This is a genomic window from Hominilimicola fabiformis, assembly GCF_020687385.1.
GTDB lineage: Bacteria > Bacillota > Clostridia > UBA1381 > UBA1381 > Hominilimicola > Hominilimicola fabiformis.
Genome location: NZ_JAJEQM010000004.1, coordinates 1 through 115,343, shown reverse-complemented (window position 1 = coordinate 115,343; position 115,343 = coordinate 1). Strand labels below are relative to the sequence as shown.

The 115,343-nt window shown below is 38.9% G+C and carries 22 protein-coding genes and 1 riboswitch (1 of these 23 running past the window's edge); of the genes, 14 read left to right on the top strand and 8 right to left on the bottom strand.

The window, feature by feature from the left end; translation table 11 throughout:
• The 4 genes from LKE05_RS04130 to LKE05_RS04115 form a co-directional block, all read right to left on the bottom strand.
• Positions 1-1,217, bottom strand: partial view of an S-layer homology domain-containing protein gene (locus LKE05_RS04130; RefSeq protein WP_308456017.1) — the beginning only. It extends 13,666 nt beyond the left edge of the window; only the first 1,217 of its 14,883 coding nucleotides appear in the window; its start codon is at positions 1,215-1,217; the stop codon falls past the left edge of the window.
• Positions 1,218-1,264: 47 nt separating this feature from the next.
• Complete coding sequence (locus tag LKE05_RS04125; RefSeq protein ID WP_308456016.1) at positions 1,265-3,403, bottom strand: hypothetical protein; 2,139 nt, start codon at positions 3,401-3,403, stop codon at positions 1,265-1,267.
• Positions 3,400-8,841 carry a dockerin type I domain-containing protein gene (locus tag LKE05_RS04120; protein ID WP_308456015.1) on the bottom strand — a complete coding sequence of 1,814 codons (5,442 nt, stop codon included), beginning with the start codon at positions 8,839-8,841 and terminating at the stop codon, positions 3,400-3,402. The genes LKE05_RS04125 and LKE05_RS04120 overlap by 4 nt, the downstream gene beginning before the upstream one ends.
• A gap of 241 nt (positions 8,842-9,082) precedes the next feature.
• Entirely contained in the window at positions 9,083-97,195 is an 88,113-nt protein-coding gene (locus tag LKE05_RS04115) for an RCC1 domain-containing protein (RefSeq protein WP_308456014.1), read from the bottom strand.
• Positions 97,196-97,750: 555 nt separating this feature from the next.
• Between LKE05_RS04115 and LKE05_RS04110 the strand changes: the two genes are divergently transcribed.
• From LKE05_RS04110 to tuf, 5 genes are all read left to right on the top strand, one after another.
• Positions 97,751-98,035, top strand: a complete 285-nt coding sequence (locus LKE05_RS04110; protein ID WP_308456013.1) for a ribosomal L7Ae/L30e/S12e/Gadd45 family protein — start codon at positions 97,751-97,753, stop codon at positions 98,033-98,035.
• Between the two features lie 65 nt (positions 98,036-98,100).
• Positions 98,101-98,520 (top strand): 30S ribosomal protein S12, encoded by a 420-nt coding sequence (rpsL, locus tag LKE05_RS04105; protein WP_022229808.1) that lies wholly within the window; start codon positions 98,101-98,103, stop codon positions 98,518-98,520.
• A 340-nt stretch (positions 98,521-98,860) separates the two neighbouring features.
• The gene (rpsG, locus tag LKE05_RS04100) at positions 98,861-99,331 is read left to right on the top strand and encodes a 30S ribosomal protein S7 (protein WP_022229809.1); all 471 of its coding nucleotides are present in this window, start codon (positions 98,861-98,863) and stop codon (positions 99,329-99,331) included.
• A 140-nt stretch (positions 99,332-99,471) separates the two neighbouring features.
• Positions 99,472-101,580: an elongation factor G gene (fusA, locus tag LKE05_RS04095; protein ID WP_308456012.1), complete on the top strand. Its 2,109-nt coding sequence runs from the start codon at positions 99,472-99,474 to the stop codon at positions 101,578-101,580.
• A 155-nt stretch (positions 101,581-101,735) separates the two neighbouring features.
• Entirely contained in the window at positions 101,736-102,941 is a 1,206-nt protein-coding gene (gene tuf, locus LKE05_RS04090; RefSeq protein WP_022229811.1) for an elongation factor Tu, read from the top strand.
• Between the two features lie 354 nt (positions 102,942-103,295).
• Here the strand turns inward: tuf and LKE05_RS04085 are convergent, their stop codons facing one another.
• The 3 genes from LKE05_RS04085 to coaBC form a co-directional block, all read right to left on the bottom strand.
• On the bottom strand, positions 103,296-103,547 hold the full coding sequence (locus LKE05_RS04085) for an AbrB/MazE/SpoVT family DNA-binding domain-containing protein (RefSeq protein ID WP_022229814.1): 252 nt from the start codon (positions 103,545-103,547) through the stop codon (positions 103,296-103,298).
• Between the two features lie 125 nt (positions 103,548-103,672).
• The gene (locus LKE05_RS04080; protein WP_308456011.1) at positions 103,673-104,647 is read right to left on the bottom strand and encodes a DNA polymerase III subunit; all 975 of its coding nucleotides are present in this window, start codon (positions 104,645-104,647) and stop codon (positions 103,673-103,675) included.
• Between the two features lie 10 nt (positions 104,648-104,657).
• The gene (gene coaBC, locus LKE05_RS04075) at positions 104,658-105,842 is read right to left on the bottom strand and encodes a bifunctional phosphopantothenoylcysteine decarboxylase/phosphopantothenate--cysteine ligase CoaBC (RefSeq protein ID WP_308456010.1); all 1,185 of its coding nucleotides are present in this window, start codon (positions 105,840-105,842) and stop codon (positions 104,658-104,660) included.
• A gap of 100 nt (positions 105,843-105,942) precedes the next feature.
• Here coaBC and LKE05_RS04070 point away from each other — a divergent pair, with 100 nt between their 5' ends.
• From LKE05_RS04070 to gpmI, 5 genes are all read left to right on the top strand, one after another.
• A complete protein-coding gene (locus tag LKE05_RS04070) occupies positions 105,943-106,506 on the top strand; it encodes a nucleoside recognition domain-containing protein (protein ID WP_308456009.1) in 564 nt (187 codons plus the stop codon).
• A gap of 3 nt (positions 106,507-106,509) precedes the next feature.
• Positions 106,510-107,013 carry a spore maturation protein gene (locus LKE05_RS04065; protein ID WP_308456008.1) on the top strand — a complete coding sequence of 168 codons (504 nt, stop codon included), beginning with the start codon at positions 106,510-106,512 and terminating at the stop codon, positions 107,011-107,013.
• A 100-nt stretch (positions 107,014-107,113) separates the two neighbouring features.
• Positions 107,114-108,298, top strand: a complete 1,185-nt coding sequence (locus LKE05_RS04060; RefSeq protein WP_118446633.1) for a phosphoglycerate kinase — start codon at positions 107,114-107,116, stop codon at positions 108,296-108,298.
• A gap of 103 nt (positions 108,299-108,401) precedes the next feature.
• A complete protein-coding gene (gene tpiA, locus LKE05_RS04055) occupies positions 108,402-109,154 on the top strand; it encodes a triose-phosphate isomerase (RefSeq protein ID WP_147514754.1) in 753 nt (250 codons plus the stop codon).
• 64 nt (positions 109,155-109,218) lie between these two features.
• Complete coding sequence (gene gpmI, locus LKE05_RS04050; RefSeq protein WP_308456007.1) at positions 109,219-110,736, top strand: 2,3-bisphosphoglycerate-independent phosphoglycerate mutase; 1,518 nt, start codon at positions 109,219-109,221, stop codon at positions 110,734-110,736.
• 50 nt (positions 110,737-110,786) lie between these two features.
• On the opposite strand, the gene LKE05_RS04045 is transcribed toward gpmI, so the two are convergent.
• Positions 110,787-111,170: a hypothetical protein gene (locus tag LKE05_RS04045; RefSeq protein WP_308456006.1), complete on the bottom strand. Its 384-nt coding sequence runs from the start codon at positions 111,168-111,170 to the stop codon at positions 110,787-110,789.
• 127 nt (positions 111,171-111,297) lie between these two features.
• Between LKE05_RS04045 and LKE05_RS04040 the strand changes: the two genes are divergently transcribed.
• The 4 genes from LKE05_RS04040 to dapB all read left to right on the top strand — a co-directional run bounded on the left by LKE05_RS04040 (position 111,298) and on the right by dapB (position 115,224).
• Positions 111,298-112,110: a stalk domain-containing protein gene (locus tag LKE05_RS04040; RefSeq protein ID WP_308456005.1), complete on the top strand. Its 813-nt coding sequence runs from the start codon at positions 111,298-111,300 to the stop codon at positions 112,108-112,110.
• A 66-nt stretch (positions 112,111-112,176) separates the two neighbouring features.
• Positions 112,177-112,350: riboswitch (Lysine riboswitch) on the top strand.
• Positions 112,351-112,423: 73 nt separating this feature from the next.
• Positions 112,424-113,527 (top strand): aspartate-semialdehyde dehydrogenase, encoded by a 1,104-nt coding sequence (gene asd, locus LKE05_RS04035; RefSeq protein WP_022229823.1) that lies wholly within the window; start codon positions 112,424-112,426, stop codon positions 113,525-113,527.
• Positions 113,528-113,559: 32 nt separating this feature from the next.
• Positions 113,560-114,450, top strand: a complete 891-nt coding sequence (gene dapA / locus LKE05_RS04030; protein ID WP_022229824.1) for a 4-hydroxy-tetrahydrodipicolinate synthase — start codon at positions 113,560-113,562, stop codon at positions 114,448-114,450.
• Positions 114,451-114,465: 15 nt separating this feature from the next.
• Positions 114,466-115,224, top strand: coding sequence for a 4-hydroxy-tetrahydrodipicolinate reductase (gene dapB / locus LKE05_RS04025; protein WP_303672406.1), 759 nt, complete (start codon positions 114,466-114,468; stop codon positions 115,222-115,224).
• The last annotated feature ends 119 nt before the right edge of the window (positions 115,225-115,343 follow it).

Below are 115,343 nucleotides of genomic sequence, written 5' to 3'. Positions count from 1 at the left end.
GATAGATTGTTCTCTGGAAATTTGTTATATGGTACGACCTCCTCCGTACCGTCACTATACCTTAAAGTAACTTCTAAACCATCAGGTGTATAACTGTCATTCGGTGCGAATGAAGATGTAAGTCCTGTTTTGTTTGATGAAATACCTGTAAGCTTAATAGCGTCAAATGTATATTCAGCCTTTAATGTTCCATCACCGTTAAGTGTTACAGTAGCAGTTTTACCATTGATTGTTGCAGTTGTTGAATCTGTAAACTTGTAACCACTGTCAGCACTTAGTGTAACACTTGCTTTGTATGCTTGATTTTTAGCAAATGTGCTGTCAGCCGGATCCCATGTAACAGCCGGATTAGCTACCACGCCGGTTGTAGTTGTTGTAGCAGTCGTAGCCGGTGTTGCACCAATCGTCGGTGCTGTTACAGTTAATGCTACTGAAGGTATTGCTGTATCTTCAGACGGTGTGTCGCCACCTGATGGAATTTTAATTTCTCCTGTACCGTCAATTTTTACTTCCGCCTCTGCTTCAAACATATATTCCGTACCTGGATTATCCATTGAAACATATATTTTTACTTTATAAGTATCAAATGGGAAATTATCATTTGTATATTGTTCCGTTAAATCTTGATCTTTATAAATATCAAATAAATTTTCACCATCCACTTTGGTTGGATCCAATGTATTGCCAGCAGCTTCCAAAACGCTATTTACGCTGTCCTTTGTAAATATATCTGCACCACCATTGGCTGCATTTGTTACATCAACCGATCCTGTTGAAGCATCATAAATTACATGTTCTTCCGCAGAATTAGGAACTGCATTAGCTTTAACTCTCATAGCAGGCAAAAAGCTACCTTCAAATGATGGAACTACATTACCTACATAAGTTGATGAAGCAGTAAACGAATTTGAATCATTTTGCAACGTTGCGCCATCGCCTGCATCATACCAAATATCAACATCCGAAACTATTGTCACTCCAACAGTTGCAGGACCTCCCTGGTGTGCATTAGACTTTTGATCAGGATTTGGTTTTTCTGATATTTTATCAATAACACCATTAGTATAATGTACAGTTAGTTCACTTATACATGCATTTTTTGAAATCGATCCATCTGCTTCTACGCCATATGAACTATACGCATATGAAATTGTAGATGGTAATATAGAAAAAATCATCGAAAAAGCCAAAATAGCACTAATAATTTTTTTCTTCATTAAGTTAACTCCCTTCTTGTTAGCTCTGTATTTATATTAAAAAATTATCATGATGGAGCGCACCATGAATAATTTGCTTCGCAATATGGTTGAGCAACACTGTTTGCTACAAGACTACCCTGTATAATGTAATATTGAATTTGATAATATGTCAAATCCAACGGACAATCTCCGCCATTCGCCACAGTTGCTTCACTTACACAAGCCAAAATTTTGTTTTTTCCTGCTGTAAGAGTTCGAGCAGTATATTGTGCAGTTTTTGATGGTCTGAAATTCAATTCTTTTATCATAGCCAAAGTAGAATTATTCGTCCAATTTAATGAACCGCCATTATTTTGGTCGTATGCAGATTTTACAAATCCACGCATTCTACCTATAAATATGAATCCTTTATTATCACTTGTTTCATTGTAAATAATACCCAATCCATTATCAACGCTCGCTCTGACACCTGTCATAATATTTTCACTGTATACGTCAAACAAGCTATATCCTACTGTTTTAACTGCATCTGTTGGAATCATTTCAACCCTAAAATTATCAGAATTCTCAACATCAACGGACATATATGTGTCAGATGATGCACCTTCTTGCATCAAAGCCATTCTTATTTTCGCTTCTTTTATACGAGTTACTCCATAACCTTTATCATTTATTCTCCTATAATTAAATTTAATTGAATAAACACCGTTAGTCAACGCACCAATAGCATCATATGTTATTGGTCCTATAGCAGAATAATAACTTGAATCATTTCCATTCAACAAAGTTCCCGGTGTATATACGGCTTTTACTACCAGTGTACCGCCGTCTATATCATCTGTGGTAACATCGGAAAAATCGAATGATTCCATATCCGGTTTTGTTTGACTTGAATCAACCGGATTACCGTCTGCACCAAGTTCCGGCATTAAGTCGAATGTGGTTGCATTATCAAGTGCCGTCCATGTATCTGACATATTTGAGGCAGATACTTTTGTCCAACCACCTGCATACGGTGCGTCTGCATGAATTGTTTTACCTGCAAAGCAATATTCAAGTTTATTCGTCAGTGGATAATCCGAGCCATTCGTAACCGTTCCCGTTCCGCCCGGAGTTGTCGGGTCGGTTGAATTTGGGCCGGCATGAGGATACTCCCCTCTATAATTATCTGTTCTTTCCTTGCTTGAATAATTCGTATTCGTCTGCAAGTCAGGATGAATAAACTTTTCTTTTACATAATCATTTACCGATTCGGTCGCGTCCTCTCCGACACCACATGTCAATGTGCCGATAAGTGAATCGTCCCAATCGTAAAACATTGTTACGTAAATATCGTTTAGGCTAAGTCCGCCCGCTTTCGCACTCTTTCCTTGTCCGAGTACGATTTCAATATCCTTATTCGCCGCTTGCTCACTCGTTTCAAGAACGCTATCTGTATAATCATACTGATAACCCTTCATTGAAAAGTCCGCTTTATAAATCGTAAAGCCGAACTGTGCCGGTGATACGGAAGATACATCATCAGACGCGATTGTCAGCACTTTATTCTGTGTCCAATCACTATCCCATGCGGAAGTCCATTGATCTTCTATCTTCTTTTTCGCATTTTCATCGGCATATGTGAATCTCGCTACAACAACCGGATTTTGATGTTGGTCGGGATCAGGCGTTGCCTTTGGGTCAGGCGTCGGTGTTACTGTCGGCGTCTTTGTCGGTGTTGGTGTCGCATCCGGATCCGCCGTTGCACTTGGGTCTGTAGTATTATTCGGTACTACGCCCGGATATTCCGCCCCCAAATACAAATAACCAGTTTTCGTCGTCTGATTTGTTGCCGTATCTGTTTTACTTTCAATATATGTCAGTGCGGTGTGAGTTGTCCATGTGTCTTTACCCAGCGTCGGCAACGCTCGCCTTGTAGCCCATGTGGTTGACTCACTCATATCCACCGCTGTTGCCTCATCGTCCCATGTAGTCGGAACTATAAGGCTCGGATCATATTGCAAAACCGCTCCAACCGATGAATAATCTTCGTAATCGCCGTTTACTTCAAGGCTGATTTCCATATAATTATCTTCACCTGTTATACGTTTTGCAACAACAGTTATCTCCGGCTTTGTCGATGTCACTTCATCGGCTAACACCGTAGGAAGCAATCCCACTGCCAACGCAAGAGCTGACATAACTGCTACTATTCTCTTTATCAAGCGGAACCACCTCCATTATTTGCATTAGTTATATTAGACGGATATGTTTTCTCCATATTTTGTTTCAAAAGTGTCAGATCAAACATATTAACCGCTCCGTCACCATTTAAGTCTGCCGCCTCAAACCGTGCTTTATCCAATATCCACGGTTTCTGACGGTTAAAAAATCTCATCAACTCCGCCCTATCAGGCAATTTGATGATTTCATCGCCGTTTATATCACCAACAATCATTTCAATAGTATCGGCAAGCGTCAAATCTGCATTATCATCCACTTGCGTCTTATCTATTTCGATTTCGGGATATGTAAGGTGCGATTGTTTCTTTACAACCATTTTGTAGCTGAACTGATTCGATACAGGCAACTCAAAATTCCACTCACATTCGCCTTTTTTAGTCGTCTTTGTGAGTACGCCGTAAAGATTATTGCCGGCATCATCGGTATCTGCCGATGTAAATGTATACATCGGTGTCGTTTCACCGTCTTTGTATATCTCAACTGTAACCGGTTTTGTATCATTCCAGCACTTAACTGTACCGATTATGTTATATTTACCGTCAGTATTGAATATATCAACTATTTCAACACCGTCAAAATGGTTCTTTGCATTATTGACTTCTGTGGTTTTATCCACGTCACCTTCCCATGACGCTGAATTTGTTACACCGTTTTCGGTTGCGCCCATTACAAATGTTTGTTCCGTAAGGTTTAGTGTTATCGGCTTGCCGACATAACCATCCTCCGGCATTTTATTCAGTCTGAACGGCACTCTAAGCAGATAAACTCTGTCATATCCATCAGTCTGTATAAAATCACTCAGTCGCAAATTTGTACCGTCGACTGATTTTATTGTAACAAATTCCGTTTTATATTTGTCTGTTTGGTCAATATCCAAATCACTTTGCAAGGATTGTTTATACAATTCCGCATTCTTCCAATACGCCACATCACTCGTCGTTACATCTGACTTGATATTGTTACTTTCAATCGTTCCGGCAAGGTCAAAGCCCGTATCGGTACTGATTCTAATATTGCCATCGCAAGGAGTGAATATTTCACTGTCATAATCTATCGCAAAATCCATACTGTACAATCCGTCAAGGAAATACTTCAAATTCTGCGTATTTTTTATACTTATTCCAAACCACACAATACCTGAACCGGCATTATCCACATCATAGACATTATCCGCTGTCAAGTTCGGTGTTTGAGGTTTGTCCAAAGGTTTTGACGCAGTTCCGAGATAGTCAAGCGTTAACGTTGCCTTTTCCGGCGGAACTGTCGCAACCGGTTGTCTGACCGCCGTATCAGGGTCGAATGTCGCCATACTGTCACTAACCGTTGTCGGAAGTGATTCGTAATACGGTGTAGGCGTTATATTCAACAGTGCGTTAGCATCTATCGAGTTGACATTTCTGTCTTCGGTAACATCTGCCACTCTGTATGCGTAGATTTTTGCCCATTCATCAGCAGAATTTATTATATCGGTATAGAAACCGTTATTCATTCTTTGATAAAGCATATCCGCGTCATTTGAATCAACAGTTCTGTCAAGGTTAATATCACCTTTATTCGCAAGAACCACTACAGGTCTTGTAAACAATCGTGTTGTATTATCAGTATCGGTAAATGTATATTTTAACGTATACACTCCCGGTCTTATATTAAGACTTGCCAACTCACTTATAACACAACTTGCCCCTGTATTTGCCACAGTGACCGTTTGCGATGTTGTTGTCATTATATCTGTTACATTTGTCGGAACATTGACAGTTTGAACTTCTATTGTACGAGTTACATTTTCCGCCGAAACTGTATTTCCGTCCATATCTTTCAGATTTTTAAAACCCGGATCAACAAACGTTTGTCCGTTGTATACAAACAGCGTATAAGGATTTTCATCGTAATTCACGCCGTCCCATGCATCTGTATAATATTTTGTATCATATGTATTTACCGCTTTGTTCGGTGTATATGCCGCATCATATGTATGATTTTTCGAGAACAAATCTTTTGCCGTTGACTTATCCGTTATATTGTCGGACGATTCGATTAAACCGTAAGGTGAATTACCCGGTTTTATATCAACATCAACCGCTTTTTTTCTGAGTATTGTAATCGTGTATTCAGCCGAATAATTTTGTCCGTCATTCGGGTCTGTATATTCTGTCTTAATTTTGACTGTATTAAGTCCTTCTTGAAGATCAAACAAGTCGGATTTATATGTCGTAACACTCGTTGATGTAGAATCAACTTGAGGCGCTATCGCTAAAGCATTTCCATTTGCTGTTGCTGTCACCGTCATAGACGGAGTTAATCCCAACAGTTTATTCTTCAAGTCGAATTCAACGAAATTCTTTTCTACAGAGCCGTCTACAATTACTCTGTATGCGTATGTTGTTTCGTTAAATGTTGTCGCCGCATAAGGTGGAAGTGAATCTCTTAAATCGTTTGGCATTGTTTCATTTTCATTATAATCCCTCAAGTCCGCCAAACGAACCCACACGTCATTTGTTTCACGATAAGTCGGTCTTACCGTTACATTTTGCGCTATCATCGTAAATGTCGTTGACATTTGAGATGCGTTTGCGAACGTTATACCATCATCAGTTTCCCACTTATCGAATGTGTATCCGGAATCCAAAATCTGAACATATATCGGAACAATTTCGCCTACTTCATATGTTCTTGAACATATCCTGTTGCTTGTTTCGTCCATCAAATATCCCAATCCGATAGATTGTTGTACGCTGTCGCCGTTGTCAACAGTTACGGTATACACTTCATTTTCCGTTACCTTAAAGGTTATATTGAAATATGCCAATTCAGCATTTTTATTTGAGCCTACGCTGACTCTCGCCGAATATGTTCCGACCGCCAAGCCATGCTTTGTACGAATTTCAAACTGCGTTTTGTCGCCAACATTCAAGAAAGTAACATACAATGGTATGCTATTTACAAAACTTGTAGGACTACTGTCTGTAGCCGTTGTTCCATCAGTCTGAACGAAATCGGAAATTCTCATTGTCAGACCGGTTATATTATCTATACCGACATTCTCAAGCGTGTACATTTGTCTTTGTACATCGGCAGTTGAATAACCCACTTTCTTTGTATCGTACTCAAACGTTTTACTGTTAAGCACAACTTCTACCGGACTGTCCGCACTTCCTACATCAGTAGTAATCTTTATTGCCTCTTTTTCCGGTTCTGGAGTCGGAGATGTACTCGGTGCCGGCGACTCACTCGGATTTGGCGACTCGCTTGGGTTCGGTGATTCACTCGGGTTCGGCGATTCACTCGGATTTGGCGACTCGCTCGGGTTCGGCGATTCAGTAGGTTTTACCGTAGGCTGAATTGCCAGTGTTGTCACCTTTATTTTTAAGTAAATATCGTCCGGATTTTGTACATATCCGAAATTTGTATATGAGTAATCTTCAAGTTTACCGATAAGCGTTACTGTTGTTCCCTCTGTCGGCAACACAGTAGCCGTCGGATCACCTTCTATGCTCCAACTTACAACCTTTGCACTGTCATATTCAGACGGTTGATAACCGATCTGTCCATGATATGCAATAGGAATTGTACTTCTATCAGGGAATGATATATATGTTGCTATATCCGCAAGGCTTTGTCCCTCGTATACAGGGAACATCCCCGCTCTCCCCTCTGAATAGTCTTTTTCAACATAGTTATTTCCGTTTTCACCAAGATAATAATTAACTCTCGGATTAAATACAAACCCTACTTGCGCAGTTTCTGCATCATCCGGCGGAATTGCTGACAATTTAAAATTATCATTACCCAAGTTTATGATACTTTGTATCAATTCACGGTCTGTATTCGTCATACTCGTTGCACTGTCAGACATCGCATTAATTTTAATAACTGCCTGTCCGTTCACAATACTAACCGTTACAAAATCATTGTTATCCGTACTTTTTAATACCATTCCGTTTGGCAGGTATATATTAAAGTTTGTTCCGTCTTCAAAAGCTGCTCCGTCTTTAGGAATGACCGTTATATCTAAGATACCCGTTTCTCTTTCAACTTCCGCAGTTATTGTTGCATCCTTGAGATAATCATTTCCCTTTAATACATTTCTCAACGCATCAATATTCCAATTAAATCCGTCAGGGATTGTAAGCCAAGCCGGCTCAGGCGTTCCGAACAATGCTTTGTCAAATTCTTCTGTATATGTTTCACTAACAGGTGCAGTACCCGTTTTCAATGCTTCCGTAACATCATCAGGCGTCCAATCCGTTTGGATAGGATTTTGAGTCGGAGGAACATACATATCGTCAATGCCGTCCAAAACAGGAGTTACAGTATCAGGCATTTCTAAATCATCCCAAATTGACGGTCGGTTACTGTCACTGTATGACAAAATACGATTATCATATTTAAAGCCGGTAATCGTAACAGGTTTTACCGTAACTTTTACCGTTACAACTTTATCTGTACCTGCATAGTTTTGACTTACAGTATAAGTCACATTACCCAAAGGATTATATTCTGTTCCATTGCTATATTGAACTGTAAAAGTTTCATCTTCTGAGTTCCATATCATATTGCCCAGCACTTGCTGTCCGTCGGAATATCTCTGAACAACGGTATTCATTGTTTGGTTCAAATATGCAACCAAATCCGCCAATGTACCCGCTTTTGTCGTATCCGAGCATCTATTATAAATAGAGTACGCAGTAACTGTTCGTTCTTCAACTGCCGGAGTTACATCAAGAAGTGTTCTGACAACTTTCCATTCTGCCGGAAGTACGTCTACAAAGTATTCAATATGGTCATCTCCGACATACATAATATACGCACTATCATCTTCTATACTTAAAATACTATTAAGTTGACTTTGAGTCATATTACATACTTGAACAGGATCTACGATTTGGAAACTCATCTTTCCCAGTGAAACTTTCCTGTCAGATGCTAAAATACATTTTACATCTTCCGTTTTTGGTGAACCTATCTGTTTCTCTCCAATATATTCACCGTTAGGAGTTTGTGGGTCCGGAACAAGGTTTATTTTTATCGAACTGCTCGTCAGCTCCGAATATTCTTTTGTCAAATAAGCCTCACTTGTAAATACTTCTGTATTAGCTTTAAAAGTATTCGTTACATCAGTCGCTATATCATTAGTATCAAAGTTGGACGGAACTATATACTTGCTATCATAATCCAAGGTAAAATCCACACCGGTAGCATCAACATTTTCGATACTGACATCTACTAATGCTTGAATTTTTCCATTTGTACCATACTGCAAAGTAAAGCCGTCAAAAACAAGTTTACTCTCTTCTGTAACAACATTTGCAAGACTTATATTTTCTTTTTCCGCTGACACAGTAAAAACAAACGACGGCAACATCATACATATTAGTGTCCATACCGCCACAACTTTCTTTATTGCAGCACTTTGTCGCATATAACCCCTCCCCTCCGGGTATATTTAATACACTTATTTTACATTTTATGGAATCAACTGTGTACATTCTTTTAATTGTATCCATATATATCTAATATACTACAACCCCCCCTAATTGTCAAGTTAACCAAATATGACAACTATGCTACATTTCCGTGTCAAAGAAAATCCTATTTGGTCGAATTTTGTTTCTTATATTAATATAAAAAACAACGTACCCATTTGGGGTACGTTGTCTTTATTATTCAGTATATGCACTGATAAGAATTCTGCTGCTGTCTGTTCTGTTATTAAGATTTGGAGCTTTTATAGTTCTATGAGTTGTGATATATAGCCTGTCTTTAGCGTTGTACTTATCGTCACCGTTAAAGTCACATATCTTCTTATCAACCATAGCTTGTGCAGGAGTTACGTTTGGAGTAGTTGTGCTGTCAGTGTTTAATTCACTGTCTGCATCTTCAATATCATCAACAATAACTTCGTCTTCAACGATTGTTATCTCGGCGTCTGTAGTTATTGCCATATGGTCTTCCTTAACGTTCTCCTCTTCGGCAACCGGAGTTTCTGTTTCAGTTACTTCTTCTGTAACTTCATCATAAACACCCATTACCGCTGTTTTCAAGCCCTCACCTGAATAACTGTTGCTTGACGAGTCGCTATCTGATGAGCCGCTGTCCGATGTACCGCTTGACGAGCTACTGTCTGACGAACTGCTGTCTGATGTACCGCTTGATGCACTGCTGTCTGATGAGCCACTATCAGATGTACTGCTTGACGAGCCACTGTTTGGTGAACCGTTGTCTGATGTACCACTTGATGTATTACTGTCAGATACTTTATCATCTGACGAATCTGTCGGTACATTAACAGTTGTGTCATCCTTTGTTGTGCTGTCGTCTGTCTTATCACCTGTTGGCGTATCGACTGTTGTATCATCCTTTGTTGTGCTGTCGCCTGTTGTATCATCCTTTGTTGTACTGTCGTCCGTCTTATCACCCGTCGGTGTATCGACTGTTGTATCATCCTTTATTGTACTGTCGTCTGTCTTATCACCCGTCGGTGTATCGACTGTTGTATCGTCCTTTGTTGTACTGTCGTCTGTCTTATCACCTGTTGGCGTATCGACTGTTGTATCATCCTTTGTTGTGCTGTCGTCCGTCTTATCACCTGTTGGCGTATCGACTGTTGTATCGTCCTTTGTTGTACTATCGTCTGTCTTATCATCCGTCGGAACTTCAGCCTTTGTATCATTCTTATCATCAGTTGTTACAGCTCCCGCTGCCAAAGCATCCGGATACAAGTCTGCATAATCTCCGAAGATTTCGTCCATTGTATATTCTGTACCAGCCAACATTGACTTAAAGTATTCAAGGTCTTTTTCATCAATAATATCGTGGCTGTCACCCGTTGTAACTATATCACCAGGTATCAAATCAATTCGTCCGAAATCATACATTGCTCTAGCATACGATTCTTGAACATCAATTTCAGATAAGTAATATGTTAAGTAGCCTGCACGTCTTACCGTGATACTGTATACGCCTACGCCTGCCGCAGTAATTGTTTCTTGCGAGAATTCAAACTCACCGTCAGCTCCTGTTACAACTTTTTCTACAAGTGCACTATCAGGATCTGTAATCACATCATATTGTTGTGCATTAGGGACTTTATACAAGCTTACTGTGGCAACATTGTCACCGTCAGCAACTGTATTAACGTTACCTCTGATAGTTGTTTGTAATTCCGAAACAAGTTTATCATGATCTCTTATAACCTTAACCTTATAACGTCCTGCTCCTCCGACATCATTTGTAATAATGAATTCAAAGTTATATACAGTCTTTGAAAGGTCAAGTCTTGCTACTGTAACAAGTTGATCTGTAACTTGTCTGTCGATTTCGACATTATCCAACTTAACTGCGATAGTTGTTTCTGCACTGTCTGTTGTATCTGCCGTTGCGGTAAATTCAATTTCTTGTGCAAGAACCGGAACTTTTACAGTATACGAAATTGTATTCTGTTCAAATTCAGGATCAAGTTCATAATATTCATCATCAGGATTATCGTCAGTTACCTCAAGGTTTGTCAAGAATGCTGTATTCTGTTGAATCACCTTAAGTACATATGTTGTCTTTTCCGTTTCATCAAGTGATGAGTAAACTGTTATGAAGAATATATCTTCATTTGACGTTGTACTCAAATCATAATCATTCGGAACATTATCAACATTTTCTGTTGATACACCGTTATGTGTTATGATAACCGTATCTGCCGGTTCTCTTGAAGCTGCAAGAATATTTATGCTTTCCTGACCTGCCTGAACGATTGCCGAATACTTGAATGTTTCTGAATCGAACGGATCAATTACTGTTGAAGATGTATCGTAGTCGTACAAGTCAGTGTCGCCATCGTCAAGAACAAGATTGTCAAGACGAATCTTACTCTGTGCTCTTTCACTTCTTCTTACTACCACTCTGTAATATCCAACATCGTCTGCCTCTGGGCTGATAACAGTAAAGTCGATATTTGCAGTAGCGTCATCATCTTCCATAAACGATATAGGAAGAATAAATTCTTGAGCTATATCTGTGAACATTTCAACTTGATTTTCTGTTCCCAACTGTGCAAGAACAGTATCGTTTTCATATTCTTTCTTTATAACAAGTGAAACGCTGTTATCTGTATAATCAATTACTGTCTCATACAATCTGATAAGTTTGTTATAATTCTTATCAAGTTCATATTTACCGTTATTCGGTTCATCCTCTTCTATAACTGCCAAATCTGCAAGATATGCGTTACTCTTATCATAAGGAGCTCTTATAACTTTTAGAGTATATACCGCACTTCTCTCTTCGCTGTCGCCGCCCGGAAGAATCTTGTCATAAGTTATCTTAACCAATACTGTAAAGTTATCTTCATCAAGCGGTGTATCAATAGTCTTTCTGTAAGCACCGTCTACAGCCGGATCATTATAATCGACCGAACCGTCTGGCAATACCTTACCTATTTGAATTCCAACGTTCTGGTAAGATTCTGCAATTACATCGAATTCTTCAACCGATTTACCGATATAAACGTGGTAATCACCGTAATTTGTACCGTTAAATGTTTCTGACATTACTGCATCAGGTGATGGTTCAACTCGTAGATTCGTCAAAATCGGAACATCTGTCTTATAAATATTAACAATGTATTCCGAAACATTTTCAAATCCACTTTCGGCGTATTCTGTTACTCTGAACTTGAATACTCCCTTATCTGTATCATCAAGTTGTGCCTTAATGTAGTCACTAAACTGTGTAGTTACTGTATAGTTGTCAAGATATTCACTTCTGACAACATCATTACCACCATAAACATCAAATATTTCAATATAAGCATTATCATCATTCAACGGATATGCAAACAATTCTATATCTGATGTATCAACCATGACATTGTACTTATGTACATTGCCTGTCACTGACTTATCAAATGTACCCATTGTACCGTTTCCGTCTTTGACAATAATGTCTTTCAAGAACGGTTCAAAGTGATCTGATCGCTTATCAGCATTGACGAACAATGTGTAAACATAACTGTTTCTGTCATCAGCTGTTACTCTTATCGTGTACTTTTCTCTGTCTGTACTGATAAGTTCTGTTATGTTGCCATCCATAACTCTTCTGCCGTTTACTCTTATAACCGCATCTGGATCGTTTGCTGTCAAATCAAATGGTAGATTATTAACCGCATCAGTATTTACAACAGTAGATGAGTATCCGTCTGTTATATCAACTGTATCACCGTTTACGATTAAATCAGTAAGTGCTGTGGTTGACTTACGGATTATTGTCACTGAATATCTCTGTTTTGCCTTAGAATCATTTCCTGTTTCTACAATAACCGTTGTTACCGGTTTAGAGATTGCCACCGTGTTGCCACCGTGTACATTGACATTTGTTCCGTCATATTCCGGAGTTGCATTTATTACAACTTCATCTGCATTGCTATCAACGTAAGCATAGTAGTTCACGTCACGAGCTGTAAAGTCTGTTGTAAATTCTACATTCTTACCTCCGGCTGTTACTGTCAAGTCTTTCAAATCAACAGATTTAATCGTATCATGAGTACGTCTGTTAATTGTCAATGAGTATACGCTTGTAGGATAATTTGTTTCCTTAGACGGATATACCATAAAGATTACTGTCGAATCTTGTCCTGCCGGTGATGTAACATCAAATGTTCCATCGTGGTTATTTACAACGTGAGATGTTGATGACACAGTTGCAACAACCGGAACATAATCCTTTGTTTCTTCAACAAAGTGTGTAAGCAATTCTTCTGTATCAACGGTAATAGTATCAACATCGAACGGCACTGTTACATAATAGTTATGTATCGACGGATCAAACACAGGAGCCATGCTACCCTTATCAACTGCAAGATAATCAAGTTCGGCGATTGTATCGTTAGGTCTTACAACATTTACAACATAATGTACTGTTGTCTGAGATGCCTTAACACCTGTATCACCGTTACTCTTTACAAAATCAATTTCTGATGTAAGAACTATATCAAAGTAATTTGCACCATGTTTCAATTTTGTAATACCAAGGTGATTATCTCCCATATATGCTTTTTCAGCATCTGAAAGTTTTTCTCCGCTGCTTGTAATCGGCATATTGTTGATTGTCACATACATATTTGTTGTTTCATCGAAATACGGAATCATATTGATTTCTTCTGTATCTTTATCAACAACAACTGTGTAAGAGTATTGATCACTTCTGAATTCAGGAATTATAGGTAATTCTTCATTAGATTCTGTTAACTTTAAGCCGTCAAGTTTCATATCACCGTCATACTGAGCTTTAGCTTTATCTTCGCCCTTGTTAATTACTACTGTGTATCTTTCCTTAGTTCCAAGTGTATTATCCACAGCGAATACAAGAACGTTATCACCCTCATATAGTTTAACGCCTGTGACATTACCCGATACAAGAGTAGCATTATTAAGTTTAACGCTGTCATGCTGTCTTGCAGTATCTTCTTCAGAACCTACAGTTGCCTTTACCCATACCTCTGATGTATCGTTAGGTACATTCAGATAATATGCGTGTTCAGAATGATAGAAGTCACTTGATAATGTATATCTCGATTCTTCCGCTCCGGTTGATGAGCTGTAAATCTCTATCGGCAATTCAATATAAGGTCTATCCTTATTGTATGCTCTGTTTACAGTTACAACATAATGCTTTTCTGTTCCGTTAAAGGTTACAACCTTGAACAACAATTCAGTATCGCCGTAAGGAACATTGGTCATTGTATAAGTTTGTCCGCTCTCTACTTTCACAGAACCATTATTTGTTGCATTATTACTTACACAGATATATGACTTACCATGTATTCCTGTCGGATCTTCAACCTCTTCAGGTCTTAGACTCGGAGTGAACGATACAGTATCTACATCATAATCATATGAGATATAGTAGTTTGTCAACTTCGCATTGAATAGCGGAGTAACATTTGAACCTTCTGTATAATCCATATGAATTATGTCGCCGGTATGTTCAGGTGTTGCACGGTGTGCATCAATTATGTAAGTTTCCTTTGTAATATTATCTTCGGCAGTTACTGTTATAATAACCTTGTTTGAACCGTAATGAAGTGGCATATCATTTAGTTCTGCTGTTGAGCCAAGGTTATAATACAACACTTCGCCGCCTTCTTTTCTGATTCTTAGATCAGAATGTTCATCTGCTGCCTCAACTATCAATGAAAGCTTATCTTCATCGTAAGGGATTGCAAGGAAGTATTCATGAACGTCCTTATCAAACATCGCTGTCAATAGTGCATAGTTTTCAGAATTGATATTTGAAAGTTCTGCATTATGGCTAAGTTCCATCATAGTAGAAGTTGTATCTCTTACTACTACATTATCCGGACCCGCTGCTCTGTTGATAGTTACTGAATAGTATCTTGCATTCTGTACCTTACCGGCACCGTTAGATTCGCTTACTTCAAATACAACTGTGTTATCACCCTTTTGAAGAATCATCGGATATTCAAGCATATTGCTTACTAGCGTCTTCTTTTCAACCTTATTGTTATTTGAATCAACATAAGTTTCAAGAAGATATACGTCGCAGTTCTGTGCGCCAAGGTTCTTCGACAATGATAGCTTAACTTCCATTGTATCTTCGTCTACAGAGTCATAGTAGTTATAATCGTATTGATTATTTACAAATACTCTTGTAAGCGGCTTGCCTGTGTCGGCTCTCATTATATTAGTCAAGTAAGCCATTTCAGGATCAAGATTAATATATGAATCCTTAAACAATTCAATAGCATATTCTGATGTTGTCTTATTAGTGTTATAAACATTGAATATAACTCTTAGTCTGTCACCCTCTGTAAGCTTTGTTCCGTAAACAACCTGACGGCTGCTTACCTGATTTGAAGACTGATTGTCATTCAAACTTACACGGTTAACGATTTCATAATCGAATCCATCGTCAAACGGTACCGCCGTTATTTTAATCGGCGTATCAGATTCATCAATTTCCTGAGGAATTGTAAAGTGGTAAGTAAACTTATCAGATGTATTATCCTCAACCGGAACTGAAACTGTATCATAATATTTATCACCGATTTGAATTATAATATCGTTTAGCTTAGCATAATCATCATTTGCAATTCTTGTTATGCTGAATGTGTAAGTCTTTGTAACAGTACCATCTTCTGAAGTTACATTTAGCTTAATGTCATTTATACCTTCCTTAAGCATAAACTTAACTTCTTCATTTTCTTCAAATATTCCGCTACTTGAATAGTTCATTGAGTTCTGGATATATGTACCTGTTGCATTTTCGCTCATTCTCAAATGCTTAAATGTAATATAAGTATCTGCGTTACTTACTGTGTAAGTATAATCAAGCTGCTCAGGTAGATAATCCGTGAAATCTCTATGAATATCAGCGTCTGTAGGCAATGTAAAGTCTGCGTTGATAAGGTCTGCATCATTGCTCATAGTTTCTACAACAAGTGTGTAGTTTCTATATACAAGATTTTCAACATCGGCAACTTCTTTATATTCAGTTACTCCGATATTAATTTCTTGTGGAATTGATACCTTATCTTTTGATGTAAATTGCTTTCCTGTAGTGTCATAGTAGTCATAGTTCTGAGTTGCAAAGCTACCAATCTTTACAAGTTTTCCTACGCTTACTGTTATAACTCTGACAGTTGCCTCATTTACATACGACGGCATCTTAGCAACGTATGCACCCTTTGTACCGTCTGCCTTTACATAATCAGCATCCCACTTAGCTGTCACCGGCATTGCATAACCAAGTTCATTGCTTGTTTCAAACGAGCCTTCCGGTGTTCCAAGCATAACTCTTAGAATATCAGGTGTTCCTGCCGGAATTATTGTCAATTTGTAATCCTGAGTATGAGTTAAATCACTGTTATCAGTCAATCTGATTGTCAATATGCTTGTGTTATCACTACTGTTATGGTCATTTGTACCACTTTTGGCTGTTGCCATATCAGTAGATGTACTTACTGAACCAAGCTGTAAACCGGCTGAGTTTATTATGCTTGTTGTTACGTATGACGGATCGTCTGACTGTGCCTTGACTACCGGCTCTGTATCGTAATCAACATATGCGAGATATTCATTTCCGTAACGTTGTGCTCTTATTCCGTCAACAATTAGTGTTTCAAGGTTAAGTTCACGTTGGTTACGATTAATCTTAATTCTGTAATCTCTTGTTTGAGTAGCGTCTTCACTCTCTACTCTTACGATAAACTTATTAATACCTGTTGTAAGTTTAACGGCTGTTACAATAGAATTCAATGCCGCTCCGGCAATATTCTCATGTCCTCCGACTTCTTTAAGTACAGTAATCAATGTACTTGAATTCTTATGAACATGATTTGCATAAGCATAAATATCTACCTGTTCAACATTTGCTCCTACAGTTACTTCATAATCTTCAGTATCATAATTATACTTAGGATTCATTTCGTAACCTGTAACACCCAAACCTAATGTAGTATGGCTTAAGTCTGCATCGTTCGATCTGTGATGAACCATAATTGTATACTGCTTTGTGTAATCTCCAAGTACAAGAGTTACCGGAACTTCAGCATAGCCGTATTCATCAAGTTCAAGTTCTGACGGCGTGTATGCTCTTGTTACAGGGTTTTCTCCGCCATCAGTAACAGGAGTACTCTTAGCCTGTAAATCATATATGTCATTGTAATCACTACCGATATAAATCTTAAGTGTTTCACTAATGCCTTTTTCTTTTACAGATTTCAGTGCTTCTTGTGCATCTGCAACAAAGATGTACTGGTCTTTTGAGTTATCAATGTTAATCTCATAATCGAATACATTCGGTTTAAAGTCTTTACCCTTGAATTCAATAGGATCTTCTGCAATAGCGTCAGGTCTTACTTCAAGTCTGTCAAGTGACATATCAACTGCCGTATAATTAATATTCAAGTAATATGCACCGTAAATACTTGTATTTGCAGGACGAATTATGAACATAAATTCGTTCTTGCCTTCCTTCAACTGTGTTACACCGGCATTTAATGCACCGGATGACATACTTCTCCACTGTTGATCCTGTGCAGATGTATTATTTAATCTTACCATTTCTATTGATGCCATCGGGTCAATAGCCTTGATATATACATTCGCCGTTGCCGTGTCATTGTATACATGAGATTCAAATACTCTGTCACTGCCAATAGTGTTATCTTCATCAGGAGCACGTCTTTCAACCGTTAGATAATCAAGAATGTTATCTATAGCTGACTTATTAATAAGTACAGTATATGTCTTATCAGGTTTATCAGCTGTTGCTGTTGCATAGATTGAGATTGGCACATATGTTGTTGCACCTTGAAGTGCGATATGTGAATTTGTAACAGTATTCGACAAGCTACTTATCTTCACTCTCGGATTCTGTTCACTCTCTGCTCCTACAACCGCATAGTATTCTGTATTATTAACATTTGTGAATATAGCTGTTACGCTTGACTCTGTCTGGTATGTCGGAAGTTCGCTTTCTGCTATATACATTTCTCTATCGTCATCCCAATTTGCATCTATTGTACTTTGAACCTTAACTAACATACCATAATCTGCCTCGTCAAGTTTCAAAATTCTCAATGTGTATGGGTTTTCGATATTATTTACTGACTTAACAATAAAGTTGATAATTGTTGTGTTATCAGGTAACGGAACATTCTTTAGAACTACCGCACCCGGTGTTGAACCGTCCGAATATCCGTCTACTATGATAGATGACTCTGCACTCTTTGGTACAATCTTAATATCCGTCATTGTCAAGTTCATCGGAACTGTGGCAATAAAGCCTGTATGTCCGTCTGTACTTGCAAGTTGACCGTTATCAACTCCGTTTTCATATGTGTACTGAACATAAATCTTGTCTACGCCCGTACCGACCGGAGTATTGATTATATCAAGTCTGTAATATGTACAACCGTCTTTATCATTGTATTGACTGTTCTTATCATTTTCAGGGTTATAAGAAACGCTCGCCGGTACAATTCTGAAGTATAGATGCTTTTCTCTGTCATTTACAACTGTCAATCTGTTAGTTGTCTTTAGATATTTAACATCGTCACTGTTTGCAACAAATTCACCCTTTGTTTCGTCATACATTTCAATAGTTGCATAAATGCTTCTTGCTTTTAGTTCAAACTTAGAAGTTGCCGATCCCTCAGGCATATTGATTACATATGTATTAAACATACCTGCTATGCCGTTAAGAGTATCTTTTTCTTGTCCGTTTGAAACTGCAGATACATCAGATAATGTCTTCTTATCTGTGTAATCCTTAATATCGACTGTCTTTCCGTATTCAAGAGCCGCATCGTTAGATTCACGTCTGATATTCAAGTTGTATTCCTTGATATTACCCTTACCGTCTTTCGCACGAACTCTTACTGTAATATACGGCTGATTATTCATCGGAACAGAGAATCTCATTCTTAGTGCATTTGGACCGCCAACATGATGATCTTCGTCTGTAACTAATATATTATTTCCGTCTTCATCAGTAGTATATTCAATCGGATAATATGCGGTTAATTCCGTAGTCTTATGGTTATTGGTTACATTGATATATGCAGTTGTTGCATTTTGGTTAATCAATACTTCATATGACGCAGGATCTGCAAGGCTCGCACCTATACTTGAAGGTGTTGCCAATCTACCCGATTCATTTTCAATATGGCTGACACGCATTACAACTGACAAGTCAGAAGTTATGTCGCCGCCGTCTTTACGGATTAGTCGCAAGATTACAGGAGTAATCTGGTCAGGAAGTCCGCTTACAAAGTTTGAAGAACCCACATAAATCATATATTCGTAAGGTTTTGTAACAAGAACTTTACCTTCTGTTGCAAAGCTTGGATTTTCTGAAATATGTTGAGTAAATGTGTAACTTTCGTTTTCTTCCTTAACGTCTGTAACAGCATCAACATATGCACTCTTATCTTTTGTTACAGCTTGAATTGAAACATCTTGTACATCGTATAAGATTTCTGATTCGTAAACCGGAATGTTATTTTCCAATCCAACATATGTAGCTTGGTTACCTTGAACAAATATATCCTCTAACGCAAGGTCATTGTTCTTTCTTGTCAAAGTCAATGTATAAACCTTTGGATATGGGTCATTTGCTTGGTTTGCAACGCTTACTATATATGATTGACTGTCTGATATGAAGTTTAGCTTAGCAACAACTGAATGTTTACCTGATACAGTCTTTTCATCACTGTCTGCTACTTCTTCACCCGTCTGCATATCACCTGTTACTGTAACGATTGCGTCTGAAATTGTAGCCTCAAATCTCATTGGTACGATAGTTGCACCATAGTTAATCTCAGCTGTAATTTCTTCACGTTCATGTGATATTGTTGCAGTCTGATAAGAATGTTCTTCATTGATATTATCTTCATCTATGATGTCCTTAGGCGCTACTTCTGCCAAATGCAATGTTCTGTCGTTTGAAACACGTTCAAGCAATAGACGATACTGTTTACCTGTTCCGACTGCGGAGCTGTTTACAGTATTCTGCATATTCTGTGATCTTACATAGATGTTGATTGTTACATTTTGACCCTTTCTTAGACCTGTAACTGTTGTAACCTGTTGCTTAATGTCGTACTTAGCAGCATTATGAATCTTAATGCTTGCATAATCATGTTCTGTACGTCCCTTAACTTCAACAGCTGTTACATCATTGCCGATATAAGCGATATATGTCGGTATTGAAGTATCTGTATAACCATGACTCTTCATCTCTTCAGCAGAAAGTTCTCTTGTATTAGGTCTTTCCATTGTTTCGATTGTTCCGACTTCACCTGCCCACAACGATACGAGTGTTTCTTCATCGCCGTCAGATGTCGGATACTGCTTAGTTTCAAGGTTCATATTATCCTTATCCATTGGATAAAGTCTAACTTCATAATACTTCTTAGTTACTCCGTCTTCGGCAATCGTTTCAAAGTTCATAAATGTATACTCATCTTTATCCATTTCCTGAATCTTGTTTGTATACTTATAATGTGCATTACCATTACCGTAAACATATTGATATTGCTGATTATCATTATAAACTTCGTTTTCTTTGCCGTTGCCTACACGAACAATAGTGTGTTTCTTATCCATTACAATTCGAGTTGTAATTTCTGATGCAGCAATTGAAAGCGTTACGGCGCTGCTCTTCTTTCCTACATCATCTGATGACAAGTAACCCTTATATACAATTACCTCATGTCCGTTAGCATCAATATAGTTCTTATCGAACTCTTCTTCTGCCATACTCTGAGTATTCATTGTAGCAATCATAATCAAGTCAATATCTGAATCTGCCGAAACAGTTGTTATATCAACCACATGACTTGTAGTTGCTGAATTATCTTCAGCTGTTATTGTAAAGCTTACTTGTGCCTTTTTATTAATTACATTAATCGGTACCAAGATGTAAGATGTATCGTCAGTCACTGTTTCGTGAACATAACTGTCGTCTACCTTAGTTACGTTAATAACAGCTTTGTTATTTGTCGCTCTGATATAAACAGGAACAAGGACATTACCGTCTTCATCTTCTTCAAGATACTTAGTCGAAACGGTTACTGCATAGTGAGCTACACCGTTTACATCTGTTGCCTTTGTCAAGTCTACATCACCGACATTTTCATCACTGCCAGGTACGATTAACTTTTCAATAGAAGCGTCGCTTGACTTTCTGTAAATCTTAATTCTGTAATGTACTTCCGTACCTGCCTCAGATGTTGAAACAATATCAACTATTGTAGGTACTGTTTCCGTACCTTCGGTATATGGATTAATCTTTACGTCTACGCTGTCACTTCTGTATCCGCCACTGATCTTAATATTGTAACTGAATTTACCTGATTGGTCAGGAGTTGATGTTGTTCCTGTTGCTGAGTAACTTGTATTCGGTTTCGTCAAATTGTTGTTTGTAAGTGCTTCGACAAACATTGTAACATTTTCTCTTGTTTCAGTCTTATCAATTCCGTATTCATATACATAAACTGTCTGACCGTTTTCGTCTGTTTCTGCCTTACTGTTTTCCTTGTTAACCTTTGTATCATTATCAAGGAATATTGTCAAATTGTCTTCATCCTTATACATCTGTGATACAAATAAGTTGTAAATCTTGCTTGTGCCTACATAGTTACCGTCACCAATATCTGTTCCGGTTACATCGTCTGTTGCTCTCATTCCCACTTGTACTTTGATAAGTGTTACTGCATTATCGCCTGTTACAAGGTCTGCCATTGGAAGAGTATTATCCTTTAATGTTGTACCGTCATACCATTGTGACCATGTGATATGTTCATCATTATCAGCATACAACTTAGCTTTATTAGCATAAGTTTCACTTCCGTCATTTGGTATATAACCGTATCTTACATAATAGCCGTCCTTGTCAATCTTGATTTGACCAGGAGTACCAGGAGCAACTCTTGCTGTAAACTTACCTGTTGCAGAATCATATGTTGCTTTATAGCCATTGTTATAATTATCTACTGTTGCAGGATACATTGTAACTTCAGGAATTAGGTTTGTCTTTATAACATCAAGGTTATAGGCCTTTTCCGTCTTGTTATCTGTTGCCTTAACAAATATATTTGTTGAAGTTGTATCCGCTGTAAGTTTAAAGCCTGTCCATGTATACTTGTTTACTGTATACTTATCGTTATCCTTAATATCACTTATCTGAACATTTGCAAGTGTTTCAACAGTCTTAGCTGTTAAATCTACCTTTTCAAGATCTTCAGGAACATACGCTGTATATCCTGTGATATTACCGTCGTCATCCTTATTAGGAACTGCGATTACAGTTTGTGTTGTACCGTTAGTGTCAACGTATTCTGCAATGACGCTTTCAAGATCAACAACTGTATTCTTAATAAAGATTCTCAACGTTGATTCAGAAACCTGTTCATAATGCTGACCTGCATAATATACAACCTTTACAGGAATATCAAGCGACTTGCCTTCTTCAAGGTTAGGTACTTGTACAGTACCGTATCTCTGATTCAAAGTTGCGTCGTTATAAGTATAACTTACATTGACTCTGTTATCATCAGGGATAAGTCCGATATTAGTATTATCTGCACGGCTTACCAAAGCATTATGTGTTACGTTTCCGTTTTCATCAACAAGTTTAGTTGCCTTATCACCCGTTGAACCGTTCCACTCTGTATAAGCTGTCAAATCAAGATTGATTTGAGGAACAATTATAATTGTGTACTTTTCACGGTTTACTTCGTCTGTCGCAATGACATATGCGTATCTTGTAGATACTACTCCGTCTGTAAGAGCTACATTCTTTTCAGTATATGTCTTCTTTTCATACGGAACATTTGTCAATGCACTGTCAGTACTGATATATACTCCTGCAAGAGCATTATCCTTTGTTGTTGACGCAGTAAGTTCGGTTAACTTATTGATACCGTAAGGAACTCTTACTATGAATTCCTTATCTGATACAAGATATGTTGTATCAGCGTTTATTGTTTGTTCAATGCCGTCTGCATCTATGTACTTAGCGATTACGTCAATGTCTGTCTTATCGTTAATTCCGCTGATTCTCAAGTATGCCTTTCTATCGACACTTATCTTACTTGATGGTCTGATTGAAATTGTCAATAATACACTGTCATCATTAATCTCGTATCCGCTTATTGTCCATATATTGCTTGCGGTGTCTTCTGCTTTTGTTCCATTTGCTGAAACATTTACAAGAGCGCTGTCGCTGACTGCCTTAACATATAAGTCTGCCTTATCCGTTGTAACAGTTGCTTCATATACATCAGCCGTTGAACCGTTAATTACTTCTTTCTTAACATTACCGATTTCCTCAGTGCCGTCTACCTTAACTGATTCAAGACTTGTATTTGCTCTGTATATTGTCAAAGTATATGTCTTATCATTTGTACCTGATGAAGGTTTTACATTGATATTGACATTCTGTTCATCGCTTGTTAACTGATATTCCTTATATTCATCATACGATGTCTTGTATGTTGTATTCGGTTCAATCTGTACCTTAGCCGAATTAGATTCTGCCTTTGCCTTAATGTCTGTCAATGAAACATTTTCATCTACTATTGCAGCATATGTATCATCGTCAACCTTTTCGGCTCTGACAACAATTTCATCGCCCTTAGCGTCTTCATATGTTAAGTCGATATAGTCAAGATTATTATTATCGTCCTTCTTATAAATTCTTACATATGATATGTTATTGAACGAACTTGGAATATTAGCATTTCCTACATTAACCTGAATTTCTGCATATCCGTCTTTCAATGCCAATGATGAATTATAATAGCTATTTGAAGAAGTTGCATTCGGTTCAGGTGCTGTGTCAGGAAGTATACCTGTTGTAAGTTCAGCATTAACGTCGCTTGCCTCAATTCGTATATCTGTATAATTGCCATCTATGAATATCTCATAAACATCAGCCGCTCTGCCGTCTATTGATTCAGAAACGGTTGTTGGATAATATGAATTACCCGATGCGTCTACTGTCTTTAGTTCAAGATTTGCGATATATACATTAACCTTATATTCAGCCTTAGCTTGTCCGTTTGATGATACAACAGTAATCTTCTTAGCAGTAACCGGTGCAGATACATCTTCAAGAACATCTGTATGTCTTGATGCAACTGTATTACCGTCTATCTGTACCATAGCTCCGGCATTGGCTGCCTGAGCAATCAAGTCAACAAGTACATCACTTGTCTTGTCAGAAGAAATCCATGCGTTATATTCGCCGTTTTCTCCCTTAACTGCCTGAACTGTTCCCTCAACGTTGTTACGAGTATATCTAACTTCTACTTTTTCAAGATTTGTATCTTCATTTGCCTTGTATACATTTAGATAAATTGTCTTATATGTATTTTCATCGGCATCTTCTGCACGAATTTTGAACTCGAATGTTGTCACTTCTCCGTTAAGAGCCCATTCTTCTTTTTCAAATACACTGTTATTTACAGCCGAATTTGGTAGAGCCGCACCTACTGATGCGTAATCACCGCTTACCATAGCGTTATTGCCGCTTGCTGTAACCTTAACGTGAACATTTGTCTTATCTTCACTGACAATCAATTCATAAACGTCATTTCCGTTTTTATCTGTTGTTGCAACAGCAAGTTCATTATCCATATCCTCTGCATAAACTTTAACTTCACCTATATTTAGGTTCTGTCTTTCAAGTTTTAGAGTATATCTGTATGAATACTTACTGTTCGGAACTGCTACATATACAGGGATATAGAATTCCTTAATGTCTTTTCTTAGATATACATCTCGGCTCCAATCTGTTTCTGTATTAAATTCGCTCATTCCTGAAGTCGGTACAGTCATGTAGTCCACATTTCCGCCAATCAATGTAGGCAATGTCATTGTAACTTCGGCATTTGATGCAAGTGCCTTTGTCCAAATGTCTATTGTTTCATCATCTTGGTCGATTTGAAGTGTGTAGATACCCTTACTGTCAGCTGTAAGAGTTGTGTAATCGTCCTCATCTGCAAGCTTTGTCTTTAAGAATTCAAGACCGCCAACATAATCGGCTCTTTCCAAAACAAGCATATAGTCAACTGACTTTCTGCCACTCTGTGAAGTTACTCTTACAACATACTTAGTTGTTTCGCCGTTTTCAAGCGGCATATCTGAATCTGTCCATACACTGTCTGATGTTGTATCATCCGATGCAAGAACATTTTCAAGTCTGTCAATAACTTCAATTCTGCCGTTATTCTTAGCTTTCAAAACAACATTTGCTATTTCGCTTGTTAAGTTGTGAGCATTATAAGAAGTTCCGCTTGCTACTACATTTGTATCGTTTACAACTACGCTCTCAAGTTCTGCAACATCACTCTGGCGTACCAAAGTAACTTTATGTGCTTGAGATACGGCTATGCCGTTTTCATCAGTTGCTGTTGAGATAATATCAAAGTCTACATCGTAGCTTGATCTTCCCGTACTTACAGGAACGCTAATTTCTATTGAACCTACTCTTGACTTCGTACCAACCTTTACAGTTGCTGTTGGGTCTTCAGCCTCAATATACAACTTAACTGTTTGTGCACTGTCTGTAATTTCAACTTCATGTGAATCACAGTTGCTTGATGTATCTGTATTATTTTCAGCAACGCTTTCTTCTGATGTACCTCTTTGTGCAATAACTGTCTTAACTGCCGTATTGCTTGAAACCTTATTCAACCACAATGGATATAATGCTTCGTTGCCTTGACCATCGCTCACATAAATAGTTAATTCATTACGAGCGTTGTTTAGATTTTCGACATTATACAAGTCGATTCTACGTTCAAAGCTACCTGTGTCCTCATCTGCAACACCTGTTACAAGTTTTGTACCTTGTCTGTAAAGTTCAAGTACATAACCGTCTGATGGTGCATTTAGTGAAACAGTTACATATTCGCTTGTGTTTTCTTCAGGGATTACCGCTACATATTCGCCGTAATCATTAGCTGCAATACGTCTTGATACAGCCTCATCATTATCCTTAACAGATACTGAGATTTGCTTTAACTTAGAGTCACCCTTTGTAATTACAAGATTTCTTGTTGTGTATTCAGTATACGGATAAACCGAAATATTTAGCGGAACAGTGAATGTTGTTTCGCCTGCCTTGCTTATATCGTAATCCTGTTCATCCTCATACAATGCCCAATCGAAATCTCCGATTTGTACCTTAGCATCCTTATCATTTGCCTTTACATAAACCTTAACTTTCTTTGCATTCGGAAGTGCCTGATATGTGTACTGTATCTTATTATAGATAAGTAGATTATCGTCGGCTCTTACCTCTTCAAGTTCAGGCATTCTTCTTGTAAGAGTCAAGATATAATGCTCTGTTACAAATTCATTATCAATATTATGTGAGGTTACTGTGAACGGTAGATTTACTACATTCTTTCTCATTGTATAGAATCTTGTCAAAATACCGCTTGTGCTGTTTGCTATAACAGTTGAACCGTCCTCATCATAAAGTGTAATACCTTGATATTCATTTACACCCTTGATTACAATATCACCGTAATATTCTTTTTCATTTACAAGGTTTACAATATACTTAGCCTTGTACTGCTTTTGAGTACCATCGGCATCTGTATAGTAATCATCTGAGTTAGGACTAATCTTGCCTGCCTCAATGCCCTTGAATGAAACGCTTTCAAGATCTGTATCGTCATCACCTGCATAAAGGATTTGAAGTTTGTATGTCTTGCTTGCCTTTCCGTCTGCGGCGTCAACTCTGAATTCAAAGTTTGTAGTACCGCTTTCGTTCTGTGCGACATTTTCAAATACTCCGCCTCTGTATTTTGATACAGGTGTTTCGATTGTGTCACCCCAAAGTGTTACAGTTGACATTGCGCCCTTAGGCATAATTGTAATATTTACAGGGTCATGTCTGTTTACTGTTGCAACATATGTATCATCTTCTATTGCAAACAAGCTTATATCTACAAATGTATTTTGACCCTTTTGTACTTCTGTATCATTTACATATACTTTCTGTACATCAGGAATATCACGATCTCTTGTGATATTCAATGTATAAACTTGCTTGTATCTGCCTGACGATGATGTTGTTTCTATCTGATAAGTAGTAATTCCGGTTTCAAGTGTACGTTCTACAATAAGTTTACCGTCTGCCTTATCAGCTGTTCCTCTAAATTCGATTGTTGTATAACCGTTTAGAGCATTTACTTCAATCGTTGCAGGATTCCAGAAACTCAATGGGTTATCCTTATCGTATGTCGGAATTGACGCATCATAGATTGTCGGATTTTCCGGACGAGGTATAGCCTTAATTGTATTAACGATAATATCTCCCAAATCTGCATTATGAGATGCAGTATACAATGCAATGACATATGTCTTCTTTGCATTCGGAGTCTTTTCATCGCTTTCATAAAGTTTAGACTTAACTGTTACCTCGATTGTGTTAACCTCATTATTAAGGTCAACATCATACATATAACCTTCATTTTCCCAAACATTTGAAAGTGTGCTAAGCGTCTGATCGTTGATAGCTACAATGTTTGTATTTTCTGAATTTGTTTCAACATATGGTTTAACAGATTTTTCTGCAACCATAAAGTTATATTGGCTGCTTTCTTCGATGTATGTACCTTCTTGACCGTCTATTGTTACTATCTTCAAGCTTACATCATCATCTACACCTTGTAGACGAAGGATATAATCTTGTGTTGCGCCACCGTTATGCGGTGCAACTGTAATACGATAGTATTCATAGTAGTCAGGAGCAATCTTAACACCGTCTTTTAGTACAAATTCTATTGTACCTCTGTTTGTATTGTTTTCAACCGGCTGTTTAATCGGTTCAAATATGCTTGCGTCACTGTCTGCCGACTTAACACGAACAACATTTGTAATTGTAGCATGTTTATCTGTCGGAACAATCTTGATTGTTGCATCTCTCGGAGGAACCTTACCATCCCATACAGCCTCATGCTTAACGCTGTTATAATGACCCGGTTTATTCTCCTCAATTATAATCTGCTCAATTCCTGTGTTGCCGCTCTTTGTTGAAATACGAAGTGTGTATGCTTTGTATTCTTCATCGCTTTCGGCATTTTCAGCTTTAACACGAATTTGATATACGCCGTTATTTACATTCTTCATAATGTCGCTGCCCAAGTCAACGCTCATATTTGCATCAACGTCAGTGTAATTTGTCTGTGCAACCCACTGAGTTCCGTCATACTTGAACAAACCAACCTTAGCGCCGATTGATTCCGGAGTAAGAACTGCTGTTGCCTGTGCCTGTGAACTGCTTGTGTAAATGATGTATTCTTTAGTAGATTCATCATATTCAACTTCTGCATCCACATTGCTTGATGTAACTGTATCAAGTTCTGCAGTTTCATTCTTTCTTGTTAGAATTAATGTGTAGTAACCTCCGTCACCCTCACCGTACGGTGCAAGAGTTCCGTCTTGTGCAGTTACATAGATTCTTACGTTTTCAATTTCTTGATCCGGAGTTTCTATTGTCTTTGTTTCAGTCTTTACATTTGTAGGAGGTGTTGAATTAATTCCTACAAGTGCATAGTTGCTTTCAGCCTCTGCCTTTAATTCATAATCCTTAGCTGTGTAAGAGATACTTGATTCAAATACACCGTTGTTATGTTCAACCTTCTTGCCGTTGATGTACAATACAAGGTTTGTATTGTTATCCTTTAGGTTAGAAGTGAATGTGTATTCCTTAGTGTATTCCTTAACGCTACCGTCGGCGAATGTACCGAATGCGGCATGAACAAGAATCTTATATTCTTGCTTAGTATATGTTGTGCTAAGCATTTGATCAAATGTAACAGTATTATCGAATACATTTCCTATTGTATTTGATTCTGTACTATAATGATTTGATTCGGAATCAATCGTAAGCGTTGTTCCGTTTGTTGACATAATATACAACAAACCGCTATTTGTATTCTTTTCTTCAAATACATAATAGTTTCTCTTTTCACTGTCATAGCTTGTCGACGCATTGTTGTACTTCAAGTCTACAATACCAATGTCAAGTGTATGAAGTTCTACATTCAAGATGTACTTCTTCGTATTACCTGCCTCGGCTGTAACTGTTACAGGAACATGGAATATGTTTCTGTTATTTTCATCTCTCTCAACAAGGTTAAGCGAGAAGCTTACGTTTCCGTCAGCGTCTGGCTCATATTCAGCCTTGCTTGAGTCAATAGTAAGTTTAGCCTTAGGGCTTGATAGTTTAACTGTAAATGCCTCTGTATAAGATTCTTTTTCAGGGTTATCAAGATCCTCATTTGCGAATACAGTAAATCCAGGTATTTGATTTTCATCTAATCTTTCTGTTGAATCACTGTTTTCGTAAACTGTATCAGGATTAATTGTAACACTACTGATATTAGCATCTTCAGACTTCTTATTGATATTAAGAATTATCGGTGCATCTTCGTTGGTAATCATTGTACCGTTATCTGCATATAGATAAATCTTAACAACAGTTGTCTGACTGTCAGGGTCAATAGCTTGACCTATCTTAATTCTTTCACCTGAATCTTTATCTACATTAGTACCATTATAAACAAGTGGGTAAACTGATGTATCAAGATCAAGTTTCAATGTTTCAATCCATGAACGTTCGCTCGGTGTATCCGGTGTTTCAGATGTATCTGTGTCTTCGCCATCTTCACCTTCATCGGCAGTATTTTCACCGACCAATAGTGAGATAATATCCGAACGATTAGCTATTGCTTTAATGTCTATGGATGTCATATTATTCGGAATACCAACTGAATATTCACCTGTGATTGAATCAGGACCGTCTACAAGTGTCCATTCTGATGTTCCGTCTGAATAACGAATGTTTACATACAAATTCTTTAGAGTCAAGTCAGACTTATCTCCACGAATCATTAGATAACTTATATCTGTCTTACCGTTTTCAGCTTTGATTACTATAGGAACAAATATTCCCTTTCGTAAATCAGCACTTACTCCGGCAGTCAAGTTGTATCTGTTGCCGTCTGTCAAATCGTATGCTTCAATCTTCTTTTCATGTGTTGAGTAATCTGAATCACTCAAACTACTGATGTAATTCTTCTTAACTTCTACGTTAGCAGAATTATCTGACATAATAGCATAGTCTTCGATAGCAAGGAATTTACCTATTGCAACCGATGCGTGGTCATCCTTTGTCACAACTCTGATTGCAGCATTCTTAGCTGTATCAGATACTGTGATGAAGTATCCGTCAAACTCTGTATCATATGCATCGCTATTGTTATTGTTACTTGTCGTCTTATTGTAATTTGTCTTTACAGTAGACTTTTCTATTGCCTCTGCCTCATCTGAAATAGCTGAAGGTAGTTCACCGGCTTTGACAATACCGCCGTCAAGTGATGTATCTGCCGATTGAAGTTTGATGTAAAGTTTGTAAACCTGACTGAATCCTGATTCACCTGTAACTTTAAATCTTAGATACTTAACCGCAGTAGTATCATCTGACGTGATGTAGTCTTGAACTCTGATTGTCTGATTTAGAACTTGTTCAAACTTACCACTCTTACCTGCTACATAACTTACTTCTTCATCCGATACATCCGGTGAAGATGCAATCGTTACATAAGCATTAGAGCTTGTAGCCTTGATTTCAAGATCTATACTCTTATCATTGTCATAATCCGATTGCTTAATTGCAAGATAATATTGATATTCTTTATCGCTATTCTCTTCTTTTACTATTGTATATCTTGATGATTCAGGAGTAGATACGTCCTTAACGTATTCAACAGTAACATCATCCTTAACATAAAGAATTGTAAGAATGTAATCCTTTGTTACAGATCCGGATTTAACCATAAGTTTATAGTTAGTTTCCTTATTAACTTCAGGATCAAGTGCCTGTTTACTGAATACGATATATGGTTTTTCACCATCGGCAATCTTAGATGTAACTGACTTATATTGTCCCATCTTATAGTCGCCGTTTTCAAATTTACCTACCGCAACCTGTTCATAAGGCTGATCAAGGATAACCTTAATATCTGTGCCTGTTTCACTGTAAATAACCTTTGTTTCAAGCAATCTTGAATCATCTGCATCGACTGTTGCTGCAAAGAATTCATTCATCTTATCAGTCTTTGCACTTGCGTTAATATTCAAAGAATTCTTAATAACCGCAAGTTTATATGATTCTTTTGAATACTTAGTATCAATCGGTTCTACGCCTACGCTGTAGTTTGTGATGACACCGTTTGTATTACTGTTAAGTGACGCTACGTCAAGATATGGAGCAGTGCTTAAATCGCCTCCGTATTCAACGACTGCCGCCTTAGCATTTACAGTATTTCCGTCTGCGTCTGTCTTGACTGCCAAACTTCTTGCCTCAACAAGAATTGGTCTGTCATCTTCGTAATTATCAATCAATGCTACATATTGTTGTTGAACAATATCATAGTAAGCATCAACAGTTTCAATTACTCCATTCGCATCGTCATAAACTGTTACCGTGATCTTATTCAATCTCGGATCGGCAGAATTCTTGTAAATACGTATTGTCTTTTCTTGAGGGCTGTCGTTCTTAGGGAAGATTGTAAACGGTACGTCTTCATATCCGTTTGCGTCCATCTTCTTCTCATCAAGAACATATGTAACCTCACTGATTGTCGATTCAATCTTACCGTTATTACCTATCTTGACTTGTCCGCCTTCAAGTATTGTAGATACTGTGATAACTGCATTTTCTGCATCGTCATCTACAGATGCTATATACCATGTTCCATCCTTAGACGGCATTATTCTTGTATGGTCAACTGCAACATACGGATCGTCCTCATCCTTAACTTTGATAATATCAAGGATATATTCGCCTGAACCGATGTTACCACCTATTACAGTTGTAGAAATATTTGTTGTAACAAGTGTGTTTGTACCGATGACAAAGTCTTCATATACTGCCGGACTTGTTAATCCTTCCTTATCAGGGTTAACACTGCTGTTATTTCTGTAGGCAATGTTTGTTCTGTCAAGTGTAGTATATGTTGTTATATCTGCAAGAGTAACATTTTCAGGAACAATTACCTGGTATCTGTTTTCTCCTGCCTTAACTGCCGTATAAGTCTTGCTGTCTGTTGAAACAGTAATCTTCGCAATAGATGTTGCGTATGATTCCTTATAGATGTATAGGATATAATCATTAGTTGTTCCGTCTTGTGCCGTTACTGTAAGCTTAGTTGCCGTAAAGTTACCGTTAGTTGCAACTTCTGATGTACTGTCTGTACCGATAGCGATATTCTGTGCGTCAAAATACTTACCATGATATTCATTTTCAGTATGATCTGAGTTTACAGGAATTGATGCTATTGATACTATTGACGCTTTCTGACCGTCAATGTAAACAGTCGCTCCGACAAGTGGATTATTATCACTGTCTGTATCAGGAGCGATATAGTAGTAATAATCAACCGTTCCGTCTTCTTTTAGTACGGCTGCCGGAATATGAGTAGCACCATCATAATATGTATGATCTGCTTTGCCGTTTAGTGTATCCTTGTTATAAACAGGTGTTACAGAAATATGATGGATTGTTGCATCGCTTGACTGACCGATAATAGCAAGTTTTGTTGTTCTTACCTTATCGTCATTTGTAAAGTCAAGGTAATACAATGTAACATCTTCAGCCTTAACATTATCAACTTGATAATAATATTCACCGTTTTCATCCAATTTCTTTTCGACTGTGCAATCAACTGCGTTTCCGTCAGCGTCACGAAGTGTCAAAGAATCTGACATTACTCTTGAACGAATTCTTAGGCTGCCTTCACCCGTCTTAGATATAGGAGTAACTACACTGTATAGCTGAGTTATTCCGCCCTTTAGAACTACTGCATTATATTCTTTACCTGTTTCGTCTGTGGCTGTTTCTATAGTATAGTCTGTACCATACGTCAAGAATCCTTTGTCAAGGAACCAATCTGTATCCTGAACTTCACCGGCTGTACTGATGATTTCATCTTCTTTTTCAGGATTTTCAATATCGTAGTACAAATAGCCAACTCTGTCGTCTTGTTCTGCAATTACTGTGAATGTTGCATCAAGTTCTGTCGGCGTTTCATTATCAGTAACAATAAGCATTGCCGTACCGATACTAACACCTGTAACATTTTGAGTTGTCTTATCATATGTGATTATATCACCTGTTGTATCTCCGATATTTACAACTTTTGCTGTGTAATCTCCTCCGTTAGTATTTTCCGGAGTTGTTACATAGAATCTTGGTAACTTGATAGTTACCTTTCTAACGTCATTTACGCTCATTGTTGCGGCACTTGGCTTAATTTCTGCCACATCACCTGCAATAATTGCCGGTTCGTAAATGATTGAGTTAGTCACGTCGCTCGGTCTACCAAGAGCCAACTGACCAATATCATTGATACCAAAGCCGTAAACCATACCGTTCTTAGGATCGCTTGTATCAACCATACTTCTTGAAACGATTGTGAATGCACCGCCTGTAGATACTGCCAATGCCTGTAGATTTTCTCTTGTACCTGCTGATGCGTTTTCAACCGTTACATATGTAGGTTTTTCTACATCTGCCGTACCGTTACCTGTCTTAGGATCGCCAAGACCAAGTCTACCGTCTGCACCGTCGCCCCATACTGCGATATTCTGATCGCCAAGGATAGCAACATTATGAGTTGCACCTACTTCAAGGCTAACAATGTAGTCACTGCCTGTAAGATTTGATTTATCTACAAGTCCAGGAGCTGCAATTGTTGTTCCTTCAATAGATTCTGCCTCTCGTCCAAGTTGCTTTTGGTTGTTTTCACCCCATGTAATAACATTACCGTCATTTAGTAATGCCGCTGAATGATTAAGACCTGTATAAATACGAACTACATCATTACTGTAATCAGTGTTACCGACTTTAAGTTTAACTTCTGTCGGTTCTCTGTAGATCTTTGTATTTATACTGTTAACATCAATCTGACCGCTGTCGTTGCTGCCCCATGCCCATACGCTACCGTCGTAACGAATTGCATAAACTGTTTGACCGCCTGAACCACGGCTGATGTCAACAACCTTATTAAGGCTCTTAACGATTACAGGAGTTGATGAGTATGACTGTGACGAGTTAGAGTCATTACCAATCTGACCATAGTCATTCCATCCCCAAGCATATACTATACCACTTCTTGAAAGTGCTACTGTATGATATGTTCCGACCGATACCTTAACTATATCGGTTAACTCAACTGTTTTACCGTTTGAATCTGTCAATGATACACGTTCAGGTGACATAACCATATCACGAACTGAAGGATCATAACCAAGTCCAAGTTGTCCTCTGTTATTTAGACCCCATGTGTATACATTGCCCTTATCTGTCAAAGCTACTGAATGATACTCACCGGCATAAACCTTAACAACGTTTTCACCTGTGCTTATAAGCGTACCGTCTGAGCTTTCTTCAACTTTTCTTAGATCATCAAAGAATGTTAATCTCTGAGGAACATTTTGAATTACGTTATCTACCGTTCCGATACCAAGCTGTCCGTATGTGTTGCTACCGAATGCCCATACGCTGCCATCCTGCTTAAGCACTATTGTATGTGCTCTGCCTGATGCAGTCATAGGTGCTACGATTGATGGATTTTCGTCTGTTCCTTGCTCGATATTTGTTACAAAGTATACAAGCTTTTCACTTCCGGCACTTGTGCCGTTTGAATTCTTGATTGTTCTTGTTACAACTATCTGTGTAAGACCCGTAACAGACTTACCTGAAACATAAACATCTCCGTTTTCATCAATTCTTGCATCGGCAATATCACCATTAATGCTTACAGCTGTTGTATCAACTGAATCGTTATAATCTAACAATAGATTAAACTTAGATACATCAGGAACATTAAGTTTAACTTCATCGCCGTCTGAAACAACTGTTACTTCGTTGTCTCCGGCAACAAGTCTTGATTCACCTATCATAACAGGAGTATCACTGCGTGTTTCGATTGTATCCAATCCAAATTCTGTACCATTGCCTTGTGTATAATCACCGAAACCATATACAACACCGTTTCTGTCGGCAAATGTACTGAACTTATTACCAGCCGATATGCTCATTGCATAAACATTGCTTAGGAACATTTCGTTTGCTGTAGGCTTGCTTATATATTGAATTGTACCATCGTTCATACCACCAAGACCAAGTTGTCCTAATGAGTTATCACCAAATACATAAAGCGTACCTGTTTGATTTGTTACCATAGAATGATTATATCCGGCCGATATATCAAATATTCCGCTTGCTTCAACTGTTTGAATCGCCGTTGTTTCCAACAAGTTTCCGTTACCAAGTTGTCCATAACTGTTATCACCGAATGATGCGGCATTTGTAGTATAGTACAATGCCAAGCTATGGTTAGTTCCTGCTGATACAGCTACTACTGATGCACCAAGGAATGAAGGAACCTTTGTAGGAATTCTCAAATCTCCTGACAAGTTGTAAATACCAAGTTTATTATGTTTATAATTACCTGTAGCATAAACTGTTCCGTTCATCTGCAAGAATAGTGTATGATCTTCGCCTACTGAAATTTGTCTTACATTAGCAATCGCAAGTTTCTTCGGTGTTGCAACTTCTGTTTCATCACCAAGACCAAGTTGTCCGTGTGTATTATCACCCCAAGCATATACGTTACCCTTATTTGTAAGAGCCATACTGAATCCGTTGCCTGCGGCTATTGAAACAAATTTTTCTCCTACTCCAAGGTCAACATTTACTCTTGTGAAGATATGTGATTCACCGTCAGCAGTTGTTATACCAAGCTGACCGCGGTCATTATTACCAGCTGCCCATACAACGCCATTCTTATCAAGAAGAAGTGTATGATCATATCCTGCGTCAGCATCAACGTAAATCTTTGATGTTGTAAATGCCGCTACCGGTTTATCACTTGTATCTGTGTTGCCTGTACCAAGTTGTCCGTGTGTGTTAACACCGAATCCCCATACACTGCCGTCGTAACGTACAGTTATTGTATGGTTTGTTCCTGCCTGTACTTTTGGTTGGAAGTCATAATCAGCATCTTGCGGAAGAACTACAATCTTAGCAAATGATGTCTTATTCAAGCTTTCGCTTTCTGTTACTTTGACATATGCAATTCCTTCTTTAAGTGCCTCAATACTCTTTCCGTTTTCAGGAACTGACAGAACAGCGTCATCGACTACCATTCCGTTATTTTGAACATCATATTTGAAGTTATAATCAGTATTTGCACCTACTTTAGCGGTATAAACGTTGAATGCCTCAAATGATGCCTGTAAGTCTGCCATTTCACCCTTCTTGACATAGATTGTACCGTAGCCTGAAGAGATAATGTTACCGTCTTCGTCTACCTTATTAATTTCAATCTGACTGTCACCGCAGATAACAAACTTACTGCTGTTTTGTGTTTCGCCGTTTGCAAGCTGACCAAGATCATTTTCACCTTCGCCCCAAACTCTACCATCTGAATCAATCAAGTATACTTGATTATATCCGGCTGAAATTACATCAATGTTTGAAGGAGCTGAATCTATGATTGTTGCAACTGACATACGTTCATTTGTTGCCGGGTCTTTGCCAAGCTGTCCTGAACTGTTGTCGCCCCAACCGTATACTGTTGATTTGCTTGTCTTATCGGCTAATGTTTCTGTCTTAACTGCGTATGAAGAATATTGACCTGCCGCAATATCCGATACATCTACTAAGTATTCGTTTTCACTTATCTTAACTTGTACCGCATTGCTTTCCGCATTTTCACTGTTACCGATTTGACCGTATGTATTATCGCCATATGTCCAAACTCTGCTGTCTTCATCAAGAATAAGCAAATGATCTCTACCTGCCACTATCTTAACAGCCGATACATCACTGTTATTCTTCTTTATTGAAACCTTCTGCGGACTTCCTGATTCATCAATCCTCCATACCATACCGCCAGTTGTACGAGCGTACATTCCGCTGATTTGTGCAACGCCTGTAAGGTTTGGAATTTGAGCAATCTTTCTTGAGTTGTATACGAACATCTCACCGAATCCATATACAAATCCGTCATTTGTAAGAACAAGAACACTGTTATCTGTTACTGATACACTCTTGACATTTGTCATAACTTTTCCGTTAGGACCTGTTATGGCAACAGGAGTTACTAACTTAGCCGCTGTTGTTCCGCCGCCAAGCTGACCGAATGTATTATCGCCCCATGCGTAAAGCTTGCTTTCTTCACTGCCGTCTGCATTCTTCTTATATGTTACCGCATAAGCTGAATTCTTACCGGCTGCAATGTACATTACGTCTTCGGCAATAGATACCATACCGATTGTATCTGCTGTACTTCTGCCAAGTTGATCTGATGAGTTGTCACCCCATGTCCATACACTGCCGTTCGCTTTTAGAACAACTGTGAATCCTTCACCGGCTGCAACCATCGGTGTATACTTATCATCTTCACTGCCACCTGAAACTGTTACAACAACGTAAGCCGAAACTCCGCCACTTGTAACCTTTAGGTTAGCCTTACCGGCTTTAACACCTGTCATTGTTTGAGGTGCTGATTCTGATACTGTAAGTATATCCTTATTCAATGATGTGTATGTTACATTTGTTGAGCCCGTACCTGTTAGACCTAACAAGTTAAATGCGTCTGTTGCACTGATTGTTAGCAATGGATTGATTTCAACTGTATCACCCTTTCTGATAGTAAGTTCAGAAGGAGTTACATTAATTTCACCCTTACCTACAAGTACCGGTACTGATGAATTATCAACATCAAGGTTACCAAGTTGTCCATTATTGTTTAGACCGTATGTCCACATATATCCTGTTGACTGAAGTGTTGATGTAGCACCGTATCCGGCATCTATTGCAATTATTGAGAAATCGTCTGCATCATCTGTATAAACAGTCTTAACAGGTAGTGATACTTTACCGCCGACATCTGTTCTGCCGATCTGACCAAACTCATTGCTACCCCATGTATAAACAACGCCCTTATTATCGCTTGCATCGTTCTTTTCGATTGCAAGTGCAACGCTGTGTTTATCACCGGCTGATACGCTTATAACATTTTCAAGTAGTTGAGTCTTATCACTGTCAAGGTAAACAAATTCAGGATTATTCATATTACCGTTGTCAGATTGACCGTTACCAAGTTGTCCGTATGAACCGGCACCCCATGCAAGTACATAACCTTCTGCATTAAGTGCAAGTGTATGATCATCAGCTGACTTAGATGAAATATCAACAATGTTATTTACAGAATTGTTTTCACCCTTGAATATCTTAAATTCAGGACTTGTAGGGTCTGTAGGTAGTTCCCAAACAGTACCGCTTGTCTTTAATACATATCCGCCGCTTATCTTACTTACCTTTTTAACAATACTCATTTGTGTCGGTTTTGCACCATAGCCGTCACCGGTATATTCTCCGGTGTCAATATCTATTGCCGCATTACCGAATGCAAATGTATTTCTGTTAATTCCCAAAGGTACTGTAACTCTTGAACCATCATTCTTCTTAGCTATTGTAATATTTGATGTTCCTTCTGTTACGATAAAGCTACTGTATTCACCGGCAAATATATCTGCGATTTCGATATTCTTTAGATAATTTATGCCGTCAAATACACCTGCCTTAACAGGCTTTGTCGAATATGTTGTTGTCTTGTCTACACCAAGTTGTCCGTATGTATTGTCACCCCATGTCCATATGTTTCCGTCTGAATCAAGTGCGACTACATGAGCTTTTCCTACTGCAATCTTTGTTATATACGCATTTGATGCAAGACCGCTGAATGTTACTTGTGTAGGAATGATATTTCTATCAGAAGTACGTCCGCCTTGTCCAAGCTGACCTTCTGTATTCTTACCCCATGTCCATACTGTACCGTCAGCTTTCAATGCAACTGTGAATTCATCGCCGCTACCCATATGAGGTGCAGTTCTGTAGTCATCAGCGTGACCAAGCACAGTAACATTAGCTACTGCCGACTTATTATTTTCCGGATTATCTTCGTCAATGTATCTAACTATAATCTTTGTTTCACCGTAATGAGCCGGTGTAATCTTTGTATAGCTGATGTCATAATCAGAAAGATCTCCGTCAACCTTTTGAGCAGATGCTATATTATCATTGAATGACTCGAATACAAGTTTCTTTGTCTTTTCAAAGTCAATCTGTCTGCCCAAACTGAATGAACGCATATATGCCGCAGGAACTGTAATTGTATTTACAAAGTCGCCGTTTGCATCTTGTTCATCATCAAGAACTATATCGTAATTTCCAAGAGCGATGTATTCTTCATCAACAATGCCAGGGTATTCACTTGCATCTCTTGTGAAATTACCAAGCTGACCGCTGTCGTTCTGACCCCATGTATAAACCAATCCGTCATCAAGGAATGCGGCTGAGTGCATACCGCCAGAACCGACACCGATTATTGCTCTGTTTGCAGGAGTTGTTCCGTCTTCTTCATAATACAAGTTTGGAACAAGATATGCTGCATTTAGATTAGTTATACCGCCGACTCCAAGTTCACCGTATTCATTGCTACCCCATGCAAAAGCATTATGCTTTCTGTCAATAGCCATGATATGAGTCTTACTCTGACCGTCTTCTGTTTCATAATAGCCGATTGATACATTAGCTATATTATGTAGGTAAATACTTGGTTCACCTGTGTCTTCATCAGCTACGTTAAACTGACTGTCATCAGGATTCATTGTAACTTCTACCGGTACATTTGAATAATATGTCGACGTTTGACCCAAGATAACACCAGGATTAATGCTTGGATCTGCATATGGCATAAAGCTTCCTGTACCAAGTTGTGAAGATGATGCGTCACCCCATGTATAAACTCTTCTGTTTCTGTCATATACATATTCCGGAGTTCCGTCAGGATTTGTGTTACCTGTGTAATGGTACTTCGTTGAAATTGCAACGAAGTTATAACCCTTACCTACGATTCTTGTAACATTGTTTAATTCTTCCTGATTTTCAGATGCTTCATCTTCTTTTCTGATTGTCGTTACTTTTTCAAGCTGAGTATTGTATTCAACACTCTTACTTATACCTGTACCAAGTTCACCGTGGCTGTTTCCGCCGACTGTGTAAACTGTACCGTTTGCAATAAGGACAGCTGTTGCTTCTTTACTTGCCGCTGACATTACAACACCGCTTAGATTACTTTCACCGACGCCCTTCATCTTTTCAGGAACAAAATTTGTAGGATCGTTATCTTCAGTCACTGTCTTTCTGCCAAGCTGACCCTTATTATTTCTACCCCATGTATAAACTTCACCTGTTGCCGTTACGGCTACAGTATGATATGCACCGGCAGAAACGTCTATAATCTGTGATGCAAAGTTTTCATCAAGTTCTACAAGGATAGGTCTGTTTGTATTCTTTATAAGTATAGGGTTAACACCTAACTGACCGTATGTATTGTCACCCCAAGCATATACTTTACCGCTTTGACCGATAATTATAGCATGGTTTTCACCAACCGCAACGCTTAGAATATTTTCCATAGGTGTTGCAATTTCTTGTGCCGCATCGTTAACACTTGCGTAATATGAATCGATCTGTACCGGAATTGTAAGCATACTTTGCTTACTTCCTGTACCTGTCATGCCGTTTTCATTATTACCCCATGCCCACAATGTACCATCTTTCTTAAGGGCAACTGTGAAGTCTTTACCAAGCTGAATCTGTGCATACGTTATATCTTCAGTTACGATAATACGGCTGAATACAGTTTGTTGAGTAATTGTATTAGTTGCAACTACTCTTGTTTCACCTTCTGTAACGCCTGTTATGTTTGCAGTCTTAGGCTGCTGACTGTCAACAGTAACCTTTGCAATCGAGTCATCCAATACCTTCCATTCAAATGTACCTACACTTGAAGCAAGATCTGTATAAACTGAGAACATATCTGCGCCTGTAATCGTAATTGTTGTTTTACCGTCAACTGCCAACGTTGCTGTAGGAGGCATAATAGACATCTTGGCATTACCTGCAACCACCGGAACAACAGAAGTTTCCTGACTCTTATCGCCAAGTTGGAATCTATTGTTATAACCCCATGTATATACAACACCGTCACGAGAGATTGACGCAATGTGTTCACCGTTTATGATTGATGAAACTTGAACGATTGTATCAAGTCTATCACTTGATGTATCATCCTTATAAACAAGTCTTGCCTTATATTGATTAGCATTCTTAGTCTTATTTCCAAGTACACCTGTTTCAATTCCACCGTATACATTTGTACCCCACATATAAACGTTACTGCTATTTGTAACAGCACCACTGAAGTGGTCACCGGCGAATACGCTGTATACGCCACTCATAGGCTCAGCTACATCTCTTGTTAGCAAGTTGCCTGATTCGTCAACATATGTTTCAGACTTCCAAGCCTGAACTCTTGCAATGCTCTTATCAGTTGGGAATACAACTGTTTTCTTAACTTCGTTACCAAGAGCATCTTCTGTTACAGTCATTCCGTTTTCATCAGAGAATGTACCGTTTGTATATGCTACACCGTTTCCAAGAACACCGTTCTTATTATTACCATAAGCATATACTTCGTTTGCAAAGTCTGATGTATCGTTGCCTTCTGCATCAGCAGATTTCTTGTATTGATACAAGTTCAATATTGCATGTTCAGGGCCTAATGCTCCATTCACAACGCCTGTAAGTGCTTTCATATCTGTATCAAGTACAGGAAGAGGTATTGTTCTGTTGTATCCGTTATTTGCACTGCCTGTACTCCAAACTTCGCCGTTTCCAAGAACACCTGTTTCGTTGCTACCTGTAATATAAACTGTACCGTCACGATTTATAATCGCAATATTCTTTTCACCGATTACTACATCAACAGCATCGTCAATACCATACATTCTATACGGTATATTCTTATTTGAGCTTGCTGAACTTTCTGTTATAGCATCATGTCCGATACCAAGTTGACCGTATCTGTTGCTACCCCATACATATACAGTGCCTTCTTCTGTGATTGCCGCCGCTGTTGAACCGGATGCAAAGACTTTAACTACCTTACCTGTATTTTCACCGCCAAGATATGTACTTCCCATTGCTCCGTTTGAAGGAGTCGGTGCAACGTCATATACCTTTCTCGGTGAATATACGCTTGTTCCCGATGATAGCTTTCTACCAAGCTGTCCTACACCGGCGTCATTTCTACCCCATGACCATACGTTTCCGTCTTTGTCAACTGCAAGTGAGAAGTTATCACCTGCCGCAACAGAAACTATGTTTTTCATAGGTTTACCGTTTACAAGAACTTCTGTAGGTTCGTTAATTGTCTTTTTAGTTGTATTAAATCCTGCTTGTCCTCTTGAGTTATCGCCCCATGTATATACATGACCGTTACTTGCAAGAGCAAGAGTAAATTGATTTCCTGTCACAACCATTGGTTGAACTGATGTTGTTACATCAGTAACATTAGGAAGTACATTTACATCGAACAATGAGTATTTTCCTGAATTTTCTTCGTATACAACCATTCTTGCAGAACCGACTGACTTATAAGTAATGTTACCGTCATTATCTATCTCCGCAACGTCAGGATTTGTTGATGTTGCTTTGAAGTTTGTATTTGTAACACGCTTGTCGAATACATTAAACTGATTCATTGTAAGATATACTCGACCAGGAGCCGCTCCGGCATTTGCAAGTACAGCATTATTGCTGTCCACGCCGTCTACATTGATAATTCCCGAATATACTTCAACAGGATATAATTCATTATCAAGAATTGCATCACCTAATTGTCCACGTTCATTATTACCTACTGTTCTGATTGAACCGTCCTGCATAATGAATGCTGACATACCGCCGTTACTGCTTACTGCAGCCGCCAATACGCCGGTAAAGTCTGTGCCGTCTGTAATCTTAGCCGCAACAATTTCATTTACACTATTATTGTTTCCGACTGCAAGTTTACCGTTTGTATTGTCACCGATTACATTTACTGTACCTGTACCCTTCTGTACCATCATTGATGCGTTGCCGCTTGTTATATCAATAGTTTGGCTCATATCAGTATTCTTTACAGGAGTGCTTATAGGTAGAGTATTTGTAGTGATACCTGTCTGATAATTGTCATTATTACCCCATACATAATATTCGTATGAGTTATTTGTTGTATTTTCTGTAAGGGCAGCTGCGTTACCGTTACCGGCTGCAACTTCAAGCACACGGATATTTTCAAGTCCGCCACCGCTTACTATTGCCTGTCCTGTAACGCTGTCTATCACACCTTCGCCCATTTCTGAGTTTTCGTTACTACCCCATGCAAGAACTTTACCAAGTTCCTGAACACCATAGCTTGTTGTAAATTCATCTCCTTTACCTGCAGCTATTGATGTCATTCTTGATACAGGAACATAAACAGGTGTTGAAACGATTTCGTTATCAGAATTTTCTACTTGCTTAAACTTATTTGAACCCCATGCAAATACGTCACCGTTTGATGATAATGCCATTGCATAACTGTTGCCTACGCTTCCGCCGGCACTTATGTCTTGCATTACTACATTATAATCAGTGAAGTATGCAACCATTTGAGGTGATGGAACAAGTGTTTCCTTGTTTGATACCTCTGATGGATTCTTTTCGTCTATAAAGTCAGAAGTATCTGTACCGTTACCAATCTGACCGTTATTGTTTCTGCCCCATGTATACAAGTTACCGTCAACGTCTATAGCCATTGCGAAGTCAGGACCTGCGGCAATCTTTGTGAACTTAACAGGAACTTCTCTTGATGTAACAACGTCTTCGCCGTCTGCACCTGTTGTTATTTCAGTTACAGTCTTTGTTACATTAAGTTTCTGTGGTTTCATATCGATACTGCCGACACGACCTAATCCAAGACCAAGTTGACCATAAGTATTATCGCCCCACGCGTACAAATCACCGTTTGCACGAAGTGCAAGGATAAAGTTATCTCCGGCTGAAATCTGCGGATAAGCAATATATTCTTCATCTGCATTTTCTGCCTTAACTTCTGTATCGTCAGGAAGAGATATAATATGTACATACATTCTCTTTTCGGCATTATCATCGCCTCTTGCAGAGATTTCTACATATGTCTTTCCTGTGCTTTCTGCACTTACCTGACCATATCCATCTACTGATGCTATGTCACTGTCAAGGACTCTGTATGTTGTGCTGACATTTACAGGCTGTTCATCTTCATATAGATTAAAGCCTTGATGTGCTGTCATACCTATACGTTTTGATTCTTGATTCTTCTTAACAAGTATTTCGTTTGAATCAAGAGTTATAATCAAGTCAGAGCCAACCATTGATGCTGTTGTAAAGTCTGATGTTACATCTTGATTTGCAATCTGACCCTTGTCATTCTTACCGAATGCCCATACATAACCGTCACTGTCAGCATAAGCTGAATGTACGCCGCCAACAGATGATGTCATACTAAGTACATTTGATGCAATTTGTCCGTCTGTTCTTACAACATTGGATTTACCCGATAGAGTATAAACGTCACTTGACAATCCGCCTACACCAAGCTGACCGCTTGAAGCAAGTCCGCCCATAATAGGTGTTCCGTTTGAATCCACGATATACAAGCTTTCGCCACCGCCGATAAGCACTGCATTTGAAATTTCTGCAAGCTTTGTCGGTTTAGTAACGTCAAGTTTCATTTCGCCGAATTCACCGTTCTTATTTGCACCCCATACCCAAACACTACCTGTTACATCTGTATCAACAGTTATGTCTTGTGCAAGAGCATATGTAATTGCCATTACATTTTCGCTGCCGGCTGCAATCGCCATTACACGATTTTCCATTTCAGCAGTTCCGGCTCTGAAGTCAACGTTATCTGTGTTTTCACCTGTACCGTACTCATATCTTGTACCCTTACCTTGTGAATATACAGAACCGTCAAATTTAAGCATATGAGATGTTGCACTGTTTCCGATTGCAACTTGTGCAACTGAATCAGTTACTCTTATCGGTGCTTGATAGTTATTGACACCGCTTTCCATACTTATTTGATTATAAGCATTATTACCACTGCCGTATACAACGCCGCCGTCCTCTACAAACAATGCAAACATTGCGTCATTTGTAAGTCCGCCGATTGCTATATCGACAATGTTTGATATATAGCCGGCTTGTGACAATGCGTCATCACCATAAGACGGTTGTTCACCAATCTTAACACGTTCAGGTGTACTTACCTTAACTGATGTACTGTCTATACCAAGCTGACCGCTATCGTTTCTGCCCCATGCCCATACATGACCTGTTGTATCTATAGCAAGAGCACTGTCGCCTGCGGCTGCAATCTTAACTATTCTTACGTTATCGCCGTTTTCATCTTTTATGCTTACCTGTTGAGGGTAAATTGCTGTACCGAAGATTTGTCCGCTACCAAGCTGACCATACTCGTTACCGCCCCATGCCCAAACAGTTCCGTTTGGTTTTAGTGCGTACGTTGTATTTGTACCAGATACAACCTGTGGATAAGCAACGCTATCCACATAGCTGTCAGTATCCGATCCGCCGATTCTTGAATCTTTCGGACGAACTTCTACCTTAAATGTACCAACTGTCAATGAATCATCGGCAAGTGATACGATTACATATGTTGTTCCTTCCTTCTTACCTGTAAGCTTACCTGTTGAAGAATCTACTTCAACAATGTCACTGCTACCGTCCCATGTCTGCCACTTCAATTCAACTTCTTCTGTTGAAGTACCTTCTGCACCGCTCAACAAGTTGAATGAAGATATTGTAGGACGTTTTGGTTCTTCTACGTCATCAACTCTTAGTGAATATGTATATTTATCAAACAAGAAGTATGCAGTTCCGACACGAGCCGGTTCATATCTGTCAACCGTTGTTCCGTCACCGATTATTCCGTTTTCATTAATACCATATGCCCATACAGCACCGTTATCTGTTGTAATTACAGATATATCACTGTTTGTTCTGCCGTTTGATACAAGAATTACATTTTTAACGTATCCGCTAACGTCTGTCTTTCCTGCAAGAACTCTGCCTACCGGAAGAATTTCGTTATCATGTTCTGTGCCACGTCCAAGCATAGCTCCATACATACCTGCTGACCACAAGTTTTCACTGCTGTAAGAACCATCATCGTTATGACCACCGTTTGCATAGATTACCTGAACATACTCAGATATATCACCGCTAAGTGGGAATGCACCTCTTTGAGCCCATTCAAAGTTGTATGCTCTTACCGGTGTCTTTTCTACTGTCAAATACTCAGGACTGTCGCTGCCATATCCAAGTTGACCTTGTCTTAGGTCACCCCACATAGCTACACCGCCGTCCATAAGTATAGCCATAATATTATTTGTACCGCCAAATGCAGCTATTGCTTTTTCAGGAAGTGATGCACGGCTTGGTGATGTCGAAATATTTTCGCCTATACCGTAAATGCCGTTTGAATTATCACCCCATGTAATAATCTGACCGTCAGCCTTTAAGACGTGCATTGTATCTCCGAGTTTATCAGGGATAAGCTTTCTTGCACTCTTAAGAATTGTATTTCTGGTTGTGATATTTCTCGGAAGAGTCATCTTCGCATTATATGTATCCTGCGGTGAAACAACTCCCTTATAGTTATAACCCCAACCAAAGATATTGCCGTCTGCATCGATTGCATATGAATACTGCTTTGTACCCTCTTTTGAATCAGAGCCTGTACCTGCAGCCGCAATATCAATAATTCTTGAGCCGTAAATCGATTCAGTAACTGTACCTTCGGCACTGTCACCAAGATAATAAGATCTTGTCGTTCCATAAACTCTTACTGCGTACTTCTGTACATTGAATTCAGTTTGTGAACCGTTGCCAAGAGCACCCTTAACACCTGTACCCCATGCATATACATGACCATCACTTGTAAGAGCCAAGCTGTGATTTCCGCCTGTTGCTATCTTGATTACATTTGTCAATGCACTCGGACTTGCTGTAGCATTTTCACGTTTCAGTACCTGTACAGGAATTGTAGTATATGAAGACTTGCTACCGTTACCTGATTGACCGTATGAGTTATTACCCCACGACCAAACTGTTCCGTCTGAACGAAGTGCAATAGTGTGGTTTTCACCTACTGCAATCATCGGCATAACGTTACTTCTGTCATTACCTGCCGGAATAACATTAAGTTTAATTGTACCTGTATTGCCTCTTGAATCCTTTGCAACAAGATATGTTACGCCAGTCTTTTGCTTAATATACAATTTACCTGTTGTGTTATTTCCGCCGTTTGGATTAGCCTCAAACTCTGCCACTTCAGTATTTAGTGACTCGAATGTCAATCCTGTCGGTTTATAAGCAGACTCACCGAATAGTGTAAAGCCTATAACGCCTACTACATTGTCAAGATCAATCTGGATTACATCGTTTTGTCTTACTGCTGTTTCAAGAGTACCATTATCACGCATAATAGTATCATAGAACATATGAATTGGTATGTCTGATATATCATTTCGTGTCAATGTTGCCTCTGCAAAATCAATATAAGCTCCGCCGCCGTCTATAAGTACAGCCGCCGGATATTCACGATTATCCTGTGTACCGTCACCAATCTGACCTCTTGTGTTATCACCCCAAGCATAGATTTTACCTATACTATCGAAGATAACGCCATTCGCACCGTTTGCTGCCGCCGCAATAGATTTTGCACCGTTGAACGGTTCATAATGGTGATCCGGATCACTGTCACCTGCGTGCAATAATACAACTGCATTATCTTTTACGTCAGGATAATATGCGTTTCCGTCTGCATCATTTACTGTATCTATACCAAGTTGACCACCGTTCTTGTCGTCAATTTGGTTATTACCACGAACTCTTGAATGTCCGTTTATATAAGTTACGAATGCACTTTCACCGGCTGTTACACCGTTCGGAGTCCAATCTTCACCTTCAACAGTTTCATTATATACATCTGAAAGAGTTGGATTTTCAACAACAGTTTCATATGTATTATCGTCTTTTAGATACATACCAAGTTGGTTATGGTTATTACTGCCCCATGCCCATACATGGCTTGTTTCTGACAATGCAAGTACACTGTTTGTTGACGCAGACATTGTAACTGCTTTTTCAGCTATATCTGCATATGCTATACCGTTACCGTAGTAATCGCCGTCACCAAACTTATACGATGTATTTTCGCCCCATGCGATTATGTCACCGTTTCTTGTAAGTGCATAACTTGTATTATTGTCAGCATATACTGCCGCAATTTCCAAAGAACTCTTAATATGTAGTTTTTGCGGTGTCAAAGCTGTTTCTGTTAATTCAGGAATTACCTGATGGTTGCTTCCGTCACCGAATGCATATATATCGCCTGTGTTTGTAAGCAATAATGTATGATTCAAGCCAACTGCAATGTCTACTACGTTATCAATTCCTTCTACTCTTACAGGAGAAATCGAGTTATCCTTTGTACTGTTTCCAAGTTGACCGTTATCATTTCTACCCCAAGCATATACTTCACCGTTTATTGTAACGGCTACCATAAATCCGTCACCTACAACGACCTTCTTAACGTTACCATTTATTGCAACTGTCGGTGTTGTTGAATATGGTGTTGCGTCGCTTGTAAGTCCTATACCAAGTTGACCGTATGTATTGTCACCCCATGTATATAGTACACCGCCGTCTGTAACGGCTGCCATTGTCTTACCGCCTACAGCTACATATGGGTAAACTTTACTGTCATCTCTTATAACTGTTTCGCCTTGTTCAAACTGAACATCCATTGGCATAACGTTAATCTTGATAATTCCTGTTGCGCCTGTTTCATTACCCTTTACAACAATATATGTTGTTCCAAGAGCTATTGCACTTGTTTGATCTGCCGGTGTAACTACACCATCATTTGAAACAATTGCTACACTTTCGTCAAGTGACTTGAATGTATAACCGTTATCTCTAACCTTAAACGAACCTGTTATCAAGTTAAAGCTTGGATCTCTTTCAACGAATATTTCATTCATATCTATTGAAAGGATTTCACTTCTAAGAATATTTACCTCGTAAGGCATTGGATCATCGTCTGTGTACTGCTTTGTAATATCAGTATAATCACCGTTTGCGTCACGTCTGATTATTGCTCCGCTATTCATCATAACAGTATCAGCACTTCTGCCTATACCAACAAGGACAGGAATATCCTTATCAACAGCTGTACCGTCGCCAAGTTGACCGTTTGCATTATTACCGATAGAGTAAACGTCACCGTTACTTCTTAGTATTGCAGATGTGTTATCACCCGACGCAATCATAATTGTATCTGTAACAACACTGTTATTATCAAGGTCATCAAGCAACTCTACTGCCATCTTATTTGTTTGAATACCACTTGCTGAAGTGATTGTATTCAAATTTTTACCCCATGTAACAACGTTCTTTTCTGAACGTGTCAATGCGTTCATATGTTCTTTTCCGACAGAGATTTGTCTGATGTCTGTTAGAAGTACACCGATATGATTTTCCTTGTCGTACTCATACATAACCTGAGCCGGAACAGCTACTGCATCAGCTGTACTGTTATTACCTACCTGGCTGTAACTGTTATCGCCCCATGCCCATGGAGTACCGTCTGTCTTAATTGCCGCAGAATTATTATATCCTGCATAAATCTTTTCAACATCTTGAATATCAACTGCTACCGGAATAGTTCTTGTTGTTGCGCTTGTCTTAGTTCCGTCAGCCTCAAGAACATCTTCGTATGTTCCTTCACCCAACTGACCTCTGCTGTTATCGCCCCATGCCCATACACTGCCATTCTTATCAAGAGCAAGCATATGGTGTGCACCTGCCGCGATAGATACGATATTTTCAAGATACATTGTTGTACTCTTGCTCTTACCTGCAAGAACTCTTTGAGGATATTTCTGAATATCATCTGTCTTACTTATTCCAAGCAAGCCCGATGCATTATTACCGAACATCCATACACGACCCTTGTTATCAAGAGCTGCTGTAAAGTCGTCGCCGGCTGTTATATCAACAATGTCTGTCAAATATTGTGCATCTTCTGTTTCAGAAGTTGATGCGCCTGTTACTACTGCAACCGGAATTAGGCTATCTGATGTATTGCCTGTACCAAGCTGACCGTCTGCACCATGACCCCATGTGTAAACCTTACCGTCTAATGTAAGTGCTACACTGTGGTACTTACCTTGTGCAACCTTAACTATTCCGTCAAGGTATCCGTCACTTATAGGGTTACGAACTTGAACCGGCATTGAAGAAGGAGTTACTGAGTTATTACCAAGTTGTCCGTATGTATTATCTCCCCATGTCCAAACTGTTCCGTCTGACATCAATGCTATTGAATTAAAGCTGTTCGACGCAACCATCGGTGCGGCTAATATATCTTTACCGAATTCCTCATCGTCACGCTTTGTCGCTCTGAATTCCAATTCAAATGTTTGTGCGATATTTCTTGTTCTGTCTTGAACAATAAGTGTTGTAACGGCATACTTGCTGTCAATAGCTTTTTGTGTAGGTGTAACAATCCAGTTATCGTCTACACTGAACAAGCTTGTATCAGCAGGTATCATATAGATGTCTTCTACCTTAAACTCATCATTACCTGTTTCAGAATCAGTATTTAGATAGAATCTCATTTCATCATATACTGCATTCTTATCAAGAACAAATTGCTGAATGTTGCCTGACGCATCATTTGTCAATGTAATTGTTCTCGGTACATAGTTTTCAGTATCATAATCTACACTTTCAAAGCTTTGTAGGCTAATATCATCGCCGGCAGAATATACTTCGTTCATTTCAACAATATCGCTTTCTTCAAGCATGCTGAACATTGCAAATTCTGCTGATGTTACGATTGAACCTGCCTGTGTATTAGTAACAATACCTGCTTTTCTTATTGTTAACTTAGAGTTTGCACCGACTGCAACCGGAACAAGTTGTTCATCGAACGTACTGTTACCGATTTGTCCTGAGTCGTTTTTACCCCAAGCATACATATTTCCGCTTGTTGTTTGAACAACTGTATATCCGTCACCTGCTGAAACTGCCTTTGCATTGTTAATATCACTCTGCATTACAGGATATAGTCTTTCAAAGTGAGTTGCGTCACCTATCTGACCATTATCATTATTACCCCAGCTATAAACGTGACCGTCTTTGCTTATTGCTACAGCTGTCTTCGGTGATGCGGCTATTGCATAAATACCTTCAAGAGTACCGTCACCTGTTACTCCGGCTACGGCTACAGCTGATTTCTGTATACCGCCCTTTGTACCGTTGCCCATTACTCCGTATGTATTATCACCCCATGCGTAAACTATTCCGTCTGCCGTTAATGCAAGTGAATAGTTATCGGCTGCGGCAACTGCAACTGCATTTGTAATGCTTTCACCGTTTGATTTCTTAACAGCTTGTAATACTGCGCTTGATGAACCACTTGTGTTCTGACCAAGCTGACCGTATGTATTATCACCCCAAGCATAAACTGTACCTTGAGTAGCAGTTTCTGCCTCAGATGCAGGAATAACTATACCAACTGAATGATTCTTACCAGATGCTACTTCAAGGAAGTTCAAGTCACCCTTATCTCTTGTTACAAGGTGAGCCTCCTTAGCATAATTTTCAGTTGACGGTGAAGTCATAGGCTTACCGTTATTTAGTATACTCTGCTGATAACCAAGCTGATTATGATCGTTCTTACCCCATGTATACGCTCTCTTTGTCAAAGCGTCAATGATAATTGTATGGCTTTCGCTCAATTCAACTGCCGAAACAAGAATTGTTTCATCAGCGTTTGGTGTAGCCGGATTATCCTTTAGGGCTTCGACAAGTGTCGGATATGCAACTATCTTTCCGTCAACACCAAGTTGTCCGTTATCATTATTACCCCATACATAAAGTAGACCGTCTTGATCTATTGCAGCTGAACTGTTTGCACCTGCTGCAACATATTTTATGTTTGTAAGCAACTTTGTATTGCTTTCATTTTGACCTATACGAACTTGACGAGGAACAAACTTATCTACATTTGATGTTCCGTATGTACCGTCACCAAGTTGTCCGTATGTATTGTCACCCCATGCCCAAACTGTTCCGTCTGCACGAAGTGCCAATGTATGTCCGTATCCCGATACAATCATCGGAACTGTAATCTCTGTATCTGCGCTTTGAGCAACTCTTACAGTGAATGAGTACGAACTTCCAAGAATCTTATCTGTTACTGTTATTACAGAACTATCAATTCTGCCCATACCTGTAACAACACCGTTTGAGTCAACTGTAACTGCTGACGGATTACTTGATGTAAATGTCAATCTGTCAGTAGTCATTTCATAGCCTACTCTGTCATATACAGATGAAGATTCAATATTTGCACTACCCCAAACTGAGTCGCCTGCAATTTGAAGAATTTGATTGCTTGTAAGTTCAAGTGATGTCGGTAATGGATTAGACATTGTATATGCTCTTGTAACTTCATCGTTTTCTTTAACCTGAGCATAAACAACATTCAAGTTCAATACCTTCATTTCATCATATGAAACAGGTTCGTCTGATGAAATTTCTTTACCGTGAACTGAGCCTTCGCCCCATGCGTATGTTGTACCGTTTGCGTCTGAAACTGTAAATACATTTCCTACTGACGCAAGTCTTACAATATTCTGTAGCTTATGATCTGTATCGCCGGCACTTTCACCTTCTGCTTTAAGTTCAGCAGATAAGTTACCGTTACCCCAAGCATATACATGACCATCCTCAGTCAAAGCCGCACCGCCTTTGCCTGTTGCGGCAATCTGTACAACCTTTTCTGTTATAGGAAGTAATGTCGGTGTAAGTTCACGTTGTATCTTTATACCTATACCAAGCTGTCCGTTATCGTTATTACCCCAAGCATATACATCGCCATCGCTTGAAAGTGCAATTACATGACTTTCACCGACTGCAATTTGTGTAATAACTTTTCCTCGAGGAATTGCTGTTGCTACCGGTGTTCTATTATATGACTTAGCATATCCGTAACCATTTTGACCTGATGTATTAACACCCCATGAATATACTGCGCCGTCTGAAGTAAGAACTACAACAAACGAATTACCTACTGCTGCCTGAACAACCTTGTTTGTATCAAGGTTATTGCCCTTAACTTGTGCAGGTTCGGTTGTATCACCCGTTCTACCAAGCTGACCAAGTTTATTGTCACTTCCCCATGTATAAATGGTTCCGTCATTCTTGACCATAATTCTTGTACCGTCATCATTATAAGGTGACGCAAATACGCCTGTTTCAGCTTGAGGTTTTCCGTTATCTCTTACTGCAACCTTAATATATGATACAAGATTTTCTGTTGTTTCAACAACTTTGATTACAGTTGTTCCGTAACGTCTTTCCTTTGTTGCATCGCTTAATGTAACAACACCTGTTGTTTCATTTACAGACATAATAGAAGGATCTAATGAATAGAATCTTATATTTGCACTGTCTGCGATACTGATTTGTGAATCATTTGATGCGAACAAGTTAAAGTCATTATCGGCTGCCGCCATTGTTATTGAATTATTGCTTATTGTAAGTGTATCGTCCGGTGTGATTGTTACGTTATAAGGAAGTGGGTTATTGCTATCATATGTAACATTTGTACTTCCTGTAACGTACGCATTTGTTATTGTCAAACCGTTCTTATCACTTAGCTTAACTGTATTAGCAAGATTTACGTCTGCTCTTGTGCCTATACCAAGTTGTCCGTTGTCATTTTGACCCCAACCGTATACGATACCGTTTGAGGCAACTGCAAATGATGTATTATAGCCTGCACCTACACCCCACATATTTATCATATATTGGTTAGTCTGTGAACTTGCACCTGAGTAAACCTTATTAGGTGTCTTATATTCATTTGCATTTGTGCTTAAACCAAGCTGACCTAATGTATTGTTACCCCAAGCATATACATTGCCTTTTTCTGTGATAGCAACGATATGACTGTAACCCAATGCCATAGCTTGAATATTTTCTTCAATATTCAATGCAGTATCAGGTACTGACAATACATTTGTATCAGAGTTATTACCTAATTGATAATTTCCGTTTGCACCCCATAGATAAGCTTTACCGTCTGAAATTATAGCTGAGTAATCACCTCGAGCAATAATCTGATCGACTGTAGCTATTGAAGTCGGAATATTTATCTCTTTCGGTACACCGTCGGTTGACGCACTGAATGTATCTGTGCCCTTACCAAGCTGACCAGAGTCATTTGCACCCCATGTATAAACCTTACCTACAGCATAAACCATTGCATGATTTGCTCCGGCTGTAATCATTGTTGCACCTGTGATGCTTTCTATCTTGCTCGGTGAATAGAAGTCGCTGTGAGCCATTGTATTTCCAAGACCCATCTGGCTGTAATCATTATTACCCCAAACATAAACGTCACCTGCACTTGTTAGTGCCATTGCGAAGTTATCGCCTGCTGAAATTCTGATTATGTATTCACCTACTGCCAAATCGAATGATACCTTTTGTGGAGTTGACTTATCATCAACAGAACCGATACCAAGTTGACCTGACTCGTTTGCACCCCATGTATATACATTACCGTCATCAGTAAGTGCCATTGCAAATTCTTTACCGGCTGCAACTGATGAGATATTTGAAAGTGCGATTTGCTGCGGATTAATAACTTGTGCGTTATTACCACCCTTGCCATTACCAAGTTGTCCATGAGTATTATTACCCCATGTCCATACACTGCCGTCTGCTTTCAATGCTATCGTAAAGTCACTGCCACCTACTATTGTCGCAGACTTATTTGCTGAATATTCAGGCTTAATAACTATATTGAATGACTTTGTATATTGAGTTGGGTTATGTTTAACTGTAACCTTTGCAATACCGTAGCTTGTAGCAGTCTTAGGTGAAATAACACCTGTAGCATTGTCGATTGTTAACAAATCACTGTCTGTCGAGATTGTTATATCGCTCGGACTTACAGTTGATCCACCTGAACCTCCTGTGCTCATTGATGTATAAACATTAAATCTGCTTATTGATGTTATAACCTTTATTGTATTCAAATCTACCGCAACATTCTGAGTTGGGAATATTGAAATACTTTCCGGAACTGTTGTGTATGTTTCACCTACAGGTGTACCTGTTACATTAATCTTTGTTATAACAAGTCCCTTTGAACCTTCTGAACTGCTTCCTATACATTGAGGAACAGATGCACTCGTTTCACCGTCTGCAAGAGCCGTACCAAGTTGACCTTGATCATTATGACCCCATGTATAGATTTCACCCATATTTGTGAACAATACAGAATGTTCGTTTCCGGCTGATATACCGTTTGCACCGCTAAAGTCACTGCCATCTTCGTTTACAACTTTGACAGCCGTTGACTTCTGTGCTTTTGTACCGTCGCCAAGTTCACCGTACATATTATCGCCCCATGCGTAAATTGAACCGTCTGCAGCGATTGCCAATGAGTGAGTAATTCCGGCGTCTATATCTACAATTCCTTCAAGATCGAAAGTTTCGTAGTTAAGAGCTGTTACAACCTTACCAGGCATAGCTCTTGTTTCACCACTACCGTCACCAAGACGTCCATAGTAGTTATAACCCCATGTCCATACGTTTCCGTTTTGTGAAAGTGCGGCTGTATGTTCATCGCCTGCCGAAATCTTAGCTACGTTATACTTAAATTCTGAATCTGCATCTCCAAGAACTTCTCTCGGAACATCATAACGATCTGCCGGATTTGTATCGTTCATACCAAGCTGACTGTTTACATTTCTACCCCATGTATATACAACACCGCTTGTTGTAAGAGCAGAAGTATGGTTACCGCCCGCTGAAATACCAACGATTGATTCAAGATGTTTTGTTTCGCCGAAGTCTGTTACGATAACAGGTACATTATAATGTTCAGAGGCATTTGTTCCGTATACAGAACTTGCCTTTTGCTGATGTCCGATTTGACCTGATTCGTTGCTGCCCCATGCGTAAACTGTACCATCTGCCATAAGTGCAACTGAATGATTTTCACCGGCGGCAATATCAACGGCATTTGTAATTCCGTTTACAAGAACCGGATAATTGCTATCTTCATTATAACCATTACCAAGCTGACCTTTTTCACCGCCGCCCCATGCGTAAACCTTACCGTCTGCAGTAAGTGCAAGAGCGTGACTTTCACCGGCGGCAATCTTCACAACGTTTGTAAGAGCAGTGTTTTCACTTAACTCAACTTGTGTTGCAACATCTACATATTCATCAGATTTCACACTTACTTTATTATGTAAGTTTGAACCCCATGACCATACAGTTCCGTCATCCTTTAGAGTGATAACAAAATCTGTACCGGCTGCAACCATAGGCGCTGTGAATGCACCGTTAGGTATTACATTTACCTTTATAAATCCAACGTTTTCACCGTCAGTTCCGTCATCGTTAAGTTCAATAATCTTTATGTAAGTTGTTCCGTAACGACCTGATACTGTCGAAATTGTTTTTCCATTTACTACTGCTACATTTGAATCAAGAGCTTCAAGTCTGTAATTCATAACATTTTCCCATCTCTTTGTACCAAGTACATTGAAACGATAAGGAACGAACTTCTTAACTCCGTCAATACCAAGCTCATCGCCGCTTTCAATATTAAATTCATATAGAAGCTTAGCGTCATCTGTGTACGAAACTGTACCTACAACCGCCTTAGTTACACGAATGCCTTCAGGCGCTTTATTTACCTTAATCGGTGATTCTGAATAATTATTTGTGCCGTCACCAAGTTGATAATTACTGTTTTCACCCCATGTATATACATCACCGTCTGAAAGGACTGCCATTGCGTGATTACCGCCAGCCGCAGATGTAATAACATTGCTTAGTCCGTCAACCTTTGTAGGAGTTTCGTTCTTATTCCATGCGTATGCACTGCCGTCAACCGATACTGCGGTGAATTGTTCACCCTTAGCGTCTACTTGGGTAGCATTGTCAAGAACTTTTGTTGCGGTGTTTTCGCCGCCACCCCATGTATATACACTGCCGTCTGCTGTAAGAGCAATAGATGTATCTGCACCGGCTGCGATTGCAACTACACTGCTTACACCCTCTGCCATTACAGGTAGCGGAGTTGATGATGTATCAGATCCAAGTTGTCCTGAATCATTTGAACCCCATGTCCAAACTGAACCGTCTGCCTTCAATGCTACTGTATGATTTTCACCAGCTGCGATAGCTTGTACATTAGTAATTCTCAATGGTTTTGCATAATAATTCTGTCTTGATCTGTTCTGACCAATCTTATCAGATACTGCACCCCATACATATACTCTACCGTCTTTTGAAAGTGCAACTGCATGAGTCGAATATGCCTTAACAGATATAATATCTGAAAGCGGTGTATCTGAACTGTTCATAACTCTTTGCGGATATGCGTAAGCAGTTGAACCTGCATTGCCTATACCTGTTTGAGAGTTTTCATTTGTACCCCAAGCGTATACTTCACCGTCATTTGTTAGAATTACGCTGAAGTTTTCACCTGACGCAAATTCTTTTACGTTATTAAATATAACTTGTCCGTCATCGTCTTTCATTACAACACCCGGAACATATACATTAGTTTGATTATCGAACAATGATACGTTTAACTTATCATAGCTGTTATCGCCCCATGCACTTACTGTTCCGTCTGCATTTACAATTACAGAACTTGTTGTACTCAATGATGCTTCCGGAAGTGATGTTGTTCCGTCTGCAATTAGACCTATTCTTATAAAGCCCGTAGCAGTATCACCTTTAAACTGTGCTGACATTGTTACATATGCACTGTCACCCGCTACTGCATTTTCTGGTGATTCTGCCTTAACGGTTGAATTAGTTGATGTAACTTCTATTGCCTCTTCATCAGTTGACTTAGCATCAATATTATCTACTGATATTTCTGTCACACGCTTATCGAAGTATAGGTTAAATGCAAGAACTTCTTCTACAACAATTCTGTCAATAACCACAGTTTCGTCAACATCTATCATAATTTCGTTCGGATATTCAAGTTCCTTAACAGGAGTTGTCAAATCCGACTTCTTATAAACATACGCGTGTGCAACCTTAATCATCTTGGTTGCCGGTTCTGTAATTGCCTGAACAGGGTAGTTCTTATTAACATTTGTCTGATCGCCAAGCTGACCTGAACTATTTGAACCCCATGTCCAAACTGTACCGTCTGAAATATATGCAGACATTGAATCTCCGCCGGCAGCACCGTTTAGGGCACCCTTAATGCCATTCGATGATGACCATACTCCGCCGTCATTTGATACGATTTGTACAGGAGCTGAGCTTGTGCCGTTTGCTCCCATTTGACCATCTGCATAGTTGCCCCATGCCCAAACAGTATTATCGGCTGTTGTTGCAAGATTTGAATTCTTTTCAGCTGAAATATGATTAATTACTTCATCATCAGGAATATCAACTCTTACAGGTGCATAGCTGTTTGATTGAGCTGTTGTCTTACCGAATTGACCTTCTGAATTATCGCCCCATGCGAATACATAACCATTCTTAGATGTAAACGCCTTATCTGTCGGAACGTCATACTGTGTATGATTTTCGTTTTGTTCTTTAATAAGTGCAACGTTATGGTTTGCACCCGAACGTACTTCTACAACGTTATTTAGGTAAACACTGTTGTATGGGCTTTCGCCTACTACTACAAGTGCCGGATAGTTAAGGTATTTACGCAATGTATTACCAAGTTGACCCGACGCGTTACCTGCTTCTGCTCCGCCGTTGCTCCATGTCCATACATAACCGTCATCACGAAGAATCGTGTTATGCGAAATTCCGCCTGTTACTTCAAGTGCATTTTCAAATAAATCGCTTGTTGATGCACTTTCGCCCTTAATCAATGAAGTTGGACTTGAACCGTATGACCAATACTTAACTGTTCTGTCGTTCATTACTGCATAAACCATACTGTTTGCAGCACCAACTGCAACAGCGTCTGTAAGTTTCAATACAGGATATGAATCTGAGTTATATCCCCATGTATAAACATTGCCGTCTGCATCCAATGCAACAGAGAAGTTTGTACCTGCGGCTATATCTACTATCTTCTCAAGGAATCCGCTACCGTTAACACCCAATACTTGAAGTGGATAGTTGTCGTTTGAGTTAGAACCGTCACCAAGTTGGTTATTAGTTCCGCGACCCCATGTCCATACAGTACCGTTTGTCTTTAATGCAACTACATGAGATTCACCGTTTACAACCTTCGGTGCGGCATACTTTATATCTGTACCGTACTTCTCTTCTTGTGTAGGCATTACGCGAACTTTGAAGATAAATGATATATCTGAATTATCATCACGGAGCATAAGTGTTGTTTCACCGTATGCTTCATTCTGATTCGGAACAATTCTTGCGACTGTTCCGTTCATTTCAACCGTTGCAATATTTTCATCAATATTTGTCAAATGTAAATCAGGAGTCCAGTAGAATGGTTCTGATTCTTTTTCTGTAAATGCAAGGTTGAAACCAGGAGAAATTAATCTGTAAACATCACTGCTTAGATTAAATTCTATATATTCATTACTGTTAATTGTAATCATATTAGGCATTGGGTTAGTTGTTGAATACTCAGTAACAGCTGTGTTACTGTCGCTTTCATAAATTCCGCCGCCTATAACGTCAGGACGGATATAATCCGTAGCACCTGTCTGTACTGCAAATGTACGGTTATTAAGTGTAAAGTCACCTATTTCTCCGTTTGTACCTGTACCCCATGACCATACAGTACCGTAACGTGTACTATACATAACTGTATGTGAGCCTCTTGTTGAGATAATGCCGTACTTCATCATTTGTTCTGAGAAGTTCTCAGGTTTAGCATTAATTGTGTTACCCTTTACAACCATTTGAGGTGTATTAACACTTGTTGATGTTGTATCGGCTATACCAAGCTGATAAGATACATTTGTAGGATTTGTTTCTGTGTACTTTCTACCGTAAATAGTAGCTGTATCATAGCTTGTCAATCTGTCCTTATCTGTCCATATTGTTTCATAGAATGTCAAATACGGAGGAGGTGTCTTATCACCCCATGCCCATACTGCACTGTCTTTCTGAATTGCAATAGATTGATTTGAACCGCTTGCTACTTGTACTGCATTTTCAAATGCCTTAACAGGTAAGTTACTATCATCATTAGCACCGTTACCAAGCTGACCGTTTTCGCCGTTACCCCATGTGAACAAGTCACCATTCTTTGTGATAACTGCAGCGTGCTTGCTGCCTGCTGAAATTGTTGTAATTTCTTGCAAGTAGTTATAAGCATATGAACCTGCATTGTATGTTGAATTATTTTCAATATCAAGTGTCTGTACACCTGCTTTTACTTGTACAGGATAATACTTCTTGTATGATTGTTCATATCTAATCTTCAAATCATATGTACTTGCAACGTACCAACCATAATCATTACCATGACTACCATACGCATACATATTAGCTTTTTGATATGACGGTGTAGTATAAGTGATTACTGTGCCGTCACCTGACTGACCTTCATCATTCTTACCCCAAGTGTAAGCAGTACCGTCTCTCTTCAATGCGATTGTGAAGTCACCGCCGGCTCTGACATCAATTATTTCTTCAAGGTAGCCATAGCCTTCTGCGCCTCTTACTCTCACAGGTGTAAGCATTAACGGAACTCTTGTTATTTCGGCATCATTACTGTTACCTGAACACAAGTTATATCTGTAATGACCCATATATCCGCTCTTTGCATATGTCTGCGGTGAACCGATTTGATTATATCTGTTATCACCCCAAGCATAAACCTTACCGCTCTCTGTCATAACAACAGTATGATTATCGCCTGCTGTGATAGTTTCTATCTTTTCACCAAAGTTATATGAAAGTTTAACCGGAGTATACGCATTATTGTTTACCTTATTATACATATAATGTGTATGACCGCTTGAACCACCGTGATTATGATGAGAATCCGGACTCCAACAACTATCATCATAATAATAATGGTCATCTTTATGATGTGTTAAATTATAATTATTAGATGTACCGTTACCCATCTGACCGAATTCATTATAACCCCACATATATACGTTACCGTCTTTATCTATTGCACCTGCATGATATTGACCGGCAGTTATATATGTAATATTAGACAGATTTTTAATCTGAACAGGGCGGTCTTGATTTGTTACACTGCTGCCCAAACCAAGCTGACCCTTGTCATTATTACCCCATGACCATACAGTACCGTCTGCTCTCAAAGCGATTGAGAAGTCATCACCGGCAGCAACCATAGGTACTGCAACAGTATTCTCGTTACGCTTAATCTTTAGAATAAACATTCCGATTGCACCGTTCATATTTTGAACAGAAATCGTTGTTGAACTGTATCGTCTGTTATCGTTAGGTATAATCTTACCGTTTTCGATTGTAGCAACATTTTCATCTGATGATGCCCATGTTACATTTGAATATGTGTTCGGATCATTTGCAAGATACATAACAGGATGTTCGTCTGTTTCTGCTACGTTAAATCCTGAACTGTAATCATATGTTACCTTTGTGATATTCAATACATCGTCTTCTGAAATTGTTACAACAGGAGGCATTGAAATATTATCATCAGAAGATGCAATTATTCTGCCCTTATCTGTTACGGCATCATTAATTGTCATATAACGGGTTTCTCTGTTACCTGAAATTGTAGGAACAGTATTGATGTTATATGTTGTTGAGCCTTTTTCAATACGAACGTTATATGTTATATCACCAAGTTGATAATTATTATTTGCACCCCATGACCATACATAACCATATTTACTGATTATTACTGTATGGTTTGCACCAAGTGCAACATTTCTTACACCGTGAATATTTTCAATGTTATTATCCTTTTCGTACTTCAAACCTGTCGCAACAGAAGTAAATTCTGATATAGATTCGTCTGTTGTTCCTGTTCCAAGTTTGCCTGTTACATAGTTTGTACCTTCAGTATCATCTGTATTTCTACCTGATACATACATATGACCTTCACGAGTGATAATAGCACTGTAATGTTTACCGGCATAAACTGCTGTTATTTCATCTGCATTTCCGTTTTCATCCGTTACGGCTGTAATTGCAGATGTGTCAACCTTAACTGCGTGATTTACTGAGTCACCGTCAATATTCACACCAAGTTGACCGTACTTATTTGAACCCCATGTATAAACGCTGCCGTCCTCTGTCATAGCTATCATGTGGTCTTCGCCGACACTTACATCCTTAACATTCTGCAAGTATACATAATAGTTAGAGTTATCTTCACGATTATCATATTCAGGATTGCTTTCGCCTCTGATTACCTGAATTGGAGTTGTCTTATTTGTTGATGTGCCGTCACCAAGCTGGCTTGATTTATTTGCACCCCATGTCCATAATGTTCCGTCACTTCTTACAGCTGCACTGCTGTTTCCGTTTGCAGCAATCTTTACGATGTCATACAAGTAGTTTTCGCCACTTTGTCCTACTACCTGTGTTACACCGCTTAGTGATGTGACATTTGATGTTGTGTTGTTACCAAGTTGTCCGTATGAGTTTGCACCCCATGAATATACATAGCCGTCTTTTGAAAGTGCGATGAAGTGAGTATAACCTGCTGATACGGCAATGATATTCTTGCCTTCAAAGCCTGCCATCTTCTGAGCATATGTATATGACAATCCGTTTACACTACCCCAAATATATACGTCACCGTTTGCATCTGCGGCTACATTATAGTCTTTGTTTGCCGACGCTGATACTACATTTACAAGAGGTGTGTCCTTAGCAGTCTTAACTTGTACAGGGAATGCTGTATAATTTAGATCACCTGTACCTGTGTATGTAAAGCTTCTGTGTATATAATCATCAGAAATACTTCCGCCTGTTACACCCTCGCTTGTAGGACCGTCACCAAGTTGACCCTTAGAGTTATCGCCCCATGTCCACAATGTTCCGTTTTCTTTTAGAACAAGTGTATGGCTTGTACCTGTAGATACGCTTGATGATGCAACGGCATCGTTTGTCTTTGTAACATTTACAACAAATACGCCTTCGCTATTTGTCTTAGGATTTGTTACTGTAATAACAGCACTGTTATACGCACCCTTTTCTGTAGGTCTTAATGTACCCGAAGTTGCGGCTCCGTCTACATATACTACCTCTACATTTGAAGATGCAAAACTTGCTCCTGTTACTTGTACCATCTCTCCGGATGTTTCAAGTACAAATCCGCTTTCATATACTTCGTAAATTTTATCAATATCAACTTGTAGATAATCGCCTGTACCAATCGAAATCTGAGGAAGATTTGTCAATGATACATCTACTGCATCCTCAGCCTTTTGAGGAAGTTGAATTGTATAAGGAATTGTCTGACCGTTGGCTGTATGCTTGTCAATATGGATAACAAGAACTCGTCTTGTTTCTCTTTCGCCTGACTGTACCGGCATATATGACTGATTATCAATCATATTACCAAGTTGTCTTGTGGCATTATTACCCCATGACCATACAACGTCACTGCCTACAACTGTATCATGTCTTATAGCGGCACTGTTATTTCCGCCGACGCCGATTGTCCAAATATTATTGATATATGCGTCGTCAGAATATGAGTCACCACGTTTAACCTGAGTCGGCTTATCTGCCATTTCAATACTGTTATCTATTACTGTATCTCCAAGACCAAGCTGACCCTTTGAGTTATCACCCCATGCCCATAGTCTGTTATCATCAGTACGAGCAACAGTGTGGTTTGCACCTGATTTAATTTCTACAACCTTTACATCGCTGCCCCATACATTTTTAACAGCCTTGAACATTGTTGTGTTACCTTCTGTAGTTCCAAGACCTGTCTGACCTGTTGTATTATCTCCGGCTGTAAGAACATATGAACCGTCACCGACTATTACAGCTGATTGGTTTTTACCCATTGCAATAGAAGTTACGTTTGCAAGATAACTTGTGTCACTTGTTGTTGACATAGGTATTCCGTTGCTGTCCTTAACACCGTCAAAGTCACTTGCCTTAGCTCTTGTCGGAACATGCTTATCACTTAGTGAACCTGTTCCTGACTGACCGTGTGAATCAACACCCCATGAAAGCACTGTTCCGTTTGACTTGATTGCCATTACAGAATCGCCTTCGGCACTGATTGCTACGATTTCTTCTAAGTATATATTATTACCATATATATTCTTTGTTACAGTGTTTCCGTCTGACTCAGTTGTTTCTGTGCCTGTGACAACTGTCTTACTTGCACTTGCACCTTGTTGTACTTTAACCGGTGCATAATATGTATAACCGGTTCCGAAATCACCGTGTCCAAGTTGTCCGTTGACATTTCTGCCCCATGACCATACACTGCCGTCTTCTGCAAGAGCAACAGAGAAGTAATCACCGGCTGCAATCGAAACAAACTTAGGAAGTTCACTACCGTCATTTGCATAAATAAGTTCAACAGCTACTGCTGATTTGCTTGCACCTGTCGGCTTACCGCTTGTTGCATCAGTAATACCAAGTTGTCCGTATGAATTGCTGCCCCATGCGTAAATCTTACCGTCTTTTGTAAGTGCAAGTGAATGTGCAGTACCTGCGGCAACTTCTTTAACATTATCAAGAATTATATTGCCTTCCTTAACAACTTCAACAGCATATGCCTTTGTTTCAGAATCGTTATCACCAAGTTGTCCATATGTATCCTGACCCCATGTCCACACTGTTCCGTTAGGTTTTAGAACGACTGTATGTGTTGAACCTGATGCAATCATAGGTACAGACTTCTTCATATCGTCTGTTTCAACTCCTACAGAAATTACAGTTTCAGCAACATAGATATATGTCTTATCGCCGTCTGTCTTTTCTGCATAAGCAGTAATTGTTGTTTTACCGTATTTATTATTACCGTTAGGTGTTACTACACCTGTGTTTTCATCAACTTCGGCAATCTTCGGATTTGATGAATAGAACTTAATTGTTCCGACATTTGCAGTTACATCCTTTGTAGCATCCTTTGTATGAATTGTTCTCAAGTTGAATGCCATATGATGTAATGCTTCATAACTGCTTGGATCAAATGTTACTGTTTCTCTTGTTGTAATATCAATTTGTGCAGGAACATTATCATCAGTATATTCTGTAGTTGTTCCGTCGCTGTGAGATACAGTTACCTTTGTCAAGTTTAGAATATCTTCTGACTTGAAACCAACTCTGACAGGTTCATCAGAATCTGTTTCTGTCATATCACCAAGTTGTCCGTATGTATTATTACCCAATGCCCATAGATAACCGTTGTTTGTAAGAATTACAGAATAGTTCCATCCTGCCGTTACTCTTGAGAATGATGTAAATACATCATCATTTTCAGGATTTAGCGAATCCTTATCTGTTATCTTATTTGCAACATGAGTATTTGCAACTTCGTGGTACTGTGCTTTTGAGTTATCACCCCATGCATAGATGTCATTTGTATTTGACATTGCGATTACATGGTTAGCACCGCCTGATACCATAGATATACCTGTTAAGTATGTTCCGGCGCTTGACTTAACATGAACAGGAGTTGAGATTGTTGCCGTTGTCTTTTCGTTACCTAACTGACCATATGTATTATCGCCCCATGCGTATACGTTACGATCTCTTGTTGTAACAACTGAGAAGTTTTCACCTGCTGACAATGCGTCAACATTCTTTATATATCTGTCATCTGCGTTACCTGTGTCATATTCACCCTTCAATACTCTGTCAGGTGTTTGCATATCTTTATATGTGTTATTAACGCCGTTTGTACTTTGACCAAGTTGACCCTTATTATTGCGTCCCCATGACCATACACTACCGTCTGTTCTTACGGCAAGTGAATGTTCCGCACCGGCACCGATAAGGATAACATCTGTCAAGTAACCGCCGCCGTTATAACCTTTTACCTGTACAGGGAAATATCTGTTATCTCTTGAGTTAACACCTAATTGTCCGTAAGTATTTGCACCCCATGAGTACAAGTTACCTTGGTTAGATACTGCAAGAGTATGATCTCTACCTGCCGCGATATTAGAAATTGATTCATTCTTTTCTACAAGCATTTCGCTTAGCGATTTGCTTGAGTTATTCTCACCTGCAACAGTTACAGGTCTTGTTGAGTATGCAAGTGCTGATGCTGAGTTACCGCTACCAAGCTGACCCTTAGAGTTATCACCCCAAGTATACAATATACCGTCACGAGTCAATGCTACGCTGTGTTTCTCACCTGCAGCTACTATCATAACATTCTTTAGAGGTACTAATTGACCATCATCATTTGTTATCATAACCTGAACAGGATATGAACGGTCAACTGTTGTACCGTCACCAAGCTGACCTTTATCATTGCGTCCCCATGTCCATACTTCACCGTAGATATTGATTGCTATTGCATGGTCACCCTTTGAAACTACCATAGGAGGAATTTCTTCACCAGGGATAATACTGATATTAACAGCACCTGTATAACCTGCGTAAGCATGGTGATCATCTATATCTTCGTTTCCTGTATTTACATATGGGTCTTCGTTATGCGCGCTGATAACTGTTGAACCGAATTTTTCTGTTTCTTCGATTGGCTTAACTACAATATATCTGCGTGTAATTCCGTCTGCATTAAATACTTTTTCTTCAAGCATTGTTGAAACAGGATCTTCATCTTCATTGATAATTGCAACAGTTTCATCAGAAGTTGTAAACTTGATATGGTCTTCACCATCTCTTATCGGTTTCAAATCACCGTTTTGGTCATACGGATCAACCCATGATGTATTATCGTTTGGATCAAATCTGTCAACCGGATATTCTTCTGTATCTGATAGCAATGTAAATCCTTTGAAGTATCTGTTATACATTTGGTTTACATCAATATACAATAGTTGGTCTTTACGCATATTGATATGCTTAGGTAATGTCGCATAATACTCTTCGACAACACCTGTATTTCTGTTTACAACGTAAACGTCTTTAAAGATGATTGACTTATAAGGAAGTTCACCTACTTGATATGGGTAAAGTCTTGTTTCAGTTGTAAAGTCACCAATCTGTGAGTAATTATTAATACCCCACATATAAACGTAACCTTCAAGATCGATAGCTGTTGAGTTTGCACCCGCTGCTATAGCAAATACACTTTCAATGTATGGACTTACCGCATTTTCTTCATCTTCAAGGTACTGACTTCTTACATGTTGAGGTTTCGGATAGTTTGCAGTATTTGTATTCATACCGATTTGACCATTCGAGTTACTACCCCATGCCCATACGCTGTACTTAAAGTTATCTTCCGCAGTGCTTTCACCTAATACAAGTGAATGAGCCTGTCCGGCAGCAATGCTGATTATATTATTAACAGTTCTGCTGATGTCTGCAAGATCACTCGGTCTTACTGACAATACCGGATAATCTCTTGTCGTAGTTGTTTCATCACCAAGTTGATAATTTCCGTTTAGACCGATTGCAAATACATCTGTTTCACCATAGTATTTGTTTGTAAGCATCATCAAGTGATTTGAACCGGCAGAAATCTTAGCAATAGTCTGGATATATGTCGAATCAAATCTTGAATCTGTCTTAATATTTGAACCGTCATAGTCACCGCTGATTATTTGATACGGTGCCATTCTTGTATCATTTGTGCCCTTGCTTGAGCTTTGCTTACCGCCTACAGTATAGTTGTTAATACCCCATACATAAACTGTTCCGTCAGCCTTTAGTGCCGCTGAATAGTTATCTCCGGCAGCAATTTGAATAATGTTACTCAAATGTTCATCTGTTGTTACAACGCCATTTTCATCAGTGTATGTTCCACTTGCCGATGTGCCTTGTGTAACGTGTACAGGATACTTGTCAAAATCACCGTCTACAGTTGATGATGTACCAAGTTGATCATATGTATTATCACCCCATGCGTATACATGACCGTCTGCTGTTAATGCAAGACTGTGCTTATTACCTGCGGCAACAGCTACGATATTTTCCATAGGCTGATTATCGCCTATCATAACCATTTGTGCCGCACCTGAATTTTCAGTTGTGCCGTATCCAAGCTGACCCTTATCGTTTAGACCCCATGACCATACGTGACCGTCTGAGTCAACTGCCAAGCTGTGGTATCCGCCGGCTGCAACGTCAATTATGTTTTCAAGTAGAGTATACTGTGCATTTCCTTCAGCATCATATTCAACACTGTAAATCTGTACAGGTGTATTCATAATGCTGTTTTCACCGTCTTTTGTTGAAACCTGTCCGTAGTCATTTCTACCCCAAGCATAGACTGTACCGTCATACTTCAATGCTACAGAATGATATAGGTTTGTTGAAACAAGCGGTGATGCAGTTTCTTTTGTATATCCGCTACCATCTCTCGATGTTGAGTTTGGCGTCAACTTACCGCCGTATACACCAAGTATAAATGCACCTGTTGCACCTGTTGCAGTATTGACAACAGTAATTGTTGTCTGTCCGCCTTTGTGATATTCTGTATCTATTATAGGTGTAACTACCCACTTACCGTTTTCCTCTGCTACTGTTGCAACAGTTTCGTCTGATGAGTAGAACTTATAATTACCCGAATAATCAGTATTATCAAGAGTATTCTCTGCGAAGAAGTTAAAGCCTTCGTAATATCTCTCGTTGATTTCTGACGGATCTATTGTTAGAATTTGTTCCTCTGTTACTCTTACAAGTGAAGGAATTACACCTGTGTATGTCTTGCCCGGTGTACCATAACCAACAGTATCTTCAGAAACTACCGCATTATTAATTTCAATAACACGTGCTTCTCTGTCACCTACTTGACGTGGTTCTGTTGCATTAACAAATGATGAATCGCCAAGTTGACCATAGTTGTTGCTACCCCAAGCATAGATATATGCCTTAGTTGCATCACTGTTTGCTCTGAATGCTGTTAAGTGACTCAAACCTGTTGATACGTACCAAACATTATCAATCACATCTTCATTACTGTCTGCCTCACCCTTGTTTACAAGTGCAGGTGTAGTATTAGATTTTGCGGCTGAACCCCATGTGTATACGTGACCGTCTGATGTCATTGCGGCACTTCCACTACCTAAAGCATAAACATGTGATACTTGATTTTCTGCAAATGCAGTTACCTTTTCAGGATGGCGTAAATCTGTTGTAGTACCGTCGCCAAGCTGACTGTTTCCATTATAACCCCATGTATATACATAATTATCGTTAATTGCAACTGAATGATATGTACCTGCCGCAATATCCATAGCACCGTTAAAGTATTTATTTGCATAATCTGCTGTTTGCAATGTGTCTGCTGTAAGTACCTTTGTCGGTCTTAGACGATTTTCATATGTATTAGTAGGATTAAAGCTATTTCTGCTTGTAAATCTGTGTCTTATAGAATAACCTGTACCAAGGTATCCGCCTAAATTAACTGTAGCATTTCCAACAGCAGTTGTTCCTGTTACATTTTGACCCCAAGCATAAACTTGTCCGTCTCTTGTAAGGATAAGGCTTGTATTTGAAATTGCAGAAACCTTAACCGTGTCTTCTATAGGTTCTATACCGTTAGACTTCTGTACAAGTGTAGCAACATATACATTATCTGTTGTATTTATACCGACTTGTCCGTATGAGTTTGCACCCCAAGCATAGACTTGTCCGTTGCCCATTAGAACCAACATATGGTTTGCGCCGCCTGCGGCTGCAACTGCTCCGACAAGTTCTGTCTTTGTTACAGTTGTTTCTTTTACTACGTTGCCTTCGCCGTCGTCTGTTTCAGTAACAGTTTCTTCATAGCTTGTAACAACAGGTGATGGAAGTAGAGATTCTTGCTTAGAACCAAGTCCGTTAGATGTTCCGCTACCCCAACCGTAAACTCTGCCGTCTTTATCAATAGCTACTGCTGACGAACCTCCGGCTGCTATATAAACAATGTTTTCAAGCAAACCTGTTCCGTCTGTATTCTTAACTCTTACAGGATATGAACGAGTTACCTTTGTACCATCACCAAGTTGACCTGAACTATTTAGACCCCATGCCCAAACGGTTCCGTCTTCACGCAATGCCATTGTGAAGTTATTTCCTGATGCAACCATAGGAACTGCAACAGCGTCTGCACTACGTTTAACTCTTACAACCAATGTTCCGACAAATCCGTCGTCTGTTGCAATTCTGATTGTTGTTTCACCAAGTTTAAATTCTGAAGGTACGCTTATTAAACCTGTACTGCTTACCACTGCGATTGATTCGTCAAGTGAAGTAAAGGTTAAGTTTTCTCCTGCTGTCAAAGCACCGCTTTGATCTTCATTATGATATTTTACGTTAAATCCACTTCTGTAATTTCTCTCGAAGTCTGATGTATTTAATTGGATTGTTTCATCTCTACCCATTGTTGTAACTACATCATAGTTATTTACAACAAGTGTCTTTGTTTCAAAGTCACCGACTTGAGTAGCTGTATTATCCATTGCATGATAATTCAAGCGAGTACCGTTATGAAGCGTTAAATAATTACCGTCTTTAGTATTTGTATCGTCACCTGTCTGACCCTTTGAGTTTGAACCCCAAGCATATACATATCCATCTTCATGAATTACATACATATTTATTCTGCCGGCTGAAATGTTCCAAATATTACTGATATAAGCAGTATCTGAACCTGTTACACCCTTTACGACTTGTGTAGGAACAGTCTTATTCATATATGTCGGATCATTCCAATGGTCATGACTATATGAATCATGATGATGTAAATAGAATGTATCATATCTATACGAGCCATCACCGATTTGACCATATTCATTCCAACCCCATGTATATACACTTCCGTCAGAAGTCATAGCCATACTGTTATAATAATTAGCTGAAATTGCCGCTACATTTGTGATATTAGAAACCTTTACAGGTTTTGTAGCAGTTGTTGTTGTATTATTACCAAGTTGTCCCCAGTTATTATAACCCCATGAATACATTGTTCCGTCTGTTGTAGCAACAAGGACGTGACCTTCACCTGCCGCAACAGCTGTTATATTCTTTATGTATTTTTCTGTTGTTGATGACGCGCCTGCCAATACCTGAGTCGGAACAGGTCTTGTCATTGTATCGCCAATACCAAGTTGATAGCTTGTATTTAGACCCCATGTCCAAACTGTTCCGTCTGCCTTTAGAGCAACGCTGAATGATTTACCTGCGGCAATATCAATAACATCTTGGATATACCAATCGTCATTTGTTGCGGCACTTTCACCTCTGTATACCTTTTGAGCCGCATAAATTCCATCAGTTGTATCATTGTCATGGAACTTTTCATTTGTTGATGATGTATCGCCGTTACCAAGTTGTCCGTTTGAGTTGTTACCCCATGCGTATACATAACCGTCAGTTGAAAGTGCCAATACATGATTTTCACCGACTGCTATTCTTGCGATATTTGAAAGGTCTACAAGTACACCTGTAGATGTTTTTTCTTGAACTCTTACAGGTGTGCGGTTTACTTCGTCTTTATCAGAAGTACCGTTACCAATCATTCCGTTTTCGTTATTACCCCATGCGTATACATAACCGTCAGTTGTTACAGCATATGCTGTATTAATACCTGCCGCTACATACTTAGCTTTCACTCCTTCAGGAAGTGAAACTTGTACAGGATATGTTGTATTTTCTGTAAGTCCGTTGCCAAGTTGTCCCTTTTCGTTTGAACCCCATGTCCAAACTTCACCGTTATCCAACAATGCAACCGCAAACTCACTGCCACCGGCAACCATAGGTGTGGCTGTTCTTCCGGCTTGTGTTACTGTTACACTGATTTCAGATATTATACCTGAATCATGTGTAATTGTAATTATAGCTGTACCTGTGTGTGTACCGGCTGTAATTACACCGTTTACAACAGTTGCAACATTTTCATTGTTTGAATGATATGTAAATGTTCCGTCAAGCGGTTCATGTGTATCATCATTTTCAAGATTGAAACCGTACATATGATGATGTTTATATGAATCAATCTCGATTGTTGCACCTGTTTCTATCGTTGTTAGGTAATTTATCTTATTTCCTTCAGCGTCAAAGAATTCAATCAAATCTTCTGCGCGTTCACCTGTATAAGCAGGTGTGCTTACATCATAAGTTGATGATGTACCGTCAAATTTACCTAACTGCCATTCTGTGTTTCTGCTCCATGTGTATACATAACCGTCATCAAGTTCTGCAACAGTATTATTTGTACCTGCCGCTACGTTACTTACGAACTTGATATAGCTTTCATCATTATTAGTCTGACCCTTTAGTACCTTTTGAGGCAATGTCTGATTTGATGAATTATTAATACCAAGTTGTCTTTGACCGTTATAACCCCAACCGTACAAATAACCTTCTTCATTAATTGCAAATGATTGATTATTCTTTGCAGAAATTGCAGTTATATTCTTTAATCTGCCTGTTGTATTACCTGTGCTTTGATCTGCCTTTGAAATATCTCTTACTTGTAGAGGAAGATAATGTCTTTCGTTATTATCTGTTGTCCAGTCACCGTTCTGACCGTATGTGTTATCACCCCATGCCCAGACATAGCCTGTCTTTGTAAGAGCTAAAGCATGATTTGCACCGGCTGAAATCATTACTATATTAATTAAGTAATCACTGCCTGCCGGAGCTACATTTGTTTCTTCTTCCGGACTTTCGCCACGAAGAACTTGAATTGGAGTCGGTTTATTTACACGAGTACCGTCACCAAGTTGTCCCTTGCTATTGTCACCCCATGTATAAACTGTTCCGTCATTCTTCAATGCCATTGCAAATGCTTGACCGGCTGAAATTGAAACTATGTCATTCAAGTAATAATCATTATTATCAGGATCATATGCGTTTGTACCACTTCTGCCGGCTAAAACCTTAACTGCATATGCACTGTCAGTTGTAGTACCGTCACCAAGTTGTCCTGATTTATTGCTACCCCAAGCATATATACTACCGTCTTCAAGTAGTGCCATTGAGAAATCATCACCTGCGGCAATGTTCTTTACGCCTGTAAGTGTAGTTGTTTCGTCAATCATTACAGGTACAACTATACTTTCAGTAGTTCCTGTCGCACCGTTACCAAGTTGACCCTTACTATTATCGCCGACTGCATATACGACGCCGTTAGCAAGTATTAGCAAGTGATTATTTCCTGCCGCAATAGCAGTAGCTGCATTATTGCCACCAAATGTACTTGCACTGTCATCTCTTCCGTTTTGGAATTTAACCTGAATTGGATAGCCTCTTGTTATCTTAGTACCGTCACCAAGTTGTCCGTATGTATTATCGCCCCATGTCCAAACTGTTCCATCTGCCTTTAGAGCCGCATGGAAGTTTGTACCTGCTGTAAGCGATGATGCAACGATGCTTTCCATCTTATCGCCCTTAACAGTAACATTAATTGTTCCGACATATCCGTTTCTGCTGTTTCTAAATGTAATTACTGTTGTACCGAACGTGTTACCTGTCGGCATTACAGTTGCAGTATTTCCGTTTGCAGAAACTGTAGCGATATTTGGAATTGACGAGCTGTATTGAATGTTTGCAATATCTTCTGACGCAATCTTTTGCTTATCAGCTTTATTGAACAAATTGAAACCAACCATATACTGTTCATATATTTCAGACATATCAATTTCAATTTTACCAGTCTTGTCTATTACAACGCTTGACGGTAATGGTGATATTGTATCACCTGTTGAATTTTCATCAGTATATACTATTGCCTTTTGGAATGACAATGTATTTGAATTTGTATTACCTACTTGTACCGGTGTCTTTGCCAAATCGACAGTTACTGTACCAAGTTGACCTGAAGTATTATCACCCCATGCCCATACATAACCGTCATCTCTGATTATTACGGTATGGTTTGCACCCATTGCCGCACCGATTACGTTCTTTAGATATGGATCTTCGTCTTGATTGAATGTATCTCCCTTCCATACCTTTACAGGAGCAAATCTGTCTATCTTTGAATCAACGCCAAGTTGACCCTTTTCATCTCCGCCCCATGTATATACTTCATAATTATTTGTTATAACCAGTGTTTGGTTTCCACCTGCTGTTACTCCAAGGATATTTGACAAATATTCAGTTCCGTCTGTATCGACAGTTGAATCCTTGCCTACCGCCTCACCGGCAACAACAAGCATAGGTGTTACTGATTCTGTTACAGTCTTATCATCTATACCAAGTTGACCCTTTGAGTTGTAACCCCAAGCATATACTTTTGTAACAGTTGTTCCGTCTGCAAGTGTTTCTTCTGCTACAGCTACACTGTGTGCACTGCCTGCAGCAACATATTTTACATTTGACAAACCTTCTACAACTGCCGGAGTTGCGTCATAATCTGCACTTGCAGTTGTTGCTTGTAGTGCAGTATCTTCATCCGAGTCGTCGCCGTCGGCATCGGCATCACTTGAATCATCGTCCGATGTTCCGCCGCTACTTCCCGAACCGCCACCGGAAGATACCGTTCTACCAAGCTGTTTATGCAAGTTCGCACCCCATGTCCATACTTTTCCGTTTGTATCCACTGCAAGATTATGGCTATCGCCTGCGGCTATTGATCTAATATCTTTAAGCGCACTAATCTTAGTAAATGATGCAGTAGAAGGAGCTATAACATCATTGCCAAGTTGACCTTGTGAGTTATCAACACCGTAAGAGAATACATCGCCGTGAGTTGTAAGTACAAGTACATAATTTGAACCTGATACTATATCTTCGATTTCATCGCCGATTGTATTTTCTACTTCTACCGGTGACGTCATATCTGATCCGCCGGAAATTGATACACCCCATGTATATATCTTACCGTTTTTATCTACGGCAAATACATAGTCGTCACCTGCTGCCAATCTTACTATATCTTTAATCGGATTTCCGTCTTCATCAAGGACTTGTACAGGATATTTCTTGCTCAATAATGTACCGTCACCAAGTTGACCGTGAGAATTGTCACCCCATGTCCACAAAGTTCCGTTTTCTTTTAAAGCAATAGAGAAGTTCTTGCCTACTGCTACTTTTGAACCTGAAGGCCATACTGTGTCACCCTTAACAGTTACAGTTACGAATGCTTTATATCCGTTAGCCTTATTTTCAATAGTTACGATTGTAGGTCCTGCCTTTGTCGGTGATGTTGTATGAAGTTCATCACTTCCGCTTGCAAAGTTGCCGATTGAAGTATCTGAAGATGTAAATTCAATCTGACTCTTATCGTCAATAGGTGTAAGAATATCGTCTTCATACAAGTTAAAGCCGACCATTCTCTTATTCATAATTTGATCTCTGTTGAAATCAATATATTGATCTTCTGTAATTTCAAGATAATCAGGTGTTACATATGATTCATCAACACTGTTATCTGAATTTTCTTTGATTTCAACATTTTGAAGTTCAAGAGTATCTACTTCTTCCTTGCTTACATGAACAGGAATATATGATTTAATTGTTGTGTTATCACCAAGTTGACCGTAACCGTTTGCACCTGTTGTATAAACGCTACCGTCTTGTTTCATAATTGTCAAGTGCTGTGAACCGTAATCTGCAACAAATGCGTCGTCAAATAATAGCAAATCACCAACATCTGATCTTACTGAATCATGAACTCTTGTAGGAGTAGATTTATTTATAACACTGTCTATACCCAACTGACCACTGCCGTTATTACCGACTGTATAAATCAAATTGTCATTTACATCTGTTCCGCCGATAAACGCACTACTGTTACCACCGGCTGAAATGTTATAAATACTATTGCCATCTACGTCAACATACTTAGGTGATGTAACATCGCCGCTGTCTATACCAAGCTGACCGTTACTGTTATCACCTGTTGCATATGTGTTATAATCTTTTGAACGGATTAGAGTATGAGCCTTACCGGCTGATACTTGAACAGCATCATACATAAATTCATCATCATATGCCGATACCATATCTCTGTCACCGCGTTGTACTTTTATAGGTGCATACGCATATGCTTTACCATCGTAATTGCTAAATCTCTTTGATGTATTCGGTTCAATACCAAGTTGACCTTCTGAATCGTCACCCCAAGCATATACACTGCCGTTATCAGCTATTGCTACTGCGTGATTATCACCGGCATCAATAGATACGATATTGCTCAAACGATTTGTAGATTGTGTATTTCTTGTAGAATTTGTTCTGTCTGCATTTAGAACAAACGGATCATCACTTGCCATAGCACCTGCTACAACATATGAAGGTACACCCATATTATCTGTAACAGATCTGTAGTTTAGACCAAGTTTGCTGTTTGTATTTGTACCCCATGCAAGAACATGACCATTCTTATCAAGTGCAAGAGCATAGTCTTTACCCGCACTAATCTCTAAGATACCTGACAAGTATTCTTCTACAACCGGTTCAGGATCAGTTGTTTCGTCTCCTGTTGAACTTGCCTGTGTTGCTACAGTTTCTGATGTATAAGTATCCGCTACACCTCGTACAACACGCTGAGGATAATATGCATTATGGCTTGATGTATTATTATCACCAAGTTTACCGTTGCTACCGTTACCCCATGTGTATACTGCACCGTCAGCTGACAATGCCATTGCAAAATTATCACCGGCTACAATAGAAATAATATTACTTAATGTTCCTAAGCCGTTTGTATCTGCAACTTGTAGCGGTTCTGCCCAAGATGAAATTCTGCTCATAGAATTTGAAGCAGTTGAAAGTTTTTCAACTTTACCGTCTGCGTCAAGAGTTGTGTAACCTATACCCAACTGTCCTGATGAGTTATTACCCCAAGTCCATACACTACCGTCTGACTTAAGTGCAACTGTAAAGTCTAATCCTGATGCAATCATAGGAACTGCAATCTTTGTATATCTGTCACTTACATTATAGACGTCTGCAACAATAAGACCTCTGTAACCTGTATTATTATCTGTTACAGTGATTACTACTTTACCATAATTTCCGTTACCTACCGGTGTTATTGTTCCGTTTGAATCAACCGTTGCAATTCTCGGATCTGATGATTCAAATGAATAATCTCCGCTTGCATCTCTAAAGTCGCTGTCATCGTGCAAGTTAAAGCCTGCAACATATTTTAGGTTGATATTGTCTATTGTATATGTTGAATTTTCAGGTATTCTGATATGTCCGCCTTCAATGTTATCAAAATTAAGTGCATAATAATCTACCGGTCCTACCAAATGAGCACCTGTATAATCATAATTTACAAAGTCACCTAACGAACCTGATGAATTAGTACCAAATGCCCATACTGTACCGTCTGACTTGATAGCAGTTGTTACAGTGTTTCCAAGTGATACTGCTGTTATGTTACTTAGATAATCACCAGTTTCGTGTATATTATGACCTTTTACTACACGAGTAGCCGATGATTTAGTTGTAGCCGAGTCGTCACCAAGTTGCTTTGATGCGTTATTACCCCACATATATAGGTTTGAGCCTCTTGTTACTGTAGCTGACTGGTTATATCCGGCTGAAACATTCACGGCATTTTCCAAATAATTACCGTCTGAGTCTACTACTCTTACGTAACCATCTGATGAATCTGACGCACCGTTTCCAAGCTGACCGCTTGTTCCAAGACCTGTGCTGTATACAAGTCCGTTATTAACGAGCAATACAGAGTGTTCACTACCCATATCTGCTTCTGCTACATTTTGCATATATGTATTTGTAATTCCGCCATCAAGTGTAATATCATCATCACTTCTGTTTATAACTTGTGAAGGAACTGTCTTGTGATATGCGCTGTTTACCTTTGAATCTGATATATTATCTTTTTCACCCTTATTTGCAGTTAAATTCTCACCATATCCAAGTTGACCGTTATCTGCTTTACCGAATGTAAATACAGTACCGTCACCACGAACAAGTATTGAACTGTCACCACCGGCTGAAATTGATACGATAGAATGAATTTGTGTTGCTCTACCGTTATTCAAATCCATAACAATTACAGGAGTTTCATATTTTGCTACATCTCCGGTATAGTTATAAACACTGTGAGTACCTGATGTTCCATGACCGATCTGACCATAGTTATTCAATCCCCAAGCGTATACTCTGCCGTCTGATGTCAATGCCAAAGAATGTTCTTTTCCGGCTGCGATTGCAATAATGTTAGTGCTGTCATCTGTATCACCTACTATTGATACTTCTGCCGCAACATTTGTTGAGCCACTTCTTCCAAGCTGACCACTACCGTTTGAACCCCATGTCCATACTCTTCCGTTTGCATCAAGTGCCAAAGCATGAGTGTTACCTGCTGCAATACTTACTATATTATCAAGATATATTCTTTCGCCTGTTGAGCTGACGCTCGTTACTACTTGTACCGGATAGTATGACGCACTTGACGTACCGTCACCAAGATTACCTGAACCCCATGTCCATACTGTTCCGTTATCCATAAGTGCAACTGTAAAGCTGCCGCCTGATTTTGTCATAGGGATTGCAACTTTATCATCGCCCGACTTAATTACCTTAACAATAAGTTGACCTTTGTATAAAATAGGTTCGTCAAGAAGTCCTGTGTAAACTCCGTCGTTTACAGGACTGATTTCTTTTTCAAAACTAATTGTTGTCTGACCGTATATTCCGTTTGTATTTGCACTTACAACACCGTTTGAGTTAACAGTTGCCACATCGCTGTTAGATGTGTTGTATGTCACTCCGTCATTTGCATTTATAACATCACTGTATGCGTAATGCGCAAATTCAAATCCAGGAATATGTTCATATTTAATTCTTCCTAAATCAAGTGTTTCACCTTCAGTAATTGTTGCAACCAATGGAATACTGTCACCGTCATTGTCAGCTACTGTTAATATATCAGCCGCTCTGTCACCTGACTGTACAGGTATCAAACTGTTAACTCTGTAGTTATTACCAAACTGACCATTTCTGTTTGAACCCCAAGCCCAGATTGTTCCGTTGTGCAACATAGCCGCACTGAAATAAGCACCATTCGTTATTTGAATCGCGTCTTCAATATAATCATTATCAGAGTATACATTTTCTCCCTTTAGCACCTCTGACGGTGTACTTGTACTATCTGTTGTATTGTTACCAAGTTGACCGAATGTGTTATTTCCCCAAGCATATGTACTATGCTTGTATGTATCAGGATCAAGTGAAAGTGTCATTACAGTATTTCCACCGGCTGATACAGCTGTTACGTTTTCAAGAGTTGTTTCTCTTGTTGGTGCAGATACACTGTTTACAGTTGCATTATCTGATACTACCTTACCCCAAACATATACATAACCTTGATTATTGTATTGTTTTGTATCCTTTGTTGTATCATCAACTGTGATATTTCTTGCAAGTGCTATAACTGTAGTTTCATCAAGATTTATTTGTGTTCCTATAGCTCTTTTGTTTCTTTCTTTATTATTCGCACCTACTTGTATATCTACGATATTCTTTAAATACTTGTCTGCAGAATATCCGTCACCCTTATAAACTTGAAGTGGGTAACCTCTGCGTGTATCGTTGTTTACATTTGTTTCATTGGCAAGAACACCGTACATATTGCTGCCCCATGCCCAGACTGTTCCGTCTGCTTTAATAACGTATACACTGTCACCGGCAGTTCTTACAGATACTGCATTATGTAAATATCCCCCTGCATAAGGACCTACTACTTGTACTGCGTTTTCTGTACCATACTCTGCCCATAGATACCATGGATAATCAAGAGATGTCCAGTTGTATGCCTGTTCTCTATGTGTAGTCGACGGCACATATTCATCATATTCCCAGTGTCCAGGAATAGTGAAATCTACATATCTATCTGTCGCTATTGTTTGAGTTACAGAATACATTGAGTCGTACTTATTAATACCAAGTTTACCCGATGTACCGTTGTGTCCCCATGCCCAAACTGTTCCGTCTGCCTTAACTGCATATGAAACATCATCGCCGGCAGCTATTGATATTACATCTGTAAGATTTTGAGTATTATTGCTGTCAAGCTTAACAAGTTTAGGAGTTACAATACCATATCTTCTTTCCTGGTTTGCAGTACCGACAACAGTTTCATAACTACTCTTATGATAACCTGTTCTTGTTACGATATTATTCTGGTAATAATCTCCCCAAACGATATTATTAACTTCTGTATAACCCCAAATGTATACTTCACCGTTTTCTGTAAGTGCCAACGAGTGACGTTTACCTGCGGCTATTGATTTAATCTTAACATCGCTTGGAATGTTTACTTTTACAGGATATAAGAAATCATTTCTCTTTTCGTCACCGTCAGCCGGATAACTGTTATGTGTATCATTACTTCTTATACCATTTCCAAGTTGACCATATGTATTATTACCCCATGCCCAAACTGTTCCGTCACTCATAAGTGCAAGAGTATGGTGATCGCCTGAAACAATCATCGGAGTTACTTCTGTGTTAACCTCTTTTACCGCCACTTCAAGCACACCTACAAAGTTTGTAGATGTATTATATAATGTAATAAATGTATTTGTATATCTATGTTCGCTGTTCGGACGAATTGTTATTATATTATTATTGTCCTCAGCTGAAACTATAGATGTATCTATTGACGTTGCTGTTATTCTATCAAGAACTGTCTGTTCATCAACGTCAGTATTATATGCTTGAACAGCTGTACTATGTCTGTCGTTGTTGTTATAAATCAAGTTAAAGCCTACCATATGATAGTCATATATATCAGACTTATTTATTTCAAGATATTGATTCTTTGATAGAGTAATCTTTTGTGGTAATGGGTTGTAATTAGCGGCATTGACATCATCATTATAAACTTCTGTTGCTACACCGTCTGTATACAATGTTGCTACACCGATAGCTTCACGTCTGTCTTCACGAAGACCTGTCTGTACAGGTTCAGTTCTTTCAACTGATGAAAAATCACCTACATTATATGTAGAGTTTTTACCCCATGAATATACACTACCATCGTATCTGACTACAGATGTACCCATATCACCGATTGTTGCGGAAGTAATCCAACCGATTCTGTCTGTTGCATCATCGCTATAGAAACTTTCGCCTCGTTTTGTATACTTAGCAGTAAGTGAATTTGCTGTTGAACCTACACCTGTTGTATTATTTGCACCACTGCCCCATGAATACAAGTAACCATCTCTGCCAACTGCCATTGATGAATTTACTCCGGCATTAACATTAACTATTCCGTCAAGATTTTGCATATTCTCGCCGTCATAGCTGATTAAAACTCTCTTCGGAGAATTTGCATTATAATTGTTGGCATTATCTATTGAATCATTTGTAGTTATTGTATTATTACCAAGTTGACCGTTTGCATTTCTACCCCAAGCATATACACTGCTGTCATCTGACAATGCAATATTGTGATATGCTCCTGCAGAAATCTTAACGATATTTCTCAAATATGCAGTGCTACTTGCACTTTCGCCATTTACAGCTTGTGTAGGTGCAAGAGCCTCTGTAAAGAATCCCTTACCGATTTGACCATAGCTACCGCTACCCCAACTGAATACATTACCATCTCTTCTCAATGCTGAAATGAATGTATCGCCGATTGTAATATCAATAAAGTCATTAAGCGCACCGTCTGCGTTATCTCCGGCACTTGCTCCCTTTACTGTGAATGAAGCATATTGACTGTATTTTGAATTTTTAGCCTCGATACCTCTCTGACCGTATGTGTTATCACCCCATACATATACAACACCGTCTTGTGCCAAAGCTGCTGAGTTTCTTGCACCGGCTGCAACTCTTTCTACACCTGAAAGTATTTCTGTTGAACTTGTTTTTACAAGTGTTGGTGTGTATGCAGTAGATGTACCGCCTATACCAAGCTTACCGTTTGCATTGTTACCCAAAGCCCAAACTTGACCGTCTGTATCAACTGCAAGCATATGAGTCGGACCTGCCGCAATGTGTTTAATATTTTCAAGATATGTTGTTGAGTCTTTGCCTACATTCTTAACTACTCTTACAGGTGATGTTCTGTTTACCGTTGATGATGTACTTCCATCATACGTATTACCCCATGTCCAAACAGTACCGTCTGCCTTTAGTGCATATACGCCACTGTTTGTTGCGGCAACAACCGGAACTGTTATTCCGTCATTTGGTTTTACCAATACAGTAAACATACCATAGTAACCTGTTACATCATTTCTTGCACTGATAACTGCCTCACCGTAACGTCTTGCATGATTTGCAGTTACTCTTACAACATTAGACGCAACATCTTTTTCAACCTTAGCTATATCTTCATTTGATGTGCTGAATGTAAGGTTGTCAAAATCTGTTGTAGGATGTGGATTAACGTCACTCAATAAGTTAAATCCAAGGTATTCTTTATCAATCATACCGTTATCACCTTGAAGAGTAACTTCAAGTGTGCCGTCATTATTGATATAAATGTAGTTTGGAATATTATCATATTCAACTACATCTGTACCTTCTGTTTTAACGCCATGTTGGAATGCAAATATTTTTGCTGGGCTTTCACCCATAAATATTGGGTGAACAATATTATTAGAGAATTGTCCTACTCCATAATATCCCCAACCGTATACACTACCATCATAACGCAATGCCATTGCATCTCTTTCACCGGCATATACTCTTGTAATATTTGTAAGTTCAGTTGTTCCGTCCAACGTAGCTGTTTCACCTGCAACTACACGAGTAGCAACTGAATAGTATCCGCCTGTAGTTTCATTACCAAGCTGACCGTTTGCATTTGTACCCCATGTGTATACATCACCGTTACCGTTGACAGCATAGCTGTGACTTCCTGCCGCTGATACGTAAACTACGTTATCTAAGTTTCCATTAGCAGATACAACTTGTACCGGAGAAAATTCCTTAACAGATGTTGCACCGTTACCAAGTTGACCGTTTCTGTTTGCTCCCCATGAATATACTTCGCCATCTCTTGTCGTAATTACAGCATGATCTGTTGCCATATCAACATAAAGTGCATCTCTGAAATATGTTACATAAGGATTCTTTGCACCACTTAATAATTGCATTGGCATTGACGCATTATCTGATAAACCGTCACCAAGTTGACCGTTATCATTATTACCCCAAGCATATGCGTATCCGTCGTTTCTTACAGCGATAGATGAGTTACCGCCGGCTGAAATCTCTGAAATTGAATTCAAGTAGCCTATACCTTCAAGACCTACTACCTTTGTAGGTTCTGTTATATAAAGATTTTCCTGTGAAGGAATGTATGTATAGTATGTTTCTGCATCATACTCTTTATGCCATTCAGAGTCGCCTTCTACAACTCCTTCATCATTTGTATATCCGTTTGTTGTAAAACCAAGTTGAATTTGTTCAAACTTAACATCTGTATTTGTACCGATTTGTCCCTTATTATTTAGACCCCATGCCCATACATTGCCGTTCTTGTCCAATGCAAGAGTATGTCCGCCACTTGTATTATCATTTAACAAATCAAGCTTTTCAGCATCTTTGTTAAGACCTGATTCTACACCTGTTGCAGCTGAAATTGCTACTATATCTTTAAGGTTAATCTTCTGCGGTGACAATACATTGTTATTGTCTTGAACTCTCTTATATTTTATATGTTTATGATCTCTGTAACGCTGTGAGTCAAGCGGTGTATCTGCCGGCCAACAACAATTACCCCATACATCTTCAGTTGAAATAATTTCTTCATGATATTCATTCCAATTACCGTCACCCAACTGACCGTATTCATTCCAACCCCATGTATATACTTCACCTGTTGTTGAAAGTGCAACTGAGAATTTATTTCCGGCTGCAACTGCCATAAACTTAACTTCACTGCCGTCACTATTATGAGGGAATGAAACTTTTGCCGGGTATTCTGTGTCGTTTGTATCGCCGTTACCAAGCTGACCTTTATCGTTTTTACCCCATGCCCAAACTGTACCGTCTGATTTTAGAGTAAGAATGTGGTCTGTACCGGCTGATACCATAGGTATAACTAATTTTTCTGTTTGCTTTACGCCAAGTTTGAATATACCTGAATATTCTGAGAATGACTTTTGTTCAACAAGCATCGAAACTTCACCGTAACGATTATTTTCGTTCGGTATAATACGCCATCCGTCAGTTTCTTCTACAACTGTTGCAATTCCCGAATCCATTGTTCTGAAATCGTAATTTGTTGCAGGCATAGGTGTAAGTACACCTTCATCGTCAAGGATAAGGTTAAATCCACCTTCAAATTTTTCATTTACTGATGTTATTTTTAATGTTTTGTCATAGTCAAGGAATGTATAAAGTGTATCTTCTGTAACTTGAGCATATTCGTTACCTTCACTGTCAAGGATAGTACCTTCAGTAACAGAAAGTGTCTTTACAAGTTTTTCACCTGTTTGTACTGCCGCATTATGCTGAGCATTTGTAAAGTCACCAAGTTGACCTTCTTCATTACGTCCCCATGACCATACACTACCGTCTTTCTTCAATAGTGTAACATGTGCATTACCTGCTGAAACAGTTAACGCGTCACGGAAATATAAATCATCTGTACTTGTTGAATCACCTGATGCAATTTGCTGTGGTACAAGATAGCTTGTTTGTTTGTCTGCGCCTGAAACCAACGCACCCAAACCAACTTGACCTTCTGCGTCAAGTCCCCATGCGTATACTGTACCTGATTTTGTTACAACAACAGTATGTTCGCCACCGGCTGAAATTTCAATAGCAAGTTGATCACTGCCGTCCATCCATTGATTTCTTACACGAACCGGTGTTGTTGAATTATTTGTTGTTCCGTTTCCAAGTTGACCGTTAGTATTTTTACCCCATGTATAAACTTCATTTCTGTTGTTTATAACAGCTGAGTGTTCACTACCGGCTGAAATCTTGATTACATTTTCCAAATACCATGTGTCAGTATCTGATTCACCTTTCCATACTTGTGCAGGAGTATAAACATCTGATGATATAACTGTGCCAAGTTTACCGTTTGATACTTCGCCCCATGCAAAGACTGTACCGTCATTTCTTAATGCAAGAGAATATGCGTTTCCTGCCTCGATTGCAATAATGTTGCTCAAATATTCACGATCAGATGCACTGTCACCCTTTAAAACTCTTGTCGGATAAATAACATCTTCACCGGCATAGCCGATACCAAGCTGACCGTGTTCGTTACCGCCCCATGCGTATACATAGCCGTCTTTTGTAAGTGCAAGAGAGTGTGTATCACCGGCAGCTACTGATATTACGTCTGAAAGAATTGATTCGTACTCATCCTCATATACATAATATGCTTTACTTCTGTTTTCTTTGTTCATACTGCCAAGCTGACCATGTTCGTTACCGCCCCATGACATAACTTCCATTGATTCAGTAACCATTAATACATGTGTGTCGCTTGCTGAAATGTCACGGATACCAAGCATTGTTGAATCTCCGCCAAATTGAACGGCTACAGGAGAAGCTTTGCTCTTATCAGTCCCGTCGCCAAGTTGGTTTTGAGTATTTTCGCCCCATGCGTATACTTTACCTGAAACTTGAAGTGCAACAGAAAAATTCTTGCCGGCATAAACCTTTGGTGCGGCAATTCTTCCGTCTACATATACATCAATTATACCTGTCCATACAGTTTTACCGGCTGTATTTACGGCACGAACTGTTGTAGAACCGTATTGTCCCGACGGAACCAACTCTGTTCCGTTAACTTGTATTATATTTTCATTATCAGAAACAAAAGTAACTTCACTTGATGCGTCATGTTCTCTCTGAACTTCCACATATTCTGTCAAGCTAAATCCCGGATGAACTGTTCTTATAGCTCTTGTCGGATTAACTACATATTTTTCTTTTTGTGAAATAGTAATTTTTGACGGAGCAAGGAAGAATTCACTTCTTCCGTCATAATCTTCCCTTACATCGCCTTGTTCTGTTATAATTTGACCTATTTCAAACTTATAATTTTTGGCAGCTTTTTCACCTGTGTATACCGGATAATTGAATGATGAAAAACCTGAATTACCGATTTCACCATAATCACCGATACCCCATGCAGCGATATTACCACTATTGCTCATAGCAACACTAAAGTTTTTACCTGTGGCTATCAAACTAATATCGCCAAGTGATGCTAAACCTGTTACTGTTCCGGTTTCGCCTGCTACTACGCCATTAGCTCTGTCGTATACTGTAAATGCACCGTTATCATCTATAACTTTACCCCATATTGCTACGTTACCGTCATAGTCGATACTTAGCATATGTTCAAAACCTACAGAAATTGCCATTACATTTGTAAGTTCATAGTTAGGGTCATATTGATATGTTGTATATACTTTGCGTGGTGTACTTGCATAATCTGCTGATAGTGTATAATCACCTAATTGTTGTGAAGTATTATCACCCCAAGCATATACTCTTGAATTTCTGTCAATTACGGCAGTGTTGTTAGCCTTGGCAGAAATTTGAGAAATGTTTTCAAGATAGTAACCGTTACCGTAACTGTCACCCTTGAATACTTGAATCGGATATTCTCTGTCTTCAGTTGTCATATCACCAAGTTGACCACGGTCATTTCTACCCCATGCCCAAACACTACCGTCACGTTTTAACGCAACTGTATGATATGAACCTGCTTTTACTGAAATAATATCTGTTAAATATCCACCGCCGTTAAAACCTTTTACTTGGTTAGGAATATATGAACCATTTTCACCTGTACCAAGTTGTCCATATGTATTATCGCCCCATGTGTAAACAGTGTCATTATTTAAAACAATTACAGTATGGTTCTTACCTGCAGCGATGTCTGTGATTTCTGTAAAATCAACGCCATCAGTCAAATCGACTTCTACAGGTAGAGATCTTGAATCCTCAATAGCTGTACCGTCTTCTGTTATTTCGTTATTTATTTCCACACCAAGCTGACCTGAAGTATTATCACCCCAAGCATACAATAAACCATCATTTCTTAGTGAAAGCACAAATCTTTCACCGGCTGCTATTCTCTTTATGTCTGAAATATAATCACGAACACCTGTTTCTTCGTCTATCGACAATGTTACTTGAACCGGATACGCTCTATTTATATATGTACCATCACCAAGTTGACCGTAATTATTTATACCCCAAGTCCATACACTACCGTCACCTTTTAGTGCAACTGTAAAGTCCTCACCTGTTGCAACCATCGGGGCGTAAAGTTGACCTTCCGGTCTTAGTGTTAGCATTACATTCTTTGTATAATCACCTACTTTAATTGTTAGTATTGTTGTTCCGAATTTATGGTTTTGGTTCGGAGTTATAACAACATATGTAGTTCCATCTGCTGCTGTTTCAACATCCAAAGTAAATAGTTTTGGATTTAGCAATGAGAAATTGCTCTTATCAACACCGGTAAGTTTAATAAGGTTTAGTCCTTGCGCGTCGAACAAGTTAAAGTTACCGTATATATTTGAATAGATTTCATTTACATTTATCTTTAAAACGTCATAACTGCTACTATTCCTATAAATCATACTTAATTCTGACGGAAGTACATTTTTATAAGTTGTAGTATCAACAGTACCGTCATATTTTTCAAGAATTGTTTCTTTAACAACAAGACTGTTAGATTCCTTTTCACCTACTTGTGTAGGATATACTTTATTTCCCTTTGAATAATCACCGATATGTCCGTTGTTATTTGAACCCCAAGCGTACACTTTACCGCTTGACTTGACAGCCATTGAAAAATCTTTACCGGCACCAAGAAGGTACACTTCACCAAATTGTTCGTGTGCCAAAGTTTCTCCGTTTTTGACTTCAACAGGAATCGGAGATGATGTTGTTGTTATATTACCTACACCAAGTTGTCCGTTACTGTTTGAGCCCCAAGCATACACTTCATCATCTTTTGTAAGTGCAAGCATATGTTCATTACCTACAGCAACACTGCGTACATCGTCCAAATCAACCTTTACAGGTGAATTTACAAAATTGTCTTCTTTTGATGCACCAAGTTGTCCACTATTATTTGAACCCCAAGTATATACTACATTTGCAAGTTCATTTGAAACAGCTCCGCTTTCATCACTTGTTGTCTTATTTTCTTGTATAATTGCAGCCGCACTGTTACCGCCAATAGCAACGTCAACTGCATTATGAATAAATGTATCATTTTCGGATACATATTCACCGTTCCATACCTGTACGGGTACATTTTTCTGAGTTCCGTCTGACACATTACCAAGCTGACCAACAGTGTTGTCACCCCATACAAATATGTCGCCGTTTCTCTTCAATACTGCCGCAAAATTATCACTGGCAGTAACTTTGATAACATCTTCAAGTACAGCTGAACTACTTGCACTTGCACCCTTAACAACTGATTTTGGTACATTTGAATTTGAAGTAGCACCGTTACCTAATTGACCTCTGCTACTTGTACCCCAAGAATATACGCTACCCGAAGTTGTCAATGCAAATGCAAAATCTTTTCCGGCAGCCACATTTATAAATTTAACATCTTGTGAATTTGCCTGTACACTAAGCATTTGAGGGGTTGCCGAATAAGCCTCGCCGATGTCGCCTCTGCCAAGCTGTCCATTTTCGTTATTACCCCATGTCCATATATTTCCGTCTACATCAAGTGCAACTACAAAGTCATCACCTGCCGCAATAGTTGTCATTTGAGGAATACCAACTAAAGCTTGTGGAATTGGTCTGTATGTTGTTGCAGTATCTATACCAAGTTGACCGATTGAATTTTTACCCCAAGTATATACAAGTCCGCTTGCAGAAAGTGCAACGGCAAAGTCTACACCTGAGTCAACTTTAGGAAGTGCAATACTTTCTGTTACGTTTACAATTATTGAACCGATATAATTTGTATCAGTATTTCTTAATATAATTGTAGCTTTACCTATTTTATTAGTTGCTGATACAACTCCCAATTGATTAATTAATGCAACTGTATCATCAGAAGTTGCAAATTCAATCTTTGTAGAATCAGCTGTCTTTGATTCTGTAACGCTCTTTAGCATATTGAAACCGCTTAGGTATTTTTCAATCGTTTCTGCGGCGTCAATTTCCAAAGAACCATTGTTTTCTATTGTAATTTCTACCGGCACGTCATTTCCGGTGTACTCTTTAGCAACTGAACCGTCTGCTTTCTTCGCAGTAATTTTTTGCATCATAAGCACACGTGCTTCTCTGTCACCGGTTAAAACAGGAGTACGTCTTGTTTCATTTGAAATATCACCGATTTGTCCGCTTTCATTCAAACCCCACGAATATACATATCCATCGTCCTTGATTACAACAGTATGTGAACCGCCTGTACTTAAACCGATTACGTTAATCAAATAATCGTCTGTACTATCAACAGTTATACCTTTATTTACACGAGTCGGTGTCGCATTTCTTGATATATCGTTATTAGCATCTTTGATACCAAGTTGACCGTATTCATTATCACCCCATGTCAAAACGGCAGTGTCTTCACTTCCGTCAAGAGTTGTCATAATTGCAGAATGTTGTCCGCCGGCAGCTATAGTTTTGATTTTTCCCGAAATTGTTATTTTTTCAGGAACAGGAACTATATCCTTTGTGCTTGAAGCAAGTTGTCTGCGATCATTTGCACCCCACGCATATAATGAGTTGTCAAATGCAAGTGCAAGAACATGATTTGCACCCAATGAAATATCTGTTATATTTTCAAGAGGATTACTATTGTTTGTTATAACTTTGATCGGTTGATTTCTTAATCCATTTACATTAATACCAAGTTGACCATTATCATTATTACCCCATGTAACAACCATACCGTTCGACTTTAATGCCGAGCTGAATTCTTTTCCGGCTGAAATTCTTATAATATTTGACAAATATATGTCACTGCTTGCACTACGACCGCCTAAAACTTTTGTAGCTTTTGTTTTATACTTAGCAAGAGATGTAGTTGAATCATATCCATTGCTACCCACGCCAAGTTGACCGTTACCGTTACTACCAAATGAGTAAACATAACCGTCTTCTGTCAAAACTAATGTATGATTGCCACCTGCCGCGATTGCAGAAATTTTTCCGATTTCTTTTCCGTCTTCTGACACGATTGTAACAGGTACACCACTATCCTTAGTTGTGTAATCTGTTTCTGCCGGTGCTGCCGGTGGACCTTGTTCAATTTGCAATATTGGCAATTTGTCATTTTCATCATACTTATTTGTAAATGACCATACACCACTGCCATCTTCAAAATTCCAACCTGTATATATTGAAGAATCTGTCAAATCAGCATTTGCTAAAGATGCGGCAGCATCATTACCAACGCCTACTACTGTTCCATTATTTGTATATGTGTAAGCAATACCATATTCCACACCTGCCTGAGCATCTGCCGATGACTCTGCCATATTAGACGCAGAAATACCTGCAACACCTGATATGTCAGATGTTCCGCTTACACTTCCTGAATTATAAGCACGGAAAATATTGCCAATGTTTACGGCTGTAATACCACCGGCATATTTTATGCTTACACTTGTTTCACTGTTTACAACTCTAACATCAGCTCTGTTATATACATTTGAAATCGTGCCGTGTTCACCATTATAAGCAACTAAACCACCACTCAAGTTATATGAAGATATTTGACCTAAAACTATACCCGAATTTGAAACAGTTCCGTCATTAAATCCAACAAGACCTGCTGAAATTGAATATGCCGGCACTGACATGTCATTATCTTCCACCTCTAAAGTGGTATTGCTTACTGAAATACTATTAAGAATTACATTTTGAATTGTACCGTTATTTACAGCAAACATTGCTGATACTGATGTTTTATTATCACCAATATTTGTTCCTGTAGCTGATGAAGATACATTTAGATTGTTTATTCTATATCCGTTACCATCGAAAATACCTGTAAATGGTTTGTCAGCGTCACCTATAGGAGCGAAAGCGCTTGATAGTGTTATATCTTTACCAAGAATAAATTTTCCATCAAGAACTTCGCGTACTTTTTCTAACCCTTCTGCCGCATAAATTGTATAGTAACCTGTATTTTCATCAAATTCAACAGCATCATGAACTTCTTCTTCGTCACCTTCGATTGCTGATTCGATACCGCTTGTACCATTACCAAGTTGACCATACATATTGCCGCCCCATGTATACACTTCACCATTTACACTAAGTGCAACTGCGTGAGTATCTCCGGCAGCTACTGCAACAATATTTTTAAGTACACTGTCGCTTGTTCCGCTTACACCTACTACCTGAACAGGTGAATATTGGCTTGTTCCGTCGCCTTTTGTACCATTACCAAGTTGACCGTTCTTATTTTCACCCCATGTCCAAACAGTACCGTCTGATTTTAATGCAACTGAGAAGTTTTCTCCGGCAGAAACCATTGGTTCTGTATAGAAAGCATCTTCTGAAAGGTCATTTACATGTACAACAAACATTCCTACTACACCTGTAGAAGAAACCGCTTTAATTACAGCAATCCCCTTGGAAACTGCTGTAATTGTAGTTCCGTTTACAGAAACTACACTATCATCTGATGATGAATATGTTATTGATGTTGCTTTCTTAACTTCATCGTCATTGACAATAAGATTAAAGCCTCTAAGTGAAATAATGTTTCCGCCATTAGCTTTAATTGTCTGGTTTTTATTTACAGTTACAGTGTTTGGATTTACTATATCTTTAGTGCCACCATCAGAAGTCGGAACTGTTACAGATAATTGAAGAACATCTTCTGCGCCCGATCCAACCAAAACAGGTACACTGCTATCTTCACGAGATAAGTCACCCAACTGACCGTCACTATTATATCCGAACGCCCAAACATAACCATCTTTTTTCATTACAAATCCACTTTGTGAACCTGCGGCTATTGCCTGACCATTCTCTGAGAAATTGTTATTTGATACGGCAACATTTTTACTTCCGCCTACGCTACCCATACCAAATTGTCCGTGACGATTATCACCAAAATTATAAACATTGCCTTCTGCATCTATAATTATTGTATTATTACCACCGGCAGCAATTCCTGTTACAGTTGTAATAATATCCTTTTTCTCGTCAACAACGTTGTCTGTTACATCACTTGATGCTAAAGGAGTAACGTCTGACAAAAATTTACTTGTGCTGTTACGTCCAAGTTGACCGTATTCATTTGAACCAACTGTATAAACTTTGCCACCTGTACCGTCAACAGAATATTCCAATAGTACAGAATGGTTTTTACCGGCAGCTATTGCTCCGATATTTGTTATGATTGTACCATCGGCTGACAATTCAGTCGGAACAAGTTGATTCCAAGCCTCATCAGAAGGTTCGCTTGAAACTTCACCATCGCCAACTATAATGTCACTACCCATTTGACCATAATTGTTTGCACCCCATGTCAAAACAACACGATCCATATCAGGTACTTCTGTATTTGCTCCAAGTAAAGCCAATGAATGATTTTCACCGGCAGCTACTGCTACTGCACTGTCTATATATGCACTTGAGCCATCTTCTGCCGACGCACCCTGGATAACTCTTACAGGTGTTAATTCCTTAGACGTACTTGTAATATCATTTTCATCTCTTGTATTACCAAGCTGAGCATGATTGTTAGCACCCCAAGCATAAACCGCACCTGTTGACAAAGCTACCAATGAGTGCTTACCGCCGGCAGCTATATCATTTGCAAGAGTTATAAAACCGTTAACACTACTATGTTCACCACCAAAAACCTTAACAGGTACATTTTGGTTTGTTGTACTGTTATTACCAAGTTGACCGTTATCGTTCAAGCCCCAAGCCAAAACTGCACCATCACTTGTCATAGCAAGTGCATGATATTTTCCTGCTGCAATCTTAAATACACCACTAAGTTTTTTAGTTGCGTCTACTGCCAAAACCGGAATAGGTCCTTGTGAACTTTCAAAGTTACCGTTACCAAGTTGACCATATGTATTATCACCCCAAGCCCAAACACTACCATCTGATTTCAATGCAATTGTGAAATTTTCACCTGACGCAATCATAGGAGTTGTAAATTCATTAGGTGCTTTAACATGAACTTTTAATATTCCATAGAAACCTTCATTTTCAGCTTTGATTTCTACTATTCCTCTTTCTCCACCATTTTCCAAAGATACCGGTGAAACAGTTTCCCAATTAATCTCAACTGTATCAGCAGATACTCCGGCAATTTTTTCATTTGAAGATGAAAAAATTATAGCTGAAGTAATATCAAATTTTTGATCGTTTTCTATTAGGTTAAATCCTGACTTATAATATTTTTTAATTTCAGGAATTTCAATTTTTACTTTTTGAGCATCAGTGATTGTTATGATTTCAGGCATTGATTCACTGCTCTCATACTCACCGGCAATTTCATTTGTATCAGCAGACACTACTTTTACATGATCCATTATTAGTGAGTTGCTTGCAGCTGTACCTGTAAGAACCGGCAAATCTACTTTTTCATATTCGTAACCGTTACGTCCGTCACCCAACTGACCTAACATATCAGTACCCCATGAATAAACTTTACCGTCTAATCTCAATGCAGTCATATGGTTTGCGCCGATTGCAATAGCAACTATATTTTCAAGTGAGCTTTCTTCATCTTCAGAATTTGTTGCTCCAGCCATTACATTCATCGGCTCGTTAGTTCTCGATGCAACATTTACATTACCAATCTGACCTTCGTCATTTCTACCCCAAGTATAAACTTTACCATCTGATGTTATTGCAGATGAATTATATCTTGCGGCATTGATGCTGATAACATTTTTTATAGATTCAAGTTTTTCTATTTCACTTGAATTGTTATTGTCATCTTTACCTAATGTATTTTCTTCATTATGACCCCAAACATATACACTTCCTGTATTTGTCAAAATCATTGAATGGAATCTTAATTGTTGTTTACCTTCGTCACCTGATGAACCTGATGAATTAGTACCACCGCCAGCTGCTACATCAAGAACTTGTCCGTCAACACTAAGTTCCATTTTAGAAGGTAATGGTAACACATCTTCTGTTGAAGTGCTTACAAGTAATGAGTCACTGTTTGTTCCCCATACATATAAATTACCATCATTTTTCAATGCAAGTACATGAGAAATGCCTGCCGCTATTTTTATGATGTTTGAAAAATCATTTCCGTCAGCGTCAACCGAAATTTCTGTTGCATATACAACGTCACTGTCATATCCATTATTTTCTATTTCATTTCCGCCGTATTGACCGTTACCAAGTTGTCCGTAAATATTTGAACCCCATGAATAAATTTTACCGTCTGCGCTGATAGCATATGAACTAAAATTTCCAGCTGCTACATATTTGATATTTTCAAGCGGAGTATTTGCAGCAGTCAAAACATACGACGGATTTGAACCTGTAATTTTATAACCGCTACCTAACTGACCGTTACGGTTAAGACCCCAAGCATAAACTCGTCCGTCACCATTTACTGCAAGTGCATGTGCATCACCGACAGCAATATGTTTGATATTTGTCAACGGTGACAATTTTCCGTTTTCCTTGATTTCAATTTTGTACGGAGTATTTTGAGCATCGCCTGTAACTTTCAAGTTACCAAGTTGATGGTCACCTGCAAGACCCCAACCCCAAACTGTACCGTCACTCTTTAATGCCAAAGTGAAACTTCCGTTTGCCACAACCATTGGAACTGCAGTAGGAAGTACGACGTTATTTCTACTTCCATAAACTTCAAGATTGAATATTCTGAACTTACCGCCGATTTGAGCTGTAATTCTTGTACGTCCTTCTTGTACGCCGGTAATTGTAACACCTGATGCGTATGAACCTTCTTGAAGAACTGTTGCCAATCTTGAATCAAGAATTGTCGTGTTTGTTGCTGTAAGTGATGACTGCAATCCTTTGTCCGGTAAAATGTCACCCAAGGTTCTCTTTTCTCCGACACGAATTTCAATCGTATCTATTCCTTCAAGATCGCTTACCGCTGAACCATTGATTATTTCATTTGGATCACTCACCGCTGAAGTTCCACCGCTGTCACTCAAAACTGAAATGTTATAATTTGCAACAAGCTTTTCATTTATTTCTGTTATATCAACTTTTGCTAACGACTCCGAAGTTTCAGATGTCTGTTTCGGCTCGATTGCATACATTGTTGTTGATAAATTGCTTGTTGATGTAACTTCTGTTGTTGATTCAGCCGGTGTGATTGTTTCTGTTGTTTGTGAATTATCATTTGCATTATCGTCTGACGCAAATTCAATAATTTCATCAACATTAATCTTGTCATTTGAATTTACGTTTTCAGTGTTTTCTGAAATTGTTTCATTCTTATTGACTGATTCATTATTTGCTGAGTCAACTGTAACTTCTTTTTCGACAACATTTGTTACTGTTTTTTCAACTTCTTTTCCTGTAACATTTTCAACAGTATCTGATGATGAAGAAGTTGATGTTGATGTCTTTGTTTCTGTGCTCGGCATTTCTGTTGTTGTATAATCTCTTGAAGATGTTGATGTTGAATTATCAACTACCTTTGATGAAATTACATTGCCTTTTTCATCTGTAACGGTTTCTGTTGTTGTTGTTTCTGTTGTTGTTGTTTCTCTTACGGTATATTGAGTTTCGATTGGTGTTTCTTCTTCAACCGTTTCTTCTACTGTTTCATAAACAGTTTCAACAACAGGAGTTGTGATTGTATCTTCGATTGTTTCTGTAACAGTTTCTGTTTCTCCGTTTTCGTTAACTATTTCACGCTCGACCTCACGCTCAACAGTTTCCTCAACGTTCTTAGTTACTTGTTTAGGAACTTGTTTTTCAACAGTCTTTGTAACCATACCGCCTGTTTGCTCTGTGCTAAGTATTTCTGTTGATACAGTTTGCTTAACAACAGTTTCGCGATTAACATTTTGTGTGCTCTTTTCTTGAACAGTTTCTGTTACTGTTTTTGTTTCAACTGATGTTTCTGTTTTAGTCTGTTTTTCTTCACTATCAGAAGTGCTATTATAATAGGAAGAAACTCTGTCATTTTCGTTTTGATTTTCTGATTTTTCATCATCAGAAGTTGTTGTATTTTCTACATTTTCTGTTGTTTTTTCTTCTGAATTTGATTCATCATTTTTTACTTCATTATTTTCTGTGTTGTTTTCTTCCGATAATTGATTTTCTTCTAACTTTTGTGAAATTTTTTCTGAATCAAATAATTCCAATGATGTACTATTTTTTCGCTCTGTTTCTTCACTGTTATTTTCTTTATTTTCATCACTTAGTTTTGAAAGGTCGTAATCCGAATTTTCTTGTGAAAGACCTTCTTTTTGCATTTCTCTTAGGAATTCTTCTACTTCCGGCGATTCAAACTCTCTCTTTAATTCTTTATTTTCGTTTGTATCGCTTTGCTCACTGCTTGAATTATTATCAAACAGCATAGCTGTACCTTCTGTGTATTCGTCAGGATCCGATTTTAATCCTGCGAAGAATTTTGTTGTTTCTTTACCGCCAATCCATTCAATTTGAGCTGTACTGTTTTTTCCGTCAACAGATGTTGATTTTATAAGCAATATTGTAGGATCTGCAACTCTCCAAACTATCTCGTCATCCTTATCTTCTGCAAGTGACGCTGTTACAGATACAACATCACCCACTTTAGTAAATCCTATCGCTTGCTTATCCAATGTTATAAAATTACTAACTCTGTTTCCGGCAGTAAGTGGATTTTCAGTTATAGAAGTTTCTGAACTGTCATAATCGCTATTGTATGAAGAATAACCATTATTATATGAAGTTTTTCGGGGAGAATTTGAGTTGGCAGTATTATTTTGTGATGAACCACTTGTGTTATTTGATGTTTGTTCTTCAGAATTTTCCTGAACACCACTATTAGACGCAGCCCCTGTCTCTTCATTTTGAACAGGTTCTGCGCCTTCTGATTGTTCTGATTCATTCGGGACGGTATTTTCAGTCCCTTCTTTATTATTGTTGCCATCCTTATCTGTATATGATACGGATAAGAACATTCCGTTTTTCACCGCAGCAAGTACATCTACTTGTGGTAATGATGTCGATGCCATTGCTGCCAGCAATGCTATTGATATAGCTCTGCTTGTTTTTTTGCCAAGTCTCATTATTTTCTCCCCTAACTTCATGATGTGACTTTATGCAATTTTCATAATAGAATTTGCCTTTATGGTAAAATTACTCAATTTTATTTTATGCCATTATGACAAAATAGTCAATAGTTTTTTTCAAAATTGTTTCAATCCGCTTATAATTATGTCAAAAATCATAGTTTTTCGTCTTTTTTGCTCAATATTTTGATTGTTTTACCCTTCTTTGTACCAAATATTGTATTGTGCAAGTTAACCAAAGATTACAAGTATATTACAAGCAAGTAACGGTTCTGAAACATTCTTTAAACATATGTAACATTTCTACTCAAAATTAATTTCGACAGGTTTACAATAATAATACTAAAATCTATTTGTTATCTTTTTTTAATATTATCAAAATAAAAACGACATTTTTACAGTTTTCTTGTCATATTTTGTAATAAAGTTACAAATGTTACAGACTCATTTAAAACACTTTGTAAAATCAACGATTTTCTTCAAAAAAACTATTGACAAATGTATTTTTTTTATATATAATCTGATAAGTTGAGTGTGTTATAAATAATATGCTTGACAAAGTACAATTTTTCAGATACGGAGTGTGACAAAACCATGATTGGTGATGCCGAAAGGTCAAAGTTGCAGGTTGGTTATAAACAAGCTGTACGAGCTTTGAACGAAAACAAAGCTTCTAAAGTATATGTTGCCGAAGACTGTGACGACCACATCAAAGACGGAGTAAGCAAAATTGCCGAAGAAAGCAATACTCCTGTGTTCTTCATTTCTACAATGAAGGAATTGGGGAATATGTGCAAAATTGAAGTCGGTGCAAGTTGTGCCGTCGTATTAAAGTAGTTTATTACATATCTTAATGATATGCGATAATATATAAAAATTTATGAAAGGAAGTGTAACACGATATGCCTACATTTAATCAATTGGTTAGAACAGGTAGAAAGACATCAAAGAAGAAATCTACTGCTCCAGCTCTTCAAAAGAGTCTAAACTCTCTAAAGAAGAAGACTACTGACAAGAGTTCACCTCAAAAAAGAGGCGTATGTACAGCTGTAAGAACTGCTACACCTAAGAAGCCTAACTCAGCTCTAAGAAAGATTGCCAGAGTTAAGCTTACAAACGGTATTGAAGTAACAGCTTACATCCCGGGTATAGGTCACAACCTACAAGAACATAGCGTTGTGCTTATCAGAGGTGGAAGAGTACGTGACCTTCCTGGTACAAGATACCACATTATCAGAGGTACTCTTGATGCTCAGGGTGTAAACGGACGTCTTCAGTCAAGAAGTAAGTATGGTGCCAAGAAGCCAAAGGAAAAGAAATAATGCCGCGTAATTAACTAATACGCGCATATCACAAGTGCATATCGAGTTATATTATTATATATTCGAATAGCACCACGGGGTTTTGAAAGAATAAACTCCGAGTACCTGTGATGTCATTAAGGGGAAAACAGATATTATATTTGTTTTCTGTCACAGTAGTTTTCCGTCGGAAAATATCGCTGAAAAGACGCAGATGAAATTTGATAAATATCAAGGCACAAAACGCAGGAATACTCTGTGTATTCCGAGTATTTGTAACGCCGATATTTGCAAATTGCATCAAGTATTTGCAGCGAGATTTGACAGAGGGAAACGCTAATTTATGAAGGAGGGAAGTAAAGTGCCAAGAAAAGGTTTTATAGCAAAAAGAGAAGTGCTACCTGATCCGATATACAATAACGTTGTTGTAACAAAGCTTATAAACAACATTATGCTTGACGGTAAAAAGGGTGTTGCTCAGAAAATAGTTTATGATGCATTCAATATCGTAGCAGAAAAGACAGGTAAGGACGCACTTGAAGCATTCCAGGAAGCTATGGATAACATCATGCCGGTTCTTGAAGTAAAAGCAAGACGTGTGGGTGGTGCAACATACCAAGTTCCTATGGAAGTTCGTCCGGAAAGACGCCAAACATTGGGTCTAAGATGGCTTACTCGTTACTCAAGAGAACGTAACGAAAAGACAATGAAGGAAAGACTTGCAAACGAAATCGTTGACGCTATCAACGGTACAGGCGGTTCAGTTAAGAAACGTGAAGATACTCACAAGATGGCTGAAGCTAACAAGGCTTTCGCTCACTACAGATGGTAATTTGTTTTTTAAACAAATCGCTTAACTTTGAAATTTAACCCGAAAATCGCATATAATAGGGGACAAGCAGTTTTGCATTGCCCCTATGCGGATTTCGACAGATACACTATTTTTACCTTTGTTGAAAGGAGGAAATTATTTTGGGTAGACAATATTCACTTGAAAATACAAGAAATATCGGTATCATGGCTCATATCGATGCCGGTAAAACTACTACAACAGAAAGAATTCTGTACTACACAGGTATCAACCACAAAATCGGTGAAACACACGATGGCGGTGCTACTATGGACTGGATGGCTCAGGAACAAGAGCGTGGTATTACAATTACTTCAGCTGCTACAACATGTTTCTGGCAACCAAAAGAAGGTCCTTTTAAGGGTATAAAGAACAGAATTAATATCATTGATACCCCTGGACACGTTGACTTTACAGTTGAAGTTCAAAGATCTCTAAGAGTTTTGGACGGTTCAGTAACAGTTATGTGTGCTAAGGGCGGTGTTGAGCCTCAGTCAGAAACTGTTTGGCGTCAAGCTGATGATTACAACGTACCTCGTATGATTTTCGTTAATAAGATGGACATCATGGGTGCTGACTTCTATAATGTTGTAAACATGGTACACGAAAGACTAAACGCTAACGGTGTGCCAATCCAGCTTCCAATCGGTGCCGAAGATACTTTCGTAGGTATCATCGACCTTATGAACATGGACGCTGAAATTTATGATGATGAACTTGGAACAAAGTTCCATAAGGACGCTATTCCGGCTGATATGCAGGAAAAAGCTGAAGAATATCATCAGGCAATGGTTGAAGCAATCTGTGAAACAGATGAAGCTTTACTTGAAAAGTTCCTTAGCGATGAGGAAATTTCAGTTGACGAATTAAAGGCAGCTTTGAGAAAAGCTACTATCAATAATGAAATCGTTCCTATGCTTTGCGGAACAGCTTACAGAAACAAGGGTGTTCAAATGCTTCTTGACGCAGTTATCGAGTACATGCCTTCACCGGTAGATGTACCTGCTATCAAGGGTATAAATCCTGATACAGACGAAGAGGACGAAAGACCGTCATCAGATGACGCTCCGTTCGCTGCTCTTGCATTCAAGATTGCAACTGACCCATTTGTTGGTAAGATTTGTTTCTTCAGAGTATACTCAGGTACTCTTGAAAAGGGTTCATATGTATTGAACTCATGCAAGGGTAAGAGAGAAAGAATGGGTAGAATTCTACAAATGCACGCTAACCACAGAGAAGACCTTGATATAGTTTACTCAGGTGATATAGCTGCAGCTGTTGGTCTACAAAATACAACAACAGGTGAAACACTTTGTGATGAAAAGCACCCAATTATCCTTGAGTCTATGGACTTCCCTGAACCGGTTATCCGTGTTGCTATCGAGCCTAAGACTAAGGCAGGTCAAGAAAAGATGGGTATCGCTCTTGCAAAACTTGCAGAAGAAGACCCAACATTCAAGACTTACACAGATGAGGAAACAGGTCAAACAATCATCGCAGGTATGGGTGAACTTCACCTTGAAATTATCGTTGACAGACTTCTTCGTGAGTTTAAGGTTGAGGCTAACGTTGGTGAACCTCAGGTTTCTTACAGAGAAGCTATCAGAAAAGCAGTTAATATCGAACATAAATATGCTCGTCAATCAGGTGGTAAAGGTCAGTATGGTCACGTACTTCTTAAACTTGAGCCGCTTGAAGAGGGTGCAGGTTATGAATTCGTTAATGCAATCGTCGGCGGTGCTATTCCTAAGGAATATATCCCTGCTGTTGACGCAGGTATCCAAGGTGCTATGCAGTCTGGTGTACTTGCAGGTTACAACGTAGTTGACGTTAAGGCAACTCTATATGACGGTTCATATCATGAAGTCGACTCATCAGAAATGGCATTTAAGATTGCCGCTTCTATGGCGTTCAAGGAAGGTATGAAGAAGGCTGATCCTGTTATTAAGGAGCCTATCATGCTTGTTAATGTTATCGTTCCTGACGAATACCTTGGTTTCGTTATCGGTGACCTTTCATCAAGACGTGGTATGGTTAGACAGCAAGAATCACGCAGCGGCGGTGTTACTCAGGTAACAGCTGACGTGCCACTTGCAGAAATGTTTGGTTATGCTACAGTTCTTCGTTCAGGTACACAGGGACGTGGACAGTACTCAATGGAACCTTCACACTACAGCGAAGTTCCGAAGTCTGTTCAAGAAAAGATTATGAACGAACGTGCAAAGAACTAATTGAATTTTATACGGTAAGTAGGATTTTTCCTACTTTCGCCGTTTAAATTTTAACAATTTATAAATTTATTGAAAAAATACTTGATTTTTTCACCAAAAGATTGTACAATAAGTTTATTAATGTATATAAAATATTTTAAGGAGGAATTTCTACAATGGCAAAAGAGAAATTTGAAAGAACTAAGCCGCATGTTAACATTGGTACTATCGGTCACGTTGACCATGGTAAGACAACTCTAACAGCTGCTATCACAAAGGTATTGGCTCTTAAGGGTCAGGCTCAATTCGAAGCTTACGACATGATCGATAAGGCTCCGGAAGAAAGAGAAAGAGGTATCACTATTTCAACAGCTCACGTTGAGTACGAAACAGACACACGTCACTATGCTCACGTTGACTGCCCGGGACACGCTGACTACGTAAAGAACATGATCACAGGTGCTGCTCAGATGGACGGCGCTATCCTTGTTGTTTCAGCTGCTGACGGTCCAATGCCTCAGACAAGAGAACACATCCTTCTATCAAGACAGGTTGGCGTTCCTTATATCGTTGTATTCATGAACAAGGCTGACCAGGTTGACGATCCTGAACTTATGGAACTTGTTGAAATGGAAATCAGAGAACTTCTTAACGAATATGACTTCCCTGGCGACGATACTCCAATCATTTCAGGTTCAGCTCTTCAGGTACTTGAATGTGATTCAACAGATCCTAACGCTCCTGAATACAAGTGTATTCTTGACCTTATGGACGAAGTTGACAGATATATCCCAACTCCTGAAAGAAAGTCAGACCTTCCATTCCTAATGCCTATCGAAGACATTTTCTCAATCACAGGTCGTGGTACAGTTGCTACAGGTAGAGTTGAAAGAGGTCAACTAAACCTTAACGACGAAGTTGAAATCGTTGGTCTTACAGACGAAAAGAGAAAAGTTGTTGTTACAGGTATCGAAATGTTCAGAAAGCTTCTTGACTACGCTGAAGCCGGCGACAACATCGGTGCACTACTTCGTGGTGTTCAGAGAAACGAAATCGAAAGAGGTCAGGTTCTTTCTAAGCCTGGTACAATTCACCCACACACAAAGTTTAAGGGCGAAGTTTACGTACTAACAAAGGACGAAGGTGGCCGTCATACACCATTCTTCAACAACTACAGACCTCAGTTCTATTTCAGAACAACTGACGTTACTGGCGTTATCACACTTCCAGAAGGCACAGAAATGTGTATGCCTGGCGATAACGTAAAGATGGAAGTTGAACTTATCACTCCAATCGCTATCGAAAAGGGTCTACGTTTCGCTATCCGTGAAGGTGGTAGAACAGTAGGTTCAGGTGTCGTTTCTGAAATCGAAGAAGCGTAAGCTTTACTGATTTGATTATTCAAAAAGATGTTACTTCGGTAACATCTTTTTTTTGTATTTTATTACAGAGTGCAAGAATAGGGGAGAGAGCATCGATTTTACAGACTAATATTACTTAAGAACAGGAATGATTGCTTTTAATAACATATAAGAGCCACCCCTCAGTCGCTATGCGACAGCTTCCCTCAAGGGGAGCCATTTGTGGCTTGTATGTGTGGTAGATGGTAAGGAATGTTGAAATTTAACGTTTTATCAACGTTGAAATTCTTTAAAATGTACTTTATCCACGATTTGAAGTTATTATCAACAAAAAAAGAACCGCATTAGATTAAGCGGTTCTCGTTTTTGATATGATTATTCAGCTACATAGCCGTTAATCTTTTTAGCACACTCAGGGCAAATATTCTTACCGTTGAATTGGAATATATTCTTTGCATCGCCACAGAATATGCATGAAGGTTCATACTTCTTTAGGATTATACAGTTATCTTCTGTATAAATTTCCATTGAATCCTTAATATCGATTCCGAACTTTCTCCTTAGTTCTACTGGAATGACAATACGGCCAAGTTCATCAACCTTTCTAACGATTCCTACAGATTTCATTAAAATTTTCCTCCTTATATAATATTCTTTTAAACGGTAAATTTATTATACCACATATGTAATAAATTGTCAACAAAAATAGAAAAAATACTAACAAAAATAATTTTTATAGAAATACCGCGTTTTTATGTGGATTTTAGCGACAGCCACAGTGAAATGGCTTTTAAATTCACATATCGCGACAACATATTCTTTGCTTTTATTACACGCTTTGACATATTCATCAAATAATCGGTATCATACTTAGACGCGAGCTGTCTTAACATATCTTTTTTATCAATATTAATAATCACGTTTGGTGCTTGTGACTGCATAAGGATTATATCACGCAGATATGCAAGCCAAAAATCGAATACTGTTTCAGCCTTATCCTTATTTTCATCAAGATACTTCTGCACAACGAATGCCAAACGTCTGTCGATTGACAGCACCGAAAACAATTTTTCAAGTGAGGACGTTCTCACTGATTCAAAGTTTTCATCATTTATAATATTGTCCGCCATTCCCGGCACACCTGCACAATACTTAATCAAAAACGGCAAGCGTTCCTGTTCATCAGGATATTTTTCGCTTATATACTTCTCCATAATCGCGTCAGACACAGACGGAAAATGCACAAGCGTAAAACGTGATAAAATTGTCTGCAATAGGGAAGTGGAGTTTTCTGTTATCAAGATAAATACTGCGTATTCGGGCGGTTCTTCAAACGTTTTTAAAAACGTGTTTTGTGCCTCCTCGGTAAGTAAAGACGCGTCCTCAAATATATAAACCTTATGCTTTGAATTAAACGGCTTTACAGCCACATCCTCCTCAAGTTTACGCATATCTTTTGCACCGATACTTTTTTTGTCAGCCTTCGGTCGAACATAAATTATATCGGGGTTTGTGTCCGCTTTTGATTCCACGCAATTCTGACAACTTCCGCAAGGTGCGACACCTGTATTTTTGCACGTCAATGCCGCCGCAAAAAGTCTGGCGGAATTGAGTACACCCAAGCCCTTTTCACCCTCAAATATATACGCGTGTGAGCTTGCGCCGTTATGCACCGATTCTATTAAATTTTTCATCAAATCCTCATGGAACGTTTCGTATCCGTACATAATCTGCTTCCTATCTACTCAAAATGAAATCAAATATCTTTTCCGCAACTTCATCTTTTGTCATCTTTTCAAGCTGAACTTCATCATCTTTTGTTATAAGCGTCACGATATTTGTATTACCACCAAAGCCTGCACCGTCTTGTTTAAGATTATTTGCGACAATCATATCACAATTTTTCTTTTCAAGTTTCTTTCTTGAATTTTCAAGCATATTTTCTGTTTCCATAGAGAAACCGCAGATAAATTGACCGTTTTTTCTTTCACCGAGAGTTTTTAATATATCGTCCGTACGTTCAAGCTCAATCGACATATTACCGTCCTGTTTTTTTACCTTTTCACTGCTTACGTTCTTAGGTCTGTAATCAGCCACTGCCGCCGCCTTAACGATTATATCCATACTGTCGGCACGTTCGATTACCGCGTCATACATATCTTTCGCACTCTGCACCTTAACCGTATTCGCAAACACAGGAGGCTCACTGTCGCATTTACCCATAACAAGCGTCACCTCCGCACCTCTTAGCATTGCGTTCTTTGCAAGTGCAAAACCCATTTTTCCGCTCGAATGGTTTGTTATGAATCTCACAGGGTCGATAGCCTCTACAGTTGCACCGGCTGTAACAAGCACTTTTTTACCTGTCATATCTTTTTCAAATGCAATCTCTTTAACAATGTATTCAAACAAAAGCTCTTCATCAGGCATTCTGCCGTCACCCATATCGCCGTTTGCAAGCATACCGTGCGCCGGTTCAACTATTTCATAGCCGTAATGCTTCAGCTTTTCAATGTTATCCTGCACGATAGGGTTATGGAACATATTATGATTCATAGCAGGTGACACAATTTTCTTGCAAGGACAAGCCATAACAGTGGTTGTAAGCATATCGTCAGCAATACCGTTTGCAATCTTGCCGATTACATTTGCACTCGCCGGTGCAATCATAACCACGTCCGCCGCTTTTGCAAGTGCAACGTGTTCAACGCTGAATTCAAAATTACGGTCAAATGTATCTATAAGGCATTTATGCTTTGTCAATGTTTCAAAAGTTATGGGATTTATAAAATTAGTTGCGTTCTGCGTCATAAGCACGTGTACTTCGCAATGCTGTTTTACAAGCATTCTTGCAAGATTTGCGATTTTGTACGCCGCAATACTTCCCGTAACTCCAAGCACGACTGTTTTTCCTTTGAGCATACTAATCCTCCGTTCAAATTATATTTATATACATTCTTCTATTATAGCACAATTTTTCATATAAATAAATATCAAATTCACAAGAAACGGAGGAAAGTATATGAATTATATTTGGTGCTTGATGATTATTGTGTCGATAGTTGTGTCAATTTTTAACGGCACTGTCGACCAAACTATAAACGGTGCGTTTGAGGGTGCGAAAAGTGCCGTTTTTACGGTATTGTCATTTGCGGGAGTTATGTGCTTTTGGACGGGTATTATGAAAATTGCCGAAAATGCGGGATTGTCACAGAAATTAGAGAAATTATTAAAACCTATAATAAACTTCCTGTTTCCCAATGCAGGTCAAAACGCAAAAAAATATATTGCCGTGAATATGAGTGCCAACATACTCGGAATGGGCAACGCCGCAACACCTATGGGCATAAAGGCTATGCAATGTCTTGACAATGAAAACAACAATCCGCTTTATACGTCAAAAAATATGTGTATGCTTGTCGTTTTGAACACCACGTCCGTACAGCTTATACCCACAACAATAATTGCTCTGCGTGTTGCGTCAGGCTCTGCAAATCCGTTTTCGGTTATTCTGCCGATTTGGATTTCTTCATTCACCGCCGCATTTATTGCTTTAACACTGACAAAATTACTATATAGGGAGTAAAATATGATTTATGTAATACCGCTCATAATTGCACTTGTTCTTATAACCGCAATGATAAAAAAACTTCCGTCATACGAACATTTTATAAATGGAGCAGAGGAGGGAATGAAAATAGTATCAGGCATATTTCCGCCGCTTGTAGCGGTGCTTACCGCCGCATATATGCTCCGTGCGTCAGGCACGCTTGACCTTATAGTATCACTTCTTTCACCTATCACAAATTTAATTCCTGCCGAAGTTATGCCTTTGGCACTTATCCGTCCAATATCGGGCAGCGGTGCAACGGGCATACTTACCGAAATTTTAAACAATTACGGTGCCGACAGCGAAGTCGGTCGAATTGCCTCCGTTATAATGGGTTCGACTGAAACAACTTTCTACTGTCTTTGCGTATATTTTGCGAAAACAAGGGTAAAACATAACTTGAAAGCTGTTCCTTTTGCGGCTGTCGGTGACATAGTTGGCATATTGACGGCGGCTATTTTGATTAAGTTGGTAAAATTTTAACGAATTTTAATTATATACTTGAAAAACAGATAATTTTTATATATAATATAATCAAGAAAAATCGGATAATTTTGTCCGCATAAAAAAGGAGAAATTGACTATGTACAACAAATTAACAGTTGAAGATGTTGACGTAAAAGGCAAAAAGGTTTTAGTACGTTGTGACTTTAACGTGCCGCTTGACGCTGACGGTAATATCACAGACGAAAACCGTATTGTAGGTGCACTTCCTACAATTAAGTATCTTATAGATAACGGAGCAAGAGTTATTCTTTGCTCACATATGGGTAAGCCAAAGGGTGAGCCTGTTCCATCACTTTCTCTTGCACCTGTTGCAAAGAGTCTTTCAGAAAAGCTTGGCAAAGAAGTTGTTTTTGCCGCTGACGATAACGTAGTAGGCGACAACGCTAAAAAGGCTGTTGCAGAAATGAATGACGGTGATGTTGTTCTTCTTCAAAACACTCGTTATAGAAAAGAAGAAACAAAGAACGAAGAAGCTTTCTCAAAAGAACTTGCTTCACTTGCTGATTTGTTCGTAAATGACGCATTCGGTACAGCTCACAGAGCTCACTGCTCAAACGTAGGTGTATCTTCAATTCTTAAGCCGGCTGTTGCAGGTTACCTAATCGAAAAGGAAATCAACTTCCTCGGTAACGCAGTAAACAACCCTGTAAGACCGCTTGTAGCTATTCTTGGCGGAAGTAAAGTTTCTTCAAAGATTTCAGTTATTGAAAATCTTCTAAAGAAAGTAGACAAGCTAATCATCGGCGGCGGTATGGCTTACACATTCTTTGCGGCACAAGGCAAGACAACAGGTACATCACTTCTTGAACCTGATTACATTGACTATGCCAAGAAAATGCTTGACGAGGCAGGCGACAAGCTACTTCTTCCTGTTGATACAGTAGTTGCTAAAGAATTTGCAAACGACGCCGAATCACAAGTTGTTGAAGGTAATATTCCTGACGGCTGGATGGGTCTTGACATCGGTCCTAAGACAATCGAACTTTACAAGGATGCTCTTAAAGACGCAAAGACAGTTGTTTGGAACGGTCCTATGGGCGTATTTGAAATGCCAAACTTCGCAAAGGGTACAAATACAATAGCTCAGGCTCTTGCCGATCTTGACGCTACAACAATCATCGGCGGCGGTGACAGTGTTGCTGCAGTAAACCAAGCAGGTCTTGGCGATAAGATGAGCCACATCTCAACAGGCGGCGGCGCATCAATGGAATTCCTTGAAGGTAAAGAACTTCCTGGTATCGCAGCTTTGACAGATAAATAATTATTGTGACAGGGCGGTCATTGACCGCCTCTCACCATATTTTAAATATTCCGTAGAGTGACTGTCGGTCACTTATAATTAAACTACAAAAGGAGAAATTACAATGGGAAAATATATAATTGCCGGTAACTGGAAGATGAACAAGCTTCCGTCAGAAACATATGATTACATCAAAGAAGTAATCGACGCAACAAAGGGTTCAGAATGTGAAGTAGTTTGCTGTACACCGTTCGTATGCCTACCACAGGCTGTTGAGGCCGCTAAGGGTTCACACGTTAAAATCGGTGCTGAAAACCTACACTTTGAGGACAAGGGCGCTTTCACAGGTGAAGTAAGTGCAGAAATGCTTAAAGACCTTGGTGTTGATTATGTTATCATGGGTCACAGTGAAAGACGTGAATACAACAACGAAACTGATGAAACAGTTAATCTAAAGGCTAAAAAGGCTCTTGAAAAGGGTCTTATTCCTATCGTTTGCTGCGGTGAAAGTCTTGAACAGCGTGAAGCCGGTATCACAATGGACTGGATTGCTATTCAAATCAAAAAGGCATTTGCCGGAATCAGTGCTGACGACGCTAAGAAAGTTGTCGTTGCATACGAGCCGATCTGGGCTATCGGTACAGGCAAGACTGCTACTGACGACCAAGCTGAAGAAGTTTGCGGCGGTATCAGAGAATTACTTGAAAACCTTTACGATGCTGAAACAGCAAAGGCTATTACTATTCAATACGGCGGCAGCATGAATCCTAAGAATTGTGCAGGACTTCTTGCTAAGCCAAACATTGACGGTGGTCTTATCGGCGGTGCATCTTTAAAGAGTGCTGACTTCGCTGTTATCACAAAGGCAGCTAAATAATGATTTTACAAAAGGGCAAGCATTATTGCCTGTCCTATTTTTAAACATAAAGGAGTAATTACTTATGGCAAAGAAACCAATCGCATTAATTATTATGGACGGTTACGGCATTAACCAAAATACAGAGGGTAATGCTATCGTAGCGGCAAAGAAACCTCATCTTGACAAGCTTTTAGCCGAATATCCACATTCACAGCTTTCTGCAAGCGGTCTTGACGTCGGTCTTCCTGACGGTCAGATGGGTAACAGTGAAGTAGGTCACACAAATATCGGTGCCGGCAGAATTGTTTATCAAATGCTTGTTAAGATTTCAAAAGACATTAACGACGGTAAAATTTACGAAAACAAAGCTCTTTCAGACGCTATGGATGCCGCTAAAGCTAACGGCAAGTCACTTCACCTTATGGGACTTCTTTCAAACGGCGGTGTACACAGCCACAATGAACACCTTTACGGTCTGTTAAAGATGGCTAAGAAAAAAGGTATTGAAAACGTATATGTTCACACATTCCTTGACGGTCGTGACGTTCCTCCTACATCAGGTGCCGAATTTATGGCTGAACTTGAAAAAGAAATTAAAGAAATCGGCGTAGGCTCTGTCGCTACAATTATGGGCAGATTTTACGCTATGGACAGAGATAACGCTTGGGACAGAGTCGAAAAGGCTTACAAAGCTATGGTTGACGGCGAAGGCATACAGGAAACAGACGCTGTTACAGCCGTTAAAAACTCATACGCAAATGACGTTACAGACGAATTTGTTATTCCGACTGTTGTTGACAAAAACGGTATGATTAAAGAGGGTGACAGTGTTATTTTCTTCAACTTCCGTCCTGACAGAGCAAGACAGATTACAAGAACTTTTGTTGACCCTGATTTTACAGGCTTTGAAAGAAAGTATTTCCCTGTAAACTTCGTTTGCATGACTCAATATGACGAATCAATGCCAAATGTAACTGTAGCATATCCGCCGGAAACTCTTGAAATGACATTCGGTGAATACATCAGCAAGAAAGGTCTTACACAGCTTAGAATTGCCGAAACACAGAAGTATGCACACGTTACATTCTTCTTCAACGGCGGTGAAGAAAAGCAATTTGACGGTGAGGAAAGAATACTTATCAAGTCACCTGACGTTGCAACTTTCGATATGAAACCTGAAATGAGTGCTTACGAAGTTACTGACGCAGTTGTTGACGCAATCAATTCGGACAAGTTTGATGTTATCATTCTTAACTATGCTAACTGTGATATGGTCGGTCACACAGGTATTATGGAAGCGGCTGTTAAGGCGGTTGAAGCCGTTGACGAATGTGTAGGAAGAATGGTTGACGCTATTCTTGCAAAGGGCGGACAAGCTATCATCACTGCCGATCACGGTAACGCTGACTGCTTAATCGACCCTGTTACAAAAGCTCCGTTTACAGCCCATACAACTAATCCTGTTCCTATGATTCTTGTAGGTGCAGGCGATGTTAAAGTTAAGAACGGCAGACTTTGTGACCTTTGCCCGACTATGCTTGACCTTATGGGACTTGAAAAACCTGAACAAATGACAGGTGAGAGTCTTATTGTAAAATAATCGGATAATAAAAAACGATGTATTCCGTAACAGGTAATACATCGTTTTTATTATGCAAGCTTTTCTTTTATTCTTCTTATTTCACTTTCCATCATATTAATTCGGATAAGTGCCATTTCTTTTTCATTTTCAACAGTTAAGGCTTTATCAAGTTTTCTTGACAAGTCAAAATGTCCCTCTGCAATAATTTTGATATTACGGTTTGTTTCATTTTCAAGTGTAAGACTGATTTCTCTTATTTCATTTTTCATTTTTTGAATATCAGTTTTCATTTCTGATATTTGTTTAGTTTCATCTTTAACATTTTGAATATCTGTTTTCATTTCTGCAATTTGATTATTAATATCGTCAAATTGTTTATTCATATTATTTAGAGTTGAATTAATATTTTTAACATTTTCAACTAATGAAACTAACATTTCTTCCGTTGTCATAGCCTACACCTCCTTGTATATCTTAATAATAACACAATACAATAAAAATTACAAGCACATTTCTTTAAATTTCCACTTGTTATATTGTTGTTTATACTATATAATTAGCGGTAAGGAGGGATATAATATGAAAAAAATAACAGCACTTTTTTTATCACTGATGATTATGTCACCGACGGTTTTTGCCGATGACGATATAACGGTATATCTAAACGAAGATGAATTAATATTTGAGCAGTCACCAATAATACAAAACGATTCAACGCTTGTACCGTTCAGAGCGATATTTGAAAATCTTGATATGGTTGTACAGTGGTTTGGCGACGAACAGCGTGTAACGGCTCAAAAAGACGACTTAACCATAACTTTGTTTATAAACGAAAATACGATGTATGTCAATGATACGTCTGTCGAGCTTAATACGCCCCCTATAATCTACAATGATTACACCCTTGTACCGTTAAGGGCTGTATCGGAATCAGCCGGTGCAGAGGTATTTTGGGACGGTGACACGCATGCAGTTTATATTGAAACCGATAATGAAAGTGATTTTGATGATTGGGGATATGAAGTTCTAAATCTCGTAAACGAAGAACGTGCAAAATATAATGTTGCACCGTTAAAATGGGACGATTCACTTGCCGCTCTTGCCGAAAGTCACTGTGAAGATATGATAGACAGAAACTTTTTTGCACACAATACTCCCGACGGACAAACTCCGTTTGACAGAATGAAAGCCGCAGGAATAACATATTCTTCGGCAGGGGAGAATATAGCCGCAGGTCAATCTTCACCGCAAAATGTTATGGATTCTTGGATGAATTCACCGGGACACCGCAAAAATATATTAAATCCCGATTTTGAATATATAGGCGTAGGACTTGCACGAGGAGGATCATACGGTATTTATTGGGCACAGGAATTTGCAACATTTAAATAATGTAATAAAAAAATAATATTTTTCCTATTGACACATACAATTAATAGTGGTAGTATAATAATATATAAGCAAGGTAGAGGTGCGCTTGTGTATCAGTATGTATACGGAGATATGCAATTATCTTTGATGTATACGGAAAGGACACAGTGCCGAAGTTTGAATATAATTGCGGATATTCATTCTGGGCATATCGTTAACAGCGGTATGACTGTCATCGTAAGGTGGGGAGCTATCGCTGTTTTTGTTATATGCAAACATAGCAGTAGTTTCTGACTACTGCTTTTTATTTTATAAAAAACAAAGGAGAGTCAAAATGAAAGACAATTACAAAGTAGGTATTATAGGTGCAACAGGTATGGTTGGACAGCGTTTTATTACACTTCTTAACGACCACCCATGGTATACAATCGAAGTGCTTGCAGCATCTCCGAGAAGTGCCGGCAAGGCTTATAAAGACGCCGTAGGCGCTAAATGGGCTATGGACGAAGAAATTCCTGCATCAGTAGCAGATATGGTTGTTATGGACGCTACAAACGACGTTGAAAAAATTGCAGAAAAGGTAGATTTCGTATTCTGTGCAGTTGATATGAAAAAAGACGAAATCAAAGCTCTTGAAGAAAGATATGCTAAGGCTGAATGCCCTGTTGTTTCAAACAACTCTGCTCACCGTCATACTCCTGACGTTCCGATGATTATTCCGGAAATCAACCCTCAGCACATTGAAATTATTCCTGCTCAGCGTGAAAGACTTGGTACAAAGAGAGGTTTTATCGCAGTTAAGTCAAATTGCTCTCTACAATCATATTTGCCTGCAATGGCTGTTGTTAATATGAAGTACCCAATCGACCACGCTCTTGTAACAACTTATCAAGCTATTTCAGGTGCAGGTAAGACTTTTAAGACATGGCCGGAAATGGTTGACAACCTAATCCCATACATCGGCGGAGAAGAAATGAAGTCAGAAGTTGAGCCTAACAAGGTACTTGGTAAAATTGAAGGTAAAGAAATCGTTCCTTCAACCGAATTGCAAATCGAATGCCAAACATACAGAGTTCCTGTATCAAACGGTCACACAGCCGCTATATTCTTCTCATTCAAAGACAGTGCAAACAAGCCGTCTGTAGAAGAAATCGAAAAAATGTGGGCAGAATACAAAGGTGTTCCTCAGGAACTTAACCTACCTCACGCTCCAAAGCAGTTTATTCACGTTTACACTGAAAAGGACGCTCCTGATCAGCCTCAAATTAAGACTGCCCGTGAAATCGACGGCGGTATGGCTATTTCATGCGGACGTTTGAGAGAATCAACACAATACGATTATAAGATGGTTTCTATGAGCCACAATACTCTAAGAGGTGCTGCAGGCGGTGCGGTTCTTCTTGCTGAACTACTTACAGCTAAGGGTTATATGGATTAATTTTAAATTTTATTGAAAGGAATTGATTTAATATGTCTAAGACATTACCTTTTACAGGTTCCGGCGTTGCCATTATTACGCCGTTTGACGGCTTAAAGACAAATTATGATGAACTTGGAAAATTAATTGAATATCATATTGAAAACAATACAGACGCAATTATAATTTGCGGTACAACAGGTGAGGCATCTACTATGCCTGACGAAGAACATCTTGCAGCTATCAAGTACACTGTTGAAAAAGCGGCAGGCAGAATTACTGTCATTGCCGGTACAGGTTCAAATGATACTGCTCACGCAATCGAGCTTTCAAAGAAAGCCGAAGAATACGGCGTTGACGGAATTCTTTCTGTTACTCCGTATTACAACAAGACTACTCAAAAGGGACTTATTGCTCACTTTACGGCTATTGCCAATGCAATCAAAATCCCTGTTATCCTTTACAACGTTCCGTCAAGAACAGGTATGAGCTTTGCTATCGACACTCTAAAGGAACTTGCAAAGGTTGAAAACATAGTTGCTATCAAAGAGGCAAGCGGAAACATCAGTTATATGGCTAAGGTTGCCGCAGAAGTACCTGATTTATACATTTATTCGGGTAACGACGATATGATTGTTCCTACACTTTCGCTTGGCGGTAAGGGTGTTATATCTGTTGTTGCAAACATTCTTCCTAAGGAAACTCACAACATATGTGAATACTACTTTAACGGAGAAGTGGATAAGTCAAGAGATTTACAATTAAAAATGCTTGACCTTATCAACAACCTATTTATCGAGGTTAACCCTGTTCCGATTAAGACTGCTATGAATTTGTTAGGCTTCAACGCAGGCAACTTGCGTATGCCTCTTGTTGATATGGACAGTGCAAACCTTGAAAAACTAAAAAAATCTATGACTGATTTCGGTATGAAACTTGCATAAAGGAGCAACGGACTAATGACGAAAATTATTATGAACGGTTGTAACGGTAAAATGGGGCAGGTTATTACCCGTCTTGTCAGTGAGGACAATGAATGTGAGATTGTTGCAGGCTTTGACGTAAATGATTCTATTGAAAATACTTATCCTGTTTTCACAAATCCAGATGAATTTACAGGCGACGCCGATGTTATAATCGACTTTTCACACCCATCTGCTCTTACAACTGTACTAAACTACTGCAAAAAGAGAAAATTACCTGTTATTCTTGCTACAACAGGTTATACTGATGAGCAGAAAAAGGAATTTACCGAGGCATCTAAAGAAATTCCTGTATTTTTCTCTGCAAATATGAGTCTTGGTATCAATCTTATCATTGCTCTTGCAAAGAAAGCTACAAAACTTCTTGAAGGAAACTTCGATATTGAAATTGTTGAACGTCATCACAATCAAAAAATTGACGCTCCGTCAGGTACTGCTCTTGCTATCGCTGACGCTATTGACGAAACACTTTCTTATCCGGCTGAATATGTCTATGACAGACACGCAGTTCGCAGAAAAAGAAAGCCTACTGAAATAGGTATTCACGCAGTTCGCGGCGGTACTATTGTAGGTGACCATGAAGTTATCTTTGCAGGAACTGATGAAGTTATCGAATTAAAGCACAGCGCTCACAGTAAAGAAGTTTTTGCGGTCGGTGCAATTAAGGCTGCAAAGTTTATGAGTGACAAACCTGCCGGAATGTACAATATGAATGATTTAATCAGTACACTGTAAGACAGCAATAAATTGTCATTTTTACTACAAAAAAAAAGAGGCTTTTGAACCGACCCCCAAAAGTTAGACCAAAAATCTAACTATTGGGAGGTCGGTTTTTTCATGGCAAAATATAGTTT

What these genes read in the sequence shown, in the direction of transcription:
- tpiA (WP_147514754.1), top strand. Translation starts at nt 108,402, where the DNA reads ATGGGAAAATATATAATTGCCGGTAACTGGAAGATGAACAAGCTTCCG.
- LKE05_RS04045 (WP_308456006.1), bottom strand. Translation starts at nt 111,170, where the DNA reads ATGACAACGGAAGAAATGTTAGTTTCATTAGTTGAAAATGTTAAAAAT.
- gpmI (WP_308456007.1), top strand. Translation starts at nt 109,219, where the DNA reads ATGGCAAAGAAACCAATCGCATTAATTATTATGGACGGTTACGGCATT.
- LKE05_RS04065 (WP_308456008.1), top strand. Translation starts at nt 106,510, where the DNA reads ATGATTTATGTAATACCGCTCATAATTGCACTTGTTCTTATAACCGCA.
- dapB (WP_303672406.1), top strand. Translation starts at nt 114,466, where the DNA reads ATGACGAAAATTATTATGAACGGTTGTAACGGTAAAATGGGGCAGGTT.
- asd (WP_022229823.1), top strand. Translation starts at nt 112,424, where the DNA reads ATGAAAGACAATTACAAAGTAGGTATTATAGGTGCAACAGGTATGGTT.
- LKE05_RS04085 (WP_022229814.1), bottom strand. Translation starts at nt 103,547, where the DNA reads ATGAAATCTGTAGGAATCGTTAGAAAGGTTGATGAACTTGGCCGTATT.
- LKE05_RS04115 (WP_308456014.1), bottom strand. Translation starts at nt 97,195, where the DNA reads ATGAGACTTGGCAAAAAAACAAGCAGAGCTATATCAATAGCATTGCTG.
- LKE05_RS04060 (WP_118446633.1), top strand. Translation starts at nt 107,114, where the DNA reads ATGTACAACAAATTAACAGTTGAAGATGTTGACGTAAAAGGCAAAAAG.
- LKE05_RS04120 (WP_308456015.1), bottom strand. Translation starts at nt 8,841, where the DNA reads ATGCGACAAAGTGCTGCAATAAAGAAAGTTGTGGCGGTATGGACACTA.
- dapA (WP_022229824.1), top strand. Translation starts at nt 113,560, where the DNA reads ATGTCTAAGACATTACCTTTTACAGGTTCCGGCGTTGCCATTATTACG.
- LKE05_RS04040 (WP_308456005.1), top strand. Translation starts at nt 111,298, where the DNA reads ATGAAAAAAATAACAGCACTTTTTTTATCACTGATGATTATGTCACCG.
- rpsL (WP_022229808.1), top strand. Translation starts at nt 98,101, where the DNA reads ATGCCTACATTTAATCAATTGGTTAGAACAGGTAGAAAGACATCAAAG.
- LKE05_RS04080 (WP_308456011.1), bottom strand. Translation starts at nt 104,647, where the DNA reads ATGTACGGATACGAAACGTTCCATGAGGATTTGATGAAAAATTTAATA.
- tuf (WP_022229811.1), top strand. Translation starts at nt 101,736, where the DNA reads ATGGCAAAAGAGAAATTTGAAAGAACTAAGCCGCATGTTAACATTGGT.
- LKE05_RS04070 (WP_308456009.1), top strand. Translation starts at nt 105,943, where the DNA reads ATGAATTATATTTGGTGCTTGATGATTATTGTGTCGATAGTTGTGTCA.
- coaBC (WP_308456010.1), bottom strand. Translation starts at nt 105,842, where the DNA reads ATGCTCAAAGGAAAAACAGTCGTGCTTGGAGTTACGGGAAGTATTGCG.